Here is a 114912-nt window from a genome sequence, read left to right as displayed (position 1 = left end):
TCTCAGATACAGACGCTGAAGCTGAGGAAAGGACCCAGCGGGACGTTCAAGCAGAAAGCGACCGAACCGAACGCAGGTGTAACCGGCTCCGCCGATGCCGCTGGGGCGGCGAGAGCGCCAACAGATACGGTGATGGCGATCGCGGCGATCGCCGTGGCAATTCTGGTGGTCATTAGAATGTTTCCTGACTGATCGACGATGATGATGCCCCCGACCAGAAATTGTTACTTCTCCGATCATCCGCTGATCCCCTACCAGGCACAAGACCGCGCATCGACTCGTCGAGAATGCGTCGGCGCGGTGTCCCGACTGCCACCCGATCCGAAGTGCGGTCGGGGTGCACGCCGACCGCACATCAACCGGACTCAGGATTCGGATTCGATCGGCAGGCCTGCTTCGGTCCAGTCCTGGATACCCGCGCGGTAGGCACGGACATTCGTATAACCGAGGGCGCGCAATTTGACGGCGACGACCTCACTGTTGCGGCAGGCGCTGTTGGAGCAGTAGGTCACGATGGGTGCGTGCTGGTCCGGAAGCAACCGCGCGGCTCGGGATTCCACATCAGCTTCGACCAGGGTGAGAGCGCCCGGCAGATGCGCCTTCTCGTAGTAGCCCGCACCGAGGGTATCCAAGACCGTCACCGTACCTGCCTCGATCGCGGCGGCTAGCTCGTCACGGGCGATGACTGTGCTCATGAGATTTCCTTCCTGACGACGCACAATTTATGTGCGTGCACACGCTATTATATGCGTGCGGGTGCACGCAAGTGGTTAGAATCGGGCCGTGACGCAATCGGAGAAGCATCGACATGCCGCCAGCAACGCATGGTCGGCACTACTGCGAGTACACGCACAGCTGGTCCCGCATTTGGATGCCGAGCTGCGCCGCAACTTCGGACTCCCGCTCGCGTGGTACGACGTACTACTCGAACTCGACGGCGTCGAACCGCTGCGCATGACCGATCTGGGCGAACGTGTCGTGCTCAGTCGCACTCGAGTCAGCAGGCTCGTCACCGAGATGGCAGCCGCGGGTCTGGTCGCGCGCGAATCCAATCCCGACGACGGCAGGTCCGCATTCGTCGCCATTACCGATGCCGGTCGCGAGCGTCTGCACGCGGCCGCGCCCGGCTACCACGCGGGCATCGAGCGATGCTTCGCCGACAAGCTCGACCCAGACGAATTGCACACGCTCGCCAGGACTCTCAACAAGATCCTGGGTCCGACCGACCTCACGATCACGCCCCAGCGGAGTTCATAGCCCGCAAGTCTGCACCGGCTGCCAGTCGGCACGATTCGAACACTTCGGCAGTCGATGCAATCCGCGTCACATCTGCGCACGCCGCGGCATCATTTCTGAAACACTAACACTTCATACCGGTCTGTACCTTTGATTACAGGCACATCGAGCGTGCACCCCCGGAAAGGATGCAGCCCCTTGGCGATCAGCGCGGCAAAGCAAGCAGCACACCAATTTTCCCGCTGGCAAGGAGCTCGCTGATGTTCACGCGCTGGGGGAATTTCGTCTATCGGTTGCGCTTCGCCGTACTCGCGGTCTTAGTGGGCGCACTCCTTGCACTCGGTGCATACGGCTTCGGACTCGAGGACCACCTCAGCTCCGGCGGTATGGACGATCCCACTTCCGAATCCGCACAGGCCGCACGCCTCGCCGACGCCGCCTTCGGACGCAATCACGACTTCGACGTCGTCGTGCTCTACACCGCACCCGACGGAAAGACCGTCGACGATCCGGAATTCAGCCAGCCGATCATCGACAATCTCAACAGCCTGCCGCACAATTACCCAGACGAGATCACCGGCATCAACGCGTCCTACTGGCGCGTCGACGGCGCGAAGATCAGCGGCGCGAAGGCGGCCACCGAGGACAAGAAGCGCGCCGTGGCAGCAATCGCCATCGCGGGCGATAACGACACCGACTCCGTGCGCAACTTCCGGAAAGTCAAGAACGTCTTCGCGATACCCGGCATCGATGTACAGGTCAGCGGCCTGCAAGCAGTGGCAGGCACCCTCAACGACACCATGGCCGACGATGTGCACCGCATGGAAGTCCTGGCCATCCCCGCCGTCGCGGTACTGCTGTTCTTCATCTTCGGCGGCCTCGTCGCGGCAGCGCTGCCGCTGCTCGTCGGCGGACTCACGGTTATCGGCGCATCCGGCATCATCATGTTCCTGACCCGCTTCACCGAGGTGAATTCGTTTGTCTCCTCGGTACTATCGATGATCGGCCTGGGCCTGGCCATCGACTACGGCCTGTTCATCGTGAGCCGGTTCCGCGAGGAACTCGCCACAGGCTACGACACCCGCACCGCGGTACGCCGAACCGTCGTCACCGCGGGACGCACCGTCGTGTTCTCCGCGACCATGATCATCGCGAGCCTCGGCAGCATGCTGCTGTTCCCCCAGGGCTTCCTCAAATCCATGGCCTACGGCGCCATCGCGACCGTACTACTGGCCGCCTTCACCGCCATCACCATCCTGCCCGCCAGCCTGGCCGTCCTCGGTCCACGCGTGGATATGTTGGGGTTCAAACGGTTCCGAAGAAGCAAGACCGCCCAAGAAATCGAGGACGGTTTCTGGGGCAAGACCACCCGCTGGGTGATGCAGCGACCACTCACCGTCGCGATCCCACTGGTCATCGTGCTCTTCCTGCTGATCCTCCCGGTCAAGAATCTCATCTTCGGCGGCTTCAGCGAGCGATATCTGCCACCGGACAACCCGACTCGCGTCGCACAAGAACAGATCGACACCTTCTTCCCGCAACGCCGAACCGATCCCATCGAACTGGTCTTCGTCGCCGAAAACAGCGCGCCGGTCGGCGCCGCATGGCGCGCAGCCGGACACGCACCCGGGCTGGCCAGTCAGTTCGAGATGCCGTCCAAATCCTTGACCCAGGACAACATCTACCGCTCCAAGGCAACACTGGTGAACCCCAACGAAGGCGGGGAAACCATCGAATACCTGCGCAAGATGGAACTTCCCGACGGCGTCAGCATGTACGTCGGCGGCATTCCGGCCATGCAGAAGGACAGCATCGACGCACTCCTCTACCGCATCCCGGTCATGATCGCCCTGGTCCTGTTCGTAACCACGCTGCTGATGTTCCTCAGCTTCGGCTCGCTGGTGCTGCCGATCAAGGCCGCACTGATGAGCGCGCTCGGCCTCGGCTCCACCCTCGGCATCCTGACCTGGATCTTCGTCGACGGCCGCGCCGCAGGACTATTGAACTTCACCCCGCAGCCGATCCAGTCGAATGTGCTTGTGCTGATCATCGCGATCATCTACGGCCTCTCCACCGACTACGAAGTCTTCCTGCTCTCCCGCATGGTCGAGGCCAGAGCCAAGGGCGCGAGCACCAGCGAAGCGGTGCGCACCGGCACCGCGCACACCGGCCGCATCATCACCGCCGCCGCACTGATCCTCCTGGTCGTGACCGGCGCATTCGCCTTCTCCGATCTGGTGATGATGCAATACATCGCCTACGGCATGATCGCCGCATTGTTCATCGACGCGACTGTGCTGCGCATGCTGCTGGTACCGGCGGTCATGAAATTGCTCGGCGACGACTGCTGGTGGGCACCGGCATGGATGAAGCGTGTCCAGGAGAAAATCGGACTCGGCGAACCTATTCTGGACGATGAACGCCCGGGCACCGAGGATATGCGCGACCCGATCGAGACCACACCGATCACGCCGCGGCTCACCACCATTACCACTGGACGGTCGGACGATTCGTAGTCGCCCCCACCAAAGGGAACGCCGCGCACCGCCTCGGGAGGTACGCTCACCGCCGGAAAGCCCGCGGACCCGATCGCCGAACCGGCGACCTGGTCAACCACCGGCCAACTGGACCGAAGGACGACCGCGATGTGCAGCTACCGTCTCGATGCCGAATATGCCGATCCGACACCGTTGAAGGTGCGGATCGACACCCACGAGCGCTATTCGGAGCGTCCCGACGACCCCGCCGCCAATGTGCTGACCGCGCTGGAACTCACCGGCACCGAACATCTAGCCGATATCGGCTGCGGCGACGCCCGATTCCTCGCCCACCTCGCCGGCAATGGTCACCAGGGTGCGCTGGTCGGCATCGACACCTCCCCCGCGATGGTCGCCGCCGCCAATGCTGTACCCGGGGTGCGCGGCGTATTCGGCAGTGCGGACCGGATCCCGTTCGACGACAACAGCTTCGATGCGCTCACCGCGCGGCATATGCTTTACCACCTCGCCGATCCGGTCGCCGCGCTCAGGGAATTCCGGCGCACGACCAAGCCCGGCGGGACGGTTGCCGTGGTCGTCAATCACCCCGGGACCTACCCATACACCACCGAACTCGTGGCCGCGCATGCCGCGACCTACGGCCTCGGCGTAGGCGATGCGGTGACCGTCGACTCCGATACCTTGCCGGAGCTGATGTCCGAAGTTTTCGGCGAGGTGCGGATCCAGCGATCGGATAATGCGCTCGTCTTCGATACCCCGGATCCGCTGGTGCGCTTCGCCGAGGCGCTGTTCACATTCTACGGCGTCACGCCGAATCATCCGCGGCGGCAAGCGATTCTGAACGATCTGCGCGAGGACATCGCGGATTGGTTCACCCACCATCCGGGATGCACATGGCGCGATCCCAAGGGGTACATCGTCGCCACGGCCGTGGTCGATCACCAGGGCAGCGCGCCTTCGGCGTCAACGTAACTTCCGGTGGGTCCATCGAGACCGATCTGCGCCATGCGCACGATGATCTCCGCGCCCTCCTCGACCGTCTGAGTACCAGTGTTCCCGTTGAGATCGGTCTTGGTGAAACCGGGCTCGACCGCATTGATCCGGACATTCGGGAACGCCTTCGCGTACTGCACCGTGAGCATGTTGACCACGGTCTTCGATGCCGGATAAGCGATGCCCGGATAGGCGTATGCCGGAGTGCCCGGGGTCGAGACCCTTGTCAGTGAAGCCAGACCGCTGCTGACATTGACCACGACCGGCGCGGCGGAACGCTGCAGCAGCGGGAGGAAGGCGTGCAGGACACGCACCGTACCGAAGACGTTCGTGTCGAAGGTCTTTCGCATTACGTGTGCCGTGAGGTCCGCAGCGCCGATGACATCGCTGCGGTCGGTCATCTCCGCCTGGATACCGGCATTATTGATCAGCACATCCAGACCGCCGTGGGCCTCGATGGTCTGCACCGCGGCCGCGACGGAAGCATCGTCGGTGATATCGAGTTGGACTGCCCGCCCGCCCAACTCCGCGGCGGCGCGGTGACCGCGTTCGGCGTCCCGACTGCCGAGGTAGACGGTGTGGCCCGCGGCAATGAGTTGGCGGGCGGTCTCGAAGCCGAGACCTTTGTTCGCTCCGGTGATCAATATTGCTGCCATGTGACCCACGCTAGGTTTTAGAGCGCGCTCGAAGTCAAGCGGCAACCCGACCTTCCGGAACTCGCTGAGTTCCAGTAGCACGCTCGACTCATCAACCAGGAGCTCGATGTCCCTGTAGCGCAATGAGTCCCGCCACCCTCCCTTCGAGGCGGGGCGTGTGTGCTGGGTGTTGCGCTTTCTTTGGTAGGTGAGTTGTACATGGTTTGAGGGATGAAAGGTTACATAAATAGATACGCATATCTACCTACCTACATGTAATTCTAATGGATGCCTGATCTCCTTCACCTCGGAGCGGCCCGTCATCACCACCTCGAACCTCGACATGAGCTCTGCGAACCCCCCTGTGCCCCAGTTTGTTTCCGCGCTCCCCTGCCCGGCACACCACAACCGCACAACCCCCACTCCCCTGGCGCAAGACCTCGCGCTCCGGATGCCACCGGGTCCAATCGACAACCGCATCCTCCCCGATAGAAGACGACCGACCAGTTACTCTCGTCGCGTGGTCCCGCCCGACCCGCATGCGCCGGAGGTCCACGAGCGCCCGTCACCTTCCAGGAAGCAGGAGTTCGATGCGATCCCTGACCAGCCGCCGAATCTTCATCACACTGGCGGCCAGCACCGCCGTTATGGCAGGCGGTCCGACGCCGGCGATGGCACAGCCCGCGCCGCCCGCACAGGTACAGCCGCTCGGCTCGAACTTTCTCTGGGGTGTGGCCGCATCGGGTTATCAGTCCGAAGGCTATGCGCCGGATAGCAATTGGTCCCGGTACGTGGCCGCGAGCAAGACGGATGACCCATATCTCGAGTCCGTGGACTTCTACCATCACTACCGGTCGGATATCGATCTGGCCGCGCAGTTGGGCGTAAAGGTCTACCGGATCGGGATCGAGTGGGCGCGTGTGCAGCCGCGACCGGGCGAATGGGATGAGGCCGGACTTCGCTTCTACGACAATGTGATCGCCGCGATCACGGCGGCCGGAATGCGCCCCATGCTCACCATCGATCACTGGGTGTATCCGGGCTGGGAGGTCGACCGCGGCGGCTGGTCGAATTCGAATATCGTCGAGGACTGGCTCGCCAATGCGCGCTCCGTCGTCGATCGATATGCCGCGGCGGACCCACTGTGGGTCACATTCAATGAGCCCACCGCCTACATCATGAACGAGACCTCGCACGGCGGCCTGTCCCCCGCCGCCATACCGGTGATGAAGGACCGAATCACCCAGGCACACAACGCCATCTACGATTACATCCACTCCGTGCAGCCCGACGCCATGGTCACAAGCAATGTCGCCTACATTCCGGCTGGTGAGGATGCGGTGAACGGCTCGTTCATCAATGCGATAGCCGCGAAACTCGACTTCATCGGCATCGATTACTACTACGGGGCCTCCCCCGACAGTGTTACGAAGCTGAGCTTCAACCAGCTCTGGAACAATCCCTTGGAACCAGAGGGCATTTATTATGCCCTGCAGCACTATTCACGCAAGTTCCCGGGCCGCCCGCTCTACATCGTCGAGAACGGCATGCCCACCGAAAACAACATGCCTCGAGCCGACGGCTACACCCGCGCCGACGACCTTCGCGATACCGTCTACTGGCTGCAGCGCGCCAAGTCCGACGGCATGAACCTCATCGGCTACAACTACTGGAGCCTCACCGACAACTACGAATGGGGTTCCTACACACCACGTTTCGGCCTCTACACGGTTGACGTCCGCACCGACCCCACGCTGACACGCAAGCCCACCGACGCCGTACCCGCCTACACCGCCATCACCCACCAGGGCGGCGTCACCCCCGACTACCGCCCGACCCGAGCACCCAAACCCTGCTCCTTCGTCGATGCCGCCGCCAGCTGCGCCGACCCGGTCACTGTCCCTCACTAGCCGGAGTGCAGGCGACCGGATTCGGCGGCTGGAAAGCTGAACTCGCCGAATCGGTATCTCGGATGATCGCCGAGGCCAGCCGGGCGTATCGGACGGCGAGTTCATCCGAAGTTAGCGGGCGGTCGTTGGCCAGCCACCAAGTGACGGTCTGCAGGAACATGCCGCCGAGGATCGTTGCGACCAGATCGTCGGCCGCGGGCAGGTGTGCCGCTGTCATCATGGTGACCGAGTCCTGGATTCGGGCGGCGAACCATGGGCTGCCCTTCTTGCCGAGCAGGGCGCGGTACAGGCGATCGTATTGCGCGACGTGTTCGAAGAACCGTGCCATACGCGCCAGCCGCTGCGCGTCCGAGTCACCCACTCCGTCGCCCAAGGCCTCCCGTGCCTCGTCGAAGATCTGCTCGACGAGGTGGTACTTGTGTTGCGATAGAAGGCGGCGCGGCTGACCATCGCGCGTTCCGCGATCTGCCCGACGGTAACCCGCCGTTCGCGCCGATCGTGTCGCTGCTGATCGAGCTGGACAAACGCACCGGCTTCCTGGACTTTTCACCCACGCCACCGGCAAGCAGACCCGCAGCTCTGAGCTGAAACTCAACCTCATCGCGGTCCTGCTGGCCAATGCGACCAACCTCGGGCTGGCCAGCATGGCCGACGCGTGCGGCATCTCCTACGACATTCTGCGCTGGACCGAGGAATGGTATGTGCGGGAGGAGACGCTGCATGCGGCGAACTTGGCGATGATCGACTACCACCAAAGCCTGCCGCTCACCGCGACTTTCGGTGCCGGCGCGCTGTCCTCCAGTGACGGGCAACGGTTCCCGACCCGCGGCAAATCGACCACCGCCCGCACGGTTCCGCACTTCTTCGCCGAGCAGGGCCTGTCGACCTATACCCATGTCACCGATCAGCACACCACCTACGGCACCAAGGTGATCGTCACGACCCGGCGCGAAGCCCATTATGTGCTGGACGAGATCCTGGGCAACGCCACCGATCTGCCGATCACCGAGCACGCGACAGACACCCACGGGGTGACCCTGGTCAACTTTGCGCTGTTCGACCTGCTCGGTATGCAGCTCTCGCCCCGTATCCGGGATCTGGGCAAGATCACCCTCTACCGGCAGGGGGCGCGGGCCGAGATCGAGTCGCGGTTCCCGTGCGCCGGGCCGCTGCTGACCCGCAAACTGAACTTGGACCTGATCGGTGAGCACTACGACGATTTGCTTCGGCTGACTGGGTCGCTGAAGTTCGGGCACGCGACCGCGTCGCTGCTGGTCGGGAAGCTGTCGGCGTCGAGTCGGCAGAACGCCCTGGCGGCGGCGTTGAAAAAGTATGGGGCGCTTCGCCGTACGATCTATGCTGCCCGATATTTGTCGGATCCGGACTATCGGCACAAGATCGCCCGGCAGCCGAACAGGGGCGAGTCGGTCCACGCGCTCAAACGCGGCCTGCTTTATGCCCATGAGGGCATGATCCGGTCGTGGCATCTGGAGGATCAGGCCGAACAAATGTGGTGCCCGACCCTTGCCACGAATGCGGTAATCGCCTGGACCACAGAGTATTTCGGTCTCACGGTCGAGCAGATGCGGCGTGAGGGCCGCCGGGTCGATGACGAGGTGCTGGCCCACGTGTCCCCGGCCCACAGGGAGAACATCAATTTCTTCGGTGCGATCGAGGTCGACGCCGAACTCGCCCAACTCGGCCCGACGGGGTATCGGCCCCTACGTATGCGCGACACACTGTTCTGATATCTGACGTCACGGTCCTGCTCGACATCCAGCTGTGGCCGTTACGAACCGCGCTATGCGGCAATTGCGTGTCCCCGTCCGATGCCTGGGGGCTAGCGCTGAGTTTGGTCGAGCGGGGTTCTCAAGGGTTGTGAGTTCACCGTGGTCCTCTGCGGGCGCGGCGCCGTCGTTGCAGGCCGGGGTGTATTCCGGCGGGGAGTTCCGCATGTGCGGCGATGCGATGCAGGAGCGGGAGGAGCAGGGTTCGCTCGGTCGCGTCGAGTGGTTCGAGGATTTCCGATTCCAGTGCATCGGCCTCGGATTGGACCGCCTCGAGCACATCGCGCGCGTGATCGGTGAGGTGGACCGCGTGTGCGCGACGGTCGTCCGGATGCGGGCGCCGGGTCACCAGTGCGCGCTCCTGTAGCTCGTCGACCAGTCCGACCATCGCGTTGCGGTGAACACGCAGCAGATCCGCGAGTTCTTGCTGGCTGCGCCCATCCGCGGCTGCGAGGTGGCCCAGGACCGCGAAGTGCGCCGGATCCACATCCAATCGCGCCAGCTGCTCGGTGAACCGGGACGCCACGTGATGACCGATCTGCGACAACAGGAATACCCCACGCGAGTCCAGCGGCCGGTTCACCATGACCCCACACTAGCAACTCAACGTTATTGCCATCTAACTATATTGACATTTAACAATATTGTCTCTTACGGTGACAATATGACGTTTTCTACCGAACCGGCCGTTCCTGCCACCCCGGCCGTTCCTGCCACCGACGCCCCGGTCACAGTCATCAACACGATGTCCGTACCCGCGGCGCAGCGGGACCTGTTCCTGCAGCGCTGGCGCGATAGTGCCCAGTACATGGCGGCCGCGTCCGGCTTTCGCCGAACCCGGATGTTCCAGTTGGCCGGTGAGGCGGCCGAGGTGGTGTTCGTCAACGTCGGGGACTGGGACAGCGGCACCGCCCTGCGCAACGCCCTCGGCACTCCGGAATGGCGTGAGTTGACTCTGCGGATCCAGGACGGCCTCGACCTCACCGCGCGACCGATGATCTACCACCTCACCCTCGAATTAGCACCCGGCGACGTGCTGTCCCAGTGACCGCCCATCGGTAACGCGAAGTTTCATGGCCCGGCCGACTCGCACGAGACCGCAGTCGGCCGGCCCCGTATACCTCGGCGGGGCCGGATGCCTTGTCGGACAACAGTTCACCGTCTGAACGTCACAGGAGAACAACCATGTCGCGCAAAACCCTCAACACCGTCCTGGCCACCGCCGTCGTTCTGTTCACCTTCTACCTCGCGATCTCGTTCGTCCTGACCCCCGAGACCGCCGCCCAGGGCTTCGGCCTGCCGAACGTGCCCGACGGCGACGGCTTCCTCATCGTGAAAGGCAGCCGCGAACTCGCGATGGGCCTGGGCACGGGCGCCCTGCTGGTGACGGGCCAGCGCCGCGCTCTGGGCTGGATCCTGCTGATGACGGCCGTCGCCCCGTTCGGCGACATGGTCAACGTCCTGGCCCACCACGGCTCCATGGCCACCGCGTTCGGCGTCCATGGTCTGACCTCGGCGCTGATCGCGGTCACGGGCTTGCTGATCCTCCGCGAGACCAGCAAGGCGCGCAAGGCCCAGCAGGTCGCCGCCCCGGCGCCCGCGGCGCAGCCCGCCTGACGTCTGCACGCCCCCCGAACGACCGCACCATATTCCACGAACGAGGAATCGATGAAACAGCTCTACTGGGCAGCCGTCGCCTATACCGCACTGGGACTGCCGTCCGGCCTGTACTACCGCGAACTCACCAAGACCCACCAGTTCACCGGCAAGACCGAACTCGCCGTGGTCCACACTCACCTGCTGGCGTTGGGAACACTATTCTTCCTGATCGTTGTGGCGCTCGAACACCAACTCACCCTGTCGAGCACCCGCGCCTACCGCTGGTTCTTCGCCGTCTACAACACCGGTGTCCTCTGGGTAGTGTCGTGTATGACCATCATCGGCAGCCGGACCGTCCTCGGGTACGGCGAATACAAGCCGCTGTCGCACCTGGCCGGCGGCGGTCACATCCTGCTGACGATCGGATTCGTGCTGTTCTTCCTCGCCGTGCACCAGGCCATCACCGCGCGCCGCGAGGAGTTGGTTCCCTCCTGACCTCCGGTATCGCAAGTCCACCCGATATCACACGCACACTGCGTCGTTCGTCATTGCAGATGAGGTCGCCGGCTACTAGCCGACATGCACCACCCGTCCAGCGCCCCCGGACGGGTCGAGATGCTGGAGGCATACACCACGCTCGGATTCCTTGCCGCGCAAAGCAACCGGGTCCGGCTGGGCGCCATGAGGGCGGCGACAACATTCTCGCAAATGATCAGATACGAGAGTACTGCGACAGCACCTCAAGTCACCACGAAACCGCAGGCCACCATTCGCAAAACCCCTCTCGAAACTTCCCTGTTGTGCAAGGCAGTTCTGCGCGACTTCCTCCATGGAGCTGACGCCCGATCAGGCCGCCGCAGCGGTAGAACATCACCGCTGCCCCAACTGCGGGCCAAGGCCGAGCGGAAACCTGTCGATCCACCCGTCCGCCGCCATGCCCATGACCAAGTCAAACAGGCAACACTGTTCTTGGAATGGCTTGCAGGCCAAGGACTCACATCGCCACATGAACTCAATTCAGCATCGATTCCTGGCACGCCGAGCACGGCCCTCATCGGCGTGGTTGCCTTCGAACTTTTCTGTTGTGGTGCATGAACAGCAAGCTGACCCGGCGTTTTCCGCCTGCCCACCACAGAGTCGAATCGAAGACCACCGATGCCACCTCAGGAGCGCATCGAACTGCTCGGCCGCATCCTGACTGCCGCCGACCAGCCACTGCGTTCCCGCGCGGCGGCCATAATCGTGCTGCTCTACGCCCAGCCGCTGGCTCGCGTCGTCCGCCTCACTATCGACGACGTCATCAACGACTGCGAGCGAGTGCTCCTGCGACTCGGCGACCCTCCGTCTCCGGTCCCGGAACCCGTCACCGACATCCTGCTCGGTTGGATCGAAAGCCGCACCAACATGAATACCGCCGCCAATCGCGATTCACACTGGTTGTTCCCAGGTCGACGGGCCGGGCAACCGATGCATCCCGAGACGCTGGGCGGCCTACTGAAAGCACTTGGCGTCCTCAACGTTCCGGGCCGGACATCGGCCATGCGGCAGCACGTCCAGCAGATGCCCGCTCCCGTCGTCGCCGACGCGCTCGGCTATCACTACGTCACGACCACGAAACTTGCCGCCGAGGCTGCGGCGACCTGGAGTCGCTACGTCACCACACCCCGATTCCGGTCACCCACCGGCTGGACTCCTTCGACAACTCGCGATAGTTGAATAGGCGAGCTCACCAGTCCGGAACCCCGGCGGACACGGACATTCTCGGCGGGGCGAGACATATCGGTGCGGCGCCCACGACGGTGGATATGGTGACCGCCGCGGCACTTCCCAGTACCGCGGCACCGCGCTGCGCAAAGTCCTCGTCGTCGCGCCCGGACACGACCTCCTCATCGTGGGCGCCAGCGGCGGAGTTGGCAGTGCCGCAATACAATTGGGTGTCGCGACGGGCACACATGTGACGGCGGTGGCCAGCGCCGCGAACGCCGCGTTCTGCCGGAACCTCGGAGCCGAGCACACCTTCGACTACACCGATCCCGAGGCCCTCACCGGCGAATTCGACGCGATTCTCGACTGCCACGGCGGATCCCTCGCCACCTACCGCGGGCATGTCCGGCGCGGCGACAGAATCATGAGCATCGCGACCGCGGGCATACGCTACGCCCTCCGCAGCGCCCCGCTACCGGGTCCGCGGGTGCGTTGTGATGTCGGCGCGGTCCCGCCGCGATGACCTTGCGGCGCTGGCCGAGTACGTCGACTCGGGCGCCCTCCACCCGGTCATCGAGGCCCGATATCCGCTATCCGAGATCGCTGAGGTGCACCGCATCGTCGAAACCGGCCACGCCCGAGGAAAGCGGATCCTCACCATCAATTCCGAATAGGACTGGACGTCGGGGTCGGCACCCACGGGTGCCGACCCCGCCTAGCTCAGGAGCCGGTGAACTGTTCGCCGGAGATCGAGCGGGAGTGCTCGCCGTCGACGCCGACCGGGATGTCGCCCTCGAGGGTGGTGCGGTACAGCACGCGGGTGACATCGAGGTGGTTGAGGTCGCCGGGGGCCAAGTGGGCGGTGGCGCGGTTGTCCCAGAATGCCAGGCTGCCCTTTTCCCAGCGGAATCGGACGGTGTAGGCCGGGTTCGACAGTTCGTCGAACAGCAACTGGAGTACGGCATCGCTCTGGGCTGGGCTCAGACCAATGATGTGGGTGGTGAAGCCGGGATTGACGAAGAGCACCTTTTCGCCGGTCACCGGGTGCACGCGCACGACTGGATGCTCGGTGACCAGCGGCGCATCGGCGACCTTCTTGGCGTAGTCGCTTTCCTCGTTCCAAGCCGGACGGCTGCCGCCGAACCGGTGCACGGCCCGCAGGCCCTCGACGAACTTGCGCAGCGACTCGGGCAGGTTCGCGTAGGCCGCGGCGAGATTGGTCCAGCTGGTGTCCCCACCCCGCTCCGGTGCGATCTCGGCCCGCAGTAGTGAGGCGGCGGGCGGGTTGATCAGTGCGGAGACATCGGTGTGCCAGTGGTTGGTGTAGCTGAATTTCTTGACGCCGAAACGCTTTTCGTAGAGACGGCTGTCGACCGCCAGGATTTCGGGGAATTCGGTGGGCGCATCATCGTCGTAGGGGTGCGACGGCGTGACGGCGCCGAACCGCCGAGAGAAGGAGATGTGTTCGGCGTGGCCGATGTGCTGGTCGCGGAAGAACAGCACCTTGTATTCGTAGAGGGCCGCGCTGATGTCGGCGACCTCCTGATCGGTAAGCTCGGCCCGCAGGTCGACGCCCGCGACCTCGGCGCCGATATGTCCGGCGACCGGCGTGATCCGGAGGGTGGTGGTCGTGGGCTCGCTGACAGTGGTCATGGTCGTACTTTCTTCGGCGATGGTTGGGGTTGGTCGGCGGAGCAAGGGCGACAACCACTGCTGCCCATTCGCATGAAGTCGACGGCGCGCCGCCTGGTCAGCCGGGGACTCATGCGCCGAGTTCGGTTCGTACCTGGGCGAATTGGCTGTCCACCGGCGCCAACCCGTAATGTCCGCGCAGGGTCGTCGCGGTGTAGTCGGTGCGGAACAGGCCGCGCTCCTGCAGGATAGGGACCACCCGATCCACGAAGTCCTCGAGACCGCCCGGCAGGTACGGCGGCATGATGTTGAAGCCGTCGGCGGCGCCGTTCTCGAACCAGGACTGCAGTTCGTCGGCGATATCGGTGGGTGTGCCCGCGAAGGTGCGGTGTCCGCGCCCGCCACCCAACTTGCCGATGAGCTGACGCACCGTGAGGTTCTCGCGTTCCGCAAGCTCCTTGACCAGCGTGAATCTGCTCTTCCCGCCCTCGATTTCGCTCTCCGCGGGTAGCGGCGGCAGTGGTGCGTCGAGTGCGTGTTCGGTGAGATCGACACCGAGCAGCGCGGACAGTTGCCGCAGTGCGTAATCCGGGGAGATGAGGTCGGTGAATTCCTGCTCGAGGGCCAGTGCTTCCTCGCGGGTGTCGGCGATGAACGGCACCAGACCGGGCAGCACCTTCAGCTCATCGGCGGAGCGACCGTACTTCGGCAGCCGCGCCTTCAGATCCCGATAGAACGCCTGCCCCTCCGCCAGCGAGCGCTGTGCGGTGAATACTGCCTCGGCGTAGCGCGCGGCGAAATCCTTACCGCTCTCCGATGATCCCGCCTGCACCAGCAGCGGACGCCCCTGTGGGCTGCGCGGCGAATTCAGCGGGCCACGTACCCGGAACCGATCACTGGCGTAGTCGATGGTGTGCACTTTGTCCGGATCGGCGAAGATGCCTTCCTCCGGATCGAGCACGATCGCGGAGGACTCCCAGCTGTCCCAGAGCCGCACGGTGACATCTACGAACTCCTGTGCCCGTTCGTAGCGCCTGGCGTGTTCTGGAATCGCGTCGAAGCCGAAGTTGAAGGCCTCGTCCTCGTTACCCGAGGTGACGATATTCCAGCCTGCCCGACCGCTGCTGATGTGATCGAGTGAGGCGAATTTGCGCGCCAAGTTGAACGGTTCGTTGTAGGTGGTCGAAGCCGTCGCGATGAGCCCGACCCGTTCGGTCGCCGTGGCGATCGCGGCAAGCAAGGTGACCGGCTCGAATACGGCCAGGGTATTGCGCTTGATCCGCGGTCCGACCGCCAACCCGTCGGCGAAGAAGACCGAATCGAGTTTGCCGCGCTCGGCGATACGCCCGAGCTCCTGGAAATGTCGCACATCCAGTACTCGGCGCTCCTCGGTCCGGGGATGGCGCCAGGCCGCCTCGTGATGACCGACGCCCATCAGGAAAGCATTGAGATGGAATTGCTTGCGGGGTAACGACATCGGAATCCTTAACGAGAGGGCTCGGCGCGCCACCGGGACAGGCGGCGTTCGAGGGCGACGAGGAGGCCGTTGAAACTCAGCCCGAGCAGCGAGATGGCGATGATGCCCGCATACATATTCGGGATCTGGAAGTTCTGCTGGGCCGCGGTGATCAGATAGCCGAGTCCGGCACGGGCGCCGACCATTTCGGCGGCGATGAGCACCAGGATCGATGACGCCGCCGCCATTCGCACACCGGTGAAGATCGATGGCACCGCGGCGGGCAGGATCACCTTCTGGAACAGCCGAATCGGTGAAAAGCCCAATGAGACGGCGGATTTGATCAGCAAGGGGTCCACGGTTCGGACACCGGTGATGGTGTTCAACAGGATCGGGAAGAAGCTGGCGTACACCACGAGCGCGATCTTGGATGTCTCCCCGATGCCGAGAATGAGAATGAACACCGGCAACAGAGCCAAGGCCGCGGTGTTGCGGAACAGTTCGAGGATCGGGTTCAGGAAGTCGGCCACCGGCCTATACCAGGCGATGGCGACGCCGACCGGAATGGCCACCGCGAGCGCGAGCGAGAATCCGGTCGCCGACCGGGTCAGGCTGGTCGAGACGTGCTCCCACATCTGACCGGTCTCGACCAGATCCACGAAGGCCTGCGCGACGGTCGAAAACGGCGGCAGGAAGACTTCGTCCACCAGACCGAACCGCGGCGCGGCCTCCCATATCGCGACCAGCAGGCCGATGGCGAAGGTGGGCTTGAAGATTCGCCACGCCAGCAGCGCGACCGCCCGCAATACCCGCGATACATCGACTTTCCGCGTCGGCGCGACCTCGGCACGGCGGCGGACCACAACCGGCCGTGACTTCTCGACGACTTGCACTGCGCTAGACATTGACCGGCTTCCTCTCGATGCTCGTGGCCGACAGTGACTCGCGTTCGAGTCCCTGCGCCCGGGTGACTTCACTCTGTAACTGCGACCAGATCTGGTGGCGCGCCTCCCGGAAGGGTTCGCTGGAGCGCACATCGGCACCGGAATCCCGGTCGATATCGATATCGATTACGGCCTTGACCCGCCCCGGCCGCGAGGTCAGCACGGCGACTCGCTGGCCGAGGTAGACGGCCTCGTCGATGCCGTGGGTGATGAACAGAATCGTTTTGCCGGTGGCCCGCCATATCCGTAACAGCTCGTCCTGCAACGACTCCCGAGTCTGGGCATCGAGTGCGGCGAACGGCTCGTCCATCAGCAGCACCTCCGGATCGAAGGCGAGGCTGCGGGCGATGGCGACACGCTGTTTCATGCCGCCGGACAGCTCATGCGGATAGCGGTCGCCGAATCCGGCCAGACCCACCAGTTCCAGGTACTCGTCGGCGATCTTCCGGCGCGCCCGACGCCGGACCCCCTTCGCTTCTAAACCGAATTCGATATTGGCCCGGGCAGTACGCCACGGCAGTAGCGCGTACTGCTGGAAGACGATGCCACGGTCCAGCCCGGGCCCACTGATCGGCTTGCCGTCCAACAGGATTCGCCCGGCACTTGGCTTGCTGAGTCCGCCGAGCAGATCCAGCAGCGTCGACTTTCCGGAACCGCTCGGGCCCACGAGCACCAGGAACTCGCCATCGCGCAGTTCCAGCGAAATATCCTCGATCGCGGTGAACTCCTCGTTCGATCCACGGACCGGGAACTGTTTGCGCACTCCGGTGAGCGCGAGTTTCACCTGGCTCATTTCGCCGCGACCGCCTCTCCGGTCGGTCCGGTGGTCGCGCCGTAGGTTCCGTTGGCGTACGGGTTGTCCTTGTTGGTGTAGAGATCTTTCGCCGTCAGCTTTCCGGCGGGCACATCGCCGTTGCGGACCAGCCAATCGATCCAGATCTGCAGTTCCTTCTCCGCGATCACCGCACCGGGTACCGGCAGGCCTGGGCTGCGCCAGAATTTCAGCAGATCGGTGTTCTCATTGCGTCCACGCTTGTTGATGATCGAGGCGAAGCGCGCGACCACCTCGTCACGCGGGGTCACCTGCAGCCAGCGCGTCGCCCGTGCGGTCCCCTGGACGAAGTCCTTGACGGCCTCCGGGTTCTGGGCGATGTAGTCCTTGCGGAAAACATAAGTGCCGTAGTCGAATTGACCGAACAGGTCCTTATCGGTGTAAAGCGCGTGGATACCGCCGCGCCCGACCGCGCTCTCCCGGAAGACGCTGCCCAGTGCGCCGACATCGATCTGGCCCTTGCGCAGGGCGTCCTCGGTATTGGCCGGCGGCACCACGATCAGTTCGACCTGCTTGATCTCCTGGTCGGTCAGCCCCTGCTGGTGCAGCCATTCGCGGGTGATGAATTCATGGTGTGCGCCAAGGGTATTGATGCCCACCTTCTTGCCGATCAGATCCCGGGGCGATTTGATGCCCGAATCGTCACGGACGAAGTAACCGGTGAACGACTGTTCGTCCGCGCCGTACGAGCTGAGCACCGAGGTCACGGGCGCGCCACCCGCGGCCAATTTGACGACCGCGCCGTTGAAGGCGCTGCCGAACTCGATCTGACGGGTCGCGGCAGCCTGGATATTCGCCGGCCCGCTGGTGGTGTCACCCTCCCAGTGCAGCGCGATCTTGCTGAAGTAGCCGAGATCATCGGCCAGTTCGTAGGCCGAGACCTGGCCGGTCGATCCCTGGTAGCGCAGTACGGCCTTGCCGTCGGCATTGGTGCCCGGCTCGGATTTTCCGCAACCAGCGAGCACCGCCACCGCGGTGGGAATGGTGAGCACGGCGGCGATTGCACGGACGAACCGTGGTCTGGTTTTCTGGGACAGCGTCATGGCAGTTCTTTCACGGAATGCGCACTGCCGCAGCGCAATAGGCACGCCACAACGGCAGGTAAGCGCGGAGGATTACCTGATTCGACCAATGCGGCGCGCCCTATTTCGGCGACCGCGAACTCAGGCGCGACAGACTCCATGAGGCAGGCGCATGAAATCCACCGTGCGACGGCGGATCAGCGCAATGGATTCGATCATGTCAACGACCTTCGTGGATTCGGATAGAAGCGGCGACCCCGCGGCTTTGTGTCCATGGTGGGGTCGACTGTCATGGGGGGACAATGCCGATTTCACATTGTGAAAATCACCGTGAGTACAACTGCACCGGAGCATCGGTAATGGCAGCGGTGGACTGGAACAGTGGCCCGATCCGGCCCGCGATCTGCCGCATAGCAGGCACGATGCCGCGCACCAGCTCCTCGTTCAGTCGCGCCGAGCGGGCCTGGACGCCGAGCGCACCCCACACCTGCTTATCCGGACCGAGGACGGGCACCGCGACCGAGCGGACCGGATCTTCGCGCTCGATGATCGCTACGGCGAAACCGCTGCGCCGCACGCGATCCAGGTCAGTCGTCGCCAGCGGTGCGGGTCGTCGGTCGAGTCCGTCGACAACAGGTGCGAAGGCCAGCAGAGCCTGGCCGACGGCGCTGGAACGCAGCGGCTGACGGGCCTGCGGCAACTGGTTGGGGCAGAAGTACACCGGCGGCCGCGCCTGGAAGACGGTTACCGCGTCGCGGTCGTCGGCGATGCTGAGGCTGACGGTGATCTTGATGCCTGCGGCCAGCGCGTAGAGGTGCGGCGCGGCCGCGTCGATGCCCAATCGCGACAGCGCGGGCCGGGCCAGCGAGGCGAGCCCGTGTCCGATGCGATAGCGATCGGTCGCCGGATCCTGCTCCAGCAACCGGCCCCGCACCAAGGCCTGAGCCAGCCGATATGTCGTACTGACCGGTAGTCCGGCCCGATGCGCCAATTCGCTCACCGACAGCTCGGGATCGTCGCCCTCGAAGCAGTTCAGTACGTGAATCGCACGGTCGACCGCTTGGGCACCCGAACGGGGTTGATCGGCGGCAGTCATTGTTCCTCCTGATATTTCTACCGATCGGGATGTGGCCAGAACTATCGCCGGATGATCCGAGCGCGGCAATGGTTCTGCGCCCACTGCGCCGATTCCTCGCGCGGGAATGACCGCAGCGTCAAAATCGTGCTGATTCGAAGGGTTTCGCGATCCGTAGACCGCTCACAGAATTGAATTCCCGCGCTGACCCCGCATTCCGCCGACGATTGCCGATTTCGCAATCCCGACGTATCAGGAGCAGACGCATGAGTGACCTCTGGCAGACCAGCACCGATGTATTGGTGATCGGCGGCGGTCCGGCCGCCGCATGGGCGGCCATCCACGCCCGGGAAGCCGGCGCCGAGGTGATCCTGGTAGACAAGGGCTACTGCGGAACCAGCGGCGCGACAGCACCTTCCGGCACCGGCGTCTGGTACGTCGCCCCGGAGGCGACCGCCCGTGCCAATGCCAAGGCCAGCCGGGAGGCGCTCGGCGGCCATCTCGCCGATCACTATTGGATGGATCGGGTCCTCGATCAGACCTACACCAACATGAATCGGCTTGCCGTCGAAGGCAAGTACCCGTTCCCGACCGACCCGGCGACCGGCGAGCAGCTGCGCACGGGGGTACAGGGGCCGGAGTACATGCGCCGGATGCGCGCGTGGGTCAAGCGGCTCGGCGTCCGGATCCTCGACCATTCACCGGCTCTCGAATTGCTCGTCGACGATGCGGGCACGGTTCGCGGTGCGGCCGGATTCCAGCGTCAGCTCGATCGCGACTACCGTATCTCGGCGGGCGCGGTGGTGCTGGCCAGTGGCGGGTGCGCATTCCTGTCGCGTGCGTTGGGCACCAACGTCGACACCGGTGACGGCGCACTGATGGCCGCCGAGGTGGGAGCGCGCTTCTCCGGCATGGAATTCTCCAACGCCTACGCGATCGTGCCGAAAGGTTCGACCATCACCAAGACCGCCTACTACGGCTACGCGACGTTCTTCCACGAGGACGGACAGGTGCTCGAGGGGGCGGGCTCCACGAAGGGGCGATCGGTGATCGCACGAACCCTGTTGTCGGAGAAGGTATTCGCCCAACTCGACCGCGCCGATGAGACGGTGCAGACGCAGATGCGGCTCGGCCAGCCCAATTTCTTCCTGCAGTTCGATCGGCGCGGTATCAACCCGTTCACCGACCGTTTCGAGGTCGATCTGCTCGCCGAGGGCACGGTGCGCGGCACCGGCGGTATCGATGTCGTGGATGACGACTGCGCGACCACGGTGCCCGGTCTGTTCGCGGCGGGCGATGCGGCGACCAGGGAACGCATCTGCGGTGGTTTCACCGGTGGCGGCAGCCACAATTCGGCATGGGCGATGTCGTCGGGGAGTTGGGCCGGCGCGGGTGCGGCACGGTTCGCGCTCGGCTCGTCTCGGCCTGATGCTGCCGCTCTGCGCGGTGCGGGACGAACCGGCTTGCGGCCCAGCGACTCCCCCACGCTCGATACCGCCGAGGTTGTCGAGGCCGCGCAGGCCGAGCTGATTCCGTTCCAGAAGAACTACCTGCGCCACGGCGAGCGACTGCGGCCTGCACTCGACTCGCTCGACACCCTCTGGGAGCGCGCCGGTAAGGAGCTCGGTGGCCGCACCGGTGACGATCGCGTCCGGGCCAGGCAGGCCGCCGCCATTACCGCGGTCGGTCGGCTCATGTACGAATCGACCCTGGCACGCACCGAGACTCGCGGCATGAGCAAGCGCGCCGACCATCCGGAACAGGATCCGGCGCAGCGCCACCACATTCTCTCCGGTGGCCTCGACGCCGTGTGGACCAAGACCGCCGAGGTCGCGTCATGATCGAAGTCGTACTCGCCGACGCCTGCATCGGCTGCGATAAATGTGTGGATGCCTGCCCGACCAACGTATTCGACCGCACCGAATCCGGAATCCCGGTCATCGCGCGGCAATCCGACTGCCAGACGTGCTTCATGTGCGAGGCGTACTGCCCCACCGACGCCCTCTACGTCGACCCCGAATCGACCCCCCTACCTCCCGGCAGCCCGGTCGCGCGGGATCAGATCGGCCGTTACCGCGAGAAGATCGGCTGGGGCAAGGGGCGCACCGCGGGCAGTCTGGTCGCCATCGGCCCCCGACTCCCGCACGGCGCGCCCCCGCCCCGCCTGCTGCATTAACCGCGATAGCCGAGTTGTTCGAGGAGACCATCGAGTTGGAGTTCGAACAACTCGGCACGGTCGGTAAAGGTGTCTGTGCCGTACTGATCGAAGACGTCGAAGGTTACCGCGCCGAACAGGCCCACCCACATGGTGATGCCGCGCGCGACGAGCCAGTCCGGTATGTCGTGGTCGAACACGGTCCTGATATCGGCGAAATCGGCAGCGAGGGCGGCAGATAGCGGGCGCTCCTTGGCTGGTGGGATAAGCAGATCATCGCGATAGGCGCGGGCGTAGAGGGTTTGCATGGTCGCGATCACCCGCGTGCCGGGAACGGCGGTCTGCTCAGCGGGGGCGTCGTAACCCGGCACCGGTGTGCCGAATAAGAGTCCGTAGCGGGCGGGCTCGGCCAGCGCCCAACCGCGGACGGTACGGCCGACGATGCGCAGGCCCTCGATCGGATCGTCGGGGGCATCGGCCAGCGCCGCATCGACCGCGTCGCCGAGCGCGTTGTAGCCGTCGATCACCAACAAGGTGAGCAGTTCATCACGGCTGCGCACGTATCGATACACCGCGGACGACACCACACCGAGATCGCGGGCGACCGCGCGCAGTGAGAGGGCGGCCGCGCCATCGGTGGCCAGGTGTTCGCGGCCGATCCGGACGATATCGTTCATGGTCTGGGCCCTCGCCCGGGCACGTGGTGTCGTCGCCATACCGATCACCATGCGCGCTTTAGAGAGCGATGTCAACTAATGCGAGCACTGCTCTTGACTTTGGTTCGATCTAGTTGCATGCTTGTACACAACAGAGAGCACCGCTCGCCAAAGTAGACAAGGACTCACAATGTCGGAGCTGCACATCGTCACCGGAGCCGGGCCCACCGGAACCACCATCGCCGAGCAATTGGCCGCGGCGGGCAAACAGGTCCGCGTGCTCACTCGGTCCGGGAGCGGTCCCGATCATCCACTCGTGGAGCGACGCAAGGTCAATGCCACACTACCCGAACAGCTTTCGGGCGAGTTCGACGGCGCGACGGCCGTCTACCACTGCCTCGGAGGCTCGGAATACACCGCGAAGGTCTGGCGCGCGGAGCTGCCGCCGGCCGAGCGCACCGTGCTCGATGAGGCCGAAAAGGCCGGAACTGTAGTGGTTTTCGCGGAAAACATCTATTCCTACGGCAAGGTCGACGGTCCGATCACCGAAAACCTGCCCCGCAATGCCGATTTCGGTAAACCCAGTGTCCGCACGCAACTGGTGCGCGCTCGCGAAGCACACGCCGCCGCGACAGTGAGCGTCGCCGCCGCGGACTTCCTCGGCCCGTATGTGCGGGCGTCCCTGGCCGGGGAGCAGGTCTTCGTCCCGATCCTCACCGGCAAGCGGGTGCAGGCATTGGGCAAGCTCAACCTCCCGCACTCCTACACCTATATGCCCGACCTCGCCGCCGCCATGATCCGCGCGGCCGCCGACGAATCGGTCTGGAATTCCTTCCTGCACGCCCCGACCGCGCCGCCGATCACCCAGCAGCAACTCTTCGACGCGGTCGCCGCCGCCGCGGGTGTCGCAGCCCCCAAGGTCTTCGCGGCACCGGCCGCCCTGCTGCGCATGATGGGCTTCACCAATGAGACGATGCGCGAGCTCGCCGAGATGAGTTACCAGGTCACGCGGCCGTTCGTACTGGATTCATCCGCCAGCGAGCAGCGCCTCGGCCTGCATCCGACGCCAATCGACGAGGCCATCGCGGCCACCGTCGCCTGGTGGCAGACCCAGCTCTGAGCCTTTGCTACTCGGTAGTAGTGTTACCGGTGTCACTGGCGACGCAGATCGAGGAGCACCACATGGACCAGCGAGAAACGGATTTCGACGTACTCGTGGTCGGTTCGGGATTCGGCGGCAGCGTCACCGCGCTGCGGCTGATCGAGAAGGGCTACCGGGTCGGTGTGCTCGAGGCCGGTCGACGCTACGCCGATGACGAGCTGCCCGAAACCAGCTGGGACCTGCGTAAATTCCTGTGGGCGCCGAAGCTCGGCTGCTACGGCATCCAGCGCATCCACCCGCTGCGCAATGTGCTGATCCTCGGCGGTGCGGGTGTCGGCGGCGGTTCACTCAACTACGCCAACACGCTCTATGTGCCGCCGGAGCCGTTCTTCCAGGATCAGCAGTGGCGCGATATCACCGACTGGCGCGCCGAGCTCACCCCGTACTACGAGCGCGCGAAGAAGATGCTCGGCGTCGTGCAGAACCCGCACATAACACCGGCGGATGAGGTGTTCAAGAAGGTCGCCGACGATATGGGCTGCGGCGAAACCTTCGTGCAGACCCCGGTCGGCGTCTTCTTCGGCGAGCCGGGAAGATCCGTGGCGGACCCGTACTTCGGTGGCGTCGGCCCGGACCGCACCGGCTGCCTCGAATGCGGTGAATGCATGACCGGCTGCCGTCACGGCGCGAAGAACACCCTGGTGAAGAATTACCTGTACCTCGCGGAAAAGGCTGGCGCGCAGGTGATTCCGATGACGACGGTCAACGCGATCCGACCACTGCCCGACGGCACCTGGGATGTCTCGACCGAACGTACCGGGGCGTGGTTGCGCAAGCGTTCGCAGACCTACACCGCAGGCCAGGTCGTGCTGGCCGCGGGCACGCTCGGCACCCAGAAGTTGTTGCACGCCATGCGCGATCGGGGTGTGCTCCCCGAATTGTCCGACCGGCTCGGCCAACTCACGCGCACCAACTCCGAATCCATTGTGGGCGCGGCGACCCGCAGGGTGAATCCGGACGTCGACTTCACCCGCGGCGTCGCGATCACCTCATCGATCCATCCCACCCACGACACCCATATCGAGCCCGTCCGCTATGGCAAGGGTTCGAATGTGATGGGACTGCTGCAGACCCTGATGGTCGACGGCGGCGGCCGCGTGCCGCGCTGGCTGCGCTTCCTCGGCCAGGTGGTGCGAAACCCGTTGACGCTCATCAGTTTTCTGAGCGTGAAGAACTGGAGCGAGCGCACCATCATCTCGCTGGTGATGCAGCACCTCGACAATTCGATTACCACCTACACCAAGCGCAGCCTGTTCGGCCGAAAGCTCACCAGCAAACAGGGCCACGGCGAACCCAATCCGACCTGGATTCCGGCGGGCAACGAGGTGACCCGCAGGGTTGCCGAGGAAATCGGCGGCGTCGCGGGCGGCAGCTGGGGCGAAGTCTTCAATATTCCGCTCACCGCCCACTTCCTCGGCGGCGCACCCATCGGCGCGGACCGCGACACCGGCGTAATCGACGCCTACCACCGAGTTTTCGGCTACCCGACCCTCAGCGTCGTCGACGGCGCCGCCGTCTCGGCGAACCTCGGCGTGAATCCGTCGCTCACCATCACCGCCCAAGCCGAACGCTGCGCCGCCTATTGGCCCAACAAGGGCGAACAGGACCTGCGTCCCGCGCCGGGAGTTGCCTACCAACGGATCCAGCCGATCGCCCCGAATAACCCCGTCGTCCCCGCCGACGCCCCAGCCGCCCTGGTCCTGCCGATAGTCGAAATCCGCACCCACAAGTCCGCCGCCAGCTGAGCACGGCCGTTCCGTCCGCCCCGATCCGCTCAGACCTTGCCGGACCGGTCGCCCACCGGGCCATCCGTCTTCGAGCCGGGCACTCCGTGTATCCGTGTAGAGGGTGCCCGCTTCGAATACGGGGTGCCCGGCCGAGCGATAGCGGTCGGGATGGGCACGGATGCCTCGGGACGTTCACAGGCACCGATTCGCACGCCGCGCACATATCCCCGCGATTTCGGGCGCGGCGAGACAAAACAGGCGCGGGGCAAGCCGATTTGGACACGGTCGCTACTTTGGAGCAATCGCCAGTTTTCCGCGCGACCACGCTCCTCGTTATGGTCGGCCACTCGATGGGGAAGTGGGTCTGGTGCGCGCTGGACCGAGGGCGCTCGTTTAGGGTGTGAGGGCGGCTTGGCCGCGTAGTCAGTTATGCGTGAACAGCTCTGCGTTCCGTGGATGGTTCCACCGAATCGAAAGGCGCTGCATGGCAAAGGACTTGACGCAACTCGAACTACTGACGGAGCTGGAGCCGGTTGTCGGCGCCAACATCGACCGGCATTTGGCCACGGTCAAGGATTGGTATCCACACGATTATGTGCCCTGGGACGAGGGCCGCAACTTCGCAGCAATGGGCGGGCAGGATTGGGATCCCGACCAGTCACGGCTCTCGGAAGTCGCCAAAGTCGCGATGATCACCAATCTTCTCACCGAAGACAACTTGCCTTCCTACCACCGCGTGATCTCCGATAATTTCACCAACGGCGGTGCGTGGGGCACCTGGATCGGCCGCTGGACCGCCGAGGAAAACCGCCACGCGATCGCCATGCGCGACTACCTGGTATGCACCCGCGCTATCGATCCCGTCGCCCTGGAGAACGACCGGATGGTGCATTTGACGCGCGGTGTGCACGCGCCGGAGCACTTCGCCGGTGTGCTCGATCAGGTCGCGTACGTGACATTCCAGGAGTTGGCTACCCGGATCAGCCACCGCACCACCGCACGCGTCTGCGCCGACCCGATCGCCGATCGGATGCTGCAACGCATCGCAGCCGACGAGAATCTGCACATGATGTTCTATCGCAACGTCACCGACGCCGCGTTCGACATCGCACCAGACCAGACGATCGAGTCGGTGACCAAGATCGTAAAAACGTTCTCCATGCCCGGTACCGGAATGCCGAACTGGCGTCGCAATGGCGTGTTGATGGTCAAGCACGGGATCTACGACCTGCGTCAGCACCTCGACGAGGTCGTATTGCCGGTCCTGCGAATCTGGAAAGTCTTCAACCGCACGGACTTCACCGCACGCGGCGAACGCAGCCGCGAAGAACTCGGCGAGTACCTCGAGAAACTCACGCGCGATGTCATCAAGTTCGAAGAACAACGCGCCCGCATCCTCGCCCGCGAGGCGGCGCGCGTCGGGTAGCGCTGGATGTCACAGTCGCGCACGAACATTCACGCGACTGTGACATCAGGCCCGACGCCGATCAGGTGACGGCCGCCCGGCAGGCTGCCGGGCGGGTCTACCTGATTGATCGTGTCAGTTGCGGACGATCAGGACCGCGCCCGCGACGACCAGGGCCAGCACGATCGCGGCGATGCCGAAGACGAGGCGGTGGTTGCGCAGCGCCGGGATCACGCGGTCGACGGCGTATCGGCCCGGACCGGTGAGGGCGAGCGATGCGGCGGCGAGGGTGAGGGCCAGTTCGTACTCGATGCCCTTCGGGGCGAAGAAGCCACCACCCCATTTGACGGCGATCGCATTGAGCAGGGTTCCCACCAGTGCCGCCGCCGCCAGCGGGGTGAGCAGGCCGATGGCGAGGGCGAGTCCGCCGAGGGTTTCGCTGAGGCCCGCGACCACGGCCATCGCCTTGCCTGACGGGTAGCCGCTCATCGTGAAGAACGCGCCGGTGCCGTCTAGGCCACCGCCATTGAACCAGCCGAACAGTTTCTGCGCGCCGTGCGCGGCCATGGTGAGTCCGACGGCCAGTCGCAGGACAAGTAGACCGAAGTCGTAAGTGTGTGTGGGCGTTACGGTTTCGGTGTGCGCGGCGGGCGCGGTGATAGTCGCGGTCATCGGATGCCTTTCGTAGTGAGGTGGATCAGCCGAGCTGGATGGAGCGCCGGGCCATGCCCAGCCAGAAGCCGTCGATGACGGTGCGTTGGTTGGTAAAATCGTCCGCGCCCGCACCGAGGGCGACGAACAGCGGTGCGAAATGGTCGGTGCGCGGATGCGCGAGATGTGCGGCGGGGGCCTTGTTTTCGAAGTCGAGCAGGGCGTCGAGATCGTGCGCGGCGAGGGTTTCGCGGCCCCAATCGTCGAATTCAGCGGTGAAGTTGTAGACGTGCTCGTCATCGGTGGTGATGGCACGCAGGTTGTGGGTGAAGAAGCCGCTGCCGACGATCAGCACGCCCTCGGCGCGCAGCGGCGCGAGCCGACGGCCCACTTCCATCAGCCGCTGCGGGTCCAGCGTCGGCATCGACAGCTGCAATACCGGGACTTCGGCGTCGGGATACATCTCCTTCAGCGGCACATAGGCCCCGTGGTCCAGCCCGCGATCCGGCACATCGACGACACCGCCGCCGAGCAATTTGCGCACCTTGTCCGCCAGTTCCGGCGCGCCAGGTGCGGCATATTGCACGTGGTAGTAGCGCTGCGGGAAACCGCCGAAGTCATAGACCAGTGGCACCGTCGTGGTGGCGCCGAGTGCGATCGGCGCGGCCTCCCAATGCGCGGAAATCATCAAAATCGCGGTGGGACGCGGCAATTCGCGCGACCACGCGGCCAGCTCACCGGGCCACCGCGGGTGATCGGCCAGCGGCGGTGCGCCGTGTGAGAGGTAGAGCACCGGCATCGGTCCGGCCATCGCTGTCCTCCATCCAACTAGTTCAAATTTGAACCCGATGGAAACTATAGCGCGTTGTTCAAATTTGAACAACATCGGTAGGATGGCTGCCGTGGCTGACGCGAAATGGCTGAACGAGCGGGAAATGCGCACTTGGCAGGGTTTCCTGGCGGCGGGTGCGCTCGTCGGCCGTCAGGTCGAACAGCACCTCAAACAGGAGGGACTCTCGCACACCCAGTACGAGGTTTTGGTCCGCCTCGCCGCGGCACCGGAGGGTCAACTGCGCATGACCGAACTGGCCGATGCCCTGTATACCTCGAAAAGCGGTCTGAACTACCAGGTCACCCAAATGGAGAAGGCAGGTCTGGTACGCCGCGAAGCCTGCCCCACCGATGTCCGCGGCGTCATCGCCAACCTCACCGCGGCCGGACGCGATCGCCTCGAACAGATCGCCCCGGGCCATGTCGAAACGGTCCGACGCGTCCTCATCGATGCGCTGACCCCCGAGCAACAAGAGGCCATCGCCACCGGGCTCGGCGAGGTCGCACGACGACTCGGCTAGTTCTGAGCTCGCCGGGACACGAACACGGTGCAGCACACCGAGACGACGCCGACCGTTGGACCGCGCACCGCCGCAGTTGCGGTGACCGCCTCCCCCGCCGCGTCCAGTCCCGCACCGGCGCGAACCGACAAGGCGCGCAACGGTCGAGCGACGACTGTTCGCCCACACAGCCGAGAGCTGATCCCCCGCACCACTGACTCGGTGTGCGGGTCCGACCAAAGGAGGACAGCCTACGCGACCTCGAGGTGATGTCACCGGCATTGGGAACGCCGCAGAATCAGGGCCGTAAGAAATCTGTTGGGAAACTCTAAGCCCGGACAGATTTGATGCCCAGGTACGGATGTGACGCTGATGGTCGCAGATTTGAGCCGAGAACGGAGAAGATAGTGCCGACGACGTTTCCCAGTTCCGTCACCGAGGCCACATCGGATACGGTGCAGGACTGCCGCCGACGTGGTTGGACGGTCGCGGAAACGACCAATGGTGTCTGCCTGATCACCGACGAGCAGATCTCGGCCATCGAACTCACCGGTGCACGGGCCGCCACCGTGCGCCGGTACCTTCGGGCCAATAACCTGTCCGGTCCGGTGATCGAAATCCCGGGTCCGCAGCGCCGCGAGATTCATCTGGTGGTCGGTGCGGCCAAGGCGGCCACGGCGATCGGCGAACTGCGCGGCCTCGGCGCGATCGTGCACACCGACGGTGCGAGCATCCCGCTCCCGCCGACCCGTCTGTCGGCCGGTTCGGCATGCTGGGGGATTTCCCCGCGTGAGGCCCGCTGGGTTCCGCCGGTGGTCGCGATCGCCGCCGCGGTGCGGGCCGCCGAAGCCGGCCGCAAGCGGCATGTCGCTGATCTGGCGAGCTAACACGCGTCAGACCGACGTCGGATCCGATTCCGATCGACTCGCCGTCGGCATCGCGGCTGCGCTGTCGGTAACCGGTTCGCGGACGACCGCATTCCGCTGAATGCGCCGCGGCCAGGCGGGTGCCCACCAGCAAGCGTCACCGAGCAGCTTCATGGTCGCGGGGACAAGCAGCATGCGCAGCACGGTGGCATCGATGAACAGCGCGGTGACCATGCCGAGAGCGATGTACTGCATCATCACCAGATCCGACAACGCGAACACACCCGTCACCACTATCAAGATCAGCGCGGCGGCGGAGATGATCCGCCCAATACGCGCGACACCGGTGCGGACCGCCTCCGTCGTGGACGCACCCGCCTTGCGCGCCTCGACGATGCGAGCGAGTAGAAAGACCTCATAATCGGTCGACAGGCCGTAGATCACCGACACGATCAGCATCAGCACCAGCGGCATGATCGGCTGCGGCGTGAACCCCAGCAGCCCGGTCCCGTGCCCCTCGACGAAGATCCAGGTCAGCACGCCGATGCTGGCCCCGAGGCCGAGCAGATTCAGCACAGCTGCCTCGAGCGGCAACACGATTGAGCCGAAGGTCAGCAACAGCAGTGCGGAGGTGGCGATGAAGACCACCGCGAGCATCAGCGGTAGCCGGTCGAGCAGCGCGTCGATACTGTCGCGTTGCGCTGCCGGTTCGCCGCCGACCATCATCGTTGTTCCCTTGGGCAGATCCATCGACCGCAGATAGTCGATGGTCGCGTCGGCATCCGTGGAGCTGGCGAGCACGGTCTCGGTGGTGTAGACGAACGGTTGCGCCGGGCGCTGTGTGGGTTTCGGGAACGGTGCGGCCAAGCCGGGGGCCTGCTCGGCGCGCATTACCACCGTCTCGATATCCGGGCTGTGGTAGGTGGTCATGACCAGGTAGATCGGATCGATCCGGCGCAGCGGGAAGGTCTCGTCGAAATGCTGCTGCGCCAATCGAGTCGGGTGATCGGGTGGTAGAAAACGCTCGGTGATGCCACCGAACGCTAGATGCTGCACCGGCGCGATGAGCAGCAGGAGTCCGGCACACACCGGGATCGCAACGACCAGTGGTCTTTTCATCACAACTGCGGCAACGCGGCCCCAGAAGTTGTCCGGTACGTCGTCGGCGGATCCGGTCTTGCGGAACCAGTCGAATCCGAGCAGGTCCACGCGGCGGCCGAGCACGGCGAGCAGCGCGGGCAATAATGTGACCGCCGTCAGCGCTGCCAGTGCGATGGTGACGATCGCACCGTAGGCGAACGACCTCAGAAACCCGTGCGGGAACAGCAGAATGCCGCCCGCCGCCGCGACCACGATGGTCGCGGAGAACACCACCACGGTGACCTGCTTATCGGCGAAGAATCGCTCGGCATCGGTTTTGGTGAGCCAATTGTTGCCGTCACTCCAGATCCCGGTATCGGTGCGTCCGTCGACACCATTGAGCAGATACAAGATGGGTGCCGGTTGCGAATCATCCACCGCAGGAAGGACTTCGACAGGCAAGGTACGACCCATCGCCTCGGAATATACGGTCAGATCGAGCACCCGTCCCGACCCTTGCGCCGCGGTGAGCAGTCGTGCCCCATTGGGTGCCGGTCGTGCCGCCGCCAATGCCCGGACCGGGGCCGGCGTGTCCGGGTCCGGTGCGGAGTCGGCGAGCGCGATACCGCTGGAACAGGCGAGGACAGCCGCCGTGCACAGCGCGGCCGAACGCAGACCACACCAGAGCTCCACCCGGCACCTCCGATCAGCAAACGGCACTGTTCGGGCCGAACGTAAGCCGGAATAACGCTGCGGCCGAACCGCTCAGCCGAAATTTGGGCAATCTCGTCAGCGGTCGCCGAACCACCTGGTATCCGGCACAAAACCCCTGCCGCAGCTGCCGACTTCTCGGCTATCGCGAGTTTGCCCGGCAACAGTTCCAGACTCTCGCGCGTACCGTCATCTCATGCCACCTCGCGCCCACAGTGGATCCCGCGGCGACGATACGGACCGGTCGGTGCGATAAGCGCTGGCACAACGCGGTTCTGGACAGTTCACAGTGCGAACCGGAATCCACCCTATGCCCGGTGCCGTCTGACCATCCCCTCCGCGGTCAGACGGCGGCAACTGACGCGCGAGGACATCGGCAGTCGAGATGTTGTTACCATTTGGATGATAGACGCATCCGAATGTGCATGACAACGCCGAACAGGGCACGGTTGCCGCGCCACCAGCTACATCTCGGCCATTCGTAGCGCCGCGCGCGAGTATCGAACCGGTACGCTGCGCGGTGCCGCAGGAAGCAAGGGAACAGCGAAGGGACCGATGGTTCGTCTGACGAGGGCACAGCAGCAGGACGCCACCCGCAGAAAGGTGTTGGCCGCGGCCAAGTCCGAGTTCGCGCAGCGCGGATTCCGCGGCGCGACGGTCGACGGCATCGCCGAGCGCGCGGATATGACACGCGGGGCGGTCTATTCCAATTTTCCGGGCAAGCGGGCGCTATATCTCGCGGTGCTCGCACACGAAGCCGAACAGGCTCCCGCGCCCGCCGGCGGCGCGAAGGCCGACACCCCGGCCGCCGCGCTCGGCGCGTTCGCGAGTACCTGGCTCGAGCAACTACCGCAGTCGAGCCGATACGAGTACGGCGAGGACGAACAGTTCACCTCCCCCGCGCTCAGCGTCGATTTCGTACCGCAAGTGCTGATGAGCGAACAGATCCGGCGACCGTTCGCACAGCTGCTCGCACTCGACGCGCTGCTGCTCGCGGTATCGCTGCGGGCAATCAGCCAACCGACGTCGGCGCCGCTGGAAAGTTTCATCGCCAGTGCCGAATCCGTGCTGACGATCCTGTACGGGACGACCCAGCTGTCCTACGTCGCGCCCGAATTCACCGATCCGGCACGGGCCATCGCACTGTGCGAACAGGTCGCGCTACTCGGCGGCGTGAAGACGCCGAGTCCGCCGTCCACCGCCGACGCGCACGTCACGCGGACGGACGAGGCTTGGGAGCCACCGAGCTGCATCGATCGCGTGCGCGCGGACGCGGCCAGGCTCGACGGCAACGGCCTGATCGCCGTCGTCGGCATGCACCGGATCGCCACAATCGAAGCGGCGCTGTCGATCTGGCCCGAGGACACCGATATCACGCTGGCGCTGGTGAGCGACCGTCCCGCGGAACTCGCCCCGCTGGCGCGGCTGGCGATCGCGGATATCTGCCGGTCGTTGCGTCATGCGTTCCCGGCGTCGGCGCTACCTCGGCTACAGGTGGTCGTCGATGATGCCGGAACGCTCGCTGCCGCATGCGGATTCGACCGGTTCGACGACAATTCCGAGTTCGCGGTCATCATCGAGAACGGCCGCATCACGACGCGGGCGGAGGGTCGGGGCGCAGGCGAAGCCGTCGCTATCGCTTACGCGAGTTCATCGGCTGCGGACCGAACGTGAGTCTTCCAGGGTGCCGAGCGTTTTAGCCAACGCCTGACAGGCACCCGTGCCCGTCACCCGCGCCACTACCCGTTCGCCGTCGATGAAGACCGCACTCTCGGTGTCGTCGTCGACGATATCGACCCCGCATGCCCGTGCAAGCTTGCCGGATTCGTCGAGCACCACCTGCATGCCGGGAACTGCGGGGCACGGAAACGCGGTGCGCAGGGACCGGCTGATATCGCTGACCGCGAGGCGAGCCAGCTGTGCCACCTCCGTCCCCTCGGCGGTGGCCATCGCGATCGTGGTGCGACCTCCACTGGGCTGATCACGCAGGATATCCGCGATGGCTCCGAGCTTGTTCATCCCGAGTACGGCAACGACGTTTGCGCCCGAAAGGTCGGCGGCGACCGTATGGACGAGGTCGCGGCATGGTGGCGGCGTCCATGGTTCGTCAACGCTGGCCACCGTGACGGTGTTCGCCGTAGCCCGCGTGGTGTCGTCGATCCGATGGTGCACCATCTGCTCGCATGCGGCGATCACCTTCGCTCGGTCCACGAATTCCGGTGCGACGAAAGATAATTGGGTCGCACCGTAGAGCAGCGTGATCACCGATTCGGCGATGCCGAGCCAACGGCCGGGCAGTACGGACCCACCGCCGCCGTCCAGTCCCGCCAGCGCCAAGCCGAGGAGGATGGCGTCCAGTTTGATCAGCTGCACGAACGAGCCACGCAGACATTCGTCGACGACGAGTTCGGGAATGAGGTCGTGCGCCAGCATCGGTGAGCGCAGCTGGGAGACGCCGCCCACCGGATAGTTTGCCGAACCGGGGAGTCGGTCGACCCAGGTCCGGGCGAATCGGCCGATGGCCGTCACCGGGGTCCGCGCCGGGCGACCATCCAGCAGTTCCGGCGCTCGCTCGGCTTCGGCGGCCAGTACGGCCAGGTACAACGCCCGCTTACCAGCGAAGTTGGAGTACACCGCGCCGCGGGTGAGCTCCGCGCGCTCGGCGATGTCATCCACCGTCGCGCCGCGAAAGCCACGTTCGGCGAATTCGGCCTTGGCAGCCGCTAGGACCCGGTCGCGATTGCGTTGCTGCAATGCGGCTCTGTTCTGACGACCCATCGGTTCTCCACCAACCGTTCTGTTCGTTTACAGATGCGCATACCATCCAAATGTTGATACCATCTCAATGCTACGTGCGACTGAGTACGAGCGAGGCGGGCATCGAAGGACGGGTAGTGGGCATTACCAGGTACGAATCCGGGTCGCGAACCGCGGCCACGGTGCTCGATGAGGCCAGGCGTCTGGTTGAGCCCGCATACCGTTCCTCCCTGGACCGCATTGCCCCACCGATCCGAATGATCGTCGGCTACCACGCTGGTTGGTTGGACGCCACGGGGCGCCCGAGCAAGCAGGTCGGCAAGTCGATCCGTCCGGCACTGGTACTCGCCTCCGCCAAAGCCGTGGCAGCCGCGGAGCCACCGCAGGGTGTCACCGAGGCCGTCGCGGTCGAACTTGTGCACGATTTTTCATTGCTGCAGGACGATCTCATCGACGGCGACGAGCAGCGGCGCAACCGCCGCTCGGCCTGGTCGGTCTTCGGGGAGCGCGGCGCCCAGCTCGCGGGAGATGCGCTACTAGCCATGGCGATCAACGAGATGGTGGGCCGCCCCGGCATCACGCTGCTGTCGAAAGCCCTCGACGCCCTGTGCAATGAACAGTGCGCGGATATCGAGTCCGAGCAGCGCGAGACGGTCGACGAATCCCTCGCCATGATCGAATCGAAGACCGCGGCACTGTTGTCTTGTGCCTGCGAGATGGGTGCGATCGCCGGGGGCGCCGACCCCGCACAAGCCAGAGCACTGGCCGAATTCGGACACCATCTCGGCATCGCCTTCCAGTTGATCGACGATATGCTCGGCATCTGGGGAAATCCGAGCATGACCGGTAAGCCGCTGTACCCGGACCTCGCCAACCGCAGGAAATCCCCACCGATCGCGCGCGCCCTGGATTCCCCCGGGCCCACCGCGGATGCGCTACGCGAGTTGTATCGAGATGTCGGACGAGATGCCGAAACGCTGCACCGGATCGCCTGCCTGATCGAACTCACCGGAGCACGCGAGTGGGCGCGGCGTGAAGCCCAGCGACAGCTCGCTGCCGCGCTGGACTGTCTGACGGAAGTATCCGCCAACAATGCTACCGAGGACCTTCGACTACTCGCCGCGATGATGACGAGCAGGTCCGCATGAAGAACCCGATCGAGTCGATCCCGCTAGCTCCGAATACTGTCCCGCTTCTCGGTCACGGCATACGTTTTCTCACCGACCCGATCGGATTTCTGTCCGCACTCCCCACGCACGGCCGCCTGAGCCGAGTCCAATTGGGTCCGTTGCCGGTGGTGGTGGTCTGCGATCCCGAGTTGGCCCGGGTGGTACTGCTCGACGACCGCACCTTCGACCGCGGCGGACCACTCTACGACCGCTCTCGCGAGGTCGCGGGCGACGGCATCGGTACCTGCCCGCACAGCAGGCACCGTCGACAGCGCCGCCTGAGCCAACCCGCGTTCCAACCGGGGCGTATGCCCGGATACTCCGCGGCCATGATCGACTCGATCGAAGACGTGATCGGTTCCTGGCAGGACGGGCAGCAAATCCAACTCGGCGCGGAAATGTCGAAACTCACTGTCCGGGTGGCGGTTCGGACAATGTTCTCCTCGTCGTTTCCGGAGACCTCGGTCCAGCAGGTCGCCGATGATTTCACGACCATAGCCGGGAGCATCTTCCGACGGATGGTGTTGCCACCGGTCCTCAATCGACTGCCGACACCGGCGAACCGGCGCTACTACCAGGCGCGGAACCGGCTGCGGGCGGTGGCCGCCGAACTCATCGAACAGCGGCGGTCCGACAATCGCGACCATGGCGATCTGCTGTCCTCGCTGATGCGCGCCCGCGATCCGGACTCCACCGGCGCGCAGGTCGCGATGAGCGACGAGGAACTGATCGACCAGGTATTCACCTTTCTGTTCGCGGGCGCGGAAACCACCGCGAGCACATTGACTTGGGCGTTGTATCTGCTCGGACGAAATCCGGAGCTACGACAGCAGGTTCAGCACGAGGTCGATACCGTGCTGAGCGATAGAACGGCCCGCTACCAGGACCTGGCGAATCTGCCGGTCGTCAATCGGGTGGTGACCGAAACGCTGCGATTGTATCCGGCCGGATGGTTGCTGACCCGGGTAGTTGCGGCGGATACCACCCTCGACGGCGTCGCGCTTCCGGCGGGCACGACCGTCGCGGTCAGTCCGCACGTCATTCATCGGCGCGATGAAATCTATGAGCGGGCAGGCGAATTCGTGCCCGATCGGTGGATCGGTACGGAGCCGGACCGAACGCTGTTCATATCCTTCGGCGCTGGTGCGCGACGCTGCATCGGTGACCAATTCGGACTGGTCGAGGCCAGTTTGGCACTGGCGACGATCGCGGCACGCTGGCGTGTCGCTCCGCTGTCGACTCGATCGGTATCGGTATCGCTCGCGCAGCTGCCCGCACCGACGAAACTCGGTATGCGGGTGTGGCGTCGAGATCCGGTGGCCGTCAATGCGTCCGCGTCGGAGCACGGGTAGGTAGACATGGCGGCACCCGCCGAAGCGCCCGCGTGCCGCACGGCCGGCGCGCTGACCAGCGGCCTACTGCGTGAGCTCCACATCTGCTGGTCGTTCAGCGCAGGCGACCTGACGGCAACCGTTGTGCCCGCGACGACTTTCGCCGTCGCGGCTTGGATGAGCACTCGGGCCGGTATCGCGTCACTGCCGCTGGTGTTGGCCGAATGTCTGGTCTATTTCTGGCTTTACATCTACACCTTCAATCTTTCCAACCAGCTGACCGGAATCGAGGAGGATCGCCGCAATAAGCCGCACCGACCGCTCGTCGTCGGACTCGTCACCCCGCAGGGTGCCAAGTGGCGGCTGGTCTGGGCCACTGCCGCCTTCCTTGTGCTGGGCGCGACACTGCGGGTCCTGGAATGGACGGTGCTCTGGATTGTGGCGTGGGCCTTCCACAATCACTTCGGCGGTGCACGCGCCCTGTGGGGGAAGAATGCGGCGATGGTCGCGGGCACGATCGCCCAACTCGCGGCCGCCTGGCAGATCGTGACTCCCCTGACCCCGGCGGCCTGGACCTGGATCGCGGCGATCGCCATACCACTGAGTGTGCTGGTATCCCTGCAAGATCTGCGCGATATCGACGGTGATCTGGCTGTCGGAAGACGCACCGCGGCAGTGGTTTTCGGCGAGATGGCCTGCCGCCGGTTCTTCGCGGCCGCATTCGCGATCTATCCGATTGCCATGCATTTCCTCATCTATCGGAACGCACCGACCCCGGCGGCACTGATCGGAGTGGCCGCGGCGCTGCTGTCCTTGGTCATCGCCTACCGCGTGCTGCGGCGGCGCGAGCGCCGTGCCGACCACACCACCTACCTCCTCTACACCTACTGGTACTGCCTGACTCTGGCCAGCGCGATCTTCGCCTTCGGAACGTAGGCGAATCATGATCATCGGCAGGACGCGCCCACGCAGATCCGGGGAGGATCGGATTACCCGAACCGATGAGCGCGACCTGCCCTCGAACACCGCTGCGCCAGCGGCACCGACTGCGGCCTCGGTGTCGCGCGTGCGAAGTATTCGAGACACGGTGTCGGCGACGGTGCCCGGTGATCACCATGTGTTCTCAGCTTAGGGATGCCTGAACATTTCGACAATCCTATTGGAGCACAACATCATTGGCTAACGCAGGCGTTGTGATCCATCCCAGGTGGGGTGCGCCGGACGCGGCGGGCGTATTCTGATGATCATTGGGGCCATTCACATAGGCGTCGGTCACCGGTTGGGCGCGAACCCAACTTCGCAGTGAATGGTGGGCAACACGGGTGAGGCCTCGCATACTTGCGTCTATAGGGGTTACCGCCGACCCGAGTTGTTCGAACCGGCCGACGAGAAGTGCATGAGTTGGTTACCGACATCATCGATGTGGGCGCGGAATTCACGATCGCCCGGCAAGCACTCTGGGATCTGCTGCTCGAACCGCAGACCTATCCACGGTTATTCGCCGGCATCGGCGGTTGCGAACGCGTGGAATCCCGTACCGATAACGGCATTCTGGAATTGCGGGTCGGCACGCCGGAATCCGGAATACGCACCCATCAGGTGCGGTTGCGGGTGTGCCGCTGGTACGAGAGCTTCGAATTGGAGTGCCTCGGTACCGGCAGTTTCGCCTCGGTCCGCCTGCGCGGCGACGAGGAGCGCACCAAGATCGTCATCACCCTGTTCGCGCCGGGCCGGATGCATCCATCGCTGCCGGAGCAGTCCAATGCCGAGGTGATGACGTGGGTCAACAGCGGGTTACAGCACGCGGTCGATGTCATTCGCGGCGCGCACAACTCGGTGCTGGTCAATGCCGAGAATTCGCCGCTGCGGCGACAGGTGGGTGTGGCCAAGCAGATCATGAGCACCGGCGTCGCGCGACCCACCAATCCAGCGACCAGCATCAAACAGGCTCGCTCCCTGACGAAGTGGGGATTCAATATGGCGGGCGGGTATGCGGCGGGGGCGGCGTATTCACCGGACCGGATCGCCGTCGTCGACGACTCCGGTACCCGCACCTTCGCCCAGATGCACGAGCGCACGAATGCGCTCGCCGGGGCCATGGCTACCCTGGGTCTCGCGTCGGGTGATGCGGTGGGACTGCTCTCGCGCAACCATGCGGGCATGGTCGAAACCATGGTCGCCGCCGGAAAACTCGGGGTCGATGTGGCACTGCTGAATGCGGGGCTGTCCGGGCGGCGCATCGAGGAAATCGTGCAGCGCCACCGGCTTTCGGCACTGTTCGTCGACGGCGATCTGGAGCAACTGGTCCGCTATCTGCATACCGATCTGCACCGCTTCAATACCGACGGCCGACCGCCGGTACCCGGTCGATCCACCATCGACGACCTGATCGCGATGGGGCAGTTCGAATTTCGCATGCCGGCACAGCCTGGCAGGCTGATCGTGCTGACCTCGGGAACCAGCGGCACTCCGAAGGGCGCGCGCCGCCCCCATCCGAAGGGTTTCGGCACCATCGCGGCACTGCTGTCGCGGATTCCGCTCGCGATGGATGCGGCGATGCTCATCCCGGCTCCGCTCTTCCACACCTGGGGGCTGGCTGGGCTGCAGCTCAGTACTGCGCTGCGTGCAACGGTGGTATTGCCGGAGCGGTTCGATGCGGAGGATTGTCTGCGCCTGGTGGCCGAACACCAGGTCGAGAGCATGATCGTCGTGCCGACAATGGTGAATCGCATCCTCGATCTGCCCACTGCTGTGCGTGCACGCTACGACACGTCGAGTCTGCGCACCGTGATCAGCTGCGGTGCGCCGCTGGCAGGGGCGACGGTCTTACGGTTCATGGATACCTATGGCGAGATCCTCTACAACGTCTACGGTTCCACCGAAGTCTCCTGGGCCACCATTGCCACCCCCGACGATCTGCGCACCGCACCGACCACCGCGGGCCGACCGCCGCTCGGCACGAGAGTCGCGGTGCTGGGTCCGGATCAACGTCCTGTTCCGATCGGCGTCACCGGGCGCATCTTCGTCGGCAACCACATGCTGTTCGACGGCTATGTGAACTCGGCGCCGCCCGCAGAAGCCGATGGCATGCTCGACACCGGGGATCTCGGCTATCTCGATGTGGCGGGCCGCATGTTCATTGCGGGGCGCGATGACGAGATGATCATCTCCGGCGGCGAGAACGTGTTCCCACGTCCGGTCGAGGAGGCACTCGCGCATCTGCCGCAGGTCAGTGAGGTCGCCGTGGTCGGTGTCCCGGATACCGAATTCGGGCAGCGTCTGGCCGCCTTCGTGGTGAAACGCGAAGGCGCGGGACTGGATTCGGATATGATCCGGTCCTATATTCGCAACCGGCTCAGCCGTTTTTCCGTACCGCGCGATGTCACCTTCCTCAACGCGCTCCCCCGCGGCGAAACCGGAAAGATCCTCAAACGACTGCTCATCGGATCCGAGCCCGGCGAACCATCTCCGCTGGGCACCACTGGCTCGGCCTGACCTTATGCGGGTTCCTGCGACGGTGCCGGCAACGCCAGAGTCGGCACCGCCATCGCAATCGCGAGGACCGCGATGGCGGCCAGCATGGCAATGCTTCCGTCCAAGGTATGAGTGCGGAAGAACACTACGCTGAGCAGCGCCAGCCCGACCGCATTGCCGATCTGCTCGATGGTGGGCAGCTGGCCCGATGCCTCGGCCATTTGGCGCTGCTCCAATCCCGCCAGCATCAGTGGTTGCAGTTGCACGCCGAACAGACCGACCCCGAATCCCGCGATGAAAACCGGGCCGAGCGCCAGGGCGAGGTTCACCTCGCCCGCGGAGATCCGCAGGTAAGCCGCGCCGATCGCCACGCAGCATCCGTACATCGCGATGCCGAATGCGAGTGCCCTTACTCCCCACCGCCTTACAAGCAGCAGCGAGGCGAGGGCACCAGCGCCCGCACCTAGTGCGAACGGTGTCATCGCCACACCGGTGCGCAGTGCGGACCAGTGCAGTTCCTCCTGCAGGGTGATCGATACGGTGAAGACGAATGCGGTGAACAGGCCGAAGAAGCTCGCCACCAGTGCCGCACCGATGGCGAAGCCACGATCGGCGAACAGATCCACGCGCACCAGCGGACTGCCGCCACGCCGAACCAGCCTGCGCTCATAGGCGAAGAACACCGCGCCGACCGCGAATGCTGCCGCGATTACGCCGAAAGGCCATGGCCGCCAACCGTTCTGCTGAATGTCGGCGAGCGCGGCAAGAAGGGCGAACAGACTCACCGTAGATAAAGCTACCCCGCCCAGGTCGATGCGATCGCGTTCCGGCGGCCTGCCGAGCCGCAGATATCTGAAGCCGAGGACGAAGGCGAGCACGCCGACGGGCAGATTCATCAGGAATATCGAATGCCAACCGAGTCCGGCGATATCAGCGGTGACCAGCGCGCCACCGAGGATCGGTCCGAGCATTCCGGCGAATCCGGCGGTCGCGCCGTATAGCGCGAACACCTGTTGATGTCGATTCGGCGGGAAGCTCGCAATGAGGATGGCGATCGTCTGTGCCGCCATCCCGGCACCCGCGATGCCCTGGCCGATTCTCGCGGTTACCAATTCAGTTGCGCTGGTAGACATTCCGCACCACAGTGAGGCAGCGGTGAACGCCGTGACCGAGACCAGGAATACGGTGCGACGGCCGAAGATAGCACCGATGCGCGCCGCGGTCAGCAGGGTGCACGCGAAGGCCAGCGAATAGCCGGAGACCACCAGCACCTGCGCCGATTGCGAGGCCCGCAGGTCAGCGGTGAGATTTGGCAGTGCGGTATTGACGATCGTCACATCGACCATCTGCATGAAGACCGCGATGAGGCAACCGGCGAAGGCGAGCCACGCGCCGAATTCACCGCCCGTCCGCTCGTCTGATCGTCGTGTCCCGATCTCCGTCACAGCTGATCCTCCCGAACGCGGGCAATCGAACGCGATGACGGTAACGAACAATCCGGTGGCTACCGCGGGTCAGCGATCAAAGACTCCGTCAACACACAAGCCGACCGTCACCCAACTTGTGAACCCGCCCAAGTCGAGGCCCGGCCCTGGTCGGATCAGGCCGACAGATCAGTCGACTCGGCTCGCGCCATTTTCACCAGCATGTCGTGCAATTCCTTCGCCAACTTCCCCGCCCGATCCCCGTGCAGCGCGACATCGGTGAACGCATCGAGCAGGGCGAGGCTCGGATCCAATGGGTTGTAGGCGAGACCCGCACTGCCACGCAGGGATTCGGTAATCAGTCGGCGCTGCGCCTCATGCCGGGCCCGAAAGTCCCCCGCGACATCGAGCGCACAACCGTACTCGCGCACAACCGCGGCATACACCGGCCGATCGGCATTGCGCCGCCGCCGCAACCACCTGCGCGGCCGCGCACTCCCGGCTTCCGGAACCAAGGTCGCCAAGGCCCCACCATCGAGCACCATCCAAATCGCCGACGCATCCGACTGCGGCAGCGCCGGAGACGGCCCGCCTATTGCGGGCGCACTATCGTCCGGATCGGTAATCCGTATGCCGCGCAAGGCAATCGGATACCTGGTCAGCATATCGACGACCGCCGCGGTCACCTCCCGGACAACATACGTGTCGACATTCGGCCCATCGAATCCAATGATGTCCAGACCATGCTGCGCCGCCAACTCGACAGCGGTCGTCAAGGTCACCGAATCAACGGACTCCCCACTGGGGCAAGGCATCTCGACATCGGGATACGCCGAGAGTTGTACTGTCTCGGATTCCTGAAAGTAGACCGGGAACGCTACAGTTTCCGGCTCCAACTCCTGCGCTTGCGGCCGCGCCACCTCGGATTCTCGAGCATAGACCGGCACGGGCACCGACTCTGGTCGTTGAACGCAGACCGGCCGCGATGCCGAGTCAGGTTCTTGGACGGGCGCCGCCAGTGGTGGTTCCTGGACGTCAACCGGTAGCTGTGGAATCCCGGGCTCCCAAGCATCCGCCGGTAGCGGCACCGCCGCGGGCTCGGCGACATCCGCTGGCAATGGCACTGCCCTGGGCGGCTGATTATCCACCCGCGGCTGCACAGACTCGGAATTCGAGATGTCGACCGATAGGGGCAGAACATCGGGCTCCCCAAGATCTGCCGATGGCCCAACCGCTGCGGACTCGGCTGCATCCGCCAGCAACGGCAAAGCCGTCGGCGCCTCGATCTCCGCCGGTGGTCGTTGCGTCTCGGGTTCCGAAACGTCGACCGGTAGCGGTGCTGCCTCCGGCTCGCGATCATCGGCCGGTAGCGCCACGGTCGCGGGCTCCACAATATCCAGCGATTGCGGCGCACCCTCCGACTCGCCTACGTCCATGGGCAGCGCCGCCGCCGGCTCCGCAATGTCCACCGACAGCGGGAGGGCTGTTAGCGGACGAACATCCTCTGGAGGCGAAATTACTTCCGACGCAACATCTCGCGACGATCGAAACGCCTCTAGCTTCGCGGTATCGCCCAGTGGACCACTCGGCGGCGCCGCGGTTTCCGGTTCCCGCACATCCACGGGTACTGGAAGAGCCTCGGGCTCCTCAACTTCTACCCGTAGCGCGGGCTCCCCTACATCCATCGGCACAGCCTCTGCGATGGGCTCCGCGGCATCCGTCGACAGCGGCATTGGGCCTGGCCGCCGAATATTCACCGGTGGCGAAACTGCCTCCGGCGCTGAAACATCCGTCGTCGGTCGAATTGGCGCCGGCTGCACGGTGTCGCTCGGCGGACCTGTCGGTGTCGACACAGCGCCGGCTGGGCCCGCGTGGACTGTGGTGGGCTGGCGGGGCGGGGTTCGCTCGATTATCGGTGGGACAGAGGTCGCGAATGGGAGCGGTTCCGACCCAGGGAATGTGGAGGGTGCGGCGGGTGCCTTCGGTTTCGCTGGGCGTGGGCGGACCGTGCGTTGGGACCACGGAGTGTCCACTGTGCGACGGGACCACGGAGTTGGTGCGGGCTCACGGACGAATGGGCGGTGTCGACTCGCGGTGTGTTGGTCTGTCGCCGCTTGACCTGATGCGCTGTTGGGGCGCACCGACGCAGATGTGATATCCGAATGCACCGCAACAGGCGGAACGTCCGAGTGCATCGCAAAATGCGCGATATCCGACTGCGCCGCCGCGAATGCCGCTGCTGACCGCACCTTCGCCGATGCACCGTCCGACCGCACCTCCGCAGACGCCGCAGCCGACAGCACCTCCGCAGATACCGCACCCGACCGCACCTCCACAGCCGCCACGTCCGACGCCGCCGCAGATACCGCACCCGACGACACCCCCGCAGATACCGCACCCGACGACACCTCCGCAGACGCCGCAGCCGACAGCACCTCCGCAGATACCGCTCCCGACCGCACCTCTTCGGACGCACCAACCGACTCCGCCTCCGCGAATTCGATCGCGGCCTTGAGCTCAACGACGGTTCGGTTGGCTTCGACGATGAGGCGTTCCAACCTGGTGACCATCGCCTGCAGTGCGCCCGGGTCGAACCGCGACCGCTGATTCACCGAGGTCTCCTGCTGTGTCGTTACCGCGGTCAGGTGCAACCGGGTGTGCTGACCCGTAACCACGGTCCGATTCGCGTGGACCCGAAGACGGACAGTGGCGCAGTCAATTTTCACTCAGGTCGTCAAACCTCCCGAGATTGGGAAGTCCGCGTCTTGCCCGGCTCGGCCGATTCGGGCAGGGTGCATCGGTCGAACTCAGAGGGCGCCGCCACCTCCGATCAGCCATGGGTTGAAGCTGCAGTCCAGGCTCGAATGGTGCGCGGGATCCAGAGCCTCGAGGGCGATCGAAGCCGCACGTGGCGAGTACATCATGGTCAGGTGGTCGGACAGATCCTGTTCGCAGCCGTCCTGCAGCGTGATGTTGTCGACTGCGGCATCCGGCCCCGCCTGCAGGAACGTCCAGTTGTACGGATTGGTGACCTCGTCGTAGCGCGACCCGACGACCGTGTAATCGACACCGGGCACGGTATCGCCGTTCGCGTTCAACCGTGCGTAGAACGAAGACCCCACCGCCTGTTCGATATTCGACAGCCCGACGATCGGCTCGTAGAAACCGAGGATATTCACACCGAGGTTATTGATGGCCCGCCCCAGCAACGCGATGCCCATCAACGACGTGCCGTGGTGTGTCGCACCGAAAGTGACCAGCTTGCCGACCTTATCGGCACCTCCGTCGAATTTCAGGTACTGATTCGCCACCGTCCCACCCTGCGAATGACCAACGATATCGACCTTCTCCGCCCCTGTGGCCGCGCGCACCCGCTCCACGAAATCCGCCAGCTGGCGCGAGGATTCGGCCATCGGCCCGACTCCGTAGCGACCGGGCAGCAACGCACCGATTCCGCCACCGTCCATCAGTCCCGATCGCCCGAAATTGAAGGCGAATACGCAGAATCCCGCCCGCGCCAACTGCGGCGAGAGATAGGCGAAGGTGTCGAAAGCGTTGAGCCAGGTGCCGTGCAGTAGCACCACCGGGTTCGGATGTTCGGCACTCGGCTCGCAGTCCCACCGGTTCGAACCCGCGGGCGCGGCGTCAGGGTTCGTGAGACCGTACCCGAAAGCCGCAAGAGCCGCGGTCATTTCGGGCCCCTCACCGACGGTATTGGATGCGATGCTCTTGGCCCAGCCCGATCCACTTCCGGTATCCACGATCGCCCGCGGCTGGCGCCCGTCCGGAGCCGGCGCCAGCCCCGCGTTGATTTGTTCGACGAGGAATTGCTGATCGGATTCGGCGGGCTCCGCGCCCGCCGCACCGATCCCGAGACCGTGCGCCACGGCCAGTCCAGCGATGAGGGCGGCACCCGCGAAGGTACGGCACCCGCGTTGCTTCATTGCAAACATTTCGTACTTCCCATCCCGATCGGTTCCGCGCCACGCCGGTCGCTATGCCATGGGTCACAGATCGATCGAAATGTGATGGCCGCCATTGTGATTACGCGGTATTCGAAATCTAGGACGGTCATTAGACGACGTCACTACACGGCATGACGAATAAACTCCGCACTGGTTTGTCGTCGACGACAAAGTTCTGGTTGAGAAAACCGAAACGTTGAAGTGCGCACTGTCGTCGGCAACAATCGGCGCATGGCAATCGCCCCGACCTCGGCCACCCGAGACGCCCCATTGGTGCCCCGGCTACTGACCCGGTGGCCGCAGATCTCCGAACGCATGCTCGCCGAGGGCCTCGGTGCGACCCCGCCCGCGACCGATCTGCCCGAAGGACATTTCACCGCGGAGGTGCTGCCCGCCATCTACGCCTGCGGCCGCGCCGTATTGCAGGCCATCGGCGAAGACCGCGAATTCACCGGTGCCGAGGTCGCGACCTTCGTGGCACCGGTCGCCGAGCGGCATGCCGAAGACCGCTTTCCGCTCTCGATCCTGATCGAGGCAATCCACGGTTCGGCGCAGTCGGTGCTTGCCGAAGCCGCCGCACTTGCGACGCCCGAGGAAATGGCCGATCTGGTCCGAGTCGGCTCACGCCTGCTCGATCTGCTCAAGCACATCAATATCATCGTCGTCGAGACCTACACCGCGGTCGAACAATCCATCTATAACGCCGAGCGGGAAGCCCGCCGCGAACTGTGTTCGGCACTGCTGCGCGGCCAACCCGCGGATGAACAGGCCGCCCGCGCCGATACCCCGCTCAGCGAGCGCTATACGGTGCTCGGCATCCATATCGATTCCGAAGACCAGCCCACCTCGGTCGCTGATCTACTGGCCCGGCGACGGATACGGATCCTGCACCGCACCCTGGATACGATCAGCAACGGCACCGCGCTGGTGACCTTCGACGGAGCCACCGGAATCGCCCTTCTTCCAGCGTATTCCGACGAACCGAAGCTGACGAGATATGCCGGGCTGGCGGCGGACCTGGCCGAACAATTCGGTGCGGCAGCATATCTGGCCGAATGGCCAGCGGTCGCACGTGCCGAACTACCCGATGCCGCGACCGAAGTGGCCGAGCTCGCAACGCTCGCACATCTACTCGGCCGCCCGACCGGAACCTATCGACTCGACGATCTACTGCTCGAATACCAACTCACCCGGCCGGGCCACGCCCGTGACCGGCTGGCCGAGCGCATCATCCCACTGCTGAGCAACCCCCATCTCCTGGAGGCGTTGGAGGCACATCTGCGCTACGGCTCCGACCGCAAGGCAGCGGCGGCACGACTCCATGTGCACCCCAACACCTTCAGCTATCGACTTCGCCGCATCGCCGAGCTGACCGGCATCGATCCCACCGACCCGCACAACTCCCGCCTGCTCGCCGCATCACTCACCATCCAGCGCACACACCAGCCGCCGGATCTGCAGCGGTGAGACGTTCAGGCGCCGATCCGGGCGACCGTTTCGGCGACTCGTTCCAGGTGATCGGTCATCGCCGCACGCGCGGCCTCCGGCGCACCTGCCTCGATGGCCCGCACGATGGCTTCGTGCTCGCGGTCGGAGTCGGTGCGGCGGTCCTGGGTCAGATTCAAGAACTCCGATTGCAGGTCCAGCGCACGGCGGGTGTCGGCGACCATGGCGGTCAGCATCGTATTGCCGCTGGCGGCCGCGATCGCGGTGTGCAATTCGCCGTCGTAGCGCACCCATTCGTGCGCATCCGGGGCAGCGGCCAGCTTGTCCAGGATTTCGAACAGCTGGTGCACCTGGGCCGGCGTGCGGCGCTCGGCGGCGAATCCGGCGGCCGGTATTTCGACGAGCCGGCGCGCCTCGATCAGGTCACCGGCCCCGACGCCCGCGAAGGTCGGCTGGGTATCGGCGTTCTTTGAGACGACGAAAGTGCCTCGGCCGGTGTGGGTTTCGGTGAGTCCGAGGATGGCGCAGGCATGTAGCGCCTCACGGACCACCGGCCGACTCACCCCGAACTGCTTGGCCAGCGCCAGTTCCGCGGGCAGGCGATCGCCCACCGCGTAATCGTCGCTCTGGATGAGGCTCTTGAGCCGACGAAAGACCGCTTCGGTGGCGCCGATGCGCTGCACGTACCCTTCCTCGACCGTCACGCGACCCAGTATGGCATTGACAGTCGCTGTGACCGCCATTACAGTCAACCTGTCTTACAGCCTGACAGCCTTACTTCTCAGGGGCCGAATCCGGCCCACGGAAGGTTTTCGATGCAACACCACGACCAACAGTCGATCGCCACCCCCACGCCCGCACCGCGGATCGATATCGGGGACCTCGGCTACCAGAAGCGGCTGCGCAAGCGCCATATGCAGATGATCGCGATCGGCGGATCGATCGGCACCGGACTGTTCCTCGGCGCCAGCGGTCGGATGTCGCTCGCCGGACCGTCCCTCGCCCTCGTCTACATCGTGTGCGGAATCTTCACATTCATGGTGGTGCGCGCCCTCGGCGAACTCGTCATGTACCGGCCTTCGTCGGGGGCGTTCGTGTCCTATGCCCGCGAATTCCTCGGTGAACGCGGTGCGTACACGGTGGGCTGGCTGTACTTTCTGAACTGGTCGACGACGCTCGTCGCCGACATCACGGCGGTCGCGCTGTACGCACACTTCTGGTCGTTCTTCGTCCACGTGCCGCAGTGGGTGCTGGCGTTGATCGCGCTGACGGTCGTCGTCGCGCTCAATGTCATGTCGGTGCGACTGTTCGGCGAACTCGAATTCTGGTTCGCGCTGGTCAAGGTCGGGACCATTGTCGTATTCATGGGGCTGGCCATCGGATTCATCGTCACCGGCACCTCGGTCGGCGGGAACGATCCCGGCATCTCGACGATCACCGATCATGGCGGACTCTTCCCGCGCGGACTTGCACCGATGCTGACCATCGCGCTCGGTGTGGTGTTCGCCTTCGGTGGCACCGAAATGATCGGCGTCGCAGCGGGTGAAGCCGACAACCCCCGGCTCGTGGTGCCGCGCGCGGTGAACTCCATCATGTGGCGGATCATCCTGTTCTACGCGGGCTCGGTCATCCTGTTCACACTGCTGCTGCCGTGGACGGCCTACTCCCCCAGTGAAAGTCCTTTCGTAACGGTGATGAGTTCGATCGGCATTCCGCACGCCGGTGACGTGATGAATCTGGTGGTGCTCACCGCCGCGATGTCCAGCCTGAACGCCGGGCTCTACGCGACCGGCCGCACTCTGCGCTCGATGGCGGTGGCCGGCGCGGCACCACGTTTCGCACAGCGGCTGAACCGCAATGGCGCCCCGTACGGCGGCATTCTGATCACCAGTGTGGTCGGCATCGCGGGTGTGGTGCTCAATCTGGTCATGCCGCAGAAGGCCTTCGAGATCGTGCTGAATCTGGCCGGACTCGGCATTGTCGGCACCTGGGCGTCGATCATGATCTGCCACTGGATCTTCGTGCGCCGCGCCGAGCAGGGGCACTACCGCAGGCCCGCCTTCCGGTTGCCCTTCGCTCCGGTGCTCAATATCCTCACCCTCGGCTTCCTGCTGGCGGTGATCGTGCTGATGTTCTTCGACGACGAGATCGGGCGCATCACGCTCGCGGCATTCCTGCTGGTCATCGCCGCGATGGTGGCGGGTTGGTACCGGGTGCGTGGACGGTTGGAACCTGACGTGCTCGCCCCGATGGAGGGCACCAGCACCGGATCGGAGAGCTCGTGACCTCGGTCGCTACTGCGCAACGCGTTTCGCAGATCAGTGTCGATATCCTCTACACCGGTGGCACATTCGGGATGGTCGATCACGGTGACGGACTGCGCCCGCGCCAGGGTCTGGACAGTGAAATCGCCGACGTCATCACGCGATTCGAGCGCGAGAACGGTATCGCGGTACGGTTCGGCTACACCGAACTCGACCAGGTCATCGACAGTTCCGATGCCGGGGCCGACACCGCCCGCCGCATCGCCGGACAGGTCCGGTCCGGCATCGAGGAGCGGCGGCCGGACGGGGTCGTCGTCGTGCACGGCACCGACACGATGGCCTACGTGGGCGCTCGGATGGCATTCGAGCTACGCGATATCGAGGTGCCCGTCGTGCTGACCGGAGCGCAGATCCCGCTGGGGCTTCCCGGTAGCGACGCACGGAGCAATCTGACGCTCGCGTTGAACAGCATTGCTGCCCAATCGGTTTCCGGAACGTTTATCGCCTTCGGAAAGTCGCTGCATCCCGCGGTGCGTGCCAGCAAACGCGCGTGCGACGACTACGACGGATTCAGCACAGTCCGGGAATACACACCACCACCCTCGCCGCCCCGGCTGCCGGAAATTCAGTCGCGCCCGGATCGCATGCCGGTCGGCCTGTTCACCGTCTTTCCCGGAATGCACCCGGACCTCCTCGACGTGGCACTGCGTCACTACCGAGGCGGACTCGTACTCGAGTGCTACGGCTCGGGCACATTACCGCTGCACGGTTCAGCAACAGTCGAGGCCATACGTGCGGCCACCTCACGCGGGACGCCCGTCGTCGTCATCACCCACTGTGACAGCGGCACAGTCGATCTCGACCGCTATCAACCCGGCCGGGCCATGCGGGGTGCGGGTGCCATCGGTGGCCGCGATATGACCCGGGAGGCCACGCTCGCGAAACTCGGCTACCTGGTCGAGATCGGCCTGTCCGGTAGCGAGTTGCACCGGTGGATGACGACGAACCTGCTCGGCGAACTCTCGAATCCCCCTGCGACACAGCCGATCCCGCACACATCAAACTGAACAGGAATCCGATGACCGAAAGCACTCGCACCGAACGCGATTCCCTCGGCACCCGCGCGGTACCACGCGAGGCCTACTGGGGCGTCCACACCGCGCGCGCACTGGACAATTTCGCTATCACCGGCGACCGCATCGGGAATTACCCGGCACTGATCACCGCGCTCGCCGCCGTCAAACAGGCCGCCTGCCGCGCCAACCGAGACCTCGGCCTACTCGATTCCCGCCGTGCCGAAGCTATCGATGCGGCCTGCGACGAGATCCGCGCTGGCGCATTGCACGACCAATTCCCCATCGATCCCATTCAGGGTGGGGCCGGTACCTCGACGAATATGAATGCCAACGAGGTCATCGCCAACCGCGCACTGGAGCTGCTCGGCCACGACCGCGGCGGCTACACCGAACTGAATCCGCTCGATCATGTGAATCTGGGCCAGTCGACCAATGACGTCTACCCGACCGCGGTGAAGCTCGCCATCGTGCACCACATCCACGATCTGATCGCCGCATTGAGCCGTCTAGCGACCGAATTCGACAGCAAGGCAATCGAATTCGCCGACGTAATAAAGATGGGTCGCACCCAGCTCCAGGATGCCGTACCCATGACGCTCGGGCAGGAGTTCGGCACCTTCGCGATCATGATGCGTGAGGACTGCGCCCGCCTCGACGAGGGCACCGCGCTCCTGCGCGAATGCAATCTCGGCGGCACCGCGATCGGGACCGGCATCAACGGCCATCCGGATTATCCGGCGCTGGCCTGCACCCATCTCGCCGACATCACTCGGATTCCGGTGTCCTCGGCCGCCGACCTCATCGAAGCCACCCAGGATTGCGGTGCGTTCGTGCAGATCTCCGGCATCGTCAAACGCGTCGCGGTCAAACTGTCCAAGATCTGCAACGACCTGCGGCTCATGTCCTCGGGACCGACGACGGGTCTGGGGGAAATCTCCCTTCCCCCAGTACAAGCCGGATCATCGATCATGCCGGGCAAGGTCAATCCGGTAATCCCGGAGGTCGTCAACCAGGTCGCATTCGCGGTCATCGGCAACGATATGACTGTCACCATGGCCGCAGAGGCGGGCCAGCTCCAGCTCAACGCCTTCGAGCCGATCATCGCCTACAGCCTGCTGCGCACCACCGCGCATCTCACTGCCGCCATCGACACTCTCGCAACCAGATGCGTCGCGGGAATCACTGCCCACCGCGACCACCTGGAACAGGGCGTGCGCCGCTCCATCGGTATAGTCACGGCCCTCACCCCCCACATCGGCTACGCCGCCAGCGCCCGAATCGCGAAGCAGGCCTTGCACACCGGCCGCCCGGTCGAGGAAATCGCCACCGAGCTTGGCCTATTGCCAGCCGAAACCGTGAAATCCCTACTGGCACCGCACCGCCTCGCCGGACTGCCGACTCCGGCAACCGAAGCTGCTGCGGCGCAGTAGTGGCGCCTCGTCCGGTCTACGGTTCGGCATGCAACACGCCGAACACGCCGACATCGGCGTGGCGACATAGATATGCGTGCCAGTTGGGCTAACATTGCAGCGCTGTGCGACGTGGCGGCGTTCGCGCAGCGAACGGGGAAGGAACTCGCCCGGCAACACGGTGTGTTGCCGGGCGGGTCAAAAATATTCCGCCGCATGGCCGCTGTTCCCGGTCCCAACAGCCCAGCGCGCTGGACGAGACCGTCGGCATCCTCGCAAGCCTCCCCGCGCGAATTCGAAACCCGCTCTGCCCGAAGGCACCTCGCCCCTCGAGCTAGGGGACGAAGTTCGCTCGACACTCGCCGACGAATTGCTGGGCACCGCAGGCATTTCCGTACATGATCTTGCCAGCGGTACCGGCCATCACGGCACAGCGGACTCCAGTCGTGCCCACCCGCAGCCGAACCGCGCGAATCCGGCGAATGTCGCAGGACGATGTCGCACAGTCCGGGTCCGAGCCCACTCCCGAAAGGTGCTGCTGCAACCGGTATTCGGACAAATCGGTAGGTGATACTCCCAGCCGGAAGGACCGTCGCGCACATGCAAGAATCGTCCGCGATGATCACCTATCTTGAAGCGACTGTTATCGGTGCGGTGCAGGGGGTCACCGAGCTGTTCCCGATCTCCAGCCTCGGTCACTCCGTGCTGATCGCCGCATGGGTGGGAGGTGATTGGCGGAAGTTATTGGTCCAGAACGACTCCGGCGCAGGCAATCCCTATCTCGCGTTCGTGGTCGCGCTACACGTGGCGACCGCTGTGGCGTTGCTCGGGTATTACTGGCGCGACTGGTGCTCGATACTCTCCGGTTTCGTCACGTCGCTGCGCACCAGGCAACTCGATACCGTTCCGCAGCGATTGGCGTGGCTGATCGTGATCGCCTCCACGCCGGTCGCCATCCTCGGGCCGCTGCTCGTGCATCTGCTACACGCACTGTTCGAGGGGCCCATCGACGCGGCCATCTTCCTGACTCTCAATGGCGTCGTGCTGGTAATCGGTGAGGGGCTGCGCCGACGCAACGAGCCGACGCTGGCGGAATATGGGCGACGTTTCGCCCTCACCGCCGCATCGCATCCAGCCCGCCAAACGGACCGGCGGCTGGCCGCCCTCGGGGCGCGCGATGCCGTCGGTATCGGATTCGCCCAAGCCGGCGCCCTGCTGACCGGGTTCAGCCGCGCGGGCCTGACCATGGTCGGCGGACTGTGGCGCGGTCTCGAACACACGCACGCGGCCAAATTCGCCTTCCTGCTTGCCACTCCGGCAATCCTGGGCGCCGGGATCGTGGAAATACCGGAGCTGTTCGGACCGGAAACCGACGGCATCCGAGGGCCGGTTCTCGTCGGCGCGATCGTGTCGGGCACATCGTCCTGGCTGGCCGTGCGCTACCTCGAGCGGCACTTCCAAACTCGCACCCTGCTACCGTTCGCAACGTACTCACTGGTCGTGGGACTGCTCTCGATCATCCACTTCAGCTGAATCCATATTCGACAAACAGGTTTCGAACTCAGATGACAACACCGACCTATGACGAATTCGGACTGTTCGCCGAGAATGCGGCCGAGGCCGGGCTGGCCTGGTCCGGTCCGCCACAGGTGCAACGGTTCTCGGTCGACATCGGCTCCGGTCGCCACATCAGTGGCCTGCGCTGGGGTGACGGCGAGCCGGAGATGGTGCTTCTGCACGGTGGCGCGCAGAACGCGCACACCTGGGACACCGTGGCACTGGCGCTGGATCGCCCCCTCATCGCGTTCGACCTGCCCGGTCACGGCCATTCCGACTGGTGGCCAGATCACCTGTACACGCCACACCGGCTGGCCGACGCGGTCGCCGCCGCTGTCGAAACCGTGGCGCCGCAGGCGAAGGCGGTCATCGGCATGTCCCTCGGTGGGCTGACCGCACTGCGACTCGCCGCGGGCCGCCCGGCTCTGGTGCGCCGCCTGATCGTCGTGGACGTCACCCCCGGCACCAACGACAACCCGCACAAGACCGCGGCGATAGTCGCATTCGTCAACGGCCCCACCGACTTCGGCTCCTTCGACGAGATCCTCGAGCGTACCGTCGCACACAATCCGGGCCGGTCGGTCCAGTCGCTGCGGCGCGGAGTGCTACACAACGCGCGCCAGCGGGATGACGGCCGCTGGATTTGGCGCTACGACCGACTTCGCCCGACCGCCGACGGCTCGCTCGACTTCAGCCCCCTTTGGGACGACGTCTCCGCCGTACAAGCACCGTTGCTGCTCGTACGCGGCGCACGCTCACCGGTCGTCGACGACGCCGACGTCGCGGAACTGCTCCGCCGCCGCCCCGGCGCACGGGTCGCGATCGTCGACGGCGCCGGACACTCGGTCCAGGGCGACCGCCCCCTCGAACTCGCGGCCCTCATCCGTGACTTCGCCTTCCCCGCTGAATGAAATATTTCGGCGCGTTCGGATTGAACTTATTCGAGTCGAGCGCTGTCAATGTCATGACCGGCGCCGCAACCCCATACCGATCCCGTATGCCGCGGCGGGAACATACATATCGCTACCGGCGAAGCGCCGATCGGGCGAACGCGGCGTTCAGGCGGTTCCGGAAGGGACTGCGTGGCGGGGTGTCGGCGGCGGCGTGGAGAGCCTCGGTGAGCAGGCTGATGGGTTCGGTGCAGGTGGTGTAGCGGGCGCTCGGATCCTTTGCGAGCGAACGGTGCACGATCGTGTCGACCTCGGCGGGGATCCAGTGTCGGCGCGCGGAGATATCCGGCGGCGCGTCGTGCAGGTGGGCCTGCGCGGTGGCCATGAGATTTCCGCGAGGGAACGGCGGGCGGCCGGTGAGCAGTTCGATCGCGGTAGCGATCAGCGCGTACTGGTCCGTCGCCGGGCATACGGCGCCCGCCCGCAACAGCTCCGGCGCGGCATACGGCACCGAGACGACGACGAAACCGTTACTGGCCAAGGGCGGTTCCGGCCGGTGCAGCCATCGGGCCTGGTCGAAATCCGAAAGTTTCACCGTCGCGGGATCGTCCACACCCACCAATAGATTCGCCGGTTTGACGTCGAGATGGACTATGTCGTTGGCGTGCACGAAATCCAAACCGGCCGCGACCCGGCCCAGCACATGTAGCACCCGCCGCAGGTCCGGATGTCGGTGCGGCATCGGCACCAATGTCGAACCCGTTGCGCCGGCGACGTACTCGTGCGCCGACCACAGCCTGCCGTCGGTTTCACCGTGCGTGTACATCCGCACGATATTGGGATGCCGTAGCACCGACAGGATGTCGAACTCGTGCACGAATCGCGCTCGCGCCTCGGGTGACCGGCTGTCCTCAGGGCCCAGAATCTTCAGCGATACCGGCCGCGACCGTTCCGAATCCTCGGCCAGATACACATCGCTGCTACCGCCATGACCAAGCCGAGCCTGCACAACGAATCCAGCAAACCGGTCATTCGGTTCCACTACCACCGCCACACCGTAGTTCGCCGACGCCCGGCATCGGTGGCGCAACCTCTCGCTGCTGGGAAATCGGATGCGGTCAGTCCTTGGGTATGCGCTCGTGCAGGGTCAGCAGAATGTGATCGAAGGTGGCGACGGTCGCGGGTTCGGGCGCGGGTAAGGTACACAACTCGGTGATCAGTTGTTCGGCCAGCACGCGCAGCTTGATATTGGTTTCCTGCGAACGCCAGATGAGCACCTTGAACGCCTGCTCGGCACTGATCCCGTACAGCCGCATCAGCACGCCCTTGGCTTGTTCGATCACCGCACGCGACTCGATCAGTTCCGGCAAACGCACCTCGAGCGCTTCACGTTCGGCTTCGGCGAGGGTGGCGCTGAGGTCGATATAGAAACCCGTCGTGCCAACCGGTTGGCCTTCGTCGTCGAGAATTCGGTCCGCGACGACCATGACATTGTGTTCGCCACCAGAGGTGTCGATGAACCGGTGGCGGCTGGAGAACGGCTCACCACTATCGATGGAATGGGCGATGCGTTCGGCAACCGGTTCGCGGTCGTCAGGATGCTTGTGGGCCAATAGCAATTCGGTGGTCGGCTCGATTTCCCCGGGCCGGTAGCCGTGCATCCGGTACACCTCCGGCGACCACTCCCAGCGGCGGCTGGCGAACCAGAAGCGGAAACTACCGACCGCGGATCGCGCACCCGCCAGTCGGGGCGACGCGGCCGCGCTATCGTCGATCGAAGATCCAGGCGAAGGGGTCACCAAGCAATTATGGCCGATACGCCGCCGCTCGCACGCTTGTGATCAGTGAATTCATCCCCGCATAGCTGCTGGTCGACGTCACTCGTCGAGCAGGCGCCATGCCGTGAGTGCGAGCCTGGCCCGTAGTAGTCCGGTGGGTTCGGCCAGTTCGATACCCGTCATCTTTTCGATCTGTTCGAGCCGGCGGGCGACGCTGCTGTGGTGCAGGTGCAACAACGCGGACGCCCGACGCAGCGAGCCGGTGGCACAGTAGGCGTCGAGTGTCTCCAGATCCTCCGGGGTGCTCGCTATTCGGGTGATCGCGGCGACATCGGCGTTGTCGCGCACGGCATCCTGGGGTACCTGCGCGAGCAAGGCCAACGCTCCGAGGTCGTCGTGGGGGACAATCGGACTACGTGCCGTGGCGAAGCGCAGTGCGGTGCGGGCTTGCCGCCAGGACCTGTCGGGCCGACCGGCCGCTCCGATGCCCGCGCGTACGCCTGCTGGAAACCGAGCCGGGTCCACTGTGGTGGCCAGGATGACGCCGACGTCGGCCAGCGGTGCCGCCTTCACCGGACGGCCCGGACAGATCAGAACACCGACGTGGTCGAGCGGAAGCTGGGACCGGACGGCCACGACGCGCACCGGCAGGTCGGCGGCAAAACCCAAGAGCCGCAACGCCCGAGCCCTGGCCGCCTCGTCACTGTCGACGCTGATAACCAGCTCGACCAGGGCAGGATCGGCCATGGTCGTGCGTGCCGGTCCGTACCGCTCGACGACCGCCGCCGCCGCAATGGCGAGCCGCTCCAATAGCAGGTCGTCGAGCGAGCGGGAGGTACCGGTGCGTTCCAGCCACACCGTGCCGATCTCCTCCTCGTCGAGGATGATCGGCCCCGTGGTGGACGCAGACGGCGGCGGACCCGACACTTCCTGTCCGTCGGGTGCACACCGGATCACTCGTCCCGTGCCGTGCAGCCGAATCCCGGTAACACACTCGGCCAGGACGGCCGAGGCCCGCGCGAGCGCCGGGAGATCCACCCGTCGGCGCATGAGGGTGTCGTAGAACATCACGACACGCAGCGCGCCTTCCGCTTCCACGTCCAACTGCGACAATCGGACCACCAAGGCATCCATGTCTGGAGGCTATCCGCGATTCCCCCAATGGCTGTCCTCGAGTCCGGTGAGTCCAGGTCAGGCGCCATTTCGCGGCCGGCCAGTGCGCTGATGCCATCGCGTCACGAAGGAGTCGGCATTCGTGACGTTCGCGGTCACCGCTGAGCGGACCCACCAGCTCCGGAGCCCGCCCGATGCCCGACGGAGCCCGCCCCGAGCCCGGTGGTTGGAACCGAATCCACCTCATCGTCGACGACATCGCCGCAGAGGTCGAACGCCTGCAGGCAGCCGGTGTGACATTCCGCAACCGCATCGTCACCGGCCCAGGAGGCCAACAGATCCTGGTCTTCGACCCCGCCGGAAACCTCGTCGAACTGTTCCAGCCCGCTGCCCGGTGACCTTCCACGAAGGGCACGATCGCCGCAGTCGCGCGAATCTACACCGATCAGGCGGTGCGGCGGGAGCGGACCAGCGCCAGGCCGCCGAGGACCAGGCTGATCAGCCCCAACACCATGGCCGCCCAGGACCCCACTATCCCGTTGCCGGTGCCGGGACCACCGTCGGCGGTGGCCGCTAAGACCCCACCTACGACCACGCCGATCAGCCCCGACACCAGAGCAACAATGGCCCTTCTTCCCCTGTTGCCGGTGCCGATACGACTGGCGGAGCGGGCCAGCGCCAGCCCACCGATGACGACACCGGCCAGCGCCACCAACGCGGTCAGGGAGGGCCCGATTCGCCCGGAGGTCATGCCGGTAGCGGCGGCGGACTCGACCGAGACCTGTGCGGCCGCCGGTGCGGCAAGTGCGAAACCTGCGAGCATGGCGGCTGCCACAGCGGCAGGCAGATGACGGACGGACATGGGATGCTCCTTTGTCGAACGACTGGACGTCGATTCATCATGTCCGCTGGATCTACCGCCGATCATCCTGCGGGCGTAGACAATTCGCGCTACCACCGTTGCCGTAGCAGAGTGCTGCGGACGTCGTAGAGTGCCGAGAAAATACCGCGGGCGCGGTAGGCGGCCGATCATCCGCGAGCAGGAGTTGCCCGCGCGACTGTCCGGCTAGGGTTGCACGCATGAGCAGCGGAGGGATCGGAGACCGGGCGATCGCCGTCGGTGTAGCTGCCGTCCTGCTGGTCACCTCGCTGTCCGGGCAACACCCGCCCACGAAACTCGACGCGCTGGGCTACACGCTGTTGATAATCGGCGGTCTGGTGCTGGCAGCGCACCGCTGGGCTCCGATCACCGTACTGGCCGTGACCGGGTTATGCGTACTGGGTTACCAGGCAATCGGTTTCGAGGTGCCCGCCGTCGCGTATCTGGTCGCCGTGTATGCCACGGTACGAGCGGGACACCGCCTCGTCGCGGTGGCGGGTTCGGTGCTCATGGTGGCTACGCTCCCGTTCGCGATGCTGGCCTCGCACCCCGACTGGCCCGTGGGCGCGGCATTCACGCAGGCCCGGGATGCCCTCCAATTGGCCTGGCTGATCGCGGCCGGCGCCGCGGGGGAAGCGCTGCGCCAAGCCGAACGGCGAGCGGATGAAGCCGAGCGCACCCGCGAGGCGACCGCGCGGCGCCGCGCCGACGAGGAACGGCTGCACATCGCGCGGGAACTGCACGATTCGCTCACCCACCAGATCTCGGTCATCAAAGTGCAATCCGAGGCCGCCGTCCACGTGGCCCGCAAGCGAGGCGAAGAAGTCCCGGAAGCGCTACTAGCGATCCGGCAGGCCGGTCGGGAGGCGGCCAGGGAACTGCGAGCGACCCTCGAGGCGCTACGAGACGACGGCAACAGCCCGCAGCACGGGCTCGACCATGTCCCTGAACTGGTAGAACGGGTACGCACGACCGGTTTGGACGCGACGCTCACGATCCAGGGAGAACGCCAGGAGGTGCCGACCGCAGTGGACCGGACCGGCTACCGGATCGTTCAGGAGTCACTGACCAATATCGCCCGTCACGCCGCCGCCGCGACGGCGTCGGTCCGGATCGACTACCGTCCCGACGCCCTGGTCATACGGGTCGATGACGACGGCAAGGCCACGATGGATACCGTGCCGGTCCCCGGCGTCGGGCTGCTCGGGATGCGCGAGCGAGTCACCGCTCTCGGCGGTCGCCTGCGGGCGGCACCGCGCACCACGGGCGGTTTCTCCGTACACGCCGAACTCCCTGTGGACCGAACGTCATGATCCGGGTCCTGCTGGTCGACGACCAGCCGCTCATTCGGAGCGGATTCCGTGCACTACTCGACCTCGAGGACGACATAGAGGTGGTGGCCGAGGCCACCGACGGGACCGAGGGCCTGGCGCTGGCCAGACAATACTTGCCTGACATCGCGCTCATCGACATTCAGATGCCGGTCATGGACGGCATCGAGGCAACCCGGCGGATCGCCGCGGACCCGACCCTGGCCGGGATGCACGTCGTCATCCTGACCAACTACGGCTTGGACGAATACGTCTTCGACGCGTTGCGCGCCGGTGCGGCCGGATTCCTCGTCAAGGACATCGAGCCGGAAGACTTCCTGCACTCCGTACGTGTCGCCGCACGCGGCGACGCCCTGCTCGCACCATCGATTACCCGCCGACTGATCAACAGGTACGTCACCCAGCAACTCGACACCGGCGCCGACACGGGGCTGAAAGAATTGACCAATCGCGAACGCGAGGCCGTAGCCCTGGTCGCGCACGGCCTGTCCAACGACGAGATCGCCGAGCGCATGGTGATCACTCCGCTGACCGCGAAAACCCACATCAACCGAGCCATGACCAAGCTCCACGCCCGCGACCGCGCCCAACTGGTTGTCCTCGCGTACGAATCCGGCCTGGTAGCACCGCGCAACTCCTGACATCCACGGTCCGAGTGCAGGCATGCCCCGCCGATGAACCGCTTGCTGACGCCTGGCAAGCATCACAAACTGTGCTTCGCCATGCCTTCGGAGCTTTCGGCAGCCGAGGCATCCGTGCCTATTTCTCCTCGGCGGAGGTCGGATATGCGGCGCTCGTCGCGGAACAGGGCTGGAATGCCCGACGGTTGGCGGATGATCTCGGCGGGGCGAATCGCGAGGATAGCTGTCATGGATCCCGAACTCGAACCGTTCCTGTCGCTGTTCCCGCCGTCCGACCTGTCCGATCCGCCCACCGCGCGTAAACAGCTCGCCGAGTTGGCCGCCGCGGTACCGGTTACCGACACCGCGAACCTGGAGATCGAAACCCGCACGGTCCCAGCCGATCCCGATGTGCCGGTGCGGATCTATCGTCCACACCGGGCCCAGGGCGCCATCGTGTGGCTGCACGGCGGCGGATTCGTGATGGGTGATCTCGACACCGAACATCCGTGGGCCACGATGCTCGCCAACGGCTCCGGCGCGACCGTGATCTCCGTGGGCTACCGACTGGCCCCCGAAAACCCGTTCCCCGCCGCACACGATGACATCTACGCGGTGCTGAACTGGACCGCCGAACACACAACCGAACTCGGCATCGATCCGACGCGCATCGCGATCGGCGGCCACAGCGCGGGCGCGGGTCTCGCGGCCGCGGTGGCGTTGCGGGCGCGCGACGAGCAGGGGCCGCCGATCCGCTTCCAGCTGCTCCACCAGGCCGGACTCGATGACCGGCAGCAGACGTGGTCGCAGCGGAATTTCACCGATACCCCGTTCGTGACTCGCGACAAGGTCGCGCAAATGTGGGCGTACTACCTGGGTTCCATGCCCGCCACGCCGTACGCCGCCCCGGCGCGGGCCACCGATCTGTCCGGCCTGCCACCCGCTTACATCGCCGCCGCGGAATTCTGCCCGAACCGCGACGAAGATATCGACTACGCACTGCGCCTGATGGCGGCCGGGGTATCGGTCGAACTGCACCAGTGGCCGGGCACGTTCCATGGCTCGCAGGCGATCTTGTCCGCGGAGGTTTCACAGCGGCAGAACGCCGAACTGGCGGGAGCTCTGCGGCGCGCGTTGGCCGAGTAGTCCGACTGCGGGCGACTTCTTCGGCCAAGTGCGGGTAACGCTGGTGCCATTCGATGGTCTCGGCGATCATCTGCCGTCGCGTCCGAACGGAACACCGTTGCACGCGACCGGTAGAGACCAGCGTTGCCCAGCCCCGCACGGAACGAATCGCACGGCAGGCCATGGCAAAGCCGCGACGCAACAGCTCGATTCGGCTATGCGGAGGTAGGTCGTCCTCGAAGACGATGCAACCCCATTGTCGCCGCGGCGACACGTGGATCGAACATGTGCAGCGGGGATTTGGTCATGTTCAGTACATCGAGGAATTTCGCGGCGGTCGCCGGATCGTCCGCAGCCGCTCGGAACATCCTGTTCAAGCCCGAATGTGCAAGTGATTTCACCCCTGGTGAGCCGAGGGCGACCGGCGGCATGGTCATATCACTGACCTTTGTCAGCCACCACGGGGTGCGCAGCATGCGGCCGATGCGGCGATAGTAACGGCGTGGCAGATCGTCGGTGCCCTCCTGGAGGACGTCATCGAGCAGATCGGCCGCGATGGCCGCGACGGTCATGCCGCTGCCGTAGATGGGATTGAAACTGCATACCGCATCGCCGATCGAGAGCATTGCGCCCGGAACACGATCCAGCAGTTCATACCGACGCCGAACGGCCGTGCGGAACCGGTAGGTCGCTACGTCGTCGACGGGAGTCGCCGACCGCAGCACGGTAGCGACATCGTCGGGTGCGAATTCCGCGGCGTAGTCCAGCAGTTCGCCCGGACCCGCCGGCGGGTGATTCTCCTTCCCGACGCCGAACGCCGAGAGCACCCACAAGTCCCCCTCCTGCGCCGCGAACCCGAACCCGCGCGGTCGGCTCGGCATCGGCCCGACCAGGACGATCCGATCGCCGCCGACAGCATCCAGCGGCAGGCGGAAATGACAAGTGGCATAGCCGATATCGACGGGCACCTGATCTTCGCGCGGACGTGGGTACCCCAGCGACGCGAGCCAGGACCCGGCTCGCGAACCCCGGCCCATCGCATCGACCACCAGATCGGCATGGACCGGCTCCGGTTCGCCGTCGGTCTCCCGGCGCAGCACCCGAACTCCGCCGACGCCGGTATCGGAGGCGATCAGGTCGGCTACGACCGCGTCGTCCCATATCGTCACATTCGACAGCGCCGATACCCGGGCACGCACATGCGATTCCAGAAACGGTCGGCTGGCGGCAACGGAGGTTCTGCCCAATTCAGCTCGATGCAGGACGTTTCCGAAGAAGATCGCCCGGAAATCGTCGAATGCGCTGACGGCCTTCGCGCCATCGGTGATCAGCTCATCGGTCAGGCCGGGAAACCGGGACTCGGCAATCTCGGCGGCCCGCATCAACAGGCCGTGGGAATGTCGCGATTGCGGAGTGCCGCGACGTTTCGTTTCGGCTTCCGACAACCGATCTCGCTCGATGACGGTCACGGCCGCATAGTGGTCGGCCAGAATACGGGCCGCGAATAGACCCGCGATCCCGCCACCGAGCACCACCGCATGGTCCCCGGCGCGGCGGTTACCCATCTGGCTCACGGGGTCCTCCTCGTCGGTGTGACGGGTGCCCGCGTCGTCCGAAGTGGGTCGATCGCGGGCAGAGCACGGCGACCCTACCCCGGTCCGGCGTGGTCGTGCACCTCGTGGACGCGGTGTCAGCGGCCGGATCGGTGGATGACCTCGCGAGCCAAGGCCCGGTATTGCTCGGCGCCGGCGGATCGTGGTGCCCAGGTGGTGATGGGTTCACCGGCAACACTGGCGTCGGGGAAGCGGACCGTCCGCGATATCACCGTGTCGTAGACCTGGTCGCCGAAGACTTCGGCAACCCTGGCCAGTACCTGACGCGAATGCAGCAGGCGCTGATCGAACATCGTGACCACGATGCCGAACAGGCTCAGCCGCGGGTTCAGCCGGTCCCGGACCTTGTCCATGGTGTCGGTGAGCAGCGCGACCCCGCGCAGCGAGAAGAACTCGCATTCCATCGGGACGATCACACCGTCCGCACAGGCCAGCGCGTTCACGGTGAGCAGGCTCAAGGATGGCTGACAGTCGATGAGTATGTAGTCGTAGCGGTCCCGAATCGGGTCGAGTACCCGCCGCAGCGAATGTTCCCGGCCGACCTCGTTGACCAACCGAATCTCCGCCGCGGACAGATCGATATTGCTCGGCAGCAGATCGACATTGTCGAGGTGAGTTTTGATCAGCACCTCGTCGATCAGCTTTCCCGATCCCCCCAGCAGGTCGTACACCGTCGATGGCAGGTCGTTCAGTACGGCACCCAACCCCGCGGACAACGCGCCCTGCGGATCGAGGTCGACGAGCAGCACCCGCCGACCGCATTCGGCCAGCGCGGCGCCCAGATTGATGGTCGAGGTGGTCTTGCCGACTCCACCCTTCTGATTGCACAGGGCGACGACCTGCGCTTCAGCACGGGGCGCCGAGAGTTCGGAGGCATTGACCGCACTCACGATTCGCAAACGCTTCGGCTCGTCTGCATCTCTGAGCCGGGCAGGTCAACTCGCCGCAGATAGTTTGCCAACATGTCGCCAGATTAGCGGTTCATGTCGGGAAACGAACAACAAACCCCACATGAGTCCTGGATCGCCAAGGATCAGGACATAGATCGCTGAAAATTCACTGAACCGACCGTTTGGTCGAAACCGTCTCGCCTGGAAGGTATCCCAGGGAGTACGCAGGTCCAGGTTCGATTCGGGGCAGCTTCGCTGGTTGTTCGGCCGCTCGTTATGATCACCATCCTCTGCTCACGATCCTCTGCCCGCTGTCCCCCAGGAAAAGGAATGCCCATGGCACGCAAGGTCGTTGTGACGCTCGTCGATGACTTCGACGGCAAATCCGCTGCCGAGGAAACAGTGGCCTTCGCCCTCGACGGCGTCGAATACGAGATCGACCTATCCACCACCAATGCTGGTCAGCTGCGCGGCATCTTCGAGCCCTGGACCTCGAACGCTCGCAAGCTCGGCCGCACATCTCGGAGCAAGAGCCAGGCCTCGCGCACGGCGCACGACCGCGCTCGCACCGTCGCCATCCGCGACTGGGCCCGTGCCAAAGGCATCGCGGTGTCAGCCCGCGGACGGATTTCAGCAGAAGTAGCCCAGGCGTACGAGAAGGCCAACGCCTGATCGCGTCCGCGACGCCGGAAAAGGGAGGCCCCGCACTGCTCGTCGGAGCACTGCCAGCGAATCGCGGATTCGCGAGCAAACAGCAGTGCGGGGCCAACCGGCCGACCACCCCGGCCGCGTCAACCTGTTCGCCGACCCGAACGCCTACCGCGACGAAATCGCGGATCAGCCATCCCTGTTGCTGACCACAATCTGCCTCAGTCGGCGGGATGCAATGTCCCGGTTGCCGTTTGCCGCCCGAAACCGTCCCGCGCGACGGTCACGAGGACACCGCCGCGCAGGGTCGCCGAGACGACCAGCCCTTGGTGGTCGAAAAGCGGCGACCGCAGTCGGTAGTCGAAGACCTGGTCACCGCTGTATCCGCGGGCCCGGGCGGCCTCGGCCATGGCCATCGCCTGCAACGGACCGTGCACGAGCAGACCGGGATAACCCTCGACATCTCGGGCGTAGTCGCGGTCGTAGTGGATGCGGTGGCCGTTGTAGGTGAGCGCGGAATATCGGAACAGCAGGGTCGGGGAGGTATCGATGGCCCATTCGTCGTCGGCGGGAGGCACTTTCGCGTCCTGGCCGGGTTCCGGTTCGCTGGATCGTCCGCTCGGTTCGACGGCGTCGCGGTAGACGATATCCTGCCGTTCGTCCACCACGATTCGATCGCCCTGCAGAATCTGGTGGCCGACCACGACGAAGGTCAGCGCGCCGCTGCGTCCCTGCTTCTCTTGTGTGGACACCACTTTTGTTCGTTTCGTCGCCGGTTCGCCACATACCAGCGCACCACGGGTGCGCACCTGCCCACCGGCCCACATCCGGCGTCGGCCGGGGCCCGGCGGCTCCGGAACGGTATGGCGAATCGGATGACCATCTGGCCCCAGATCTGTCTGCGCGGGACGTTCGAGCAGATAGATCCAGTGCCAGAGCAGCGGAAGCCCCTTGTCCAGATCGGGCAGCGGCACACCGAGCAGCCCACTCAGCGCCTCCGCCGGACCGGGCGGCAGCCATTCGGTGCGTTCGACCACATCGGTCATGCCCGTGTCTCCTCCGAAACATCTTCTGCCGGTGTGAATTCCGCGCGCAGAGCCGCGGTGTGCTCCCCCATCCGAGGCACGGCACCCATTGCCGGTTCCCAACCACCCACCACCGGCGGCAGCATGGCCTGCATCACCCCACCGGGTGTATCCACCGGCCGCAGGCGATCGCGGGCCGCGAGCTGCGGGTGCTCGGTGAACTCGGCCGGTGTGCGCAACCGCGCATTCGCGATGCCGACCTGTTCCAGCAGCTGGATGACCTCATCGGTACCGGATGCGGCGAACGCCCGCTCCAGCAGCGCGGTCACCTCGCCGTCGTGTTCCACCCGATCGGTATTGGTTGCGAACCTCGGATCCTCGATCAGGTCGGAACGTCCGAGCACGGTTTCGCACAGCGCAATCCACTCGCGCTCGTTCTGGATACCGAGGAATACCGTACCGTCGGCGGTGCGGTAGGGGCCATAAGGAGAGATCGATGGATGTTTGGCCGCGGTGCGGCGCGGCGGTTCATCGCCGTAGCGGGAGAAGTAGGCGGGCTGGCTCATCCACTCCCCGAGCGCATCGATCATCGCGACGTGCAGGCTCGCACCGACACCCGTGCGCGCCCGGTCGAAGAGCCCGGTGAGGATACCGCTGTAGGCATACATGCCGGTGGCGATATCGGCGATCGAGAAACCCGCCTTGGCCGGCACTTCCGGTGTACCCGTTGACATCACGAGCCCGGTCTCGCATTGCAACAACAGGTCGTAGGCCTTCTTCGACCGGTACGGCCCTTCGGGGCCATACCCGGAGATCGAGCAGTGGATCAGCTCGGGCCGTGCCGCGCGCAGCGTCTCGGCATCGAGTCCGAGCCGTTCGGCGGCACCGGGGACCAGGTTTTGCACGAATATGTCTGCCTTGGCGATCATCGCATCGAGCAGCCGACGGTCGGCGGAGTCCTTGACGTCGAGTTCGACGCTTTCCTTGCCCCGATTGAGCCACACGAAGTAGCTCGACTCCCCGTGGACGGTTTGGTCGTAGCGCCGGGCGAAATCGCCGCCACCAGGGCGTTCGATCTTGATCACGCGAGCACCGAGGTCGGCGAGCTGGCGAGTCGCGAACGGCGCGGCAACGGCCTGTTCGACCGCGACGACGGTGATATCTTCGAGCGGGCGGCGCATACGGTGCCTTCCGGGAAAGTCGGTGCCGGACAACTCAGTTGATCCGATTTCGGCTGATCAGCTGGCGGGCGATCACTGCGCGCTGAATCTCGTTGGTGCCCTCGCCGACGATCATCAGCGGTGCGTCGCGGAAGTAGCGTTCCACATCGAATTCCGTCGAATACCCGTAGCCGCCATGCACGCGCACGGCATTGAGAGCGATCTCCATGGCGGTCTCCGAGGCAAACAGTTTCGCCATGCCGGCCTCCATATCGGCGCGCTCACCCGAGTCGTAGCGGCGCGCCGCGTAATACACCAACTGGCGCGCGGCGGTCAGTTTCGTCGCCATATCCGCGAGATAGTTGCCAACGGACTGGTGCTGCCAGATGGGTTTGCCGAAGCTTTCCCGTTGCTGGGCATACCGAATCGAATCGTCCAGCGCGGCCTGGCCGACACCGAGCGCCCGGGCGGCCACCTGGATACGCCCAACCTCCAGCCCGCGCATCATCTGCGCGAATCCCGCACCCTCGACCCCGCCGAGCACATCCGATACGGGCACACGCATATCGTCGAAGCTCAGCTCACAGCTCTCGACACCCTTGTAGCCGAGTTTGGGCAGATCGCGCGACACCGTGAATCCGGGACCCTTTTCCACCAGCAGAACGCTGATACCACGATGCGCGGGTTCGGCGGTCGGATCGGTCTTGCACAGCAGGGCGACCAGATCCGACCGGCGGGCATTGCTGATCCAGGTTTTGGAGCCGTTGACGATGTAGTCGTCGCCGACCCGGCGCGCGGTAGTGCGCATCGACTGCAGATCCGATCCGCCGCCCGGTTCGGTCAGCGCCATGGTCGCGCGCAGCTCGCCGGTAGCCATCCGGGGCAGGTACCTATCCCGCTGCTCCTGAGTTCCATAGTCCAGCAACAGTTTTGCGACCACAGTGTGACCGCCCATCGCCCCCGCCAGGCTCATCCAGCCGCGCGAGAGCTCCTCGGTGACGGCGGCGTAGCACGGTGTAGAGACCTTGGCCTCGCCCCATGGCTCCGGGATGGCCAGCCCGTAGATCCCGAGCTGCTTCATCTGATCGATCAGCTTCTCCGGGTAGGTGTTCGTATGGTCGAGTTCCTGCGCGACCGGTTTGACCTCCCGATCCACGAAGTCGCGCACCACCGCGACGATCGCGGTTTCTTCCTCGTTGAGCTCGTCCATACGACTTCCTCTCGACACTCCCCGCAATACCATCATGAGAGCTAATAAATGCCTCGGTAAAATGCCGAGTTCTGATATAACCATGCCGGTTCGCGATACGCAGGAGGTGCGAATGGACTTCAAGCAGTTGAAGGCCATGGTCACGGTGGCCGAGGTCGGCAGCGTCACCAAGGCCGCGGAGTTGCTACACCTGGTCCAACCGGCCGTCACCCGGCAGATTCGCATGCTCGAGCAGGAGCTCGGCGTCGCACTATTCGAGCGCACCCGACAAGGTATGCGCCCGACCGAAGCCGGAACCGTCATGGTCGAGCGGGCGCGACGGGCGCTGCACGAGCTCGATCGTGCCCGCGCCGAACTACGCCCGGCGCCCGGTGTCGTCACCGGGGTGGTCACCGTCGGCCTGTTGGAGAGCGCTGCCGACCTCTTGGCCGAACCGCTGGTCTCGGCGCTCGCCCGCGATCATCCCGGCATCGAATTGCGTGTGCTCACCGGCTATTCCGGACATCTGCAGCGCTGGCTCGACGACGGCGATCTGGACCTGAGCCTGCTCTACAACCTGACCAGCACACCGTCGCTCAATGTCGAACCGCTTGCGCGGGAACGGCTCTGGGTGGTCGCGCCGCCGAGCGACGACTTACATGCCGAACGTCCCGTCGCTCTGGCCGAGGTCGCGAACCATCCGATGGTGATGCCCGCGCCGGGGCATGCGCTGCGCGCCCTCATCGACAGCGCCGCCGCGCAAATGCGGGTGAATTTCGAGGTGACCGTCCAGACCAATTCACTACGTCTGCAGAAACTGCTGGTGCTCGGTGGGCACGGCTGGACAATTCTGCCCGGCGTCGGCATCGCCGACGATGTCGCCAATGGGACGCTCAGCGCCGCACCGCTGTGCGACCCGGAAGTCCGGCGACTGATCGTCCTCGGCATGCCCCGAACCGGCCGCGTGCCCGCCGCCGCCGAAGTCGTTGCGGCCGAACTCATCCGCCAGGTGCGCGCCGCCGTAGCCGAGGGGAATTGGCCCGCGGCCCGACTCGTCGACCGCAGCGAAACCACCGCGAATTGATTGCTCCGCCGAACCGATTCCCGTCGACTATTACCGGTTCGACGCCCATCACGTCCAGAGCTGGCGACGTATGACATTCAGCAATGTAGGCATCAATCATTTCTATTTTTCAACTATGTTGATCATCACTCATGATGGGCGGCGTAGCCGATCCGAGTATGGAGTTCACATCATGGGGCAGACCGAGACGGTGCCGCCACCCTCGCCGGACGCCGACTTCCAGCAGTATCCGATGTTCATCGACGGGCATGATCACCAACCGATCGGCGGCGAGTGGTTCCCCACCGATAACCCATATCTGGGCGAACCATGGGCACGGATCGCCAAAGGCGCCGCCGAGGATGTCGATGTCGCAATGCAGGCGGCTCACCGGGCGTTCACCTGCGGCCCGTGGCCCGCACTCACCGCGAGCGCTCGCGGCGCACTGCTGCGCCGTCTCGGCGACACCCTCGCCGAGCATGCGCACCGACTGGCCGAGCTCGAGGTCCGCGACAACGGCAAGTTATTCGCCGAAATGTATAGCCAGCTCAGCTATCTGCCACAGTGGTTCTACTACTACGGCGGACTGGCCGACAAGATCGAGGGGACGGTGCTGCCGCTGGACAAGAAAGGCTATTTCGCATACACACGCCAAGAGCCAGTCGGTGTCGTCGGCATCATCACGCCGTGGAATTCACCGCTGATGCTGCTGACCTGGAAACTGGCTCCAGCCTTGGCCGCGGGCTGCACAGTGGTGATCAAACCGTCGGAATTCACCTCGGCCTCCACGCTCGAACTCGTCAAGCTGTTCCATGAGGCCGGAGTGCCGCCGGGCGTGATCAATGTGGTGACCGGCTTCGGCGCCGACGTCGGCACACCGCTCGTCGAGCATCCATTGGTCCGCAAGATCACCTTCACCGGATCCGATGTCACCGGGCGCCGAATCAACGAGGCCGCGGCCCGCGACCTCAAGCAGGTGAGTCTCGAGCTGGGTGGTAAATCCCCGAATATCGTATTCGCCGACGCCGATCTCGACGCGGCTGTCAATGGTGTCGTTTCCGGTATCTTCGCCGCCACCGGACAGACCTGTATCGCCGGATCGCGACTGCTGGTCCAGGACAGCATTCACGACGAATTCGTCGCGCGCGTAGTGGAACTCGCGCGCACCGCCCGCATGGGCGACCCCATGTCCAAGGACACTCGAGTCGGCCCGATCACCACACCCGCGCAGTACGCGAAGGTGCTGGACTACCTCCGGATCGCCGAACAGGAAGGCGCCACCCTGGCTTTGGGCGGTGCCGTCGCGACGCGTCCGGAATGCGGTAACGGATGGTTCATCGAACCGACCATCTTCACCGGCGTCGATAATCGGATGCGCATCGCCCAGGAGGAAGTCTTCGGACCGGTCCTCGCCGTCATTCCGTTTCGCGCCGAAGAGGATGCCGTCGCCCTCGCCAACGACGTCCGCTTCGGCCTCGGCGCCGGGGTGTGGACCAGTGATATCGGCCGTGCCCTGCGCATGGCCGAACGCATTCGCTCCGGCACCGTGTGGGTGAACACCTATCGCGCCGTCAGTTTCCTGGCGCCGTTCGGCGGATTCAAAGATTCCGGCTTCGGCCGCGAAAACGGTATAGACGCGGTTCGGGAATATCTCGAAACCAAGACCGTATGGATCAATTCCGGTGCGCCCGTGGGAAATCCATTCGTAATCCGCTGACCTGCGAAAGCTGGTCACCGCGTCCGTGCCTTGCAGACCCACAGAACTCGCGCGAGCGAACTACCGCTCGGAACTATTCCGCCGCCATCGACGACGTTGACACGAACCAAGGTCACTGATACTCATATGCTATGACTGCGCCGGAGGATTTCGAGTTCGAAGCCGTCTACCAAGGCACGGGTGGCCCGTTCGGCCCTGGCGTCAAACCGCCGTGGAGTATCGGGGAACCCCAGCCGGAACTCGCCGCGCTGATCGAGCAGGGCAGATTCCATGGCGATGTCCTCGATGTCGGATGTGGAGAGGCGGCGATCTCGCTGTATTTGGCCGAGCGGGGCTACACCACCGTGGGCCTGGATCTGTCGCCGACCGCGATCGAGCTCGCCCGCGCCGAGGCGACCAGGCGTGGCCTGGCCAACGCCTCCTTCGAGGTCGCCGATGTCACGGCCTTCACCGGCTACGACGGCCGCTTCGATACCATCGTCGACAGCACGCTATTCCATTCGATCCCGGTCGAGTCGCGGGCGGGCTATCAGCAGTCGATCGTGCGCGCCGCCGCGCCGGGCGCGTCATATTTCGCGCTGGTGTTCGACCGGACCGCCCTGCCCGAAGTACCTGTACCGGGCCCAGCGCCGGTCACCGCTGACGAGCTTCGTGAGGCGGTGGAGAAGTACTGGGTGGTCGATGAGATCAGGCCAGCGCGAATCCATGGCAACCTGCCTGTCGGCGACTTCGGGGCGACTGCCGACGGCCCGAGGTTCCGGTTCGAGGGCATCCGCGACGAACCCAGTGGCCGCAAGTCGGTCCCCGCCTGGCTGCTGTGCGCCCGGCTGGGCTGATTTCGTCACCATGGTCGGGGGGTAGCAACAACCTCTCGGAGTACTGACCCGAGGAACTGGCTCGGATGCGGAACATCCCGGCCCCGAACCCCCGGCCCGCAAGCGCGGCCAGGGGTTCGGTGTACCGAATTGTGGTCAGCCCTTGACTAATTCGGGGATTGCGGTCTCGATTTCGTCGGTCTCCTCCGGGGTGGCGACCGCCGCCCGGCTCGGAAGGAGCACGGCCATGGCGATCACGATCAGTGCCAGAGCAGCGGAGACCAGGAACGCCAGGCGCATACCGTCGAGGTGTGCGGTGACGGGGTCGGTGCCAGCGGCGACGAGTCCGGTGCTGCGGGCAGACATCACCGTGACCACCAGGGCGGTGCCGAAGGCCGCGGCGACCTGCTGCAGGGTGCCGAGCATCGAGCTGCCGTGCGAGTACAGGTGCTGCGGGAGCGCCCCGAGGCCGAGAGTGAAGACCGGGGTGAATGTGGTGGCCAGCGACACCATCAGCAGGATGTGCAGGACCAGCAGCTGCCAGTACGGCATCGACATCGAGACCTGGGTGAATCCGGCCAGCGCCGCGGCGATCCCGACCGAGCCGGGAATCACCAGTACGCGCCCACCGAAGCGGTCGAACAGGCGGCCGACGGTCGGTCCGAGCAGCCCCATCGCCAGCCCGCCCGGCATCACCAGCAGGCCGGTCTGCAAGGGGCTCAGACCACGCAGGTTCTGCAGATACAGCGGCAGCAGGATCATCGAGCCGAGCATCGCCATGAACGCGATCGACATCAGCACCAGCGCCTTTGCGTAGGTGCTGGACAGCAGCACCCGCAGATCCAGCAGCGGGGTACCGATGCGCTGCAGGCGCAGCTGACGGAATACGAATACGGCGATGAGGGCCGAACCCGCGGCGACGATCAGGGCAGGGCTGGTGTAGTTGTCGCTCTCGAACCTGCTGAGCCCGAATACCAGCCCACCGAACCCGAGCGCGGCGAACACCACACTCGACCAGTCGATCGCCCCGGCTTGCGGTTCACCGACATTCTCCAGTCGACGCAGACCCAGCCAGGTGACGACCGCCGTGATCGGCAGGACAAGTACGAAAAGCCAACGCCACGAACCGATCTGGAGCACCATTCCGGAGACCACCGGGCCGAGTGCGGGCGCCACCGAAATGGCCAGGGTGACATTGCCCATCACCCGGCCGCGGTCCTGTTCGGGCACGACGGTCATCAGCGTGGTCATCAGCAGCGGCATCATTACCGCGGTACCACCCGCCTGAATGATCCGTCCGAGCAGCAGCACCGCGAATGACGGCGCGACGGCCGATAATGCGGTACCGGCCAGGAAGACTCCCATCGCCACGGCATAGGCCCGTCTGGTCGAAACCCGCTGCAGGAACCAGCCGGTGGTCGGGATGACGGCGGCCATCGTCAACATGAACGCGGTGGACACCCACTGCGCCGCCCGCTCGGTGACCTCGAGATCGGCCATCAGACGAGGGATCGCGTTGATCATGATCGTCTCGTTCAGGATCACTACGAAGGTCGCGAGTACCAGTACCCGGATGACGGTCGGCGTCCGCCCTCCCGAGGCGGGGGCGGAAAGTTCGGCTGACATCGGGCGTACCTCCAGGGCGTCTCGACAGGAATGTGTGTGGCGCGTTGCCGATTCATCGGATCTCGCCACATCGGTTGAGACGGGACGGGCGGCTCGAATTCATCGGCCGCGCCAGTATTGCGGTCACCACCGACAAGTTCGGCCGCCTGTGCCACCCATCGGCGCACGCGTCCACCAAAAGGCGCATCGATGAGAACACACCTCTCATGATGAAGAACAATCCTTCCAGCGCGGCGCGAACGGCGCACCGCAATGGTTGCGGGCCCGAGCCGCAACAGCGCCAGATCGCCGCGGATGTCATGCTATTGCGCTACCCATGCCCCGGATACGGCACCGTCGAGCGGTACGCGCTTATCGGCGGCGGGCACACCTGGCCGGGCTCGCCACCTATCGCCCCTACACCGTTGGTCGGCGCTACCGCATCGATCAGCGCTGATCAGATCATGTGGGATTTCTTCCAGGCCCATCCGCGCACCAGCCCCCTCCGGTGAGGCGGGGTATCACCACCGATACCAGCGACCGCGGGTACCCGCGGAATCGGCGGACCGGAAAACAAAGCCGAGCGCCCAGAGCACCAGGACCGCAATCGCGACCCACCACAGGGCCTTCAGTGCGAACCCCGCGCCGAACAGAACTAATACAAGAAGCAGAACCAGCAACAAAGCAACCATTTCTTCTCACCTCCTGCCGCTCGCATACCCGGCAACCAGCACAAATAACGGATATCGCCGATCGGGTCAATGGGTTCTGCGGCTCGGTCCGCGGCTTATCCCCGTCGCTTCGGGAAACAGCCGCTTCGTGCCGCCTGCATGAAGTACGGTCAGGCCCATGTCCGAGGACTGTGTGGAGCGATCCGAGGTAGCGCAATCCAACACCTACAACTGGGAGGTCGTGGGCAGCGGTCCCGCCGGGGATTCCGTCGTCGACTCCGGTGACGGCGAATTCGGAATTCTCGATGACTGCACCGGCCGCATGTGTACCAACCACATCGAGGTCGGCACCGCGGTGTTCGACCGGGTCGTCGCGGACATCATGATCGAGTACCGAAACGCGGTGCTCGACGCCCGCCTCGAAGACGAACCCGACCCGGCACCGCCGCTGCACCGGGTCAGCATGCAGGTCCGTGACGGCAACGGCGTCGAAATGCTCTCGACGACAGCAGCATTGACCTATCCGGTCGTCACCGGTGCGGACACCGAAACCTACCGTAAGCAAGTGGCGTTGGCCGAGAAACGGGAACGTAGGCGACGCGAACGCCGCGATAAAGCCATTGCCGCCGGAACCTCCGCCCCACGCTCGGGACCGGCTGATCCCAGACTGGCCGGACTCATCCTCAATCTGCGCGTCGAGGCCGATACTGTGCGCGAGGAAGTCCCCGACGCCGACCACTGCCGAGAACAATTGGCTTTGGCCCAGAACACCGTCCAAGCGGCAACCGAAGCAGCGGCACGCGCACAAATAAACGGAACGCGAGCCGAGTTCGAACATGCCCACGCATTCATCCAACGGTGGACGCCGCGGATAAACCGCTGGGCCGCATTCCTCGAACTGACCACCGAGGCATACGCCGACGCGGACGCCGTCGACGCCCTCGCCGACCGCATCAGCCTGCAACCCCCACCCGAGCCGTAGCTACTCGATCAGCTTCTCGCTCTTCAGCCAGTCGTAGGCGACGTCGGCGGGATCCTCGCCGTCGATATCGACGCGGCCGTTGAGGTCCTGCATCAGTTCGTCGGTGAGATGTTCGGAAATCGTGCCGAGCAGGGTTCGCAACTGCGGGTAGCGGTCGAGGACGACGCCGCGAACGACCGCGGTGCCGCTGTAAGGCAGGAAGAACTTCTTGTCGTCGTCGAGGACAACCAGGTTCAGGTTCTTGACGCGGCCGTCGGTGGTGTAGATCATGCCGAAATTGCACGGCGCGCCCTTGGCGGTCGCCGTGTAGACGACACCGGCGTCCATGCGCGTGACATTTCCGGCAGGCACACCGTTCGGATCGTTGTAGGGGATCCCGTACTTCTTCAGCATCGGAATGAAACCGTCTGAGCGGCTGAAGAATTCGTCGTCGACACAGAAGGTCCGATCGGGCACCGGGAGCGCGGCCACGTCGGACAGCGACTGCACCTGTAGGCGTTCGGCATTCGACGTAGACGCGCCGAAGGCGTATGTGTCGTTGAAATTCGCCGGCGGCAGCCACTCCAAGTCGTGGTCGCTCTTTTCGATGTCGTGGACCCGCTGCCAGAGTTCCTTCGGATCCGAGATCGTCTCGGTCTCGTTGTGGTAGTTGACCCAACCGGTGCCGGTGTACTCCCACAACACATCGGCATCGCCGTTGAGCTGGGCCTGTCGAGACGATGCGGAACCCGGCGCCCCGGTCAGATCGGTGACGTGGGCGCCCGCCGCGGCCAGGTAGGTCGCGGTGATCTTGCCGAGCAGTATGCCCTCGGTGAAGCTCTTCGAGGTGACGACCAGCTTCGCACCGTCCAGTGGCCGCTCACCGCCGGGCAGCCGTGCATCGTGGAATGTTCCGGACGAGCTCACCAGACCGCACCCGGCGAGCAGCGCCGTCGTCGCGACGAGCGCCGAAACCAGAGTGGCCAGTGGCGATTTCATGAGACACCTCGCGGCGTCGCGGCCAGTTCGACGAGTCTGCCGAGCCAGTCGATGATCAGTGCGAGCAGCCCGACGAGGATCGCGCCGGAGATCAGCAGTTTGGGCAGGAAGAGGGTGACGCCGGTGGTGATCAGCGTGCCGAGGCTGGTCGCGCCGATGAAGGTACTCAGCGTCGCGGTACCGGCCAGAATGACCAGCGCGGTGCGCACGCCGTTGAGGATCACCGGCACCGCGAGCGGGAGTTCGACCTGAAACAGCGTCCGCGTACCCGAGAACCCGATACCCCGCGCGGCCTCGATGGTGCGCTGATCCACCTGCCGCAGCCCGACGATCGTGTTCTGCAGGATCGGCAGGATCGCGTACACGACGAGACCGACTATCGCCGTGCGGAATCCGGTGCCCAGCCAGAAGGTGAACAAGACGAGCAGACCGACCGCGGGCGCGGCTTGGCCGATATTGGCGATATTGACGGCGAGCGGCTCGAAGCGCTTCAAGCCTGGACGGGTCAGTGCGATACCGAGCGGAATCGCGACGACAACCACGATCACCGTTGCGACCACGGTCAGCTTGATGTGGGCGAGGATCGTGGTCTGCAGATTGGCCCAGCCGAGTGACGCCCGCTCTGTCGGGGTGAACGTCGTCGCGCGATACCAGATGACGTATCCGATGGCGATGACACCGATGACGAGCGGTTCGAACCACACGTCGATCGGAATGCGGCGCAGGCGATTCATGACTGCCCGGCCGATCCGAGCTCGTCATCGGCGAAGACCACCGGTGTCGGCGCCGGATCGGTTCCCTCGACGTACGTCTCGTACGACAGGTCCTCGCCATCGCCGGTCCCCTCGGCGAGTTTGGTCCGGATCACCTCTGTCACCGAGTTGATGCTGAGCGAGCCGACGACCGCGCCACGGCCGTCGGTGACGAGCGTGGCACCCTGGCTGGTCGCGAGCATGGCGTCGAGCGCGTCATTGAGGGTCGAAGATCGTGCGACGACGGGCAAGCGCCGATCGAGGAAGTCGGAAACCTCCGGTTTCGTCGCGACCTCGGTGAGTGATGGCCACGATCGCGGGCGCCCGGCCTCGTCGACGACGACGATCCAGGTGTGTCCGGCGGCCTTCGCGCGTTCGATCACCCCGTGCGCCGACTCCCCCACCCGAGCGGTGATCACCTCGTCGTAGGCGACATCACGCACCCGCGACACGGTCAGATACGCCAGCTTCGCGCCGGATCCGACGAACTCCTCCACGAACGGCGTGGCCGGGTCGGTGAGAATTTCCTCCGGGCGCGCGTACTGCTCGACGTGTCCGCCTTCGGACAGGATGAGCACCTTGTCACCGAGTTTGGTGGCCTCCTCGAAGTCGTGCGTGACGATCACGATGGTCTTTCCGAGTTCGTGCTGGATGGCGATCAGACTGTCCTGCAGGCGAACCCGAGTGATCGGGTCGACCGCGCCGAACGGCTCGTCCATGAGCAGGACCGGCGGGTCGGCCGCGAGCGCGCGGGCGACGCCGACCCGCTGCTGCTGTCCGCCGGACATATCTTTCGGCAGCCGGTCGGCGAAGGTGCCCGGGTCCAGACCGACCAGATCGAGCAGATACTCGGTGCGTTCGGCGATCCGCTTCCGGTCCCACCCGAGCACCCGGGGGATGGCGCCGACATTCTTGGCGACCGACCAGTGCGGGAAGAGCCCACCGGACTGGATGACGTATCCGATCGACTGCCGCAGCTTGTCCGGATCTTCCCGGGTGACATCGCGTCCGCCGATGAAGATCCGGCCGTCGGTGGGCTCGATCAGCCGATTGATCATCTTGAGTGTGGTCGTCTTACCGCAGCCGGACGGGCCGACGAAGGCGACGATATCGCCGGCGTCGATTTCCAGGTCGAGCCGCTCGACTGCCGGTTTCTCCTGGCCCTTGTAACGCTTGACAACCGAGTCCAACTTGATGGACGCGCCGGTGACATTGCGCTCCGGCTGGTTGGTCACATCGGTCATGACAGTCCCTTTGCGATCGTGAGGCGTCCGAGCAGGACGAGGAGCGCGTCGAACACCAACGCGATAAGGACGATGAGAATGGTGCCGGTCAGCGCCATTTCGAGCGCGTTCGCGCCACCGAGCCGCGAAAGGCCGTTGAAGATCAGCGATCCGAGGCCGGGTCCGAGGACATAAGCGACGATGGCGGCGACACCGACGATCATCTGGGTGGACACCCTGATACCGGTGAGGATCACCGGCCAGGCAATCGGCAATTCCACGGTCAACAGAATGCGCCATCGCGAAAAGCCGATCCCGCGTGCGGATTCGACGACCGAGGTGGGCACCGACCGCAAGCCGACGATCGCATTGCCGATCACCGGCAGTGCGGCGAAGAACGCCAACATGATGAACGACGGGACCACGCCGAGTCCGAACGGGACCAATAGCAGTGCCAACAGCGCGAGCGAAGGAATGGTCAGCGCGACCCGGCTCGAGGTCAGCGAAAGTGCGGACATCAGTGGAAGCCGATATACCGCGACCGCGATGAGAACAGCGACGACAGTCCCGACCAGCACCGTCTGAAATGCCAGGGAGGCATGCTGATACGTCAGAAACGCCAGAGTCTCTCCCCGTCCTCGGATGTAACTCCACAAGTGCACGGGATTCCCATCGTCAGCCGAAGACCGGTCGGTACCTATCTGCGCGCAGTAACCAGACGCGCGAATTGCCAAAGAGTAAACGAAACCGCCGCTCGGTGCTCGATGGCGCGCGGCGGCGAATGGGTCACCGTATCAGCGACGACTCGCGGTAGCGACGGGCTTACCGTGGAAGCGGGCTGAACGACACGAGTCCCTGCATGCCAACGCTGTTCGGTAGCGGCACACAGGGACTCGACGTGTTCGCGGTCCGGATCAGGGAGTGGAGTAGCCGATCAGCGCGCCGATTCCCGCGCCGATCGGGATAGTGACGAGGGCACCGACGCCACCGAGGAAGAAGCCGATCACAGCGCCGATGCCGGCGCCGATGAGCGCGCCGATACCGGCGTTGTACTGCTTGCGAGCGATCGTGTCGGAGGCCTCGTCGATTGCCTGCGCCGTCCGTGTGGTGTCGGATTGCGCTGTGAGGGTGAGGGTTCGGCCGTCGTTGGCGATCGCCGGCGTCAGGGCGACGGTCCCGGCTGCGGTCTGCAGTCCCAGCGGTATCGAGGTCACCGCATTGCCGGCGGCGTCGGTGAGGGTGATCGAAAGAGCATCGGCGGCCACGGTGAACCGTCCGGCCTCGACGGTGGTACTGACACCTCGGCGGTCTGCTGTCGGTGCGGTGATGAAGTTGATGCCGTGATCGGTTGCCTGCACGGTGGTGTCGGTCGTTACCGGCTGGGCCTGCACGGCGCCCGCGGTAATGCCGGTCGCACCGATCGCGAGCAGGGCGGTGGCGGCGAACTTGGTGGCGCTCATGGTTTTCCCCACATTCCATCGGCTGTCGCGCGCGCCGACACGTGCTGAAAGCCCGTGCCGGGCCACGTGATTCAGTCGACCACATCTGTGATCGAAAGGTAATAGTACCGTCCGGGGGCAACCCCTGCGGGCTCCGATTCTGACGGGGTGGGTGCCGATCGCGTTGCCGCCCAACATTTCCGGTGCGGAAAGCTGTCAGCGGATGGCGCGGGTTCGCAGGTCCCTACCAGCCCGAACGAGACGTCGAAGGTCCCTCGATCTCGGGCAGAATGGTGCGGTGAGTGGACTATTCAGACACTCACCGATTGCGACGGCCACGTAGTATCAGCCACGTCACCAAGGCCGCGATGGCGGCGGTGGCCACGGCTGCCAAGGGCGCCGGCCGACTGCGCGTCACGGCGGCGAACTGGACGGCGCGGTCTTGGGTGGCGGCGCTGGCCTTCTCTCGCTTCTCATGCACGGTTTCGGCCGCATGGTGCACCTTCGCGCGGGCGTTGTCCACGCTCTGATGCAGTTCTGCCTCGGCTCTGCCCTTCACATCGAGCTTGCCGGTCAGTTCCGCCATGGTCTGTCCCAGCTCTTGTCTGGCCAGGTCGCGGTCGGCGCGCAGCAGTTCCGCCTCGGGCGACCCGACTGGGGGGTTGCTCTCGTCACTCATCGCTATCCTCCGATCTTGATCGCATGGATGTCTTGCTGTACGCCGGTGAACGCCTCCTGCGGGACCGGCGGGACCGCCTTCTGCAGGTCCTTCTTGCCGATGAGGGCCAAGACGCCGCCAACGAGCAGCAGTACCACTCCAACGATCAGCGCAGCGGCCCAGCCCGACAGCGGGCCCGCTAGGGCGATGATCGCCGCGGCGATAACGGCGGCGCAGCCGTAGCACGCCGTGAGCGCCCCGGCACCGGTCACAACCGCGCCGCGACCCAGACGTTTGCCTTTGCTTCGCACCTCGAGTTCGGCGAGCTTGATCTCGTCCCGGATCAGGTGGGCCATTTGCTCGGTCGCATCGTTGACGAGTTCGATAACCGACCGTGTCTCCGTGGGCGAAGTTTCGATCGACGACCCGGTGGGTGTTTCGGTCATGGCGATTCCTAGGTACTCGGGAAAAAGCTCCAGATACGACCGAGATGGCCCACTATGCGACTTTCAAACCCCCGCCGGCCAGATCGGTTGGATGGGGGCAGCGATGCCCGTGGCGGTGGATCGACATCGAAGCCGCCGAATTCGGAAGGCACCCGCAGTCGACCGAAACCTTTGCGCCGGAATTCGAGTGCAGTGCAGAATCCGGATCAGGGCCGCAAGAGGGTTTTGATGGCACGGCGGTCGTTCATGGCGCGGTAGCCGTCGGCCACCTGCTCGAGCGGCAGAGTGAGGTCGAAGACCTGGCCGAGGTCGATGCGGCCGGTCAGGACGCGGTCGATGAGATCGGGCAGGAAGCGCCGGACCGGGGCGAGGCCGCCACGCAGCCCGACGCGTCATCGGTGAATTGGTCAGTTGCAAGGCTTCGCCGCCTGCGGTGACCGTGAAGTCCGCGATTTCGTGCGGGCGCGACTGGCCTACATGTGGGACACGGTTGCCGATACGACAGGCCTCGCCCCGGTGACGGTGAAGTCGTTCCTCGCCTTCGGTATGCTGCTCAACAACGTGGCCGCCGTCGAAGTGGACGAGCCGTGGGCCAAGGGGGTTCGCACTCGTATCCAAGCGGGCCTGTTCGAGCACATCACAGCGGACACCAACCGATGAAATCGGCCCCCTGTGTGACCAGGAGAAATCTGGCATTACGCCGCCAAGATGGGAATACCCGATCATCGAATTCGAGGTGCGCGACCTCATGCCGACGCCCATCGAATACGAACGGTCGACGAAAATAGCAGAATGTCAGGGACGGTTTACTTCCTCGCGGCGTTGTAGGCGGCGACGATGTCGGCGGATATCCGACCGCGCGCCGATACCTGATGGCCGTTTTTGCGGGCCCATTCGCGGATCGCGAGCGACTGGTCCCGATCCGCCGTCGACCGAAAATCTTTGCTGCCGCCTCCGCTCTTGGACCTGACCTTCAGCCGCCCGGTCTTGCGGGCCTTCTCCGTCCAAGGATCCAGATCGGCACGGAGCTTTCCGGCATTCTTTTTCGACAGATCAATCTCATAGGTAACGCCGTCGAGGGAGAACAGAACGGTCTCATCGGCTTTCGACGTGCCATCCAAATCATCGACCATGGTAACGGTCACCTTCTTCGCCATGAGTCAGCCCTTCATCTATGAGCATTTTCTTCGGCATGCTGATGGTATCTGTCATTATATCTAATAGTGCAGCGCGATATGTTGATGCACAAGCACGGCGGAGCAGACGACCATTGGAATCCGTCCGATAAATGCGAGCAACATTTCAGGACGGCCGAACCACCTCGCACACCGGTCCGAGCAGCGCGGGATATGAGCCAGTCGAGTCGCGCGAGCGAAATCGGGTATGGACTCCCGCGCACTGCTCGACTGGCGGCGAAAATGCGTCAAGGCGAACTGTGTGTCCGCTCGATCCTGAAACAGGGGCGACGGGAGTAACGCACGCATGCCGGGCAAGCGTGTTACGCGCGCCCGGTGCCCCGGTCGAATAAGTGCGGGTCGTGCGCGTTGACGAGAAGGAGGTCCGACTCGGCTTCGGATGGCTCGACATGCCGAGCAGTCCCCGCAGCACACGGAAGACCAGCGGCCACTTACGTGGGTCGCGCAGGATCACACCGCCGATGAGCTGTTTGAGCATCGACAGTGTGTCGAAGTAAATGCGCTCCACGATCAGGTTCTCGTTGTCGTCGAATACGAAGTACGCCGTCATCCGGGTGCGGTGCCGGGAACCGGCGGGCGGTATGCCGCCAAGCGGACCCAAATGTGTTCCAAGTAGCCAGAATTCGACGATTACCGCGTCGGCGCTGTGCCGCAACGCGATGATCTCGTGGTCCTGATCCGGAAATGCGACGCGGGTGTCGTGGTAGTAGCCGCGGACCTGAATCGACCGATCCGGACCGGCACTATTCCACTCTGGACAACGCCTCGTTACCGCCGTTCCACAACGGCGCTATGGTTGAGACACAGGTCGGGATGGATGCGCTGACGCGGAGGTGCCGCCGAATATTCGATGGACGAGCTAGACGAGGCCGCGACACAGCGCGACCGCCCAACCGGAATCCCGGCGGAACTAGCGGCGGCCGGATTCGGCGACGCGACCGAAATCGGCCGTGGCGGATTCGGCGTCGTGTATTGCTGCTACGAATACGCACTCGAACGCTACGTCGCGCTCAAATTGCTCAGATCCGAGGTCAGCGGCGACGAGCGCGAGCAATTTCTCCGAGAACAGCGGGCACTAGGTCGACTGTTCGGGCACCCCCATATCCTGCAGGTGCTACAGGTCGACATCACCGCCACCGGCCGCCCCTATATTGTCATGCCGTTCTACGCATGCGGCTCGCTGGAGACCGTGCTGCGGGATTCGGGACCACTGCGCTGGTCGGAGGTGCTTTCGATCGGCGTGAAGATGGCCGCGGCGCTGGCCGCCGCCCATGCGATCGGCATTGTGCATCGCGACGTGAAGCCCGGCAATATCCTGCTCACCGATTACGGTGAACCTCAGCTCGCCGACTTCGGCATCGCCCAATTCGGCGACGTCACCACGTCCTCCCTGCAGACCGTCCAGGGCACGCCCGCATTCACCGCACCCGAGGTGCTCAGCGGTGCGACGCCAACGCCGATCTCGGATATCTACGGCCTAGGCGCTACGTTGCACTGCTTACTGGCCGGGCGAGCAGCGTTCGCACGCCGCACCGGCGAACCGCTGCAAGTTCAACTGGCCCGCATCGCCACCGCCGCCATACCCAGTCTGCGCGATCAGCACATCCCCACGGCGGTGTGCGCGGCAATCGAGGCGGCGATGGCGGCGAAGCCGGACGAACGACCGACCTCGGCGATCGAGTTCGGGGAATGGCTGCGCCGGGTGCAGCACGAAACAGGCCTGGCGGTGGACGCACTGGCATTGCCGCCCACGGTCATCGAATCCGGTTCGGCCACGTCGGTTCCCGTGGCCTCGCACACCCCGGGTACGGTGACACCGCCCCCACCGCCCAGCACGGCAACAAAATTCCGGCCGCCGGCCGCACCCCATACGATGATTGCCCGCACCCGGCTGCTGGTGCTATTGCGTGGCGGCGGCGACCGACGACTCACGCTGATCCATGGACCGGCCGGATTCGGCAAGACCACCTTGGCTCTGCAATGGGCCACCGCGCTGGCGGCTGAGGACGTCCCGGTGGCGTGGCTGACCGCCGACCCCGACGACAACAATATCGTCTGGTTCCTTTCCCACCTGGTCGAGGCAATCCACCGCGTCGCTCCGGCGCTTGCGCGTGAACTCGGCACGCTGCTCGAGGAACGATCGTCCGACACGGCGAGATACGTGCTGTCCGCGCTGATCGACAAAATCCACTCGGGTGGACAAACGATGGTGTTGGTGATCGATGACTGGCACCGGGTGCACGGCGAAACCACCTGCGCCGCATTGGATTACCTACTCGAGCACGGTTGTCACCACCTGCGGCTGGTCATTGCGAGCCGGAGCAGAGCGTGCCTGCCGCTCAGTCGCATGCTGGTGCAAGACGAGCTGGTCGAAATCGATGTCGCGCAGCTGCGTTTCGATCCGCAGGAAACCGATGCTTTCCTGGCCGAGTCCGGCGGTTTGTCGTTGTCCACCGACGATGTGAGTCGCCTGCAGGAAACGACCGAAGGCTGGCCTGCCGCACTGCAATTGGCTTCGCTGTCATTGCGCGGCCACGATCATCCCGCCACGTTCATCGACCAGCTCACCGGCCGCCACCGGGCACTCGCCGATTACCTCGCCGAGAACGTGCTCGACTCACTCGAACCGCCACTGCTGGATTTCCTGCTGGACACGGCGATCACGGAGCGAATTTGCGCCGATCTCGCGATTCAGCTGACGGACCGATCCGACAGCCAGGAACTACTCGAAGAGATAGCCGACCGAAATCTATTCCTACGCCGCCTCGACGAAGAGGACCAGTGGTTCCAATATCACCACCTGTTCGCCGACTACCTGCGGCGCCGACTGGTCCGCCGTGATCCCGCACGCCTGGCACAACTGCACCGCCGTGCGGCCGAATGGTGCGATGAACACGAGATCGTCTCCGCCGCAGTCGATCACGCACTGGCCGCCGGTGATCCGGACTACGCCGCGAATATGGTCGAACGACGGGCCATGGACCTCATCGAAGGCTCCCGCATGGCGACGTTCCTCGGCTTGCTGACGAAACTGCCGCAACCCTCGGCGCAGGCACGACCAAGGCTGCAGATCTGCCGGGCCTGGGCCAACGTCGGACTGCAACGCTCGGAACAGGTTCAGCTTGCGCTGGAAGACTTATATGCCGAACTGGATGCCGGTGCGGCGACCGGTACCGAGGCGACCAAGCTGCGAGTAGAGGCGGAAACGGTTGCGGGTGCCGGACAATTCGTCACCGACCGATTCGATGGTCTGCCGGAGCTGCTGGCCCGGCATCTCGAGGATGCCGACACACCGTTCACCGCCACGAACGCCGCGAATCTCGCGTCCATCGATGCGCTCAACCGTTTCGACTTCGCCGAGGCCCGCCGCTGGCAACAATGGGCAGCTCCATATCACCGTCGCAGCAAAGGCGCGTTCGGGGTGATGTACGGCAGGTGCGTCGCCGGCCTCGCGGCCCTCGAGCAGCTCGACATCGCCGCCGCCGAAGAGCATTTCGATGCCGCCATCACCCGTACGCGACGCGGCCGCTCGCAAACCTACGGTTCACGGATGTCCGGTGCCCTCCTCGGCTCCATCCGCTACGAGCAGAACCGCCTCGACGAAGCCGAGCAACTACTCGATTCCAGCGCTGATCTCGGCCGCCACGGCGGCGCCGTCTGGTTCCTGCTCGCCAGCTTCGGCACCGGCGCACGCATCAAAGCAATACGCGGCGACCTCGCCGCCGCCGAACAACGCATTACCGAGGGGGCGGAAATCGCGGAGCACGAGTCACTGCCGCGCTTGGCCGCCCGCATGGTCAACGAGCGCATCCGCCTCGGTCTGCCGATTCCACTCGAAACTCGCGACGCGCTCCGGCAGCTGCCGCCATACCGCAAGCAGAACACAATGATTCACGCCGGAATCGCCGAACTCGAACAAGACTCCGCGATCCGGCTGCTGTTGGCCGATCGCTCGGCTGATCAAGCCTGCGATCGAGCCGAGCAGATGGTGCGCGTGATCGAAACCCAGCAGCGCCCAAGAGCATTCATCCAAGCGCAACTGTTGCGGGCGGGCTGCCTGTGGGTCGCCGGACGCCGACGGACCGCCGCGGAGACCGCACTACCCGCGTTGATGCTGTGCGCCGAGCACGGCCTCGTCCGCACCGCAGCCGACGGGCCACACATCTCGGCGATCGCGACCGAAACGCGCTACGACGACGCACCGCCGATCATGCAATTCCTAGCACTGCTCAGGGCAGTAGCGGATACGTCACCATCGGTCCGATGACACCACCGCTACCCGCTCAGCTCCGGACCACCCGCCGAGTTCGATCTGCGTCACGCGCGGACCGAACTGGCGCACCGGGGGAATCGTGGTCACCATGTGGGCAACCATGACTCGCTCGCTCGAGCACACGTGGATGTCACCGGGAAATCGCACGAAATCACCCGCGGCGAGGTCAACGGGTGTCGTTGAGCGGCCCGGTACGCAGCTTGCCGGTCAGTTGAAACGAAGTCATATTCGGCAGAGGCCCACCGCAACCGCAGCGAACGACGAAGAAGCCGAAAGCCCTTCGGCCATGACCGGTGACAACCGGATTCGAGACGTACCCGCCGCAGCGTGCCACCTGATCACCGCGGTACCGAACAGAGCGGCACCGCCAGCACAGCCCGTCAATGCGCGAGGCTGCGTGCTATGACCAGTCGCTGAATCTGGTTGGTGCCCTCGAAGATTTGGGTGATCTTGGCTTCGCGCATGTACCGCTCGACCCGGAAGTCGCGGGTATAGCCGTAGCCGCCGAATACCTGGACCGCGTCGGTGGTGACCTTCATGGCCGCGTCGGTGGCGATCAGTTTGGCCACACTCGCCTGCCGTGAGTACGCCAGGCCCGCATCGCGTCGACGCGCGGCATCGAGATAGGTGGCGCGGGCCGAATCGACCGCGGCAGCCATATCAGCCAGTAGGAACCCGAGACCCTGATGTTCGATGATCGGCTTGCCGAATGCCGAGCGCTCCTTGGCGTAGGCGACGGCTTCGTCGAGCGCGGCCTGAGCCAGTCCGGTCGCGACGGCGGCGATACCGAGCCGACCGGAATCCAGCGCACTCAAGGCGATCTGGAGGCCTTGCCCCTCCGTACCGATCCGACGCTCGACGGGCAGGAACGCGTCGTCGTAGTGCGCGGTCGTAGTCGGCACCGCGTGCAGTCCCATCTTCTGCTCGGGCTTGCCGAAGGTCAGGCCGATGGTCTCACGCGGTACCAGGAAGCAGGAGATGCCGCGCGGCCCCCCGCCCGTGCGCGCGAACAGGTTGTAGAAGTCGGCGATGCCGCCGTGGGTGATCCAGGCCTTGGTGCCGTTGACGAGATAGCCGCCATCGACCGGAGCGGCCTTGCAGGCCACTGCGGCGGCATCTGATCCGGCCTGCGGCTCGGAGAGGCTGTATGCGCCGATCGTGTTGCCGCCCAACATCTCCGGCAGCCAACGCCGCTTCTGCTCCTCGGTGCCGAATGCCAGCATCGGATGGCAGGCCAGGCTGTGCACACTGACCGCCACCGCGATCGCCGCCCACCGCGCGGCGATCTCCTCGAGGACCTGCAGATACACCTCGTACGGCTGGCCACCGCCGCCCCATTCGACCGGGTACGGCAGGCTCAACAACCCGGCCTCCCCCAGCCTCGCGAACACACCATCGGGATAGCTCTCGGCCCGCTCGCATTCATCGACGATCGGGGCGAGGACCTTATCGGCGATGTCGCGGGTCAGCTGGATCAATTCCCGGGCTTCGGTGGTGGGCAGCAGACGTTCGACGGCCACAAGACTCCTCGCCTACGTATAGCAGTACTGAATTACTATGTACAGTACTGGTCGTACCTCGGTACTGCAAGAGACGCTTCAGTACTATTCGCTGCTATGGACCAGCTCACACACGGCGGATTCGCCACTCGGCGGCGTACCGAACTGTTCGACGCGCTGGTCGACCTGTTTCTGACCGAGGGATTCGCGCATCTGACCCTCGATGAGATCGCCGCGCGACTGCGTTGCTCCAAATCGACCCTCTACACCCTGGCGGGCAGCAAGGAACAGCTGGTCCGGGCCGCGACCGTGCACTTCTTCCGCCGCGCCACCGACGATGTGGAGGCCGGTATCGCGCCGATCGCCGATGCCCGTGAGCGCATCACCGCCTACCTGTCCGCGGTCGGTACCGCCCTGGCCGCCGCCTCCGACCGGTTCATGGCCGACTTGAGCGGTTTCGCGCCCGCGCGGGAGATCTACGAGAAGAACACCAGGATCGCCGCCCGCCGGGTCCGCGAACTCATCGATGAGGGGGTCGCGGCGGGCGAATTCCGTGACGTCCACGCCGCCTTCGCCGCCGATATGGTCGCCACCATGATGGTCCGCATCCAGCAGGGCGGGGTGCGCGAACACACCGGACTCGACGATGCCGACGCCTACCGCGAGTTGGCCGCCATCCTGACCGCGGGCATCAGCGCCTAGCGGGGCGACATCCTTCTCGAACCCGGTGACGCGGCGCGGACATCGCCATTTACACCGCCGCGCATTGAACGATGTGGCGGACATGATCGACAATGGTGGCATGGCGACGGTGCTGCTGGGCGGCGACGTCATGCTGGGCCGTGGGGTGGACCAGATTCTCCCGCACCCCGGTGATCCGACGCTGCACGAACGGTATATCGAGGATGCGCGGACGTATGCGGAGTTGGCTGAGCAAATAAGCGGTGAATTTGCCCGCCCGGTGGATTTCGGTCACCCATGGGGTGAGGTCCTGCCGATACTTGCGCAGCTCGCCCCGCAGGTGCGATTGCTCAATCTGGAAACCGCGATCACCGCCGATGGCGCCTTCGCAGCCGGCAAGGGCATCCACTACCGCATGAATCCAGCCAATATTCCGGTGTTGACCGCAATCGCGCCGGTCGTCTGCGCGCTGGCCAACAACCACATTCTCGATTTCGGTGTCGAAGGGCTGGCGGACACGGTGGAAACACTCGATACCGCGCGCATCCAGCGCGCCGGGGCGGGCGTGGATTTCGACGAGGCCCGGACCCCGGCGATATCGGAACTCGATGACGGACGACGAGTGGTAATCGTCTCGGTCGGCGCGGGATCGAGTGGGGTCCCGAACCATTGGGCGGCTGGCCGCGATCGGCCGGGGCTGTGGTGGATCGGAGACGCGCCGAATATTCGCGCCGCCGAGGAGGTGGCGGCAGAAGTATTGGCGCACAAGCGCAATGGCGATATCGCGATCGTTTCCGTACATTGGGGGCCCAACTGGGGCTACGGGGTGCCGCGGAGCGAAAGGCAGTTCGCGCATCGATTGATCGATGCCGGAGTCGACCTCGTGCACGGGCATTCCGCACACCATCCACGGCCGATCGAGATCTATCAGGGCAAACCGATTCTGTACGGGTGCGGTGACGTCATCGATGATTACGAGGGCATCCGCGGCTATGAGCGGTACCGCCCGGAGCTTCGCCTGCTCTATCTGGTGTCCATCGATCCCGGCGTGATGCAGACGCGAATGATTCCACTGCGGATTCGGCACATGCGCCTGGAGTCGGCCGCGCGCGATGAATCTCGATGGCTGTGCGAGACGATCGAGCACATCAGTCACGACTTCGGCACCCGGGTCGCACTGCGCCCCGACGACCTACCGGTGGTGTTCAAGACCGCACGACGCTGAGGTTGCCGCGGAACCAGTCGCGAGCCAGATCCGCCACCTGCTCGAGCGCACCGGGCTCCTCGAACAGGTGCGTCGCACCGGGGACGACGTCGATCTCGCTCGGACACGGCATCCGCAGTTGGGCCTCGCGATTGAGCTCCAGCACGTACTGATCGTTACCGCCGACGATGAGCAGCGTCGGCGCCCGGACGTGCGCCAGTCGCGCACCGGCCAGGTCCGGGCGACCGCCACGGGAGACGATGGCCGCGATCTCGGTGCCGGGTTCGGTCGCCGCCCACAGTGCGGCACCGGCACCGGTGCTCGCCCCGAAATATCCGGTCGGAAGGCCGCTCAGGACCGGCCGCGTGCGCAGCCCACGAGTCACCGCGACGAGACGCTCGGCGAGCAGCTCGATATCGAAAACTCGTGCACGGTCGCCCTCCTCGGTCGCGGTCAGCAGGTCGACAAGCATCGTCGCGAGTCCCGCTCGGTTGAGTACATCGGCGACCAGCCGATTCCGCGGACTGTGGCGACCGCTGCCGCTGCCGTGCGCGAAGACGACCAGACCGGTGGGGCTCTGTGGGACGGCCAGTATCCCCGTCAGCCGGATGGACTCCGACGACACGATGACTTCTTCTGTCCGCGCCAAGGGATCGGATGCGGAGGACAGCATCGAACACCTCCTGCTATCCGGACTACCCGCCCGGTCGGTCGTATGCAAGCCGCGGTCAGGCCGGGGCTCCGTCGAGAACTTCGACCCGCCCGGTGTCGAGGTTGTAGTAGGCGCCCACGACCGAAACAGCGCCACGTTCCACCATCGGCGCGAGGTCGTTGTTGCGTCGCAGATCTTGTGCGGTCAACTCGATCTGGATGCGGCTCATCGTTTCGACCGGGTCGGTGCCCGGCGAATCCATCCGCTCGTATGCCGGTCGCAGTGCCTCCACAATCGACTGCAGATTGCCCGGCAGCGACGTGCCCTCCTGCAGTGCCTTGTATGCCGCGGCCACCGCACCGCAGCGCTGGTGCCCGAGGACCATGATCAATGGGGAGCCACTGGTCATCGGCCCGTATTCGACGGAACCGGTCACGACGGGTCCCACCGCAAGACCGCCGGTACGCATCACGAACAAATCGCCGAGCCCGGTGTCGAACACCAGCTCCGGCGGGACGCGCGAATCGATACAAGCCAGCACGACGCCGTACGGCTGCTGATCCCGGGCCAGCAACTCGCGCCGATCCGGATCGCGGTCAGGATGGTCCAGATTGCCATCGATCCAGCGGCGATTACCTGTCATCAGCCTGTCGAAGGCCGCCTTCGCGGTCTGCGGCGGCGACTGCGTCGTTGGGACCTGATCGGATGACTGATCTCGCCCGCAACCCGCCATCAAGGCGGTCGTCGCAGTAAGGGTGCCGACCAGAACGGTTCGGCGATCGAGCACACCCATGTTTTCACCTCCGTGCTCGGGTGGATCTGCATCGGTTACGAGAACGGCGAACGGTGCCACAGCAATCGCCGCAAGTATGCGCGCGGCTTGAAAGCCGGGTTCCATCCGGCTAGCGAGGCGCGCACAATGGATACGCAATCAATGGATTGAAACGGCCGGCGACGCACTGACTCGCGGGAAAGCGTTCAACCATGTCCATCCCCGAGAACGTTCGAACGCCGACGGTGCTCATCCTCGGAGCCGGGTTCGGCGGGCTGGAACTGGCCGCCTGCCTGTCCGAGTCAGTGCCCGGCGAGGTTCGAGTGGTACTCGTCGACCGTAACAACGGGTTCACATTCGGTTTCTCGAAATTGGAAATCCTTTTCCACGACCGGACTCCGGAATCCGTGCGGGTCAGCTACCGCGACCTGGTCCGTCCCGGCGTCGAGTTCCGGCAGGAGCAGGTCACCGCGATCGACCCGCAGACCCGTCACGTGGACACCGACCGCGCCAGTTACGACCCGGACTTTCTGGTTGTCGCTTTGGGCGCCGATTACGACCCCGCCGCTACCCCGGGGTTCGTCGCGGACGGTCACGAGTACTACTCGATCCCGGGAGCGTGCCGACTGCGCGATCGGCTGGCCGGTTTCGACGGTGGCACCATTCTCATCGCGATATTGAGCGTCCCGTTCAAGTGCCCGCCCGCACCCTATGAGTGCGCGATGCTGCTGCACGAATTACTGAGCCGGCGTGGCATCCGCGACCGTACTCGCATGCATGTGCTGACCCCGATGGACTTACCGATCCCGGTCTCCGCGGACACCTCCGCCGCGCTTGTCGAGGCGCTCGGGCGACGTGGAATCGACTACTCTCCGGGGCAGCGGGTCCATGCGCTCGACCCGAAGAACCATATCGCCCGGACTGGCGCGGGCGACCTCGCCTACGACCTGTTCATCGGCATCCCGACCCATTGCGTCGTACCCGTGGTCGAGGCATCCGGGCTGACCGTCGACGGCGGCGACGGCTGGATCCACGTCGACCCGTGAACCCTCGCCACCCCCTATCCGGGCGTCTACGCCATCGGCGACTGCGCGGACGCTCCGGTTCCCCGCGCCGGGGTTTTCGCCGAAAACGCCGCACGCACGGTTGCAGCGCACATTGCCGCGCAACTGCACCGAACACCCGCGCCCGGGAAGTATCTCGGGCAGGGTTCCTGCTACATCGAATTCGGGGACGGACTCGTCGGCAAGGTAGACGCCGACTTCCTTTCCGGACCGAAGCCGGCCGCACCGTTCGTCACACCCTCGGCCGAATTGGCGACCGAGAAGGCCGAATTCGCTGCAACACGGGTTCGGCGCTGGTTCACCGGACCGTGACCGGGACTTCCTGAATCAGGTTGTTCCCCAGGCCCTGTCGGTTCCAGAATTGCTCGGCCGGTTGCACATTCCCTTCCGCATCGGTGGCGCGGCAGCTCAGTCGGCACTCGCCCGGTCGCGCATCCCAGGTGTAACTCCAACTGCGCCAGGCGAATTCGGCGACGCCGCGCTCCAATTGAGCGTCCTGCCAGCGGCCATCGACACCGACTTCCACGCGGACCACGGGCGAGGTGCCACACCACGCGCGGCCGCGGAGCAGGACCGCACCGGCGTCGACCGTGCGTCGCCCACTCGGGTAGTCGGGAATGCCAGGCGGAATCATCAACGCACGCACCTTGATTCGCGATACCGGTAGCCCCGGATCGTCCGCGTCGCGTTGGTAGCGATAGGCCACCGCCTGTTGTAACCCGGTGAAGGGCCGGTCGACGACTTCGATATTCCGCAGCCATTTGACGCTCGTCATGCCGTACCACCCGGGGACGAGCAGTCGCAGTGGGAAGCCGTGCTGTGGTGGGAGCGGTGTGCCGTTCATTTCGTAAGCGAGCAGAATTTCGGGTCTGCGGCATTCGCTGATGCTCAGGGAGCGTTGATAGTTGTGCTCCACTTTGTCCTGGAATCCGCGATCGGCGCCGGTGAATACGACCTCGACCGCTTCGTCCCGGATACCGCAGTCGTCGAGAATCCCACCCAGTGCGGTGCCCGTCCACGCCGCCGTGCCGATCGCCTCAGACCCCACGGTTGGCTGACGTTGCGCGGGTCCATTCTCGTGCGCCCATTACCCGCGCATTCGAGGGTGACCGGAATCGTCGTCGCCGGTCGCGATCTGATGTCGTCGAGCGACAGCTCCAGTCCACGCTTGACGTATCCGGTCACCCGCAACCGCCATGACGATGCGTCGATCTCCGGGATATCGAAATGAATCAGCAAGTAATGCATGCCGATGGGCGTGATGTCGTACCGCATGCCCTCCAGTTGCATGCCGTGATTGCGCGTCGCCAGCGCGAGTTCGTCGAAGCGGACGCCTTGGGCGCGCGAAACAAGTTCGGTCATCGGCTCGGCCGATCTTCTGATCGAGATGGAACAGCTGTCGGTGTCAGTGTATGACCGCCCGAAGAAACAACAGTCGGCCTATTCGGGGCGCGATGTTGCCCCGAATAGGCCGACCGTTTCAGCGATCAAAGATCAGGCGGGCAGTCCCACCTCGATGGCCTCGATGATGCGCGGGCGAAGTTCGGCGGCGCGGATGATGGCATCGACCGAACCGACCTCGACAGCGCGCTGAATATTGTGCACGCGGTCGAACTCCGCTGCGACCTCACCGAGTTTCTCCGTGCGAACCGAAGACCGGACCTCGTCGCGTTCCGCTGTCAGTGCCGCACGGTCGGCGCCGAGCGCGTTCGCGGCGCGTGCCTCGAGATCGCGCACCCGCGGATCGGCTGCCGTACGGGCATTGACCTCACCGGCGAACACCACCGCGGCCGCGGGGGCGCCGCCGAGTACCGAAGCGAACGAGCCTTCCAGCGCCAGCACGGTCATATTCGGGTTGAGCAGCTTCGAGAACACCACGAAGGCGCCACCGTGATAGCGCGAGATCACGCAGAACACGATGGGGCCCTGGAAGTTGACGATCGCTCGGCCGATCTCGGCACCGTACTCGAGCTGCAACTTCCGCATCGATTCCGGTGAGCCGTCGAAGCCCGACAGATTCGCCAACACCACAAGCGGCCGATTGCCGCTGGCCGCGTTGATCGCCCGCGCGGCCTTCTTCGAAGACTGCGGGAACAACGTGCCAGCCGTGTAGGTGTCCGGGCCGTCGGTGGACGGGTAGCCGCGGCGCGGCACTCCCCTGGACTCGATGCCCAGCAGGCACACCGGAATACCGCCGAGCCGCGCATCCTGTACGACGGCCGTCTCGGCGTCGGCCATCCCGGCCCAGCGTTCCAGCACCGGGTGGTCCTGATCGGCCACGGCTCGCATAACGGTCCGGATGTCGAACGGCTTCTTGCGGTCGGGGTTGGCGGTGGCGGAGAAGATCTCGCCGACCGTGGTGAAGTCGCTGCCCGCCACGACATGCGGGAAGTCCGAGACGTCGCGATCGATGGGGTCGCTGGTGTCCGACCGCCGCGGCGACTGCTCGCCCGGCGCCACATAGGTGTGGTCGTAGTGCGACATCAGCACATCTCGCGCGGCGAGCAGATTAGGCGCCCAGTACTGCGCCTGCCCGTTCGGGCCCATCACCCGGTCGTAACCGCCGATACCGAAGTTGTCCTCGGCCGACACGCCGCCGGAGAAGTCCAGCGCCTGCTTGCCGGTGAGCACCATCGCCGAGTCCGGCGTCATCACCAGGATGCCCTTGGTATGCATGAGCATCGTCGCCTCGGCGTTCCAGTACGGCTGCGCGCCGACGTTGATCCCCGAGACCACGATGTTGATCTCGCCGCCGTCCTGGGTGAATTCGACGATCCGCTTGAGCGCCGCCGCCACCCAGTCCATGTTCTCGGTGCCGGACTGCATCGAGATCCGGGCGCCGGAGGACAGCGCGTACCACTCCAGCGGCACCTGCATCCGTTCGGCCAGGTCCATCGCGGCGATCACGCGACGGCACTCCGGCTCCGAAAGCGCACCGAGCGATTTCGTCGGATCACCGAGCAGCACCACTCTGCTGATGCCGTCCGGATACTGCTCGGTCGCCGTGGTGACCACGCCCGCGACGATCGCGGCCTTATTGCGTCCCTTGGGCCGGTCGACCGGCACGAGCGTGTGATCGGAATCCAGGTCGTACTCGGCGAATTCACCGAGCAGAGCGGTCAGCTCGTACGGGTACACGGTGTTGCGGCTGCTGGCCCGCAGCACCTTCTGCCGGTACTCGTCGATCGGCTCGACCGCCTCGTCGGACCGCTCACCAATGGTCACCTCGGTGCCGCCAGTGGCGTCGAAGGCGATGCGCACGGCGACCTTGATCAGCTCGCCGGTCTTCGGGTGGCGATGCCGCGCGATGAGCAGGATCTCCTCCAGCCCGGCGCCCGCGGTCGTCGGCCGCACCCGATCGACGATCATCTCCAGCTCGGCGCGGGTCATCTCGACCGGCGGCCAGATGTACATCACGATGCGGTTGGTGTGGAACCGCTTGGCCGAGGGCCGCTGCGACTGCGCGCGGCGGATCGAATCCAGGCAGGCGGCAATGGTGCTCTCGGCGGTCGGCAGCGCCAGCAGCCGACCGTCGTGCTCGCGCAATGCGGCCAAGTCTCGTACCTGCGCGAATGCGACGAGACGCTCGTCGGACGCATTCTCCTTCGCGATGCACCGGAACAGGTAGACCTCCTCGTCCGAGGACGGGAGCCGAGTGAGGTCGAACTTGCGCAACCGCTTCATCTGCATCCGCTCCGCGATGTACGGATGCAGGCCGCGGATCAACCGCTCCTCGACCATGCCGGTCGCGGACGGACGGAAGGTGAAGTGATGGTGCATCACCGCACCGCCGCTCCCCGCGACAGTGGCGGTGATCCGGTGGATCTGGTTCGGCAACCGCCGCGCACCGAGCACTTCCTGCAACGCGGCGGCCATCGCGTCGAAGTCCTCCGGCTGCTTCTCCCAGCTCAGGTAGATGTCGGCCTCGATGGAGGAAGTCACGCTCGCCAGCTCGGTGAGACCGCGCAGCACAGTGTCGAGCGCATCGAAACTCACCGCCGCCGAAACCAAGCTCAGGCCCCGACGTTCGGCGATCACGAACGTGCACCCACCGGCCTCCCGGGTGTGCACACCGGTCAGACCCTTGTTCCCGTAGTACCGGCGGGTCAGCACCTCGAGCATGGCGGTGTTGTCGGCACTGCCGCGCACCAGGCGCTGACCGAGCAGCCGCACCAGCGGCTCGGTACTGCGGACCATCTCGGAGATGCGCTCGGCGCGATCCGCCGTCTCCGGGTGCGCATCGAGGTGGCTCAGCTGCTTACGGACATTGGTGTAGACGCGGGCACGATTGCGCCGCAGCAGCGGCTGGCCGAACCAGGAGTACACCAGGCCACGGGTGAGGTCGGCGATCACGGGGAAGCGCACCTGTGTCGCGGTAACCAGCCGCTCCAGTGCCAGACCGACCGGCTCCCGCAGCGCCCGGTCCGGCACCGGCTCGCCCAGCCACTCGCGCAGCAAGGTGGTGATGACGGTGACGGTGTCGGATGGCCGTTGCTGGGCGAGGAAGATCCGGAAGACCGCGGCTTCGAGCTCAGGGGAACGATCCAGTTCGGTGACGCCGTAATGCCCGAGTGCCTTGGCGAGCTCGGCCTGGTACGACTCCGGCAGTCCGGCCCGCTCGACATCGAGGCTCTGCAGGTAGGTGTGGAAGTACTCGCGGGCGCTGTGGACGTGGCCCTGGACGCCGTCCTCATTCCACGACCGGTTGTGGCTCAGCTCGGACAGGTCGGAGAACACCTGCACGAGTTCGATCTCATCGGCAAGGGGCCTGCGGTTGTCCGCGATGGCCGCCCGGCGCACGGCGAGGTAGTGGTCGAGCACCCGGCGCTCGTCATGCGGGTCGACGTCGAAGCCGAGCAGCAAGCTGCGCAGGTCCTGCAGGCTGCGGGCGATGCCGTCGTGCACGCGGTCCGGCGCGGGCTCGTCGGGCAGGTCCAGTTCGACCGACGCGACCTCCACGGCGTCTGCGGCCTCATCGTCCTCGGCGAGCGGCTCCAGCCGCAGCAGCGGCGCGCCGGTCTCGACCTGGGTGCCGACGGTGACAGCGGATTCCTTCAACCGAGCCCGGAACGGCGCGCGCAGCACCGTTTCCATCTTCATGCTCTCGAGTACCAGCACCGGTGCGCCCGCCTCGACCTCGGCACCGACCTCCAGCGGGGTGGCAACGACCAGCGCGGGGGCGGGCGAGCGGACGACGCCACCCTCGTCACGGCTGATCCGATGCGTCACACCGTCGACATCGACCAGGTGGATCGGCCCATGCGTACCGGTGATCACCCGGTAGCGGACGCCGTTGACCACGATCTGCCCGGTGTGGCGGTCGAAGCGCTCGAGATCAATATCCGCGGCACGCATCTCGCCACCCGCTTCGATGCCGACGCGGAACCGGTGCGCACCGATCCGTGCGACGCGCACACGGTAGCCGACGCCACGCAACTTCAGGTCGTGCGGGCGACCGCTCTGGTGCTGCACCTGGGGCCGTCCACCGGCCGCCGTGGACAACAGCCGGTGCCGCTCGACCCGCTCTTCCTCTTCGTAGGCATCGATGGCGGCGACGGCCACCGCGACCGCGGAGTGTTGATGCGATACGAGGCGTCCCTCGGCGCGCACGCGGTCGATCCAGCCGGTGTCCGCGCTGGCGTCGATCACCTCGGGCTGGTTCAGCAGATCGAGCACGAAGCTCTTGTTCGTCGCCCCGCCCTCGATGACGACCCTGGTCTGCGACATTGCCCGGCGCAGCCGGCCCAGCGCTTGCTCGCGGTCTCGTCCGTAGGCGATGATCTTGGCGATCATCGAGTCGAAGTCGGCAGGAATCGTGTCGCCCTCGCTGACGCCGGTGTCGACGCGAATGCCGGGCCCGGCGGGCAGATCCAGCCGCGCGATGCGGCCCGGCGCGGGCGCGAAGTCGCGGTCCGGATCCTCGGCGTTGAGCCGGGCTTCGATCGCGTGCCCGCGTTCGGCCGGAGCTTCGCCCTCGAGCTTGCCGCCCGATGCCACCAGCAGCTGCGCCCGAACCAGGTCGAAACCGGTGGTGTACTCGGTGATCGGGTGTTCGACCTGCAGGCGAGTGTTGACCTCGAGGAATGCGAACAGCTCGTCACCCGGGTGGTACAGGAACTCGACGGTCGCCGCGCCGCGATACTGAACCGCGATCGCCAAGCGCTCGGCCGACGCCTTGAGTTCGGCCACCTGCTCGGGACGCAGCACCGGTGACGCCGACTCCTCGATGACCTTCTGATTGCGCCGCTGCACCGAGCAGTCGCGGACGCCGAGCGCCCATGCGGTGCCCTGGCCGTCCGCGATCACCTGGACCTCGACGTGCCGGGCGCCGGTCACCAGCCGTTCCAGGAAGACCACGCCGCTGCCGAAGGCGCGCGCGGCTTCCTGACGGGTGCGTTCGTAGGCATCGACGAGTTCGGCCTCGTTCGTCACCACCCGGATACCACGGCCGCCACCACCGGCGGTCGCTTTCAGCATCAACGGGTAGCCGATCTCGGCGGCGGCCGCGAGCGCGGCGTCCACGGTCTCGACCGAACCGCGGCTCCACGGCGCGACCGGCACGCCGACTTCCTCCGCGATCAGCTTCGCGCCGATCTTGTCACCGAGCTTGCGCATGGCCTCCGGACTGGGGCCGATGAAGGTGACGCCGATCTGCTCGCACAGCTCGGCGAATGCCGGATCCTCGGCGACGAAACCCCAACCGACCCAGGCGGCGTCGGCCTTGGTCGTGACCAGAGCGCGCTCGAGCGCCTTCAGATCCAGATACGGACGCGCGGACGCCGGACCGAGGTCATAGGCGATATCGGCCTCGCGCACGAATGTCGCGTTCCGATCGACATCGGTGTGCAACGCGACGGTTTCGATCGGTCGCCCGGTCTCCGCGGCCAGATCTCGGACGGCATGGATGAGCCGCATAGCGGCCTCTCCCCGGTTCACGATGGCGATGCGGCTGAACACTCGCCAACTCCTTCCACTCCACAGCACTGGCCCGGTCGGGCGACGGTTTGCGACTGCCGGTCCCGCGTAGTCTGCACCCTTACTGCGCGCAATTACACAGCGTCAGGTGGTTACCCGCGCGTATCATCGGAAATTTCTCATTTGTGTCTATGACACTAGTGGCGGAATTCCTCGGCCGGCAGGATTCCAGTACCGTACCCGTGATCGGGTCGTAGCCGGGTTACGTGTCGATCAAAGCAATCAAACGAGAGGGAGCGTCGATTCGCGCCCGACCATCGTCAGATGCGTTGACCTGCAGCCTCTCTCTCGTTCTCGTGCGCAGTGGTGGGAGGTGATCTGTGTGGCCGACATTCTCGATATACTGCACGCGCGCTGCGCCGAGGTCGCGGGCGAGGCGATCCTCTCCGGAGAGGAGCACCCGACCCTCACCCTGTCCACACGTGAGGTCGCCGATCTGCTCAATCGTGTGGCCGACCTGCGCGGCCGCTGCCACGACATCGACCTCGCCTATCGCGACCTCGACCACCGGTACACCGTGCTCCGCCGCGCCACCAGCGATGCCACCGCATCGTTGGATCGGATCCGCACCACGCTGGAGCAGCGCACCGCGCACCCGGAAGCTCATACGCGCCAGGCCTGCAGCATCGCCCGTTTCGCCGCCGAAAACCTCACCGCCGCACGACTGGGCACGACGACGTCCGGCCCATAATGCGGTCAGCGGACGCGCGATAGCACCAGGCCGAGTCCGGCGACGCTGAACGACTACGCGGTGACCGTGACGTCAGTGTCGGTGAAACGGCGTCCATTCAGATGGTCTGTTATGAAGTGTCGGATCGGTTCGGGTTGGTCTACAAGGCTGTTCGCGATCGCGGCCGGGACCTCAATGGTGCCGTCGAGGTGACGGGGCTGATCGCTGATCCCCCGCTGCTGCGGCATTTGGCGTAGTCCGTCGACGGTATGCAGGATCAGGTCGAGTCGAAGGTCGCCGCCGAAGTCGAGGCGCAATAGCGTAGGTGTCACCGCGATGTCGAAGGCATCGATGGTGGCCATCCAGCCCCGGTCCGAACGCTCCGTATATGTGTATGGCGATGGTGCCGCCAGGGTTTCGAGTGTGTGGTCGGCGGCAGTGTCGTTGCCGGGGCCGGTCCACAGCGGTGTGCCGTAGCGGCTGCTCCAGTTCCAGTCTCGCGGTGCGCTCAGCGCGTGGTCCATGGTGAAGAATCGGCGGTCGCGGTCGATCGCCATCACCTCGTCGTCGTCCGCCGACACCCCGGAGATGCGGCCATCCATACCGCCCGGGAGTGGGAGAATGTGCCAATCCTCTTGTTCCGCAGCATCTTTCACGAAGATGCGGCCGTCACGGACGGCGAAGGACCAGCGGCGGTTGAACGATTCGGCGGTGGTGCGGAAATACACCTGCGCGGGCAGTGCAATGTCGGCGGGCGGTAACACTTCCAGACCGACACTGGACCGGTCGCTTGCGCCCTCAGGAGTTCCCACGGTGCCGAGCAAGGTACAGGGCGTATGTTCGGCAGTCGCGGAATGCGCGGTGATGCCGGTGAATACGAGCGTGAGCGCGGTGGTGAGCGCGAATCGAGCGAGAGTGTTCACAACCATCCCAGCGAGCCGAAAGCAATGAGAGCCACCGCGTCGAGCCCCAGGATCGCCCCGGCTGCCAAGGCCTTGGCGCGCACGGTGGGCAGATCGTGCACCCAGAAGCAGGCCGCGAAGAACGGGACGTAGCCGATCAGCCAGATCAGCGGCGGGAAGCCTGCCTGCCACCAGGACCAGTCCCAGGTCAGCACACCGATCTTGTTGAGCACGATCTCGACGCCAACGGCCAACGCCGCATTCACCGCCACCAGCACCGGACGGTTGGGCAGCCCGAACACGCGCATCTCGCGTGGCGGCAGCAACTTCGCCGCCGCCACGCCCATGATCGCGAACATGAAGCAGATCTCGATATTGAGCCCGATCAAAATTTGATAGGCGGTCGGCCCGACCGCGCCCCACACTGGCGCGCGATCGGTGACATGGAAGACCACGGCGTTCCAGATCTCGTTGAACCAGTCCATCCCCCACAGCGCCAGCCCACCGAACAGCACATTCCAGTTCCGGCGCTCGACCTCGGTGGCATACACGTAAACCACGATCAGCAACAGCGGGATCACATACCACTTGAACTGGCTCGAATCACGAACCAACTCCAGCGCCGCACGGGCGTTATCGGTCACTGGCCAGCCCCTCTTCCGATGACCGCGAACCCCGGAGAGTTTGTTACATCGCTACACTCATTGTCAATCTGTCATGGCGCGAGCGTCGGGCCGAGGTACCGGTCGGCGACTTTGGTGATTTCGTCGAGGGCGCGCAGTGTTTCCAGTTCCGGGAGCGTCGGCACGCTGAAGACCAATCGCTCTACCCCGGCCTCGGCATAGCCGTCGATCAGTGCTGAATCGACTGCGGCGAACGCGACGGTGACAGGCACGTCATATCCGTCGAGTCGGGCTAATTGGGCCGGTATCGCGGCGGGATCGGCGACCGCGGCGGGAAGCCACCCGAGGCCGTGGCGGATCGCGCGTTCGGCCGCCGCTTCCGCGCCACCGATGAAGATCGGCGGGTGCGGGGTTTGCATGGGTTTCGGCCAGGCATACATCGGGTCGAAATCGATGAAGCGGCCATGATATTCGGCGACGTCCTCGGTCCAGATCGCTCGGATGGCGTCGAGTTGCTCGTCGAGCAGCGCGCCGCGGGTACGCGGATCGGTACCGTGATCGGCCATCTCCTCGCGGTTCCAGCCCGCGCCGACGCCGAATATGAAGCGCCCGCGCGAGATTCGGTCGAGCGTGGCGACCTCCTTCGCGGTGTGGATGACATCGCGCTGGATCAGCAGAGTGACCCCGGTACCGAGGATCAACCGTTCGGTGACCGCCGCAATCGCGCCGAGGGTGACGAACGGATCCAGTGCGCGGTAGTACTCCCGAGGCAATTCGCCTCCACCCGGGGCCGGAGACTTCCGGCTCGCGGGGATATGCGAATGTTCCGGCAGGAACAACGATTCGAATCCCCGCGCCTCCAGCGCCACACCGAGTTTCGGACCGCTGATTCCCTCGTCGGTAAGGAAGGTGGTAATGCCTATCTTCATGACTCGAATATTCGAACCTTCACATGTATGTGAAGGTCAACCCGAGGCATTGTGAGGTGGAGCACCTTTGCGTTGCATCTCTGCGGCCGCGGCAGTCGCTTCGTCATCGACTCCCTGGCGTTCGATCCCGACCTTCCACTCAGCGGAAGCTGATCAGGGATAGGCCATCCAACCGTTGGTATGAAGATTGCGGCCCAGTCGGCCGGTGCAGCTTTCGCGCGGAGGGGCGCACAGCAGCGCCGCCTACTGATCACAGACGATCGAAGGGAGGAACTGATGCCGAAGCGATACGTGATCCTGGAAATCGCGATGGCAAGTGCGATCGCGACAATCACACGGCTGTTCCAGCGGCCGATTCCGCGCGTGTTTCGGTACCGGATTCACCGCCAGATCGGCAATGGCCAGCGCCCATGACCTTGGCTAACCTGGCCGCAGCACGGTACCGCGAGGTCGTGTACATGCCGACCGGTCCCGATGTAGCCCGCGAACTGCGGGCCTTCGCATCGGTCGAGCACTGAGGAAACGGAGCAACTTTCGTGCCAATCCAGCGCCTGAACCATGCCGTCCTGTTCGTCTCCGATGTGGAGCGCTCGGCCACGTTCTACCACGATGTCCTCGGCTTCCGACAGATCGGCGCAATTCCGGGTGGGGTCTTCCTGCAGGCGGCCGGTTCAGCCAACGACCATGACCTGGGTTTGTTCCGATCCACCGAACCGGCCGCTACGCATCGCACCGGACGGGTCGGGCTGTACCACCTGGCCTGGGAGGTTGACACGCTGCGCGAGTTGGGGCGGGTCAAGGACGCACTGCGGGCGGCGGACGCTCTGAGCGGAGCGTCGAATCATGCGGTCACCAAGTCGCTGTACGGAGCCGACCCCGACGGCATCGAATTCGAGGTGTGCTGGTTGGTGCCGGATGCCGCGATCGAACAGGAGTTGCGAGGTATGACCGCGCCGACCATGCCGCTCGATCTCGCGGCGGAGATCACCCGATATGGTGCGGATACGCCCGGCGGCCAGCGTACGGATCATGCGGTCTGGCAGCGCTTCCTCGCGGGTGAGACTGCCGACTAGCCCGCGCTTAAAATGGGGAACCCATGGAGCGCATCGGCATAGAACATCTCAGCGTCTTCGGCCTGCCACGGACCGAATTCGTCGACCTGGCAGCGGATCTGGGTGTCCAGAACATATTCTCGCGACGGCTCTGGCCGCCGTGCGCCACGTCGGACGTCCCGACTTCCGGTTGCTGATCGATACGATGCATCTGATCCGATCCGGTGCCACCCCGAGCGACCTGGCCACCCTGGATCCGAATCTCATTGGCTACGTTCAGATCTGCGACGTCCCTCGCTATCCGGCCATCCCGGATTACATGGCGGAATCGATGACGGAGCGGCTCGTACCGGGAGCCGGGGAGCTGCCGCTGTTCGAGATCCTCTCCGCGATTCCACCCAGCACCGTGGTCAGTCTGGAGGTTCCGCAACTGACCGAGGCGCGCAGCGGCGTCAGTCATTACGACCGGATCAGGCCGGCTGTCGAAGCAACTCGTGCGCTGTTGGGTCGACTGACAATCGGAGGGTGAGCGCCCCGCCGCGGGATTCGGGGGAAGGTCTTGACTCCAGATGATGCCTCGCGCACACTACCGAGTAGCAACCGGACAGTACAGTCCGGATTGTCGGATCGCACAGCCGCCACCATGGCCGTCGCACCCTCAACGGATTTCCGCAGCCGATCGACGGACCACCAGCCCGCGGCCGACCTGGCATCGACTATCGATCCACACGAAAGGCAACCCTCATAGCCGAGGGCCACCATGACATCATCGTTGCTTCCCCTGGTTCGGCGTTCCCTGGTGACGGCCGCGGCCACAGCTCTGCTGTTGCCGACCGGAATCCTTGCCGCGCAACCGCAGTCGGATATAACCGGCAGCGTTCGAGAAATCTCCGGCCGCACCGATATCGCGGTCGCCCGCGCCGAGTGCGGCCCCGGTTCCGAGCCGGAATCCGAACACCAGGGCGACGTCCCCGCCGCCGACCGGAATGACGGCCGCAGCACCCGCGGCTACCGCTGCAATATGTCGCAGGTCGGCAATTACCCGGGACGCGGCGGGGGTATCTCCTCGGCCAGCTTCGAACATTGCGTCTACGTCGGCACCTTCTTCCCGGGCAACCTGCTGGGGCCCGAACAAGGTGTGCAGGTGCTCGACGTCTCCGATCCCGCCGCGCCGGTGCTCACCGCAACGTTGAACGAACCGGCAATGCTGGCGGGCACCTGGGAAAGCTTGAAGGTCAACGAGACTCGCAAACTGCTCGTCGGCACGGGCGCACCCGTCATAACCGGTGCGGGCCTGCTGTCGGTCTACGACATCTCCGATTGCGCACACCCCCGTCTGCTCAACCCGGGCACCGGAACCAGTCTGAACATGCCACTGCCGATCACCTCACATGAGGGTGGCTTTTCCCCCGACGGCAACACCTACTGGAGCTCGGGCGTCGCCCCGGGCCTGGTCAGCGCGGTCGATCTCACCGATCCGGCCAATCCGCGCGTTATCTGGCAGAACCTGCCCGGATTATCCATGCACGGCTTCGGATTCAGTCCCGACGGGAACACCATGTATCTCGCCAATAACTTCGGCGGACTCATGATCCTCGATATCAGCGCTGTCCAGCGCCGCGATACCGATCCGCAGGTGCGCCAACTGGCCAACATCTCCTGGACCGACGGTTGGGCCACCCAGCACAACATCCCGGTCACATATCGAGGCACACCGTATGTCTTCGCCACCAACGAGGCCGGATCCGGCGGCGTAATGCTGTTCGACGTCTCCGACGCGACGAATCCACGCCTGCGCAACACCATCAAACTCGAGATCGATCTACCCCAGAACGAGGACATCGCAATGGCTTCCGCCGCGGGCGGTTCGCTGTTCGCCTACGACGCGCACTACTGTGCCGCGGATCGGCCCGTCGATCCCACCGCACTGGCCTGCAGCTGGACCTCCTCCGGCATCCGCGTATTCGACGTGCGCGACCCGCTCGCCATCCGCGAGATCGCCTACTACAACCCGCCCGCGCGCACCGGACACAACACCGAGCTGACGAACTCGCCGCATGCACTCGCCTCGATCATCGGGCCGCCGCTGCTCGCGTCGCCGACAGTGGTCCAGACCATATTGCAGGGCCAGTTCGATATGTCCGAGGCCGCCAGTCCGCGCACCGGCATGCTGGCTTTCGGCGATCTGTCCTCGGACTGGTGCTTCTCGGCACCTGAATGGCGTGGCAATCAACTGTGGACCACCTGCGCCGACAGCGGATTCCTGGCGTTGCGACTGGATTCGAGCATCTACACCCCGCCGGCCGATCAGCACTCGACCATGGGCTCATGACCCGGCGAACCTGGATCAGCAGTGCCGCACTCGTCAGCCTGGCCGTACTGCTGCTCGCTGTCGGTGCGGCCATCCGACCGGTGCTGATAACCGATGACAAGGCCGCGCCGCCCGTGCTGAGCAGTACCGAAATCGGCTTCACACAGGATATGGTCGCCCACCACAGCCAGGCACTGCTCATGACGCAGCGGCTCGACTCGGGAGTCGACGGGACGGTACGGGCACTGGCACAACAGATTTCGGACACCCAGCGCACCGAGATCGGAATGTTGCTCGGCTGGCTACGAATGGCCCGCGTGGTCACGATCAATCCGCACCCGATGGCTTGGATGCACACCGACCAACCGAATCTCACGCAACACCAGCACGCGACACCGACCAGCACCGCCGACCACATGCCCGGTATGGCGACCCAGGCCGAACTCGATGCGCTGGCCGCGGCGCGCGGCGCTGACGCGGAAGCGCTGTTCCTGCGACTCATGCAGCGCCACCATGTCGGCGGCATCCAGATGGCCCAAGCCGCCGATCGCCAATTGTCCAGCGGCATAGTCGAACAGGCGGCCCGCGACATGATCGACACCCAGAGCCGCGAAGTCGGCCTGATGATGCTGCTGACGCAGCGCAGCACCCCGAGCTGACCCACCGCAACTTTCAATTCGTCCGCGCGCTGACCGAATTGAATGTCGATGACGCGCTCGAGTTCGCCGATGCCACTGCGTGCGATCAGTTCGTCGACCAGAGCCGCCGAAGCGCTGGTACCGGCCCGTAAACGAGTCAGTGCCATGTTGATTCCGAACAGACCGAGACGTCTGACGAGATGCTTTCGTGCCGCGCAATCAATCGGCAGATAATCGGCACGCTGGAATCGATCGGCCGATAGCATGGCCAATTCCAGGTCGGCCGGTGCGACCGTCGCAAGCTGGCGCAGGGCCACGAACTCGCTCTGTCGAAGAGTTTTCGCGGTAAAGGCGAGCAAACCCGCAACCGGCACGGCCGCCTGACACAGGCCCGTCATTTCCAACTCGCGAGTGAATTCCTTGGCTGCGGCCCGGGCAGAATGCATTGCGTCCGGATGGCCCGCACCGAGTTCGTCCGCCCGCGATAGGACGCCGACAATTCCCAGCGGGCCGGCGTTACCGCCGACGCGCTCCCCGATCTGCCGAATCAGTGCCAGGTCGGAATCGTCGAGAGAACGAAACAGATAGACCACCGCATCGGCTCCGGCCGAGCCGGTATCCGGAGTAAGCAGCCGCAATGTTCGCGCGGAGACGTCCCTCGACAGTGACGTGGTTCCGGGTGTGTCGATGATCGTGGTGCGGGCAAGTCGAGGCAGCGGCCAGTCGACATCGATTCGATCGACCTGCACCGCCATGAGCTTGCCGAGGTCGAAGCTCAGACCACCCTCGGCTCGCTGTATCGGTACATACTCCGACCGGCCGCCCGCGAGCCGGGCGATGACCGTCGGGGTGGCACCGTGCCGGTACCAGGTCACGACGCGGGTGCACTCGGTGGCGTCGGTCGGGGCGATATCTTGGCCGACCAGCGCGTTGAGCAACGTCGACTTTCCGGCCTTGACGGCACCGGCCAATGCGATGCGCAGCGGTTCGTGCAGCCGTCGCGCGCCCTCCTCGAGCGGACCGGTAGCGGACCGGTTGCCGAAGTAGACGCGATGGGCTTCCTCGATGATTCTGTCGACCCTCGTGATCGGCGCCGCGGTGTTCATATCGACACCCGGGTAACCCCGCTCCGGCTGCCGCGAAGCGTCGCCCAGCATGGTTTCACCCATACCGAACATCATCGCGCCACTGCGGCCGCGGTGCCTGCCCAACGCTTCTTTCTCTGCGCTGACCATTGCCGATGGCCCGGGCACAACCCGAGGTCTGAGGGTTTCCAACCCGGGGGAGGATGATCTTCCGCGCCCTCTACGAGGAGAGTTGGTGGTGTTCATGTGTGGGAAGCCTTCGACGGACGAGGCGTCCCTGAAGCACTCAATTGAAGGAACCATCATGAAGAGCACGAAAATTCGCGCAGCCGTAGCGACGGCAGCGCTCGCACCGATGATTGCCCTCGGCTCAGGCGTTGCGACCGCCGATCCCGCGCCGGCCGCTCCTCCGGCGCCGGTCCAAGTGGCGCCCGCTTCAGAACAACTCCCCCAGGCGGCCGATCCCGCCTTCCTGTGGTGGAACCCGTTCCTGTGGTGGGTCTGCTTCGTTCCGCCGATCTTCCCCTTCGGAACGGGCATCTGCCTCGTATGACCTACTCGACGACGGAATAGTTGCAGCTCGAGCGATTGGATAGGACATGTTCAGGAAGTTCGCGAGAGCTGCGGCTGTGCTCGCAGCATGCGCAGCGCTGGCCGGGGTGCAAGTAGGCACTGCGCATGCCGCAGGCCCGTCGGTACTGGGCGGCGGTTCCGGCATTGTCGTCAACGACCAGGGCGTTTGCACGCTCACCACGATCGGGCACGATGCCGCGGGTCGGCTGGTCGGGATCACCGCAGGTCACTGCAATGATGCGGGTAACACGGTGACCGCCGAGGCCAACCGTGACGCCGGCGTCGTCGGCACCTTCGCCTACTCGAACCGCGACATGGACTACGCCGTCATCGCTTTCGATGCGGACAAGGTAGTACCAGTGAATCGCGTTGGTAATACGACGATTACCGGATTGGGCGGTCCGGCGCAGTTCCCGGACGTCGCGTGCAAGGAGGGCTATACCACGGGCCAGACCTGTGGCCTGGCCTACGGAGATCTGGACCAGACCAACACTTGGACCTGGACGCAGATATGTGTCCTTCCCGGTGACTCCGGCGCGCCGGTCGTGGTCGGAACAACGCTCGTCGGCATGGTGAACGGATACCTGCGGGTGCCATGCCTGGGACCGGAGCTCGGCGCGAACATCGCCACCATCATCGACGACATCAACGCGCGCGGTGGCATCGGATCGGGTTTCCATCCGATTTAGCCGCCGAAGGACTACCGTCCGTGGTGATTGACGATCACGCCGCTCTCGAGCGCGCGTTCAACCAGAAACATGCGTTTTTTGTTCTGCGGGAAGGATTCGACGTCGAATATTTTGAACAGCGCCCGCATGTGGGTCTTCACCGTAGCCACGCTCAGGCATAGGTCGTGTGCAATCTGCCAGTTCGATGCAGGGTAGGTGAATCCGGTCCGAGCGTCATACGGGCGACACAGTGCCTCGAGAATCAGATATTGAGCGTCGGTCAGCGCACTCCTGGTCGGCAGGGTGCCGTGGGCAATCGTTACTTCATCTTCGGATGAGTGGTCGTCTGTGAAGATGAAAACCGATTTTCCGAAGCGAATGGTATCGCCGGACTCGAGTTTGCGACACCCGTCGACGCGCTCGCCGTTGACGAAGGTCCCATTTGTGGACAGCCCGTTATCGATGACAACCCAGTAGTCGCTCACCCGCTCGATAATGGCGTGCAGGCGCGAGACCGTAGCGTCGGCGGTCACGGTTATGTCGGCGGCCTCCGACCGCCCGATTGTCATGCTGTGCATGTCGCCATCGAGCGGAATCTCGCGCCAATTTCCATAGCCGATCCGGTGGGAGAGAGTGCCACCAATGGCTGACTGTTGCCACGCACCATCGCCTGCGTCTGGATAGGGTCCGTGACGCAGCGCCTGTGGTCCGTATGGCGTGGCCATGATGCGTCGTTCCCAATCCGAGGTACGTCATGAACTGCGGGCACCGCTTTGTATGCTCAGAATGCGCCTTTCCGCCAGTGATTTGTGCCAATTCAACTAACTTGATGCAAAGGGTGGGGGTCCGGTCGTTCCCGGGGTCTGATTCTGCGGGTATTCCAGACCATGGTGCGGTTACCGAATATCGGGTTGATCGTTCGGTCGCGACTATGCCCCCAGGACACCGTGGCAGATCGCTCAGTCGCCGCTATTGCGGATCCGGGGCGGGCAGCGGCCAGCGATCCACCGTATGCAGGGTCGAACCGGCTTGGCGCGCATAGTATTCGGCGTGTAGGGCCTGGGGGTGTAGGCGGCGGGCGGCGGCCAGCCAGCCGCCTGCCTGGCGGAGTACTTCGGTACGGGTGAGCGGGGGGTCGTCACCCAGCAGCAGACCACCGTGTTCAGGGGCGAGAACCACCGCCGATCCGAGGTGCTGCAGGCAGCGGCCGGTACCGAGATCGTCATCGAGCTCGCGGTAGGCGGTTAGTGCGCGTTGCCATTGCCGAAGGGCACGGCGGGGTTCACCGCGGGTCCACCAGAGGACGCCGAGCGTTTCGCGCGTCTGGGCACGGCCGTCGGGGTCGCGGCCGTCGCGGGTCAGCGATTCGGCCAATTCCAGGCGGTCTTGGGCGGCGTCCAGTCGACCTTGATGCAAGTGGACGACGGCCAGGTTGATCAGCGTGCAGACCACTCCGGCCAGATCGGTTCGCGGCAGCAACCACCAGGCAGCTTCCAGTTGTTCGGCCGACTCGGACAGCACCGGCGGACTCGGCGGCTCGGCGTCGAGTCGATGCAGCGCGGAGTAGTGCGACCAGCGCGCGGACAGACTGCTGGATAGGGCACGTGGCCGATATTTCGGCGGACGTCGACGCAGCCGGCCGGCCCGGAGCGCGGTCAGCTCACCACGCAGCGGGAAATCGCCGGGATCGGTGAGGTCACCCAGCGCTCGCGCTACGCCGTTGGCATTCTCGGGCAGGCCCTTGCGGGCATACCAGACGTCGAGGGCGTCCGCGATTCTGGCGAGTTCGTGTACCGCCGCCGTCGGTAACCGCGTTGCCGGAGTCGGGAAGAGTGCGCGCAGATATTCTTCTTCCGCTTCGAACCAGCGTCGCGCACCCTTGGCAAAACGAACCGTTTCCAAGGCGACGGCCCAGCGGTTGGCCCGGTCCGCGTAGTGGTGCAGCAGTGCGGGCAACGCCGCCTGCCAGTGTGGTCCGCGAATGACCTCCGCGGTGGGCGGCAGCCGCGGAGCTTCGCGCAGGCAATATCGGTCGGCGCGGAGGTAGCCGATGATCCCGCGCATTTCGAGGTCCGCCAGCACCAGGGTCGCGGTGCGCCCGTCGGGTGCGGAATCCGCAGGCAACCGCGTCGGCGCTTCGAGGACGGCCGACAGCACCGCGAGCAGAGCGGCCGTCTCGAATTCCTGAACCGGCAGGTCCCGCAGTGCCGCGAGGATGGGCTCGTGATCGAGTTCGGAAAGCTGTCGCGGCGGATCGGGACGGTTTCTGGCGGCGACACGTACCGGCTCGCCGGGCTCGACCAGTTCGGCGATCAGGGCGAGTTCCCTTTCGGTGCGCGCTGTTTCGCGAAACCTGTCGATGCGTCGGTAGGCCACATACGTGCCCGCACCGAGCACGGCGACGATGGCGAGCCCACGCAGCAACCCGCCGATCACCTTGACGACATCGTTGTCGCCGAGTGAGTTGACCACGATATTGCGACCGAGTTCGAGTACCAGCGCCCACGCGACGACCTCCGCGGTGCCGAGAACCCCCTCCCAGATCGACGAGCGCGGCGTGATCTGCTGCGGCGCTTCGTATCCGCGTGGCGCCGTCACGACCGCGTCCCGGCGGTCAATCCCGGTACCAGCCAGCGCCGCCAAGTGGCAAGCAACAGCAGCACGGGCAGCACGGCCGACAGCAGCGACCCGGCCGCGAGTTCCGCGGCGTTCTCGTTGAATTGCCGTGCCTCGCCCCACAACAGCAACGACCAGGGGCTGGCACCCGCGCCGTTCATCATCAGCCCGATGAAGAAGTCGTTCCATACCTGGATGAATTCCAGTACCGCGACCGCGACCACGGCGGGACCCGCCGATGTCAGCAGCCGCCGCGTAACGGTGCCCGGACTGGCCAGCCCGTGCAGCGCCGCCTCGGCCGGACTGTCCGGCGGGGCCAGCATCGCACCGCGCAGGATCAGGATCGCGATCGGCAATCCGGCGGCGGCGTGCACGAAGATCAACGGGATCCTGGTGCCGGACAGGTTGAACGTGTCGATGAACGCATCGAGGGAACCGAGGTAGCTCTGCGCAGGTAGCACCGAAAGGACGACCAGGGACACCACCGCGATCCGCGAGACCACACCCTGCTGGCGCCCGGCGGCCAGTCGATGCGCCACCGGTAGAGCGGCCGCCACCACGACGATAGTCGCCAACCCGGCCACCAGTAACGTCGTCTGCCATGCCGCACGGAAGGATTCGTCGCGCCACATGCCGGTGAGAGCGGAGAGTCCGAATCCCTTGGGGCCGTTCAGACAAACGACAATCAGAACCAGGATCGGCACCAACGCCAACAGCGACACCACGCCGATCCCGATCGCGCGCACCGGACCGATGCGGCGGCTGGCATCCCCCGGCGGCGAAACCGCCGTGTGGGTCCGGCCGCCGCGCTGTCCGCGCACACCGGTCCGGGGCAGCCAGGCCACGAAACCGACCAGGACCGCCAACGGCAGCGCGTATGCCGCGGCGACGCCCGCGCTGGGATCGCCGTCGGTGGCCAGCCGCCACCACTGCACCGTCGCACTGTCGAGCTGATACTGCATCGAACCGGGTACGCCGATCAGCACCACATCGAACACCCTGGCCGCCGCCACCCCGACGACCAATCCGAGAATCAGCAGGATCGGGCGCACCAACTCCAGCAGTCGCAGCAGCGGGAAACGCTTACCCTGCCCGTGCAGATAGCCCGACCGCACCGGGTCTGCCTCGATGGCCCGGATATCGGCGCGCAACAAGCCGGTCAGAAAGCCGAGCCAGGTCCACAGAAACGCCGAACCGAGCATCAGCGCGAACCAGATCCGGTACCCGCCAACGCTTTCGATGCCGAACCAGGCGGCGAGATGTTGGAAGATTATCCGGAAGGCGACACCGGAGACGAACGCCGAGATACCGAACGGCACGATCAGCGGTGCCCACAATCTGCGCGAATCCCGTGACAGCCAGGCGATGCCGACGGCGACGAGCAGTAGGACCAGACCGAAGACGACCCACAGCATGGTCAGCAGGTACGCCCATCGTCCGTCGCCGGCCAGGGCGTCGGCGAGCAGCCAGAGTCCCAGCGCGGTGAGCACGGCGCAAGCCGCGAGCACCGACAGGCGCGCCCTGCTCAACGATCCTCGCCTGCGGATCAGAGTGAAGGCGACGGCGCCACAGGCAATGAGCATGCAGGACAACACGATTCGTGGACGCGCGGGCACCGCGATCGCCACCGTCCACACCGCGGGCGCCACCAGCAACACCGCGATCAACCCGACCGCGAGTAGACCCGCCCAACCGAGCCAGCGGTGCGGCCGCCCACCCGGTATCAGTGGGCCGCGCATCCGGCGCGTCGCGAGCTCGATGCGCAATCCGTTGGCACGGAAGTCGGCGACACCCGTCATCGGCGGCTCCGCTCGAATCCGTCCAACGCGGCGATCGCGCGATCGATCGCCGCATCCGGCCGCTCGGCGGCACCGTCACCGATCGCGACGAGAAAGTCGGTCAGAATGCGCCACAAACCATTACGGCCGCCCACCGCTCCCAGCTGATCGGACAGATCGAATGCGCTCCACGGGCTCTGCGCACGCGCGATCGGATCCAGCAACGCCGAATAGCGCACGGTAGTCCGAATATTCGGGGCGATGAAGCCGCCGTCGCCCTGAATCCACGGCAGCGGTGCCTCCGGCGCGGCCAGCGCCGTCACCACCTCGTCGGCGTGCGAGCCGGCATATCTGGTCACCACCATGACATCGCCGCCGACAATCCGCGGCCGTTCACCACCGAGGCCGGTGACCGGGAACGGTGCGATACCGACCACCTCCTCGGATCGGCGCCCGGAGACCCGAAGGCTTTCACGGACAACGGGTTCGGCGAAATCGGGTGCGATCACCATGGCGGCGCGACGGTGCTCGAACACCTCTCGAATCGCGTCCGGGAACTGACGGGTCAACGCCACGGCGGCACCTCCCGCGATGGCGTGCGGTCGACCCCACAGCCGCGCGAGATTCGCGAACGTTTCGCGCACGGCAGGCCGGTCCCAGACACGATCCTGCGAAGTTGTCGTCAAATCGTCGTAGGTGCGCGCAGATTCGGCGCGCAGCACATTCTCGAAGACATCGGTCAGTACCCAGCCGTCCGCGGCGGCGAGCGCGAGCAACCGCATCGGCGTGCCCGCGAGCACCTCGATCCGGTCGACCCAGTCCGCGATCGTCCAATCGGCGGGGTCGCCGAGGTGATACTTGTCGACGGTCTGCCGGTCGTACCAGACCATCGACTTATCGGCGGCCTTGAACGGCACTCCATACGGTTTTCCGTTGTGGTACAACAGCTGTCGCCACAACTCGGGATACCGCGCCCCTTGGTCGTCGGTCCACAGCGCATCGGGGACCGGCCGAAGCTTACCGTCGTCGACAAGCGCGCGAACCTGACCGGCCTGCGGCAGCAGCACGATATCCGGCGCCGACTTCCCGCCCGCACTGAACGCAGTACCGACCTCGTCGCCCATCGGAATCACATCCACCGATCGCGCGAACGGCATCGGCGCCAACACCTTCCGGAAGGCCGCCAGCTCCGCGCCACTCCACGAGACCCCGATCCGAATCGACGCCGAGTCGCCCCACAACAGCTGCGGCGCACACGCGGCCAGCGGCAGCACCCAACCCGCTTGCAGCAAAGCTCTTCTGGTCCCCATGCTCCCCCAACAGAGCGGAAACGGTGTCGCCGAAGATTATTGCATCACCCCCCTAGTCGGGAAGGAGCTTTCCCAAGGGACCCAGGTCGATGTTGAGATCTTCTGGGGTGAGGCCGAAATGGTCGCGCAGCTCGTCCATGCGTTGTTCGAGCAGCATAAGGGTGGTGCCGATGCGTTCGATCTGGGTCTCGGTCAGATCGCCGTCGTCCACGCGCCGCAGAGCCTGCCGTTCCATCAGCTGCCGCAGCAGCTCCACCAGTGTGAGCACGAGCGTGACCAGACCGCGCTCGACGGATTCGGGGTTGGTATCGATACGCGGTGGAATGCCGCCTATTTCAGTCATCTCGGGGCGGTTCCAGTTCAGGGTGTGCCGTCGCGGACTCGACCGAGGAGACAGACAAGCTACTGATGGATGAGATGAGGGCTCGCAGCGAGATCGCGACCAGGTCGACGTCCGCGATGGCCAGTCTGATATCGCCGGAGATGATTACCCCGCCGGCCAGCACTCGGTCCAACAGGTCGACGAGTGCGACCCGGCGCTCGCCGTCGACGCTCTGGTCGGTCGGTCTCATATCGGCTCCTGGTCCACACCGGCGAACGAATAGGGCGGCCACGGACCGGTGATTTCGAGCCGGATGCCGGGAAATTCCTTGCCGAGTTCGTCGACGGTCGCGGCGAAGTCACCGCCGTCGTCGTCATCGACCAGATAGGTGCCGTTGAGCACCATCCAGTCGCGGCGTCCGCTCAGCACCGGATCCGTCGCCGCTTGGCGATGTCCCGCCACGGAGTGTCGAACCAAGCGCGCATGGATCTCCCCGGCCTGCTCTGCCGCGTCGCGCTCCACAGTTGCCTGTGCGGACAGTTCCGCGCGGCGACGGGCCAGATAGGCCGTGCCCCTGCCCTTTTCGGTCCCTGTGCTCGCGGCCTCGGCATCGGCCACGGCGGCGGTGAGGGCTGCGCGGTCGGTATAGGCTTTCACGCCCCACTCGGTGCGTCCGGTCACCAAGGTCAGCGCCGCGATGAAGTCCGCACGCCGCGCATCGAGCAGCTCGCGCACCCGCTCGTCGTCGAGAAAGACAGTGGCCAGACGCAGCGGAACGGTCGGGCCGCGGCGCACCAAGGTCGACACGACGGCGTCGTGTGCCCGAGCCGTCGCCGCCAGCCAGTCCAGATCCTCGAAGTTCTGCCGTAGTGGTTGGTCCCCGAATACCGCGAGCGGCACCGATCCGACGAACGCCGCCAGCGCATCCGACACCACCGTGCGTACCACCTCGCCCGCCACGCCCGTGGTCGAGCCGGCTCCCGCCGCGGCGTCCGTTGCGCGCGTCACCGCGTACAGCCAGACGCCGACCTCGTCAGTCACGCCGCCTCGATTCCTTGGGTTCACGGCGGCGTTCGATAGATTGCGGGACCTCGCGTGCGGCTTCTAGTTCGGCGATCCGGTCACGCAGTTCCCGGTTCTCCAGTTCGAGGTCGTGATCCTGCCGCTCGAGTGTGCGGGCCTTGCTGTTGAGCCAGGGATCGGTCTCCCACCAGTCGATGCCCACCGCCTTGGCCGTCTCCAACGACGCGATGACCAGTCGCAGCTTGATCGTGAGCAGTTCGATGTCGAGCAGATTCACCTGAATGTCGCCAGCGATCACCAAGCCCTTGTCGAGCACCCGTTCGAGGATGTCGGCGAGATTCGTCGACTGATGTCCGCCTCCGAACGGCTGCGGTGCGGACGATTCGCCTCCTGGGACCACCGTCATCGTCGATCTCTTCGGCCGATATCGGTGCTGCCGCGCGTGTAGCGTCTGGTTCTGCGGTAGGCCAGCAGATTTCCGTCCAAATCGAGCTCGAGCTCGTAGAGCGCCAACATGTCCCCCGATGACGGGATACGGCGATCCTC

The 114912-nt window shown here is 65.1% G+C and carries 105 protein-coding genes and 7 pseudogenes (1 of these 112 cut by a window edge); 52 read left to right on the top strand and 60 right to left on the bottom strand.

Features of this window, described 5'->3' with window-relative positions; translation table 11 throughout:
- Window positions 1–365 precede the first annotated feature (365 nt).
- The gene (locus AB0J47_RS16240; protein WP_364346027.1) at window positions 366–695 is read right to left on the bottom strand and encodes a rhodanese-like domain-containing protein; all 330 of its coding nucleotides are present in this window, start codon (window positions 693–695) and stop codon (window positions 366–368) included.
- Between the two features lie 88 nt (window positions 696–783).
- Between AB0J47_RS16240 and AB0J47_RS16235 the strand changes: the two genes are divergently transcribed.
- The 3 genes from AB0J47_RS16235 (at window position 784) to AB0J47_RS16225 (ending at window position 4706) form a co-directional block, all read left to right on the top strand.
- Window positions 784–1257, top strand: coding sequence for a MarR family winged helix-turn-helix transcriptional regulator (locus AB0J47_RS16235; protein WP_364346025.1), 474 nt, complete (start codon window positions 784–786; stop codon window positions 1255–1257).
- Window positions 1258–1496: 239 nt separating this feature from the next.
- Entirely contained in the window at window positions 1497–3752 is a 2256-nt protein-coding gene (locus tag AB0J47_RS16230; protein ID WP_364346023.1) for an MMPL family transporter, read from the top strand.
- Between the two features lie 129 nt (window positions 3753–3881).
- A complete protein-coding gene (locus AB0J47_RS16225; protein WP_364346021.1) occupies window positions 3882–4706 on the top strand; it encodes a class I SAM-dependent methyltransferase in 825 nt (274 codons plus the stop codon).
- On the opposite strand, the gene AB0J47_RS16220 is transcribed toward AB0J47_RS16225, so the two are convergent.
- Window positions 4673–5383 carry an SDR family NAD(P)-dependent oxidoreductase gene (locus tag AB0J47_RS16220; RefSeq protein ID WP_364346019.1) on the bottom strand — a complete coding sequence of 237 codons (711 nt, stop codon included), beginning with the start codon at window positions 5381–5383 and terminating at the stop codon, window positions 4673–4675. The two genes, AB0J47_RS16225 and AB0J47_RS16220, sit on opposite strands and share 34 nt — an antisense overlap.
- Window positions 5384–6009: 626 nt before the next feature.
- Here AB0J47_RS16220 and AB0J47_RS16215 point away from each other — a divergent pair.
- Window positions 6010–7272: a family 1 glycosylhydrolase gene (locus AB0J47_RS16215; protein WP_364346103.1), complete on the top strand. Its 1263-nt coding sequence runs from the start codon at window positions 6010–6012 to the stop codon at window positions 7270–7272.
- Here AB0J47_RS16215 and AB0J47_RS16210 read toward each other — a convergent pair.
- Window positions 7256–7633, bottom strand: a complete 378-nt coding sequence (locus tag AB0J47_RS16210; protein WP_364346017.1) for a TetR-like C-terminal domain-containing protein — start codon at window positions 7631–7633, stop codon at window positions 7256–7258. The two genes, AB0J47_RS16215 and AB0J47_RS16210, sit on opposite strands and share 17 nt — an antisense overlap.
- Window positions 7634–7755: 122 nt before the next feature.
- On the opposite strand from AB0J47_RS16210, the pseudogene AB0J47_RS16205 reads away from it, so the two are divergent.
- A pseudogene (locus AB0J47_RS16205) lies at window positions 7756–9020 on the top strand (transposase); the annotation flags it as partial.
- A 136-nt stretch (window positions 9021–9156) separates the two neighbouring features.
- On the opposite strand, the gene AB0J47_RS16200 reads toward AB0J47_RS16205, so the two are convergent.
- Complete coding sequence (locus tag AB0J47_RS16200) at window positions 9157–9645, bottom strand: MarR family transcriptional regulator (RefSeq protein WP_364346015.1); 489 nt, start codon at window positions 9643–9645, stop codon at window positions 9157–9159.
- Window positions 9646–9723: 78 nt separating this feature from the next.
- Here AB0J47_RS16200 and AB0J47_RS16195 point away from each other — a divergent pair, with 78 nt between their 5' ends.
- The 4 genes from AB0J47_RS16195 to AB0J47_RS16180 all read left to right on the top strand — a co-directional run bounded on the left by AB0J47_RS16195 (window position 9724) and on the right by AB0J47_RS16180 (window position 12374).
- Entirely contained in the window at window positions 9724–10107 is a 384-nt protein-coding gene (locus AB0J47_RS16195) for an antibiotic biosynthesis monooxygenase family protein (RefSeq protein WP_364346013.1), read from the top strand.
- Window positions 10108–10244: 137 nt separating this feature from the next.
- The gene (locus AB0J47_RS16190) at window positions 10245–10676 is read left to right on the top strand and encodes a DUF4267 domain-containing protein (protein WP_364346011.1); all 432 of its coding nucleotides are present in this window, start codon (window positions 10245–10247) and stop codon (window positions 10674–10676) included.
- Window positions 10677–10727: 51 nt separating this feature from the next.
- Window positions 10728–11153, top strand: coding sequence for a DUF2871 domain-containing protein (locus tag AB0J47_RS16185; RefSeq protein ID WP_364346009.1), 426 nt, complete (start codon window positions 10728–10730; stop codon window positions 11151–11153).
- A gap of 660 nt (window positions 11154–11813) precedes the next feature.
- Window positions 11814–12374: a hypothetical protein gene (locus AB0J47_RS16180; protein ID WP_364346007.1), complete on the top strand. Its 561-nt coding sequence runs from the start codon at window positions 11814–11816 to the stop codon at window positions 12372–12374.
- Between the two features lie 10 nt (window positions 12375–12384).
- Here the strand turns inward: AB0J47_RS16180 and AB0J47_RS16175 are convergent, their stop codons facing one another.
- Complete coding sequence (locus AB0J47_RS16175; protein WP_364346109.1) at window positions 12385–12735, bottom strand: hypothetical protein; 351 nt, start codon at window positions 12733–12735, stop codon at window positions 12385–12387.
- Between AB0J47_RS16175 and AB0J47_RS16170 the strand changes: the two genes are divergently transcribed.
- Window positions 12622–12885 (top strand): hypothetical protein, encoded by a 264-nt coding sequence (locus AB0J47_RS16170; protein WP_364346005.1) that lies wholly within the window; start codon window positions 12622–12624, stop codon window positions 12883–12885. The genes AB0J47_RS16175 and AB0J47_RS16170 overlap by 114 nt on opposite strands.
- A pseudogene (locus AB0J47_RS16165) lies at window positions 12848–13036 on the top strand (zinc-binding dehydrogenase); the annotation flags it as partial. The gene AB0J47_RS16170 and the pseudogene AB0J47_RS16165, both read left to right, overlap by 38 nt.
- Window positions 13037–13082: 46 nt before the next feature.
- On the opposite strand, the gene AB0J47_RS16160 reads toward AB0J47_RS16165, so the two are convergent.
- From AB0J47_RS16160 to AB0J47_RS16135, 6 genes are all read right to left on the bottom strand, one after another.
- Window positions 13083–14015, bottom strand: coding sequence for a TauD/TfdA family dioxygenase (locus tag AB0J47_RS16160; RefSeq protein ID WP_364346003.1), 933 nt, complete (start codon window positions 14013–14015; stop codon window positions 13083–13085).
- 109 nt (window positions 14016–14124) lie between these two features.
- Entirely contained in the window at window positions 14125–15471 is a 1347-nt protein-coding gene (locus tag AB0J47_RS16155) for an LLM class flavin-dependent oxidoreductase (RefSeq protein WP_364346001.1), read from the bottom strand.
- 8 nt (window positions 15472–15479) lie between these two features.
- Window positions 15480–16355: an ABC transporter permease gene (locus AB0J47_RS16150; RefSeq protein WP_364345999.1), complete on the bottom strand. Its 876-nt coding sequence runs from the start codon at window positions 16353–16355 to the stop codon at window positions 15480–15482.
- Window positions 16348–17187: an ABC transporter ATP-binding protein gene (locus AB0J47_RS16145; protein ID WP_364345997.1), complete on the bottom strand. Its 840-nt coding sequence runs from the start codon at window positions 17185–17187 to the stop codon at window positions 16348–16350. Before AB0J47_RS16145 ends, AB0J47_RS16150 begins: the two co-directional genes overlap by 8 nt.
- The gene (locus tag AB0J47_RS16140; RefSeq protein ID WP_364345995.1) at window positions 17184–18269 is read right to left on the bottom strand and encodes an ABC transporter substrate-binding protein; all 1086 of its coding nucleotides are present in this window, start codon (window positions 18267–18269) and stop codon (window positions 17184–17186) included. The genes AB0J47_RS16145 and AB0J47_RS16140 overlap by 4 nt, the downstream gene beginning before the upstream one ends.
- Before the next feature lie 304 nt (window positions 18270–18573).
- Window positions 18574–19344 carry an IclR family transcriptional regulator gene (locus AB0J47_RS16135; protein ID WP_364345993.1) on the bottom strand — a complete coding sequence of 257 codons (771 nt, stop codon included), beginning with the start codon at window positions 19342–19344 and terminating at the stop codon, window positions 18574–18576.
- A 245-nt stretch (window positions 19345–19589) separates the two neighbouring features.
- Here AB0J47_RS16135 and AB0J47_RS16130 point away from each other — a divergent pair, with 245 nt between their 5' ends.
- Window positions 19590–21164 carry an FAD-binding protein gene (locus AB0J47_RS16130; RefSeq protein ID WP_364345991.1) on the top strand — a complete coding sequence of 525 codons (1575 nt, stop codon included), beginning with the start codon at window positions 19590–19592 and terminating at the stop codon, window positions 21162–21164.
- On the top strand, window positions 21161–21499 hold the full coding sequence (locus AB0J47_RS16125; protein ID WP_364345989.1) for a ferredoxin family protein: 339 nt from the start codon (window positions 21161–21163) through the stop codon (window positions 21497–21499). Before AB0J47_RS16130 ends, AB0J47_RS16125 begins: the two co-directional genes overlap by 4 nt.
- Here AB0J47_RS16125 and AB0J47_RS16120 read toward each other — a convergent pair.
- Entirely contained in the window at window positions 21496–22194 is a 699-nt protein-coding gene (locus AB0J47_RS16120; protein WP_364345987.1) for a WHG domain-containing protein, read from the bottom strand. The genes AB0J47_RS16125 and AB0J47_RS16120 overlap by 4 nt on opposite strands.
- Before the next feature lie 130 nt (window positions 22195–22324).
- On the opposite strand from AB0J47_RS16120, the gene AB0J47_RS16115 reads away from it, so the two are divergent.
- The 3 genes from AB0J47_RS16115 (at window position 22325) to AB0J47_RS16105 (ending at window position 26449) form a co-directional block, all read left to right on the top strand.
- Entirely contained in the window at window positions 22325–23254 is a 930-nt protein-coding gene (locus AB0J47_RS16115; protein WP_364345985.1) for an NAD-dependent epimerase/dehydratase family protein, read from the top strand.
- A gap of 62 nt (window positions 23255–23316) precedes the next feature.
- On the top strand, window positions 23317–25041 hold the full coding sequence (locus AB0J47_RS16110; protein ID WP_364345983.1) for a GMC family oxidoreductase: 1725 nt from the start codon (window positions 23317–23319) through the stop codon (window positions 25039–25041).
- Between the two features lie 466 nt (window positions 25042–25507).
- A complete protein-coding gene (locus tag AB0J47_RS16105) occupies window positions 25508–26449 on the top strand; it encodes an acyl-ACP desaturase (protein ID WP_364345981.1) in 942 nt (313 codons plus the stop codon).
- A 114-nt stretch (window positions 26450–26563) separates the two neighbouring features.
- Here the strand turns inward: AB0J47_RS16105 and AB0J47_RS16100 are convergent, their stop codons facing one another.
- Window positions 26564–27100 (bottom strand): DoxX family protein, encoded by a 537-nt coding sequence (locus AB0J47_RS16100; RefSeq protein ID WP_364345979.1) that lies wholly within the window; start codon window positions 27098–27100, stop codon window positions 26564–26566.
- Window positions 27101–27125: 25 nt separating this feature from the next.
- The gene (locus tag AB0J47_RS16095) at window positions 27126–27890 is read right to left on the bottom strand and encodes a class III extradiol ring-cleavage dioxygenase (RefSeq protein WP_364345977.1); all 765 of its coding nucleotides are present in this window, start codon (window positions 27888–27890) and stop codon (window positions 27126–27128) included.
- 82 nt (window positions 27891–27972) lie between these two features.
- On the opposite strand from AB0J47_RS16095, the gene AB0J47_RS16090 reads away from it, so the two are divergent.
- Window positions 27973–28431 (top strand): MarR family transcriptional regulator, encoded by a 459-nt coding sequence (locus tag AB0J47_RS16090; protein ID WP_364345975.1) that lies wholly within the window; start codon window positions 27973–27975, stop codon window positions 28429–28431.
- Window positions 28432–28817: 386 nt separating this feature from the next.
- Complete coding sequence (locus AB0J47_RS16085; RefSeq protein ID WP_364345973.1) at window positions 28818–29297, top strand: hypothetical protein; 480 nt, start codon at window positions 28818–28820, stop codon at window positions 29295–29297.
- A gap of 6 nt (window positions 29298–29303) precedes the next feature.
- On the opposite strand, the gene AB0J47_RS16080 is transcribed toward AB0J47_RS16085, so the two are convergent.
- Window positions 29304–31049 (bottom strand): MMPL family transporter, encoded by a 1746-nt coding sequence (locus AB0J47_RS16080; protein WP_364345971.1) that lies wholly within the window; start codon window positions 31047–31049, stop codon window positions 29304–29306.
- Window positions 31050–31622: 573 nt separating this feature from the next.
- Here AB0J47_RS16080 and AB0J47_RS16075 point away from each other — a divergent pair.
- Window positions 31623–32741 carry a TetR/AcrR family transcriptional regulator gene (locus AB0J47_RS16075; protein WP_364345969.1) on the top strand — a complete coding sequence of 373 codons (1119 nt, stop codon included), beginning with the start codon at window positions 31623–31625 and terminating at the stop codon, window positions 32739–32741.
- Here the strand turns inward: AB0J47_RS16075 and AB0J47_RS16070 are convergent.
- Window positions 32718–33845, bottom strand: coding sequence for a TetR/AcrR family transcriptional regulator (locus AB0J47_RS16070; RefSeq protein ID WP_364345968.1), 1128 nt, complete (start codon window positions 33843–33845; stop codon window positions 32718–32720). The genes AB0J47_RS16075 and AB0J47_RS16070 overlap by 24 nt on opposite strands.
- A 74-nt stretch (window positions 33846–33919) precedes the next feature.
- On the opposite strand from AB0J47_RS16070, the gene AB0J47_RS16065 reads away from it, so the two are divergent.
- The 4 genes from AB0J47_RS16065 (at window position 33920) to AB0J47_RS16050 (ending at window position 39819) form a co-directional block, all read left to right on the top strand.
- Window positions 33920–34972, top strand: coding sequence for a polyprenyl synthetase family protein (locus tag AB0J47_RS16065; RefSeq protein ID WP_364345966.1), 1053 nt, complete (start codon window positions 33920–33922; stop codon window positions 34970–34972).
- A complete protein-coding gene (locus tag AB0J47_RS16060; RefSeq protein WP_364345964.1) occupies window positions 34969–36345 on the top strand; it encodes a cytochrome P450 in 1377 nt (458 codons plus the stop codon). The genes AB0J47_RS16065 and AB0J47_RS16060 overlap by 4 nt, the downstream gene beginning before the upstream one ends.
- Window positions 36346–36351: 6 nt before the next feature.
- Complete coding sequence (locus AB0J47_RS16055; RefSeq protein ID WP_364345962.1) at window positions 36352–37260, top strand: UbiA family prenyltransferase; 909 nt, start codon at window positions 36352–36354, stop codon at window positions 37258–37260.
- A gap of 465 nt (window positions 37261–37725) precedes the next feature.
- A complete protein-coding gene (locus AB0J47_RS16050) occupies window positions 37726–39819 on the top strand; it encodes an AMP-binding protein (RefSeq protein WP_364346101.1) in 2094 nt (697 codons plus the stop codon).
- Between the two features lie 2 nt (window positions 39820–39821).
- Here AB0J47_RS16050 and AB0J47_RS16045 read toward each other — a convergent pair whose 3' ends face one another.
- Together AB0J47_RS16045 and AB0J47_RS16040 are read right to left on the bottom strand one after the other, a co-directional pair.
- Window positions 39822–41243 carry an MFS transporter gene (locus tag AB0J47_RS16045; protein WP_364345960.1) on the bottom strand — a complete coding sequence of 474 codons (1422 nt, stop codon included), beginning with the start codon at window positions 41241–41243 and terminating at the stop codon, window positions 39822–39824.
- A 155-nt stretch (window positions 41244–41398) separates the two neighbouring features.
- Complete coding sequence (locus AB0J47_RS16040) at window positions 41399–42169, bottom strand: hypothetical protein (protein ID WP_364345958.1); 771 nt, start codon at window positions 42167–42169, stop codon at window positions 41399–41401.
- Between the two features lie 1183 nt (window positions 42170–43352).
- Here AB0J47_RS16040 and AB0J47_RS16035 point away from each other — a divergent pair.
- Window positions 43353–43829: a hypothetical protein gene (locus AB0J47_RS16035; protein WP_364345956.1), complete on the top strand. Its 477-nt coding sequence runs from the start codon at window positions 43353–43355 to the stop codon at window positions 43827–43829.
- A gap of 200 nt (window positions 43830–44029) precedes the next feature.
- Here the strand turns inward: AB0J47_RS16035 and AB0J47_RS16030 are convergent, their stop codons facing one another.
- Window positions 44030–45166: an alpha/beta fold hydrolase gene (locus AB0J47_RS16030; RefSeq protein WP_364345954.1), complete on the bottom strand. Its 1137-nt coding sequence runs from the start codon at window positions 45164–45166 to the stop codon at window positions 44030–44032.
- A 252-nt stretch (window positions 45167–45418) separates the two neighbouring features.
- On the opposite strand from AB0J47_RS16030, the gene AB0J47_RS16025 reads away from it, so the two are divergent.
- Window positions 45419–46654, top strand: a complete 1236-nt coding sequence (locus tag AB0J47_RS16025) for a helix-turn-helix domain-containing protein (protein WP_364345952.1) — start codon at window positions 45419–45421, stop codon at window positions 46652–46654.
- A gap of 5 nt (window positions 46655–46659) precedes the next feature.
- On the opposite strand, the gene AB0J47_RS16020 is transcribed toward AB0J47_RS16025, so the two are convergent.
- Window positions 46660–47337 carry an FCD domain-containing protein gene (locus tag AB0J47_RS16020; RefSeq protein ID WP_364345950.1) on the bottom strand — a complete coding sequence of 226 codons (678 nt, stop codon included), beginning with the start codon at window positions 47335–47337 and terminating at the stop codon, window positions 46660–46662.
- Window positions 47338–47448: 111 nt separating this feature from the next.
- Here AB0J47_RS16020 and AB0J47_RS16015 point away from each other — a divergent pair, with 111 nt between their 5' ends.
- From AB0J47_RS16015 to AB0J47_RS15995, 5 genes are all read left to right on the top strand, one after another.
- Complete coding sequence (locus AB0J47_RS16015; RefSeq protein WP_364345948.1) at window positions 47449–48918, top strand: amino acid permease; 1470 nt, start codon at window positions 47449–47451, stop codon at window positions 48916–48918.
- The gene (locus AB0J47_RS16010) at window positions 48915–49964 is read left to right on the top strand and encodes an asparaginase domain-containing protein (RefSeq protein ID WP_364345946.1); all 1050 of its coding nucleotides are present in this window, start codon (window positions 48915–48917) and stop codon (window positions 49962–49964) included. Before AB0J47_RS16015 ends, AB0J47_RS16010 begins: the two co-directional genes overlap by 4 nt.
- 11 nt (window positions 49965–49975) lie before the next feature.
- Window positions 49976–51403, top strand: coding sequence for an aspartate ammonia-lyase (locus AB0J47_RS16005; RefSeq protein ID WP_364345944.1), 1428 nt, complete (start codon window positions 49976–49978; stop codon window positions 51401–51403).
- A 579-nt stretch (window positions 51404–51982) separates the two neighbouring features.
- On the top strand, window positions 51983–52915 hold the full coding sequence (locus AB0J47_RS16000) for an undecaprenyl-diphosphate phosphatase (RefSeq protein WP_364345942.1): 933 nt from the start codon (window positions 51983–51985) through the stop codon (window positions 52913–52915).
- A 32-nt stretch (window positions 52916–52947) separates the two neighbouring features.
- Window positions 52948–53850 (top strand): alpha/beta hydrolase, encoded by a 903-nt coding sequence (locus AB0J47_RS15995; protein WP_364345940.1) that lies wholly within the window; start codon window positions 52948–52950, stop codon window positions 53848–53850.
- 112 nt (window positions 53851–53962) lie between these two features.
- Here the strand turns inward: AB0J47_RS15995 and AB0J47_RS15990 are convergent, their stop codons facing one another.
- The 3 genes from AB0J47_RS15990 to AB0J47_RS15980 all read right to left on the bottom strand — a co-directional run bounded on the left by AB0J47_RS15990 (window position 53963) and on the right by AB0J47_RS15980 (window position 56741).
- Window positions 53963–54877: a serine/threonine-protein kinase gene (locus AB0J47_RS15990; protein ID WP_364345938.1), complete on the bottom strand. Its 915-nt coding sequence runs from the start codon at window positions 54875–54877 to the stop codon at window positions 53963–53965.
- Between the two features lie 70 nt (window positions 54878–54947).
- The gene (locus tag AB0J47_RS15985; protein ID WP_364346099.1) at window positions 54948–55604 is read right to left on the bottom strand and encodes a PAS and ANTAR domain-containing protein; all 657 of its coding nucleotides are present in this window, start codon (window positions 55602–55604) and stop codon (window positions 54948–54950) included.
- A 102-nt stretch (window positions 55605–55706) separates the two neighbouring features.
- Window positions 55707–56741: a helix-turn-helix domain-containing protein gene (locus tag AB0J47_RS15980; RefSeq protein ID WP_364345936.1), complete on the bottom strand. Its 1035-nt coding sequence runs from the start codon at window positions 56739–56741 to the stop codon at window positions 55707–55709.
- Window positions 56742–56881: 140 nt separating this feature from the next.
- Here AB0J47_RS15980 and AB0J47_RS15975 point away from each other — a divergent pair, with 140 nt between their 5' ends.
- A complete protein-coding gene (locus AB0J47_RS15975) occupies window positions 56882–57118 on the top strand; it encodes a VOC family protein (RefSeq protein WP_364346097.1) in 237 nt (78 codons plus the stop codon).
- Window positions 57119–57165: 47 nt separating this feature from the next.
- On the opposite strand, the gene AB0J47_RS15970 is transcribed toward AB0J47_RS15975, so the two are convergent.
- On the bottom strand, window positions 57166–57582 hold the full coding sequence (locus tag AB0J47_RS15970; RefSeq protein ID WP_364345934.1) for a DUF6223 family protein: 417 nt from the start codon (window positions 57580–57582) through the stop codon (window positions 57166–57168).
- A 218-nt stretch (window positions 57583–57800) separates the two neighbouring features.
- Here AB0J47_RS15970 and AB0J47_RS15965 point away from each other — a divergent pair, with 218 nt between their 5' ends.
- The 3 genes from AB0J47_RS15965 to AB0J47_RS15955 all read left to right on the top strand — a co-directional run bounded on the left by AB0J47_RS15965 (window position 57801) and on the right by AB0J47_RS15955 (window position 60697).
- Window positions 57801–58913, top strand: coding sequence for a histidine kinase (locus AB0J47_RS15965; protein WP_364345932.1), 1113 nt, complete (start codon window positions 57801–57803; stop codon window positions 58911–58913).
- Window positions 58910–59572 (top strand): response regulator transcription factor, encoded by a 663-nt coding sequence (locus AB0J47_RS15960; RefSeq protein ID WP_364345930.1) that lies wholly within the window; start codon window positions 58910–58912, stop codon window positions 59570–59572. Before AB0J47_RS15965 ends, AB0J47_RS15960 begins: the two co-directional genes overlap by 4 nt.
- A 228-nt stretch (window positions 59573–59800) precedes the next feature.
- Window positions 59801–60697 (top strand): alpha/beta hydrolase, encoded by an 897-nt coding sequence (locus tag AB0J47_RS15955; RefSeq protein ID WP_364345928.1) that lies wholly within the window; start codon window positions 59801–59803, stop codon window positions 60695–60697.
- A gap of 194 nt (window positions 60698–60891) precedes the next feature.
- Here the strand turns inward: AB0J47_RS15955 and AB0J47_RS15950 are convergent, their stop codons facing one another.
- Window positions 60892–62241 carry an FAD-dependent monooxygenase gene (locus tag AB0J47_RS15950; protein WP_364346095.1) on the bottom strand — a complete coding sequence of 450 codons (1350 nt, stop codon included), beginning with the start codon at window positions 62239–62241 and terminating at the stop codon, window positions 60892–60894.
- Window positions 62242–62366: 125 nt separating this feature from the next.
- Window positions 62367–63179, bottom strand: a complete 813-nt coding sequence (locus tag AB0J47_RS15945; protein WP_364345926.1) for a ParA family protein — start codon at window positions 63177–63179, stop codon at window positions 62367–62369.
- A gap of 336 nt (window positions 63180–63515) precedes the next feature.
- On the opposite strand from AB0J47_RS15945, the gene AB0J47_RS15940 reads away from it, so the two are divergent.
- Window positions 63516–63851 (top strand): Lsr2 family protein, encoded by a 336-nt coding sequence (locus AB0J47_RS15940; RefSeq protein ID WP_364345924.1) that lies wholly within the window; start codon window positions 63516–63518, stop codon window positions 63849–63851.
- A 197-nt stretch (window positions 63852–64048) separates the two neighbouring features.
- Here AB0J47_RS15940 and AB0J47_RS15935 read toward each other — a convergent pair whose 3' ends face one another.
- From AB0J47_RS15935 to AB0J47_RS15925, 3 genes are read right to left on the bottom strand one after another with little or no spacing between them, the layout of a single operon-like run.
- Window positions 64049–64873, bottom strand: coding sequence for a MaoC family dehydratase N-terminal domain-containing protein (locus AB0J47_RS15935; RefSeq protein WP_364345922.1), 825 nt, complete (start codon window positions 64871–64873; stop codon window positions 64049–64051).
- Entirely contained in the window at window positions 64870–66033 is a 1164-nt protein-coding gene (locus AB0J47_RS15930) for a CaiB/BaiF CoA-transferase family protein (RefSeq protein WP_364345920.1), read from the bottom strand. Before AB0J47_RS15930 ends, AB0J47_RS15935 begins: the two co-directional genes overlap by 4 nt.
- A 34-nt stretch (window positions 66034–66067) precedes the next feature.
- Window positions 66068–67222, bottom strand: coding sequence for an acyl-CoA dehydrogenase family protein (locus tag AB0J47_RS15925; protein WP_364345918.1), 1155 nt, complete (start codon window positions 67220–67222; stop codon window positions 66068–66070).
- Window positions 67223–67334: 112 nt separating this feature from the next.
- Between AB0J47_RS15925 and AB0J47_RS15920 the strand changes: the two genes are divergently transcribed.
- From AB0J47_RS15920 to AB0J47_RS15910, 3 genes are all read left to right on the top strand, one after another.
- Entirely contained in the window at window positions 67335–68285 is a 951-nt protein-coding gene (locus tag AB0J47_RS15920) for a LysR family transcriptional regulator (protein ID WP_364345916.1), read from the top strand.
- Window positions 68286–68517: 232 nt separating this feature from the next.
- Window positions 68518–69981 carry an aldehyde dehydrogenase gene (locus AB0J47_RS15915; protein ID WP_364346093.1) on the top strand — a complete coding sequence of 488 codons (1464 nt, stop codon included), beginning with the start codon at window positions 68518–68520 and terminating at the stop codon, window positions 69979–69981.
- A 131-nt stretch (window positions 69982–70112) separates the two neighbouring features.
- Window positions 70113–70817 (top strand): class I SAM-dependent methyltransferase, encoded by a 705-nt coding sequence (locus AB0J47_RS15910; protein WP_364345914.1) that lies wholly within the window; start codon window positions 70113–70115, stop codon window positions 70815–70817.
- A 135-nt stretch (window positions 70818–70952) separates the two neighbouring features.
- On the opposite strand, the gene AB0J47_RS15905 is transcribed toward AB0J47_RS15910, so the two are convergent.
- Window positions 70953–72422, bottom strand: a complete 1470-nt coding sequence (locus AB0J47_RS15905) for an MDR family MFS transporter (protein ID WP_364345912.1) — start codon at window positions 72420–72422, stop codon at window positions 70953–70955.
- Between the two features lie 209 nt (window positions 72423–72631).
- Here AB0J47_RS15905 and AB0J47_RS15900 point away from each other — a divergent pair, with 209 nt between their 5' ends.
- The gene (locus AB0J47_RS15900; protein WP_364345910.1) at window positions 72632–72913 is read left to right on the top strand and encodes a hypothetical protein; all 282 of its coding nucleotides are present in this window, start codon (window positions 72632–72634) and stop codon (window positions 72911–72913) included.
- A gap of 9 nt (window positions 72914–72922) precedes the next feature.
- Here AB0J47_RS15900 and AB0J47_RS15895 read toward each other — a convergent pair whose 3' ends face one another.
- Complete coding sequence (locus AB0J47_RS15895) at window positions 72923–73093, bottom strand: hypothetical protein (RefSeq protein ID WP_364345908.1); 171 nt, start codon at window positions 73091–73093, stop codon at window positions 72923–72925.
- 157 nt (window positions 73094–73250) lie between these two features.
- Between AB0J47_RS15895 and AB0J47_RS15890 the strand changes: the two genes are divergently transcribed.
- A complete protein-coding gene (locus AB0J47_RS15890) occupies window positions 73251–74054 on the top strand; it encodes a hypothetical protein (RefSeq protein ID WP_364345906.1) in 804 nt (267 codons plus the stop codon).
- Here AB0J47_RS15890 and AB0J47_RS15885 read toward each other — a convergent pair whose 3' ends face one another.
- The 8 genes and pseudogenes from AB0J47_RS15885 to AB0J47_RS15850 form a co-directional block, all read right to left on the bottom strand.
- A complete protein-coding gene (locus AB0J47_RS15885) occupies window positions 74055–75032 on the bottom strand; it encodes a glycine betaine ABC transporter substrate-binding protein (protein ID WP_364345904.1) in 978 nt (325 codons plus the stop codon). It lies immediately after the preceding gene.
- Window positions 75029–75766 carry an ABC transporter permease gene (locus tag AB0J47_RS15880; RefSeq protein WP_364345902.1) on the bottom strand — a complete coding sequence of 246 codons (738 nt, stop codon included), beginning with the start codon at window positions 75764–75766 and terminating at the stop codon, window positions 75029–75031. Before AB0J47_RS15880 ends, AB0J47_RS15885 begins: the two co-directional genes overlap by 4 nt.
- A complete protein-coding gene (locus tag AB0J47_RS15875) occupies window positions 75763–77028 on the bottom strand; it encodes an ATP-binding cassette domain-containing protein (protein ID WP_364345900.1) in 1266 nt (421 codons plus the stop codon). Before AB0J47_RS15875 ends, AB0J47_RS15880 begins: the two co-directional genes overlap by 4 nt.
- On the bottom strand, window positions 77025–77669 hold the full coding sequence (locus tag AB0J47_RS15870; protein ID WP_364345897.1) for an ABC transporter permease: 645 nt from the start codon (window positions 77667–77669) through the stop codon (window positions 77025–77027). The genes AB0J47_RS15875 and AB0J47_RS15870 overlap by 4 nt, the downstream gene beginning before the upstream one ends.
- A 252-nt stretch (window positions 77670–77921) precedes the next feature.
- Window positions 77922–78467, bottom strand: a complete 546-nt coding sequence (locus AB0J47_RS15865) for a hypothetical protein (RefSeq protein WP_364345895.1) — start codon at window positions 78465–78467, stop codon at window positions 77922–77924.
- A gap of 298 nt (window positions 78468–78765) precedes the next feature.
- Window positions 78766–79125 (bottom strand): DUF3618 domain-containing protein, encoded by a 360-nt coding sequence (locus AB0J47_RS15860; RefSeq protein ID WP_364345893.1) that lies wholly within the window; start codon window positions 79123–79125, stop codon window positions 78766–78768.
- Window positions 79126–79127: 2 nt separating this feature from the next.
- Window positions 79128–79550, bottom strand: a complete 423-nt coding sequence (locus tag AB0J47_RS15855; protein WP_364345891.1) for a phage holin family protein — start codon at window positions 79548–79550, stop codon at window positions 79128–79130.
- A gap of 206 nt (window positions 79551–79756) precedes the next feature.
- A pseudogene (locus tag AB0J47_RS15850) lies at window positions 79757–79942 on the bottom strand (IMP dehydrogenase); the annotation flags it as partial.
- A gap of 19 nt (window positions 79943–79961) precedes the next feature.
- On the opposite strand from AB0J47_RS15850, the gene AB0J47_RS15845 reads away from it, so the two are divergent.
- Window positions 79962–80210, top strand: coding sequence for a hypothetical protein (locus AB0J47_RS15845; RefSeq protein WP_364345889.1), 249 nt, complete (start codon window positions 79962–79964; stop codon window positions 80208–80210).
- Window positions 80211–80356: 146 nt separating this feature from the next.
- Here AB0J47_RS15845 and AB0J47_RS15840 read toward each other — a convergent pair whose 3' ends face one another.
- Window positions 80357–80707, bottom strand: a complete 351-nt coding sequence (locus AB0J47_RS15840; protein WP_364345887.1) for an Lsr2 family protein — start codon at window positions 80705–80707, stop codon at window positions 80357–80359.
- Window positions 80708–81098: 391 nt separating this feature from the next.
- Window positions 81099–81464 (bottom strand): annotated as a pseudogene (locus AB0J47_RS15835) (ester cyclase); the annotation flags it as partial.
- Between the two features lie 132 nt (window positions 81465–81596).
- Here AB0J47_RS15835 and AB0J47_RS15830 point away from each other — a divergent pair.
- Window positions 81597–85013, top strand: coding sequence for a protein kinase (locus AB0J47_RS15830; protein WP_364345885.1), 3417 nt, complete (start codon window positions 81597–81599; stop codon window positions 85011–85013).
- Between the two features lie 386 nt (window positions 85014–85399).
- On the opposite strand, the gene AB0J47_RS15825 is transcribed toward AB0J47_RS15830, so the two are convergent.
- Window positions 85400–86539 (bottom strand): acyl-CoA dehydrogenase family protein, encoded by a 1140-nt coding sequence (locus tag AB0J47_RS15825; protein WP_364345883.1) that lies wholly within the window; start codon window positions 86537–86539, stop codon window positions 85400–85402.
- A gap of 96 nt (window positions 86540–86635) precedes the next feature.
- On the opposite strand from AB0J47_RS15825, the gene AB0J47_RS15820 reads away from it, so the two are divergent.
- Together AB0J47_RS15820 and AB0J47_RS15815 are read left to right on the top strand one after the other, a co-directional pair.
- Window positions 86636–87220 (top strand): TetR/AcrR family transcriptional regulator, encoded by a 585-nt coding sequence (locus AB0J47_RS15820; protein WP_364345881.1) that lies wholly within the window; start codon window positions 86636–86638, stop codon window positions 87218–87220.
- Window positions 87221–87302: 82 nt separating this feature from the next.
- The gene (locus AB0J47_RS15815) at window positions 87303–88424 is read left to right on the top strand and encodes a CapA family protein (protein ID WP_364345879.1); all 1122 of its coding nucleotides are present in this window, start codon (window positions 87303–87305) and stop codon (window positions 88422–88424) included.
- On the opposite strand, the pseudogene AB0J47_RS15810 reads toward AB0J47_RS15815, so the two are convergent.
- Both AB0J47_RS15810 and AB0J47_RS15805 read right to left on the bottom strand, forming a co-directional pair.
- Window positions 88405–89073: pseudogene (locus AB0J47_RS15810) on the bottom strand (phosphoribosyltransferase); the annotation flags it as partial. The gene AB0J47_RS15815 and the pseudogene AB0J47_RS15810 sit on opposite strands and share 20 nt — an antisense overlap.
- 58 nt (window positions 89074–89131) lie before the next feature.
- Window positions 89132–89848 (bottom strand): carbonic anhydrase, encoded by a 717-nt coding sequence (locus AB0J47_RS15805; RefSeq protein WP_364345877.1) that lies wholly within the window; start codon window positions 89846–89848, stop codon window positions 89132–89134.
- Between the two features lie 191 nt (window positions 89849–90039).
- Between AB0J47_RS15805 and AB0J47_RS15800 the strand changes: the two genes are divergently transcribed.
- On the top strand, window positions 90040–90873 hold the full coding sequence (locus tag AB0J47_RS15800) for an FAD/NAD(P)-binding oxidoreductase (protein ID WP_364345875.1): 834 nt from the start codon (window positions 90040–90042) through the stop codon (window positions 90871–90873).
- A gap of 316 nt (window positions 90874–91189) precedes the next feature.
- Here the strand turns inward: AB0J47_RS15800 and AB0J47_RS15795 are convergent, their stop codons facing one another.
- From AB0J47_RS15795 to AB0J47_RS15785, 3 genes and pseudogenes are all read right to left on the bottom strand, one after another.
- Window positions 91190–91525 carry a hypothetical protein gene (locus tag AB0J47_RS15795; protein ID WP_364346091.1) on the bottom strand — a complete coding sequence of 112 codons (336 nt, stop codon included), beginning with the start codon at window positions 91523–91525 and terminating at the stop codon, window positions 91190–91192.
- A 144-nt stretch (window positions 91526–91669) separates the two neighbouring features.
- Window positions 91670–92139: pseudogene (locus tag AB0J47_RS15790) on the bottom strand (molybdopterin-dependent oxidoreductase); the annotation flags it as partial.
- 246 nt (window positions 92140–92385) lie between these two features.
- On the bottom strand, window positions 92386–97848 hold the full coding sequence (locus AB0J47_RS15785) for a carboxyl transferase domain-containing protein (protein WP_364345873.1): 5463 nt from the start codon (window positions 97846–97848) through the stop codon (window positions 92386–92388).
- A gap of 340 nt (window positions 97849–98188) precedes the next feature.
- On the opposite strand from AB0J47_RS15785, the gene AB0J47_RS15780 reads away from it, so the two are divergent.
- A complete protein-coding gene (locus tag AB0J47_RS15780; protein WP_364345871.1) occupies window positions 98189–98557 on the top strand; it encodes a hypothetical protein in 369 nt (122 codons plus the stop codon).
- Window positions 98558–98610: 53 nt separating this feature from the next.
- On the opposite strand, the gene AB0J47_RS15775 is transcribed toward AB0J47_RS15780, so the two are convergent.
- From AB0J47_RS15775 to AB0J47_RS15765, 3 genes are all read right to left on the bottom strand, one after another.
- Entirely contained in the window at window positions 98611–99465 is an 855-nt protein-coding gene (locus AB0J47_RS15775) for a hypothetical protein (protein WP_364345869.1), read from the bottom strand.
- Window positions 99456–100082, bottom strand: coding sequence for a hypothetical protein (locus AB0J47_RS15770; RefSeq protein WP_364345867.1), 627 nt, complete (start codon window positions 100080–100082; stop codon window positions 99456–99458). The genes AB0J47_RS15775 and AB0J47_RS15770 overlap by 10 nt, the downstream gene beginning before the upstream one ends.
- Window positions 100083–100153: 71 nt before the next feature.
- Window positions 100154–100990 (bottom strand): LLM class F420-dependent oxidoreductase, encoded by an 837-nt coding sequence (locus tag AB0J47_RS15765; protein WP_364345865.1) that lies wholly within the window; start codon window positions 100988–100990, stop codon window positions 100154–100156.
- A 536-nt stretch (window positions 100991–101526) separates the two neighbouring features.
- Between AB0J47_RS15765 and AB0J47_RS15760 the strand changes: the two genes are divergently transcribed.
- The 4 genes from AB0J47_RS15760 (at window position 101527) to AB0J47_RS15745 (ending at window position 105012) form a co-directional block, all read left to right on the top strand.
- A complete protein-coding gene (locus AB0J47_RS15760; RefSeq protein ID WP_364345863.1) occupies window positions 101527–102063 on the top strand; it encodes a VOC family protein in 537 nt (178 codons plus the stop codon).
- Between the two features lie 139 nt (window positions 102064–102202).
- Entirely contained in the window at window positions 102203–102571 is a 369-nt protein-coding gene (locus tag AB0J47_RS15755; protein WP_364345861.1) for a hypothetical protein, read from the top strand.
- Between the two features lie 231 nt (window positions 102572–102802).
- The gene (locus AB0J47_RS15750; protein ID WP_364345859.1) at window positions 102803–104374 is read left to right on the top strand and encodes a hypothetical protein; all 1572 of its coding nucleotides are present in this window, start codon (window positions 102803–102805) and stop codon (window positions 104372–104374) included.
- Window positions 104371–105012 carry a DUF305 domain-containing protein gene (locus tag AB0J47_RS15745; protein ID WP_364345857.1) on the top strand — a complete coding sequence of 214 codons (642 nt, stop codon included), beginning with the start codon at window positions 104371–104373 and terminating at the stop codon, window positions 105010–105012. Before AB0J47_RS15750 ends, AB0J47_RS15745 begins: the two co-directional genes overlap by 4 nt.
- Before the next feature lie 11 nt (window positions 105013–105023).
- Here AB0J47_RS15745 and AB0J47_RS15740 read toward each other — a convergent pair.
- Window positions 105024–105995: pseudogene (locus AB0J47_RS15740) on the bottom strand (dynamin family protein); the annotation flags it as partial.
- Window positions 105996–106380: 385 nt separating this feature from the next.
- On the opposite strand from AB0J47_RS15740, the gene AB0J47_RS15735 reads away from it, so the two are divergent.
- On the top strand, window positions 106381–106629 hold the full coding sequence (locus tag AB0J47_RS15735) for a hypothetical protein (RefSeq protein WP_364345855.1): 249 nt from the start codon (window positions 106381–106383) through the stop codon (window positions 106627–106629).
- A gap of 46 nt (window positions 106630–106675) precedes the next feature.
- Window positions 106676–107338, top strand: a complete 663-nt coding sequence (locus AB0J47_RS15730; protein ID WP_364345853.1) for a S1 family peptidase — start codon at window positions 106676–106678, stop codon at window positions 107336–107338.
- 11 nt (window positions 107339–107349) lie between these two features.
- Here AB0J47_RS15730 and AB0J47_RS15725 read toward each other — a convergent pair whose 3' ends face one another.
- From AB0J47_RS15725 to gvpO, 9 genes are all read right to left on the bottom strand, one after another.
- Window positions 107350–108042: an FHA domain-containing protein gene (locus AB0J47_RS15725; RefSeq protein ID WP_364345851.1), complete on the bottom strand. Its 693-nt coding sequence runs from the start codon at window positions 108040–108042 to the stop codon at window positions 107350–107352.
- Window positions 108043–108286: 244 nt separating this feature from the next.
- Window positions 108287–109915: a tetratricopeptide repeat protein gene (locus tag AB0J47_RS15720; RefSeq protein ID WP_364345849.1), complete on the bottom strand. Its 1629-nt coding sequence runs from the start codon at window positions 109913–109915 to the stop codon at window positions 108287–108289.
- Window positions 109912–111732 (bottom strand): hypothetical protein, encoded by a 1821-nt coding sequence (locus AB0J47_RS15715; protein ID WP_364345847.1) that lies wholly within the window; start codon window positions 111730–111732, stop codon window positions 109912–109914. Before AB0J47_RS15715 ends, AB0J47_RS15720 begins: the two co-directional genes overlap by 4 nt.
- Window positions 111729–113021 carry an ABC transporter substrate-binding protein gene (locus AB0J47_RS15710; protein ID WP_364345845.1) on the bottom strand — a complete coding sequence of 431 codons (1293 nt, stop codon included), beginning with the start codon at window positions 113019–113021 and terminating at the stop codon, window positions 111729–111731. Before AB0J47_RS15710 ends, AB0J47_RS15715 begins: the two co-directional genes overlap by 4 nt.
- 52 nt (window positions 113022–113073) lie before the next feature.
- Complete coding sequence (locus AB0J47_RS15705; RefSeq protein WP_364345843.1) at window positions 113074–113364, bottom strand: gas vesicle protein K; 291 nt, start codon at window positions 113362–113364, stop codon at window positions 113074–113076.
- Window positions 113357–113593 carry a gas vesicle protein gene (locus AB0J47_RS15700; RefSeq protein WP_364345841.1) on the bottom strand — a complete coding sequence of 79 codons (237 nt, stop codon included), beginning with the start codon at window positions 113591–113593 and terminating at the stop codon, window positions 113357–113359. Before AB0J47_RS15700 ends, AB0J47_RS15705 begins: the two co-directional genes overlap by 8 nt.
- Complete coding sequence (locus AB0J47_RS15695) at window positions 113590–114384, bottom strand: GvpL/GvpF family gas vesicle protein (protein WP_364345839.1); 795 nt, start codon at window positions 114382–114384, stop codon at window positions 113590–113592. Before AB0J47_RS15695 ends, AB0J47_RS15700 begins: the two co-directional genes overlap by 4 nt.
- Window positions 114377–114772, bottom strand: coding sequence for a gas vesicle protein (locus AB0J47_RS15690; RefSeq protein WP_364345837.1), 396 nt, complete (start codon window positions 114770–114772; stop codon window positions 114377–114379). The genes AB0J47_RS15695 and AB0J47_RS15690 overlap by 8 nt, the downstream gene beginning before the upstream one ends.
- Window positions 114769–114912, bottom strand: partial view of a gas vesicle protein GvpO gene (gene gvpO, locus AB0J47_RS15685; RefSeq protein WP_364346089.1) — the final stretch only. Its footprint extends 183 nt past the window's final position; 144 of the gene's 327 nt are visible here — the last part of the coding sequence; its start codon lies off the right edge, out of view; its stop codon occupies window positions 114769–114771. Before gvpO ends, AB0J47_RS15690 begins: the two co-directional genes overlap by 4 nt.

This window comes from Nocardia sp. NPDC049737 (assembly GCF_040674755.1).
Lineage (GTDB): Bacteria > Actinomycetota > Actinomycetes > Mycobacteriales > Mycobacteriaceae > Nocardia.
Note: the sequence above shows the minus strand (reverse complement) of the source record. Positions and strands in the feature narration are given on the sequence as shown.

Coding starts and splice junctions, on each gene's coding strand:
- AB0J47_RS16240 (WP_364346027.1), bottom strand. CDS start 695: ATGAGCACAGTCATCGCCCGTGACGAGCTAGCCGCCGCGATCGAGGCA.
- AB0J47_RS16230 (WP_364346023.1), top strand. CDS start 1,497: ATGTTCACGCGCTGGGGGAATTTCGTCTATCGGTTGCGCTTCGCCGTA.
- AB0J47_RS16225 (WP_364346021.1), top strand. CDS start 3,882: ATGTGCAGCTACCGTCTCGATGCCGAATATGCCGATCCGACACCGTTG.
- AB0J47_RS16220 (WP_364346019.1), bottom strand. CDS start 5,383: ATGGCAGCAATATTGATCACCGGAGCGAACAAAGGTCTCGGCTTCGAG.
- AB0J47_RS16215 (WP_364346103.1), top strand. CDS start 6,010: ATGGCAGGCGGTCCGACGCCGGCGATGGCACAGCCCGCGCCGCCCGCA.
- AB0J47_RS16200 (WP_364346015.1), bottom strand. CDS start 9,645: ATGGTGAACCGGCCGCTGGACTCGCGTGGGGTATTCCTGTTGTCGCAG.
- AB0J47_RS16195 (WP_364346013.1), top strand. CDS start 9,724: ATGACGTTTTCTACCGAACCGGCCGTTCCTGCCACCCCGGCCGTTCCT.
- AB0J47_RS16190 (WP_364346011.1), top strand. CDS start 10,245: ATGTCGCGCAAAACCCTCAACACCGTCCTGGCCACCGCCGTCGTTCTG.
- AB0J47_RS16185 (WP_364346009.1), top strand. CDS start 10,728: ATGAAACAGCTCTACTGGGCAGCCGTCGCCTATACCGCACTGGGACTG.
- AB0J47_RS16180 (WP_364346007.1), top strand. CDS start 11,814: ATGCCACCTCAGGAGCGCATCGAACTGCTCGGCCGCATCCTGACTGCC.
- AB0J47_RS16160 (WP_364346003.1), bottom strand. CDS start 14,015: ATGACCACTGTCAGCGAGCCCACGACCACCACCCTCCGGATCACGCCG.
- AB0J47_RS16155 (WP_364346001.1), bottom strand. CDS start 15,471: ATGTCGTTACCCCGCAAGCAATTCCATCTCAATGCTTTCCTGATGGGC.
- AB0J47_RS16150 (WP_364345999.1), bottom strand. CDS start 16,355: ATGTCTAGCGCAGTGCAAGTCGTCGAGAAGTCACGGCCGGTTGTGGTC.
- AB0J47_RS16145 (WP_364345997.1), bottom strand. CDS start 17,187: ATGAGCCAGGTGAAACTCGCGCTCACCGGAGTGCGCAAACAGTTCCCG.
- AB0J47_RS16140 (WP_364345995.1), bottom strand. CDS start 18,269: ATGACGCTGTCCCAGAAAACCAGACCACGGTTCGTCCGTGCAATCGCC.
- AB0J47_RS16135 (WP_364345993.1), bottom strand. CDS start 19,344: ATGACTGCCGCCGATCAACCCCGTTCGGGTGCCCAAGCGGTCGACCGT.
- AB0J47_RS16130 (WP_364345991.1), top strand. CDS start 19,590: ATGAGTGACCTCTGGCAGACCAGCACCGATGTATTGGTGATCGGCGGC.
- AB0J47_RS16125 (WP_364345989.1), top strand. CDS start 21,161: ATGATCGAAGTCGTACTCGCCGACGCCTGCATCGGCTGCGATAAATGT.
- AB0J47_RS16120 (WP_364345987.1), bottom strand. CDS start 22,194: ATGGCGACGACACCACGTGCCCGGGCGAGGGCCCAGACCATGAACGAT.
- AB0J47_RS16115 (WP_364345985.1), top strand. CDS start 22,325: ATGTCGGAGCTGCACATCGTCACCGGAGCCGGGCCCACCGGAACCACC.
- AB0J47_RS16110 (WP_364345983.1), top strand. CDS start 23,317: ATGGACCAGCGAGAAACGGATTTCGACGTACTCGTGGTCGGTTCGGGA.
- AB0J47_RS16105 (WP_364345981.1), top strand. CDS start 25,508: ATGGCAAAGGACTTGACGCAACTCGAACTACTGACGGAGCTGGAGCCG.
- AB0J47_RS16100 (WP_364345979.1), bottom strand. CDS start 27,100: ATGACCGCGACTATCACCGCGCCCGCCGCGCACACCGAAACCGTAACG.
- AB0J47_RS16095 (WP_364345977.1), bottom strand. CDS start 27,890: ATGGCCGGACCGATGCCGGTGCTCTACCTCTCACACGGCGCACCGCCG.
- AB0J47_RS16090 (WP_364345975.1), top strand. CDS start 27,973: ATGGCTGCCGTGGCTGACGCGAAATGGCTGAACGAGCGGGAAATGCGC.
- AB0J47_RS16075 (WP_364345969.1), top strand. CDS start 31,623: ATGGTTCGTCTGACGAGGGCACAGCAGCAGGACGCCACCCGCAGAAAG.
- AB0J47_RS16070 (WP_364345968.1), bottom strand. CDS start 33,845: ATGGGTCGTCAGAACAGAGCCGCATTGCAGCAACGCAATCGCGACCGG.
- AB0J47_RS16060 (WP_364345964.1), top strand. CDS start 34,969: ATGAAGAACCCGATCGAGTCGATCCCGCTAGCTCCGAATACTGTCCCG.
- AB0J47_RS16055 (WP_364345962.1), top strand. CDS start 36,352: ATGGCGGCACCCGCCGAAGCGCCCGCGTGCCGCACGGCCGGCGCGCTG.
- AB0J47_RS16030 (WP_364345954.1), bottom strand. CDS start 45,166: ATGAAGCAACGCGGGTGCCGTACCTTCGCGGGTGCCGCCCTCATCGCT.
- AB0J47_RS16025 (WP_364345952.1), top strand. CDS start 45,419: ATGGCAATCGCCCCGACCTCGGCCACCCGAGACGCCCCATTGGTGCCC.
- AB0J47_RS16015 (WP_364345948.1), top strand. CDS start 47,449: ATGCAACACCACGACCAACAGTCGATCGCCACCCCCACGCCCGCACCG.
- AB0J47_RS16005 (WP_364345944.1), top strand. CDS start 49,976: ATGACCGAAAGCACTCGCACCGAACGCGATTCCCTCGGCACCCGCGCG.
- AB0J47_RS16000 (WP_364345942.1), top strand. CDS start 51,983: ATGCAAGAATCGTCCGCGATGATCACCTATCTTGAAGCGACTGTTATC.
- AB0J47_RS15995 (WP_364345940.1), top strand. CDS start 52,948: ATGACAACACCGACCTATGACGAATTCGGACTGTTCGCCGAGAATGCG.
- AB0J47_RS15980 (WP_364345936.1), bottom strand. CDS start 56,741: ATGGATGCCTTGGTGGTCCGATTGTCGCAGTTGGACGTGGAAGCGGAA.
- AB0J47_RS15970 (WP_364345934.1), bottom strand. CDS start 57,582: ATGTCCGTCCGTCATCTGCCTGCCGCTGTGGCAGCCGCCATGCTCGCA.
- AB0J47_RS15965 (WP_364345932.1), top strand. CDS start 57,801: ATGAGCAGCGGAGGGATCGGAGACCGGGCGATCGCCGTCGGTGTAGCT.
- AB0J47_RS15960 (WP_364345930.1), top strand. CDS start 58,910: ATGATCCGGGTCCTGCTGGTCGACGACCAGCCGCTCATTCGGAGCGGA.
- AB0J47_RS15955 (WP_364345928.1), top strand. CDS start 59,801: ATGGATCCCGAACTCGAACCGTTCCTGTCGCTGTTCCCGCCGTCCGAC.
- AB0J47_RS15950 (WP_364346095.1), bottom strand. CDS start 62,241: ATGGGTAACCGCCGCGCCGGGGACCATGCGGTGGTGCTCGGTGGCGGG.
- AB0J47_RS15940 (WP_364345924.1), top strand. CDS start 63,516: ATGGCACGCAAGGTCGTTGTGACGCTCGTCGATGACTTCGACGGCAAA.
- AB0J47_RS15935 (WP_364345922.1), bottom strand. CDS start 64,873: ATGACCGATGTGGTCGAACGCACCGAATGGCTGCCGCCCGGTCCGGCG.
- AB0J47_RS15930 (WP_364345920.1), bottom strand. CDS start 66,033: ATGCGCCGCCCGCTCGAAGATATCACCGTCGTCGCGGTCGAACAGGCC.
- AB0J47_RS15925 (WP_364345918.1), bottom strand. CDS start 67,222: ATGGACGAGCTCAACGAGGAAGAAACCGCGATCGTCGCGGTGGTGCGC.
- AB0J47_RS15920 (WP_364345916.1), top strand. CDS start 67,335: ATGGACTTCAAGCAGTTGAAGGCCATGGTCACGGTGGCCGAGGTCGGC.
- AB0J47_RS15915 (WP_364346093.1), top strand. CDS start 68,518: ATGTTCATCGACGGGCATGATCACCAACCGATCGGCGGCGAGTGGTTC.
- AB0J47_RS15910 (WP_364345914.1), top strand. CDS start 70,113: ATGACTGCGCCGGAGGATTTCGAGTTCGAAGCCGTCTACCAAGGCACG.
- AB0J47_RS15905 (WP_364345912.1), bottom strand. CDS start 72,422: ATGTCAGCCGAACTTTCCGCCCCCGCCTCGGGAGGGCGGACGCCGACC.
- AB0J47_RS15900 (WP_364345910.1), top strand. CDS start 72,632: ATGAAGAACAATCCTTCCAGCGCGGCGCGAACGGCGCACCGCAATGGT.
- AB0J47_RS15895 (WP_364345908.1), bottom strand. CDS start 73,093: ATGGTTGCTTTGTTGCTGGTTCTGCTTCTTGTATTAGTTCTGTTCGGC.
- AB0J47_RS15890 (WP_364345906.1), top strand. CDS start 73,251: ATGTCCGAGGACTGTGTGGAGCGATCCGAGGTAGCGCAATCCAACACC.
- AB0J47_RS15885 (WP_364345904.1), bottom strand. CDS start 75,032: ATGAAATCGCCACTGGCCACTCTGGTTTCGGCGCTCGTCGCGACGACG.
- AB0J47_RS15880 (WP_364345902.1), bottom strand. CDS start 75,766: ATGAATCGCCTGCGCCGCATTCCGATCGACGTGTGGTTCGAACCGCTC.
- AB0J47_RS15875 (WP_364345900.1), bottom strand. CDS start 77,028: ATGACCGATGTGACCAACCAGCCGGAGCGCAATGTCACCGGCGCGTCC.
- AB0J47_RS15865 (WP_364345895.1), bottom strand. CDS start 78,467: ATGAGCGCCACCAAGTTCGCCGCCACCGCCCTGCTCGCGATCGGTGCG.
- AB0J47_RS15860 (WP_364345893.1), bottom strand. CDS start 79,125: ATGAGTGACGAGAGCAACCCCCCAGTCGGGTCGCCCGAGGCGGAACTG.
- AB0J47_RS15855 (WP_364345891.1), bottom strand. CDS start 79,550: ATGACCGAAACACCCACCGGGTCGTCGATCGAAACTTCGCCCACGGAG.
- AB0J47_RS15840 (WP_364345887.1), bottom strand. CDS start 80,707: ATGGCGAAGAAGGTGACCGTTACCATGGTCGATGATTTGGATGGCACG.
- AB0J47_RS15830 (WP_364345885.1), top strand. CDS start 81,597: ATGGACGAGCTAGACGAGGCCGCGACACAGCGCGACCGCCCAACCGGA.
- AB0J47_RS15820 (WP_364345881.1), top strand. CDS start 86,636: ATGGACCAGCTCACACACGGCGGATTCGCCACTCGGCGGCGTACCGAA.
- AB0J47_RS15815 (WP_364345879.1), top strand. CDS start 87,303: ATGATCGACAATGGTGGCATGGCGACGGTGCTGCTGGGCGGCGACGTC.
- AB0J47_RS15805 (WP_364345877.1), bottom strand. CDS start 89,848: ATGGGTGTGCTCGATCGCCGAACCGTTCTGGTCGGCACCCTTACTGCG.
- AB0J47_RS15800 (WP_364345875.1), top strand. CDS start 90,040: ATGTCCATCCCCGAGAACGTTCGAACGCCGACGGTGCTCATCCTCGGA.
- AB0J47_RS15795 (WP_364346091.1), bottom strand. CDS start 91,525: ATGATTCCGCCTGGCATTCCCGACTACCCGAGTGGGCGACGCACGGTC.
- AB0J47_RS15775 (WP_364345869.1), bottom strand. CDS start 99,465: ATGGTTGTGAACACTCTCGCTCGATTCGCGCTCACCACCGCGCTCACG.
- AB0J47_RS15765 (WP_364345865.1), bottom strand. CDS start 100,990: ATGAAGATAGGCATTACCACCTTCCTTACCGACGAGGGAATCAGCGGT.
- AB0J47_RS15750 (WP_364345859.1), top strand. CDS start 102,803: ATGACATCATCGTTGCTTCCCCTGGTTCGGCGTTCCCTGGTGACGGCC.
- AB0J47_RS15745 (WP_364345857.1), top strand. CDS start 104,371: ATGACCCGGCGAACCTGGATCAGCAGTGCCGCACTCGTCAGCCTGGCC.
- AB0J47_RS15735 (WP_364345855.1), top strand. CDS start 106,381: ATGAAGAGCACGAAAATTCGCGCAGCCGTAGCGACGGCAGCGCTCGCA.
- AB0J47_RS15730 (WP_364345853.1), top strand. CDS start 106,676: ATGTTCAGGAAGTTCGCGAGAGCTGCGGCTGTGCTCGCAGCATGCGCA.
- AB0J47_RS15725 (WP_364345851.1), bottom strand. CDS start 108,042: ATGGCCACGCCATACGGACCACAGGCGCTGCGTCACGGACCCTATCCA.
- AB0J47_RS15715 (WP_364345847.1), bottom strand. CDS start 111,732: ATGACGGGTGTCGCCGACTTCCGTGCCAACGGATTGCGCATCGAGCTC.
- AB0J47_RS15710 (WP_364345845.1), bottom strand. CDS start 113,021: ATGGGGACCAGAAGAGCTTTGCTGCAAGCGGGTTGGGTGCTGCCGCTG.
- AB0J47_RS15705 (WP_364345843.1), bottom strand. CDS start 113,364: ATGACTGAAATAGGCGGCATTCCACCGCGTATCGATACCAACCCCGAA.
- AB0J47_RS15700 (WP_364345841.1), bottom strand. CDS start 113,593: ATGAGACCGACCGACCAGAGCGTCGACGGCGAGCGCCGGGTCGCACTC.
- AB0J47_RS15690 (WP_364345837.1), bottom strand. CDS start 114,772: ATGACGGTGGTCCCAGGAGGCGAATCGTCCGCACCGCAGCCGTTCGGA.